At 70.0% G+C, this 93,620-nt stretch carries 80 protein-coding genes and 1 riboswitch; of the genes, 38 read left to right on the top strand and 42 right to left on the bottom strand.

Going from position 1 to position 93,620, the window contains the following annotated elements:
• Positions 1–8 precede the first annotated feature (8 nt).
• A riboswitch (glycine riboswitch) is annotated at positions 9–99 on the bottom strand.
• 261 nt (positions 100–360) lie between these two features.
• From K344_RS0110255 to K344_RS0110245, 3 genes are read left to right on the top strand one after another with little or no spacing between them, the layout of a single operon-like run.
• Positions 361–2,001 carry a ShlB/FhaC/HecB family hemolysin secretion/activation protein gene (locus K344_RS0110255; protein ID WP_028080597.1) on the top strand — a complete coding sequence of 547 codons (1,641 nt, stop codon included), beginning with the start codon at positions 361–363 and terminating at the stop codon, positions 1,999–2,001.
• Between the two features lie 10 nt (positions 2,002–2,011).
• Positions 2,012–3,709, top strand: a complete 1,698-nt coding sequence (locus K344_RS0110250; protein ID WP_028080596.1) for a two-partner secretion domain-containing protein — start codon at positions 2,012–2,014, stop codon at positions 3,707–3,709.
• Positions 3,706–4,548 carry a FecR family protein gene (locus K344_RS0110245; RefSeq protein ID WP_028080595.1) on the top strand — a complete coding sequence of 281 codons (843 nt, stop codon included), beginning with the start codon at positions 3,706–3,708 and terminating at the stop codon, positions 4,546–4,548. Before K344_RS0110250 ends, K344_RS0110245 begins: the two co-directional genes overlap by 4 nt.
• A 21-nt stretch (positions 4,549–4,569) precedes the next feature.
• Here K344_RS0110245 and K344_RS0110240 read toward each other — a convergent pair whose 3' ends face one another.
• From K344_RS0110240 to K344_RS0110215, 6 genes are read right to left on the bottom strand one after another with little or no spacing between them, the layout of a single operon-like run.
• Positions 4,570–5,742 carry a UbiH/UbiF/VisC/COQ6 family ubiquinone biosynthesis hydroxylase gene (locus tag K344_RS0110240; RefSeq protein WP_051362105.1) on the bottom strand — a complete coding sequence of 391 codons (1,173 nt, stop codon included), beginning with the start codon at positions 5,740–5,742 and terminating at the stop codon, positions 4,570–4,572.
• Positions 5,742–6,962, bottom strand: a complete 1,221-nt coding sequence (gene ubiH, locus K344_RS0110235; protein WP_028080593.1) for a 2-octaprenyl-6-methoxyphenyl hydroxylase — start codon at positions 6,960–6,962, stop codon at positions 5,742–5,744. The genes K344_RS0110240 and ubiH overlap by 1 nt, the downstream gene beginning before the upstream one ends.
• 3 nt (positions 6,963–6,965) lie before the next feature.
• Positions 6,966–8,666 carry a hypothetical protein gene (locus K344_RS0110230; protein ID WP_157622864.1) on the bottom strand — a complete coding sequence of 567 codons (1,701 nt, stop codon included), beginning with the start codon at positions 8,664–8,666 and terminating at the stop codon, positions 6,966–6,968.
• 28 nt (positions 8,667–8,694) lie between these two features.
• On the bottom strand, positions 8,695–10,014 hold the full coding sequence (gene pepP / locus K344_RS0110225; RefSeq protein WP_028080591.1) for a Xaa-Pro aminopeptidase: 1,320 nt from the start codon (positions 10,012–10,014) through the stop codon (positions 8,695–8,697).
• A 16-nt stretch (positions 10,015–10,030) separates the two neighbouring features.
• The gene (locus K344_RS0110220) at positions 10,031–10,591 is read right to left on the bottom strand and encodes a UPF0149 family protein (RefSeq protein ID WP_028080590.1); all 561 of its coding nucleotides are present in this window, start codon (positions 10,589–10,591) and stop codon (positions 10,031–10,033) included.
• A 48-nt stretch (positions 10,592–10,639) separates the two neighbouring features.
• Positions 10,640–11,548, bottom strand: coding sequence for a LysR family transcriptional regulator (locus K344_RS0110215; RefSeq protein ID WP_028080589.1), 909 nt, complete (start codon positions 11,546–11,548; stop codon positions 10,640–10,642).
• Between the two features lie 104 nt (positions 11,549–11,652).
• On the opposite strand from K344_RS0110215, the gene ilvD reads away from it, so the two are divergent.
• The 4 genes from ilvD (at position 11,653) to argA (ending at position 17,466) form a co-directional block, all read left to right on the top strand.
• Complete coding sequence (ilvD, locus tag K344_RS0110210) at positions 11,653–13,497, top strand: dihydroxy-acid dehydratase (RefSeq protein ID WP_028080588.1); 1,845 nt, start codon at positions 11,653–11,655, stop codon at positions 13,495–13,497.
• A 167-nt stretch (positions 13,498–13,664) separates the two neighbouring features.
• On the top strand, positions 13,665–14,774 hold the full coding sequence (locus K344_RS0110205; protein WP_028080587.1) for an S-(hydroxymethyl)glutathione dehydrogenase/class III alcohol dehydrogenase: 1,110 nt from the start codon (positions 13,665–13,667) through the stop codon (positions 14,772–14,774).
• Positions 14,774–15,622, top strand: coding sequence for an S-formylglutathione hydrolase (fghA, locus tag K344_RS0110200; protein WP_028080586.1), 849 nt, complete (start codon positions 14,774–14,776; stop codon positions 15,620–15,622). The genes K344_RS0110205 and fghA overlap by 1 nt, the downstream gene beginning before the upstream one ends.
• Positions 15,623–16,146: 524 nt before the next feature.
• Positions 16,147–17,466 carry an amino-acid N-acetyltransferase gene (gene argA, locus K344_RS0110195; protein WP_028080585.1) on the top strand — a complete coding sequence of 440 codons (1,320 nt, stop codon included), beginning with the start codon at positions 16,147–16,149 and terminating at the stop codon, positions 17,464–17,466.
• Here argA and K344_RS21145 read toward each other — a convergent pair.
• Positions 17,463–18,320: a dioxygenase family protein gene (locus K344_RS21145; RefSeq protein ID WP_211234516.1), complete on the bottom strand. Its 858-nt coding sequence runs from the start codon at positions 18,318–18,320 to the stop codon at positions 17,463–17,465. The genes argA and K344_RS21145 overlap by 4 nt on opposite strands.
• Positions 18,321–18,449: 129 nt before the next feature.
• Between K344_RS21145 and K344_RS0110185 the strand changes: the two genes are divergently transcribed.
• On the top strand, positions 18,450–19,844 hold the full coding sequence (locus tag K344_RS0110185) for an adenosylmethionine--8-amino-7-oxononanoate transaminase (RefSeq protein ID WP_028080584.1): 1,395 nt from the start codon (positions 18,450–18,452) through the stop codon (positions 19,842–19,844).
• A 24-nt stretch (positions 19,845–19,868) separates the two neighbouring features.
• Here K344_RS0110185 and map read toward each other — a convergent pair whose 3' ends face one another.
• On the bottom strand, positions 19,869–20,615 hold the full coding sequence (gene map / locus K344_RS0110180) for a type I methionyl aminopeptidase (protein WP_028080583.1): 747 nt from the start codon (positions 20,613–20,615) through the stop codon (positions 19,869–19,871).
• A 75-nt stretch (positions 20,616–20,690) separates the two neighbouring features.
• The gene (locus tag K344_RS0110175) at positions 20,691–21,695 is read right to left on the bottom strand and encodes an aldo/keto reductase (protein ID WP_028080582.1); all 1,005 of its coding nucleotides are present in this window, start codon (positions 21,693–21,695) and stop codon (positions 20,691–20,693) included.
• 177 nt (positions 21,696–21,872) lie between these two features.
• Between K344_RS0110175 and K344_RS0110170 the strand changes: the two genes are divergently transcribed.
• Positions 21,873–22,811 (top strand): AraC family transcriptional regulator, encoded by a 939-nt coding sequence (locus tag K344_RS0110170; protein ID WP_028080581.1) that lies wholly within the window; start codon positions 21,873–21,875, stop codon positions 22,809–22,811.
• A gap of 69 nt (positions 22,812–22,880) precedes the next feature.
• Here K344_RS0110170 and K344_RS21140 read toward each other — a convergent pair whose 3' ends face one another.
• The gene (locus K344_RS21140) at positions 22,881–24,479 is read right to left on the bottom strand and encodes a S41 family peptidase (RefSeq protein WP_084197239.1); all 1,599 of its coding nucleotides are present in this window, start codon (positions 24,477–24,479) and stop codon (positions 22,881–22,883) included.
• Between the two features lie 154 nt (positions 24,480–24,633).
• Here K344_RS21140 and K344_RS0110160 point away from each other — a divergent pair, with 154 nt between their 5' ends.
• Positions 24,634–25,371 (top strand): 16S rRNA (uracil(1498)-N(3))-methyltransferase, encoded by a 738-nt coding sequence (locus K344_RS0110160; protein WP_028080580.1) that lies wholly within the window; start codon positions 24,634–24,636, stop codon positions 25,369–25,371.
• A 224-nt stretch (positions 25,372–25,595) separates the two neighbouring features.
• Here the strand turns inward: K344_RS0110160 and K344_RS21135 are convergent, their stop codons facing one another.
• Both K344_RS21135 and K344_RS0110150 read right to left on the bottom strand, forming a co-directional pair.
• Positions 25,596–27,164: a permease gene (locus K344_RS21135; RefSeq protein WP_043114251.1), complete on the bottom strand. Its 1,569-nt coding sequence runs from the start codon at positions 27,162–27,164 to the stop codon at positions 25,596–25,598.
• A gap of 10 nt (positions 27,165–27,174) precedes the next feature.
• Positions 27,175–27,663 (bottom strand): DUF3574 domain-containing protein, encoded by a 489-nt coding sequence (locus tag K344_RS0110150; RefSeq protein ID WP_245586183.1) that lies wholly within the window; start codon positions 27,661–27,663, stop codon positions 27,175–27,177.
• A gap of 189 nt (positions 27,664–27,852) precedes the next feature.
• On the opposite strand from K344_RS0110150, the gene K344_RS0110145 reads away from it, so the two are divergent.
• Genes K344_RS0110145 through K344_RS0110135 form a run of 3 tightly spaced genes read left to right on the top strand, consistent with a single transcriptional unit; the run spans position 27,853 to position 32,183 of the window.
• Entirely contained in the window at positions 27,853–30,300 is a 2,448-nt protein-coding gene (locus tag K344_RS0110145) for a TonB-dependent receptor plug domain-containing protein (RefSeq protein ID WP_043114249.1), read from the top strand.
• A 50-nt stretch (positions 30,301–30,350) separates the two neighbouring features.
• Positions 30,351–31,709, top strand: coding sequence for an APC family permease (locus tag K344_RS0110140; protein WP_028080577.1), 1,359 nt, complete (start codon positions 30,351–30,353; stop codon positions 31,707–31,709).
• A 21-nt stretch (positions 31,710–31,730) separates the two neighbouring features.
• Positions 31,731–32,183, top strand: coding sequence for a DUF3574 domain-containing protein (locus K344_RS0110135; protein ID WP_028080576.1), 453 nt, complete (start codon positions 31,731–31,733; stop codon positions 32,181–32,183).
• Between the two features lie 23 nt (positions 32,184–32,206).
• Here the strand turns inward: K344_RS0110135 and K344_RS0110130 are convergent, their stop codons facing one another.
• Genes K344_RS0110130 through K344_RS0110120 form a run of 3 tightly spaced genes read right to left on the bottom strand, consistent with a single transcriptional unit; the run spans position 32,207 to position 35,221 of the window.
• Positions 32,207–32,479: a hypothetical protein gene (locus K344_RS0110130; RefSeq protein ID WP_028080575.1), complete on the bottom strand. Its 273-nt coding sequence runs from the start codon at positions 32,477–32,479 to the stop codon at positions 32,207–32,209.
• Positions 32,480–32,525: 46 nt separating this feature from the next.
• Positions 32,526–32,996, bottom strand: coding sequence for a DUF2780 domain-containing protein (locus K344_RS23030; RefSeq protein WP_051362104.1), 471 nt, complete (start codon positions 32,994–32,996; stop codon positions 32,526–32,528).
• Positions 32,993–35,221 (bottom strand): molybdopterin oxidoreductase family protein, encoded by a 2,229-nt coding sequence (locus K344_RS0110120; protein ID WP_028080574.1) that lies wholly within the window; start codon positions 35,219–35,221, stop codon positions 32,993–32,995. Before K344_RS0110120 ends, K344_RS23030 begins: the two co-directional genes overlap by 4 nt.
• Before the next feature lie 132 nt (positions 35,222–35,353).
• On the opposite strand from K344_RS0110120, the gene K344_RS0110115 reads away from it, so the two are divergent.
• From K344_RS0110115 to K344_RS0110070, 10 genes are all read left to right on the top strand, one after another.
• The gene (locus K344_RS0110115; protein ID WP_028080573.1) at positions 35,354–36,676 is read left to right on the top strand and encodes a dihydroorotase; all 1,323 of its coding nucleotides are present in this window, start codon (positions 35,354–35,356) and stop codon (positions 36,674–36,676) included.
• A gap of 52 nt (positions 36,677–36,728) precedes the next feature.
• A complete protein-coding gene (locus K344_RS0110110; RefSeq protein ID WP_028080572.1) occupies positions 36,729–37,286 on the top strand; it encodes a DNA-3-methyladenine glycosylase I in 558 nt (185 codons plus the stop codon).
• 61 nt (positions 37,287–37,347) lie between these two features.
• Positions 37,348–37,746 carry a hypothetical protein gene (locus K344_RS0110105; RefSeq protein ID WP_028080571.1) on the top strand — a complete coding sequence of 133 codons (399 nt, stop codon included), beginning with the start codon at positions 37,348–37,350 and terminating at the stop codon, positions 37,744–37,746.
• A 126-nt stretch (positions 37,747–37,872) separates the two neighbouring features.
• A complete protein-coding gene (locus K344_RS0110100; RefSeq protein WP_157622863.1) occupies positions 37,873–39,486 on the top strand; it encodes a TolC family protein in 1,614 nt (537 codons plus the stop codon).
• Positions 39,473–40,894 carry a multicopper oxidase family protein gene (locus tag K344_RS0110095; protein ID WP_245586182.1) on the top strand — a complete coding sequence of 474 codons (1,422 nt, stop codon included), beginning with the start codon at positions 39,473–39,475 and terminating at the stop codon, positions 40,892–40,894. Before K344_RS0110100 ends, K344_RS0110095 begins: the two co-directional genes overlap by 14 nt.
• Before the next feature lie 90 nt (positions 40,895–40,984).
• Positions 40,985–41,470, top strand: coding sequence for a carboxypeptidase regulatory-like domain-containing protein (locus K344_RS23025; protein WP_051362103.1), 486 nt, complete (start codon positions 40,985–40,987; stop codon positions 41,468–41,470).
• 91 nt (positions 41,471–41,561) lie between these two features.
• Positions 41,562–41,996, top strand: a complete 435-nt coding sequence (locus tag K344_RS0110085) for a MerR family transcriptional regulator (protein WP_051362102.1) — start codon at positions 41,562–41,564, stop codon at positions 41,994–41,996.
• Positions 41,993–44,362 (top strand): heavy metal translocating P-type ATPase, encoded by a 2,370-nt coding sequence (locus K344_RS21120; protein WP_043114248.1) that lies wholly within the window; start codon positions 41,993–41,995, stop codon positions 44,360–44,362. The genes K344_RS0110085 and K344_RS21120 overlap by 4 nt, the downstream gene beginning before the upstream one ends.
• 161 nt (positions 44,363–44,523) lie before the next feature.
• Positions 44,524–45,405 (top strand): metal-dependent hydrolase, encoded by an 882-nt coding sequence (locus tag K344_RS0110075; RefSeq protein ID WP_051362101.1) that lies wholly within the window; start codon positions 44,524–44,526, stop codon positions 45,403–45,405.
• 88 nt (positions 45,406–45,493) lie between these two features.
• Complete coding sequence (locus tag K344_RS0110070; protein WP_028080566.1) at positions 45,494–46,285, top strand: MerR family transcriptional regulator; 792 nt, start codon at positions 45,494–45,496, stop codon at positions 46,283–46,285.
• Between the two features lie 3 nt (positions 46,286–46,288).
• On the opposite strand, the gene K344_RS0110065 is transcribed toward K344_RS0110070, so the two are convergent.
• The 4 genes from K344_RS0110065 to K344_RS21115 all read right to left on the bottom strand — a co-directional run bounded on the left by K344_RS0110065 (position 46,289) and on the right by K344_RS21115 (position 49,716).
• A complete protein-coding gene (locus K344_RS0110065; protein ID WP_028080565.1) occupies positions 46,289–46,876 on the bottom strand; it encodes a hypothetical protein in 588 nt (195 codons plus the stop codon).
• A complete protein-coding gene (gene cysS, locus K344_RS0110060; protein WP_245586181.1) occupies positions 46,869–48,257 on the bottom strand; it encodes a cysteine--tRNA ligase in 1,389 nt (462 codons plus the stop codon). The genes K344_RS0110065 and cysS overlap by 8 nt, the downstream gene beginning before the upstream one ends.
• A gap of 92 nt (positions 48,258–48,349) precedes the next feature.
• A complete protein-coding gene (locus tag K344_RS24820; RefSeq protein ID WP_281169448.1) occupies positions 48,350–48,475 on the bottom strand; it encodes a hypothetical protein in 126 nt (41 codons plus the stop codon).
• A gap of 2 nt (positions 48,476–48,477) precedes the next feature.
• Positions 48,478–49,716: an aminopeptidase gene (locus K344_RS21115; RefSeq protein ID WP_084197237.1), complete on the bottom strand. Its 1,239-nt coding sequence runs from the start codon at positions 49,714–49,716 to the stop codon at positions 48,478–48,480.
• Positions 49,717–49,792: 76 nt separating this feature from the next.
• On the opposite strand from K344_RS21115, the gene K344_RS0110045 reads away from it, so the two are divergent.
• Together K344_RS0110045 and K344_RS0110040 are read left to right on the top strand one after the other, a co-directional pair.
• Entirely contained in the window at positions 49,793–51,631 is a 1,839-nt protein-coding gene (locus K344_RS0110045; RefSeq protein ID WP_028080563.1) for an alpha/beta fold hydrolase, read from the top strand.
• A gap of 79 nt (positions 51,632–51,710) precedes the next feature.
• The gene (locus K344_RS0110040) at positions 51,711–52,730 is read left to right on the top strand and encodes an AI-2E family transporter (protein WP_028080562.1); all 1,020 of its coding nucleotides are present in this window, start codon (positions 51,711–51,713) and stop codon (positions 52,728–52,730) included.
• Positions 52,731–52,860: 130 nt separating this feature from the next.
• Here the strand turns inward: K344_RS0110040 and K344_RS0110035 are convergent, their stop codons facing one another.
• The 7 genes from K344_RS0110035 to K344_RS0110005 all read right to left on the bottom strand — a co-directional run bounded on the left by K344_RS0110035 (position 52,861) and on the right by K344_RS0110005 (position 63,316).
• Positions 52,861–53,835 carry an MBL fold metallo-hydrolase gene (locus K344_RS0110035; protein WP_051362100.1) on the bottom strand — a complete coding sequence of 325 codons (975 nt, stop codon included), beginning with the start codon at positions 53,833–53,835 and terminating at the stop codon, positions 52,861–52,863.
• A 25-nt stretch (positions 53,836–53,860) separates the two neighbouring features.
• Positions 53,861–54,772 (bottom strand): helix-turn-helix transcriptional regulator, encoded by a 912-nt coding sequence (locus tag K344_RS0110030; RefSeq protein ID WP_028080560.1) that lies wholly within the window; start codon positions 54,770–54,772, stop codon positions 53,861–53,863.
• A 55-nt stretch (positions 54,773–54,827) separates the two neighbouring features.
• Positions 54,828–55,745, bottom strand: coding sequence for a cation diffusion facilitator family transporter (locus tag K344_RS0110025; RefSeq protein ID WP_028080559.1), 918 nt, complete (start codon positions 55,743–55,745; stop codon positions 54,828–54,830).
• Positions 55,742–56,236, bottom strand: coding sequence for a chemotaxis protein CheW (locus K344_RS23020; protein WP_169729281.1), 495 nt, complete (start codon positions 56,234–56,236; stop codon positions 55,742–55,744). Before K344_RS23020 ends, K344_RS0110025 begins: the two co-directional genes overlap by 4 nt.
• Before the next feature lie 2 nt (positions 56,237–56,238).
• Positions 56,239–62,325: a hybrid sensor histidine kinase/response regulator gene (locus K344_RS0110015; RefSeq protein ID WP_157622862.1), complete on the bottom strand. Its 6,087-nt coding sequence runs from the start codon at positions 62,323–62,325 to the stop codon at positions 56,239–56,241.
• A 73-nt stretch (positions 62,326–62,398) separates the two neighbouring features.
• Positions 62,399–62,947, bottom strand: coding sequence for a chemotaxis protein CheW (locus K344_RS0110010; protein WP_051362098.1), 549 nt, complete (start codon positions 62,945–62,947; stop codon positions 62,399–62,401).
• 15 nt (positions 62,948–62,962) lie between these two features.
• Positions 62,963–63,316, bottom strand: coding sequence for a response regulator (locus K344_RS0110005; RefSeq protein ID WP_028080556.1), 354 nt, complete (start codon positions 63,314–63,316; stop codon positions 62,963–62,965).
• A gap of 165 nt (positions 63,317–63,481) precedes the next feature.
• Between K344_RS0110005 and gshA the strand changes: the two genes are divergently transcribed.
• The 13 genes from gshA (at position 63,482) to K344_RS0109940 (ending at position 77,242) form a co-directional block, all read left to right on the top strand.
• The gene (gene gshA / locus K344_RS0110000; protein WP_028080555.1) at positions 63,482–64,810 is read left to right on the top strand and encodes a glutamate--cysteine ligase; all 1,329 of its coding nucleotides are present in this window, start codon (positions 63,482–63,484) and stop codon (positions 64,808–64,810) included.
• Between the two features lie 68 nt (positions 64,811–64,878).
• Positions 64,879–65,652, top strand: coding sequence for a hypothetical protein (locus tag K344_RS0109995; protein ID WP_028080554.1), 774 nt, complete (start codon positions 64,879–64,881; stop codon positions 65,650–65,652).
• 35 nt (positions 65,653–65,687) lie between these two features.
• Positions 65,688–66,650 carry a glutathione synthase gene (gene gshB / locus K344_RS0109990; RefSeq protein ID WP_028080553.1) on the top strand — a complete coding sequence of 321 codons (963 nt, stop codon included), beginning with the start codon at positions 65,688–65,690 and terminating at the stop codon, positions 66,648–66,650.
• 82 nt (positions 66,651–66,732) lie between these two features.
• On the top strand, positions 66,733–67,305 hold the full coding sequence (locus K344_RS0109985) for a YqgE/AlgH family protein (protein WP_028080552.1): 573 nt from the start codon (positions 66,733–66,735) through the stop codon (positions 67,303–67,305).
• Entirely contained in the window at positions 67,306–67,719 is a 414-nt protein-coding gene (gene ruvX / locus K344_RS0109980) for a Holliday junction resolvase RuvX (RefSeq protein ID WP_028080551.1), read from the top strand.
• Positions 67,720–67,797: 78 nt separating this feature from the next.
• Positions 67,798–68,820, top strand: a complete 1,023-nt coding sequence (locus K344_RS0109975) for an aspartate carbamoyltransferase catalytic subunit (RefSeq protein WP_028080550.1) — start codon at positions 67,798–67,800, stop codon at positions 68,818–68,820.
• The gene (locus K344_RS0109970; RefSeq protein WP_084197235.1) at positions 68,817–70,154 is read left to right on the top strand and encodes a dihydroorotase; all 1,338 of its coding nucleotides are present in this window, start codon (positions 68,817–68,819) and stop codon (positions 70,152–70,154) included. Before K344_RS0109975 ends, K344_RS0109970 begins: the two co-directional genes overlap by 4 nt.
• 71 nt (positions 70,155–70,225) lie before the next feature.
• Entirely contained in the window at positions 70,226–70,591 is a 366-nt protein-coding gene (locus K344_RS0109965) for a response regulator (RefSeq protein ID WP_028080548.1), read from the top strand.
• A 30-nt stretch (positions 70,592–70,621) separates the two neighbouring features.
• Complete coding sequence (locus tag K344_RS0109960; protein WP_028080547.1) at positions 70,622–72,643, top strand: methyl-accepting chemotaxis protein; 2,022 nt, start codon at positions 70,622–70,624, stop codon at positions 72,641–72,643.
• Positions 72,644–72,878: 235 nt separating this feature from the next.
• On the top strand, positions 72,879–74,531 hold the full coding sequence (locus K344_RS0109955) for a phosphoenolpyruvate carboxykinase (ATP) (RefSeq protein WP_028080546.1): 1,653 nt from the start codon (positions 72,879–72,881) through the stop codon (positions 74,529–74,531).
• 122 nt (positions 74,532–74,653) lie between these two features.
• The gene (locus K344_RS0109950; protein WP_028080545.1) at positions 74,654–75,283 is read left to right on the top strand and encodes a fumarylacetoacetate hydrolase family protein; all 630 of its coding nucleotides are present in this window, start codon (positions 74,654–74,656) and stop codon (positions 75,281–75,283) included.
• The gene (locus tag K344_RS21105) at positions 75,283–75,966 is read left to right on the top strand and encodes a DUF502 domain-containing protein (RefSeq protein ID WP_051362097.1); all 684 of its coding nucleotides are present in this window, start codon (positions 75,283–75,285) and stop codon (positions 75,964–75,966) included. Before K344_RS0109950 ends, K344_RS21105 begins: the two co-directional genes overlap by 1 nt.
• A 13-nt stretch (positions 75,967–75,979) precedes the next feature.
• Positions 75,980–77,242 (top strand): MFS transporter, encoded by a 1,263-nt coding sequence (locus K344_RS0109940; protein ID WP_028080544.1) that lies wholly within the window; start codon positions 75,980–75,982, stop codon positions 77,240–77,242.
• Here K344_RS0109940 and K344_RS0109935 read toward each other — a convergent pair.
• From K344_RS0109935 to K344_RS0109860, 16 genes are all read right to left on the bottom strand, one after another.
• Complete coding sequence (locus tag K344_RS0109935; RefSeq protein ID WP_028080543.1) at positions 77,198–78,091, bottom strand: hypothetical protein; 894 nt, start codon at positions 78,089–78,091, stop codon at positions 77,198–77,200. The two genes, K344_RS0109940 and K344_RS0109935, sit on opposite strands and share 45 nt — an antisense overlap.
• The gene (locus K344_RS0109930) at positions 78,078–78,656 is read right to left on the bottom strand and encodes an RNA polymerase sigma factor (protein ID WP_028080542.1); all 579 of its coding nucleotides are present in this window, start codon (positions 78,654–78,656) and stop codon (positions 78,078–78,080) included. Before K344_RS0109930 ends, K344_RS0109935 begins: the two co-directional genes overlap by 14 nt.
• A gap of 52 nt (positions 78,657–78,708) precedes the next feature.
• Entirely contained in the window at positions 78,709–80,415 is a 1,707-nt protein-coding gene (locus K344_RS0109925) for a vWA domain-containing protein (protein WP_028080541.1), read from the bottom strand.
• A 93-nt stretch (positions 80,416–80,508) separates the two neighbouring features.
• The gene (der, locus tag K344_RS0109920; protein WP_028080540.1) at positions 80,509–81,909 is read right to left on the bottom strand and encodes a ribosome biogenesis GTPase Der; all 1,401 of its coding nucleotides are present in this window, start codon (positions 81,907–81,909) and stop codon (positions 80,509–80,511) included.
• An 85-nt stretch (positions 81,910–81,994) separates the two neighbouring features.
• Complete coding sequence (bamB, locus tag K344_RS0109915) at positions 81,995–83,152, bottom strand: outer membrane protein assembly factor BamB (protein ID WP_028080539.1); 1,158 nt, start codon at positions 83,150–83,152, stop codon at positions 81,995–81,997.
• A complete protein-coding gene (locus K344_RS0109910; protein ID WP_028080538.1) occupies positions 83,149–83,787 on the bottom strand; it encodes a YfgM family protein in 639 nt (212 codons plus the stop codon). Before K344_RS0109910 ends, bamB begins: the two co-directional genes overlap by 4 nt.
• Before the next feature lie 61 nt (positions 83,788–83,848).
• On the bottom strand, positions 83,849–85,150 hold the full coding sequence (hisS, locus tag K344_RS0109905; protein ID WP_028080537.1) for a histidine--tRNA ligase: 1,302 nt from the start codon (positions 85,148–85,150) through the stop codon (positions 83,849–83,851).
• A gap of 6 nt (positions 85,151–85,156) precedes the next feature.
• Entirely contained in the window at positions 85,157–86,287 is a 1,131-nt protein-coding gene (gene ispG, locus K344_RS0109900) for a flavodoxin-dependent (E)-4-hydroxy-3-methylbut-2-enyl-diphosphate synthase (RefSeq protein WP_043114258.1), read from the bottom strand.
• Positions 86,288–86,314: 27 nt separating this feature from the next.
• On the bottom strand, positions 86,315–87,256 hold the full coding sequence (locus K344_RS23015) for a RodZ domain-containing protein (RefSeq protein ID WP_084197234.1): 942 nt from the start codon (positions 87,254–87,256) through the stop codon (positions 86,315–86,317).
• On the bottom strand, positions 87,253–87,993 hold the full coding sequence (gene pilW / locus K344_RS21095) for a type IV pilus biogenesis/stability protein PilW (protein ID WP_043114246.1): 741 nt from the start codon (positions 87,991–87,993) through the stop codon (positions 87,253–87,255). Before pilW ends, K344_RS23015 begins: the two co-directional genes overlap by 4 nt.
• Before the next feature lie 145 nt (positions 87,994–88,138).
• Entirely contained in the window at positions 88,139–89,263 is a 1,125-nt protein-coding gene (rlmN, locus tag K344_RS0109885) for a dual-specificity RNA methyltransferase RlmN (protein WP_028080535.1), read from the bottom strand.
• A 30-nt stretch (positions 89,264–89,293) separates the two neighbouring features.
• Positions 89,294–89,725, bottom strand: a complete 432-nt coding sequence (gene ndk, locus K344_RS0109880; RefSeq protein WP_028080534.1) for a nucleoside-diphosphate kinase — start codon at positions 89,723–89,725, stop codon at positions 89,294–89,296.
• 161 nt (positions 89,726–89,886) lie between these two features.
• The gene (locus K344_RS0109875) at positions 89,887–90,210 is read right to left on the bottom strand and encodes a HesB/IscA family protein (protein ID WP_028080533.1); all 324 of its coding nucleotides are present in this window, start codon (positions 90,208–90,210) and stop codon (positions 89,887–89,889) included.
• A complete protein-coding gene (locus K344_RS0109870; RefSeq protein WP_028080532.1) occupies positions 90,207–90,596 on the bottom strand; it encodes an iron-sulfur cluster scaffold-like protein in 390 nt (129 codons plus the stop codon). Before K344_RS0109870 ends, K344_RS0109875 begins: the two co-directional genes overlap by 4 nt.
• Complete coding sequence (locus K344_RS0109865) at positions 90,593–91,762, bottom strand: aminotransferase class V-fold PLP-dependent enzyme (protein WP_028080531.1); 1,170 nt, start codon at positions 91,760–91,762, stop codon at positions 90,593–90,595. Before K344_RS0109865 ends, K344_RS0109870 begins: the two co-directional genes overlap by 4 nt.
• Entirely contained in the window at positions 91,759–92,904 is a 1,146-nt protein-coding gene (locus K344_RS0109860; RefSeq protein WP_028080530.1) for a cysteine desulfurase family protein, read from the bottom strand. The genes K344_RS0109865 and K344_RS0109860 overlap by 4 nt, the downstream gene beginning before the upstream one ends.
• Positions 92,905–93,620: the final 716 nt, after the last annotated feature.

Genomic DNA, 93,620 nt, shown 5'->3' with positions numbered 1-93,620 from the left:
TGCGCTTCGCAAAGCCTGCGTTCCCTCACCCTGAGCGATTCCGAGCGGGTTTGCGCCTTCGGCGCCACCGTTGAAGGTGGTCTCTCGCGCGGTGCGCGCCTATCTTAATGGATCGCCTCGGCGGGCGGCAGGATTTTTCGCGAATCGTCGGTTCGCGTGCGGCCATCGTCAGGCACGGAACCGCCCCCAATACGGGTGGTCTCGCCTGCACAGGGGCTGCCGCATCATGCCGCCGGGCCGGCGCGCCGCCCTGTATGAACAGCGTCAACTTGGCGCGGTGATGCTTCGGCTATATTCGTCGGGGCCTGCCACATGAACCGGCTGGGGCGCCGGCAGCTGGCATTCGGGGGGAACATCAGGATGCAGATCGGGATACGCAGCACCGCGGCCGGACTCGCGTTGGCGCTGGCGGGCTATTGCACGGTTGCCGCCGCGCAGCTCACGCCGGGCCAGGTCGGCGACACCTTGAAGCGCCCGGAGCCGCTGCGTGCGCCGGCCGCGACGCCGCAACTGGAGACGCGAAAGCCGGCGCCGCCGGCGGTGGCGCCGGGCGGCAAGCAGGTCACGGTCAGCCGCTTCGATTTTGCCGGCAATACGCTGTTCAGCAACACGGAGCTGGCGGCTCTCATCAGCGAGTACACGCGGCGTCCCGTCACCTTGCTCGAGATCTATGAGGCCGCCGACAGGATCGCCGATTTCTACGTCGGACGCGGCTATACGCTGGCCTCGGTGACGATTCCGCCGCAGCGGCTCAGCGACGGTGCAGTGCTGCTGCAGATCAGCGAAGGCCGCATCGCCGACATCGGCTTGCAGAACAACGATCTTTACCGGGCCGAGCAGATTCGCCGCTATTTCCCGGACGTCACGCCGGGCAGCGTCTATCGCGGCGCGGCAGTCGAGGACGACCTGCGCACGCTGAACGGCCTGCCCGGCCTCAAGGCGCGCGCCGTGCTGCGGCCGGGCGAGCAGTACGGCACGACGGACATGATCGTGCGCGTCGAGGAGAAACCGCTCGAAGGCTGGATCGCCGCCGACAACTACGGACGCGACGACATCGGCCAGTTCCGCATTTCGGCGCTCGGCCAGTTCAACAATCCGCTGAAAGTCGAGGATCGCCTGACGCTGATGGCGATGCGCTCCCAGGACAGCCTGCTCACCTACGGTTACGTCGAATACAGCGTGCCGCTGAACTTCAGCGGCACGCGCCTGAAGGCTTCTTACGGCCAGGCCGACTTCGACGTGCCCGATTCGCTCATCGACGGCCGCAATCGCGCCGGCCGGCTGCTGATCGAGCAGCCGCTGCTGCGCAGGGGCGCGACGCAGCTGTCGCTCAGCGGCGGCGTGTCGCGCACGCTGGCCAATGCGGACTTCACCGGGCAGACCTTCAACGGCACCGGCATCACCCTGTTCGAACTCGGCGCCGTGCTGACGCACAGCTACGAGAGTCTCGCCGTCACGCAGTTCTCGACCCTGCTGCGGACCAACTTCGAAAGCCAGGATCGCGAAGACCTGAATCCGGCGTCCGGCGTCGTCAGCCACGGCCGCGAGCTGCTGCGCTGGGAGGTCGATGTGCAGCACCTGCAGCCGCTGTTCTGGCACACGCAGCTGCTCGCGCACCTCAACGGCGTCTATTCGCCCGATCCGCTGGTCGACACCGAGCAGTACTCGCTCGGCGGCCCGGACAGCATTCGCGGCTACCCCACTGGCGAGATTCGCGGCGACCGCGGCTATTTCGGCTCGCTGACCTGGAGCCGTCCGTTCGGCTGGGCCGGCCTGCTGTGGAGCCCGCGCGTGTTCGTCGAGGCCGGCAGCGCCTACCTCGTCGACGCGCCGACGGGTATCGATCGCAAGGCGTCGCTCACCTCGACCGGCGTCGGCCTCGATGTCGGCTGGGACCGCGTATCGGTCCGCGCCGACTGGGCCTTCCCGCTCGACAACCGCGTCGTCAGCGACGAGCGCGAACACAGCCGCGCGTTCGCGTCGATGAACGTTGCCTTCTGAGGATCACGCCATGACCGCACTACGCCAAACCCGCATCGCCGCCGCCGTGGCCAGCCTGCTGCCCTCGCTGGTGCTCGCCAATCCGGGCGGCGGCACGGTCGTCGCCGGCAACGTCAACATCGGCGGCCAGGGCAGCCAGATGGTGATCACGCAGACCTCGAACAGCGCGATCGTCAACTGGAACAGCTTCTCGGTCGGCGCCGACGAATCCGTGCAGTTCGTACAACCGAACGCGTCGTCGGCGATCCTCAACCGCGTGACCGGCGGCTCGCCCTCGAACATCCTCGGCAACATCGGCGCCAACGGCCGCGTGTTCCTCGTCAACTCGAACGGCATCGTCTTCGGCCAGGGCGCCACGGTGAACGTCGGCTCGCTGATCGCCACGACGCTCGACGTCGACAACGGCAAATTCATGAACGGCGAATACGCCTTCACGCGCGGCAGCGCGGCGCCGGCCGGCATCGTCAACAGCGGCAGCATCACCGCCGACGGCGGCAACGTCGCGCTGATCGCCGACCACGTCAGCAACGACGGCTATATCGGCGCGCGCTACGGGCGCATCGCCCTGCACGCCGGCTCTGCCTTCACGCTCAGTTTCGACGAGGACGGCCTGATCAATTACGAGATCGACGACATCGCCGCCGGCAGCGGCGGCGCCACGTCGGCGCAGGCGGGCGTCAGCAACAGCGGCACGCTCGAGGCCGCCGGCGGCATCATCTACATGACGGCGGCGACGGCACAGAACGTCGCCCGTGCGGTCGTCAACAACAGCGGTACCATCTCCGCCACCGGCATCTCCACCGACGGCGGACAGGTGGAACTGACCGCCACGACGACGACGACCGGCAACGGCCAGGGCGCGGTGCTGCTCGGCGCCGGCGGCGGCGATGTCGAGCTGAGCGGCAACATCTACGGCGACACGGTCTTCGTGGTCGCCAGCGGCGACATCGCCAAGGCCGCCGACGCCTACCTCTACGTCGACGCCGGCGGCCTCAGCGTGATCGCCGGCCGGGACATCCACCTGATGTCGGACGGCGGCGAAGGCTACAACTCGCAGATCAACGTGCACAGCGGCTACGCCATCGGCACCGACGTCGACATGTTCACGCAGCTGCAGCAGGACTACCCGACGCTGGCGCCGCACAGCGCCGCGCCGAACGCCGGCTTCCAGGCCGGCGGCGTGGTGGAACTCGGCTCGCTGTGGATCGACGGCGGCTATCTCTACGCGCGCGCGACGCAGGTCAGCGCGCAGGACATCGGCTCCGAGGGCAGCTTCTTCTACAACTATCGCCCGACCGCCGACAGCAGCAACATCAACGTCGACACCAGCCTCGCCCTGCCGATCAACGCCTCGTCGGTGACGCTCGCCTTCGGCGGCACCGACTACGACGGCGACATCAACGTCAGCGTGCCGGCCCTCGCCGCGAAACGCTTCAATCCGAACGCGGCGAACTACGTGTTCATGACCAACGGCAAGGTCAACGGCAGCGGCGACATCGGCACCAGCGGCATCGTCGCCGTCCTCAAGGGCGTCGACCTGACGCCGGGCGAACCGCCGCCGACGAGCGACGAAACCGACCTCGACGCCGTGGCGAATGTCATCAACCGCCTCAACGATTCGGTCGCGGTGCCGGGACTGGTGCTGGCCGGCGGCGACGAGCCGCAGCTGATCGAACAGGACTCGACGCCGTCCGAGCAGTGCCAATGAGCCCGATCACCGCCGCCATGCGTCACCTGCCCGCCCTGCTGTTCGCCGGCGCGCTGCTGCTCGCCCCCGCCTTCGCCGCCACGCCGCCGACGCCGGCCGCCGCGCCCGCCACGCCGGCCGGCGAAGTGATCCTGCTGACCGGCCGCGGCACCGCCATGAATCCGCAGACCGGCGCCGTGCGCCCGCTGGCCAAGGGCGACAAGGTCTACGCCGGCGACGTGCTCAACACGCAGGCCAACAGCTATCTCAACGTGCGCTTCAGCGACGGCGCCTTCATGCTGCTGCGCCCCAATACGCGCTTCGCGATCGAGGCCTACGCCTACGCCGAGCCGGCGGCCGCAACCGCCGCGCCGGCGCCGGTCGCGAAACCGGCGGCGCCGGCGCCCGCGGCGACGGTATCGACGCCGGCGGCTTCCGAAACGGGCGGCGTGCAGCGCGCCTTCCTGCGCCTGCTGAAAGGCGGCTTCCGCACCGTGTCGGGCCTGATCGGCAAGGCCAATCCCGAGGAGTACCGCGTAACCACGCCGGTGGCGACGATCGGCATCCGCGGCACCGACTACTACAGCTACATCTGCGATCTCGCCTGCGCCAGCGACGCAGTGGTCCTCGAGAGCCTCGACCTGCAGCACATCGACCACGGTCTCGCGCTCGGCGCCACGCTCAACGGCGTGATCAGCGGCCGCATCGCCGTCACCAACAACGCCGGCCACACCGAGCTGCTCGGAGCCGGCGAGTACCTGATCACCCTCAGCGACGGCCGGCAGATCCGCCTGCCGCGCGAACCGGGCTTCCTGCGCGTACAGCCCTTCCCGGATCCCCTGACGCTCTGCGCGTCCTGAGCGAAAGCGGCGGCGCCGCGCTCAGCGCGCGCCGATCGCCCGGCGCACGAGTTCGCGGCGCAGCGGCGGCGCGGCGTTGACCGCGGCAAAGCCCAGAGCGCGCAGGGACGCGAGACCCGGCAGCGGCGCGCGGAAGGCGCGATACAGGCCATCGGTCAGCGCCAGCATGTCGAGCACGTCGGCGCGGCGCGCGCGCTCGTAACGCTTCAGCACCCGCGGCGACGCCCAGTCGCGGCCGGCGTCGCGGGCGGCGACCAGCGTTTCGATCAGCGCCGCCGCATCCTGGAACCCGAGATTCACGCCCTGCCCCGCCAGCGGATGCACGACGTGCGCGGCGTCGCCGACCAGCACGGCGTGCGGCGCGACGTAGGCCTCGGCGTGCTGCAAGTGCAGACCGAAACGCGCGCGCCGGGTCGTCGCCGTGAAGGCGCCGAGCACGTGCTGGCTCGCTTCAAGGAGCGCGCGCAGGAAGTCCTCGTCATCGAGCGCCAGCAGGGCCTCGGCCTCGCGCGTCGACCAGACGATGGATTCGCGGCCGTCGGCGAGCGGCAGCAAGGCGAGCGGCCCGCTCGGCAGGAAGCGCTGCCAGGCCGTGCGCCGATGCGGGCGTTCGCTGACCACATGGCAGACCACCGCGGTCTGCTCGTACTGCGTGCCGAGCGCTTCGATGCCGAGCTGCGCGCGCAGCTTCGAGTCGCGGCCGTCGGCGACGACGAGCAGGCGCGTGCGCAGGCGGCTGCCGTCGTCGAGCTGCAGCGTGGCACCGTCGTCGTCGACCGACGCGGCAGACACCTGCAGCCCGCTGCGCGCCACGGCCGCCGGCAAGCGCCGCCACAGCAGCTCGGCCAGCAAACCGTTCTCGACGATATGGCCGAGCGTCGCGGCGCGCACGTCGGCGGCGTCGAAGCACAGGGCGCGCGCCGGATCGTCCTCCCAGACCTGCATGCGCTCGTAGGGCGAGCTGCGTGTCGCCAGCACTTCGCGCCACACGCCGAGCCGCTCGAGCAGCGCGATGCAGACCGGCGCCAGCGCATAGACGCGCAGATCGTAATCGTCGTTCACGTCGAGCACGCGCGGCGCGGCGCCGCCGCGTTCGATCAGCTGGACGCTGAAGCCCTGCTGCAGCAGGCCGAGCGCGACGGCGGCGCCGACGAGTCCGCCGCCGACGATCGCGACATCGCAGTCGGCGTCCATCACGGGCTCCGCGCCAGGCGCGGCGTCTCGGCGCCGCTACCCGCATAGCCGAGGTTCTGCCACATCACCGTCTGCTTCAGCGGCGGCGCGAGATCGAGCGCCAGCAGGCCGAGATGGCGCAGGCCGCGCAGGCCGGGCACGCGGTTCGAGAACAGACGCACGAGATGATCGGTGAAGCCGGCGACGCGCTCGCGGTCGCCGCGCCGGCGCGCGGCGTAGTCGTCGAGCAGCGCCGCCGCGCCGCAGTCGGCGCCGGCCTCCTGCAACACCTCGATAGCCGTCGCCACGTCGCGCAGGCCGAGATTGAAGCCCTGGGCGGCGACCGGGTGCAGGGTCTGCGCGGCATTGCCGATGAAGAGCACGCGCGGGGCCTGCAGCTGCTCGCTGAGCACGCGGCTCAGCGGATGCGCGACGCGGCGACCGAGCGTCGCGAAGCGCCCGAGGCGCTCGCCGAATGCCGCTTCGGCCTGCGCGATGAACTGCTCGTCGCTCCAGGCGAGGCGCGCCTCGACGGCCGGCGCCGGCGTGGTCCACACCAGCGAGCAGGTCGTCGGCTCCAGGCCATCGCCGCCATTCTTCGGCAGCAAGGCGATCGGTCCCTCCGGCGTGAAGCGTTCGTAGGCGCAGCCGCGATGCGGCTTGCCGGTGCGCACGGCGGTGACGATCGCCGACTGCTCGTAGTCGCGCCGCGTGCTGCCGATGCCGAGCAGCTCGCGCACGCGCGAACCGGCACCGTCGGCGGCGACCACCAGCCTCGCCTGCAGCACACGGCCGTCCGCCAGCGTCAGCGCGACGTCGTCGGCGCCGACGGCGAGACCCTGCAGCTGCGCCGGGCAATGCAGCGTGGTGCCGCCGAGGTCGAGCATGCGCTGCCACAGCGTCTGCCCGATCGCGCGCAGCGGCACGTTGTGACCCAGGGCATCGAGGCCCGCCTCCTGCGCGGAGAAGCGCGCGACACCGAAGCGGCCCTGCTCGGAGATGTGCGTGGACAGGATCGGCGCCGCGGCCGGCGCCAGCGCGTCCCAGACGCCGAGGCCGCCGAAGATCTGCCGGCTCGCGTGATTGATGGCGATGCAGCGCTCGTCCCAGCTCGGCGCCGTCGAAGGCGGCGCAGCGGCTTCGATCAGCGCGACGCGCCGGCCGGACGGCGCAAGCCCGACGGCGAGGCTGGCGCCGACGAGGCCGCCGCCGATGATGGCGACATCAAAAGATGGGTGCACGGCTCAATAGACCGGATATTCGCCGATTCCGGCGGTGCTGGTGATTCGCAAAGCGCGCATATTGGCGAAATCCAGCGCCATCAGCTCGAAATTGATCGATGAAATGTCGCCGTCGTCGAATCCTGCGAGCTCCGTCGATGCCCCGCTATCTTCGAAAAGGACGACGTCACGGTACGACACGGTGAAGGAAGATCCGTCGGCGCTGCGGAACGCAGCGAGCGGTCGATCCGGACGAGCGAAGTACAGCGACGCGTCTGCCCGGCGCCCGCTCCCTTTGTCCTCGCTTTGCGCCTGAACCAGCAGCGCGCCATCGACGGGGCGCCGCTGGTCCTGCGGAAACGCAGCTGCGCGCTGATGCCGCAAACCGAACCACTGGCCGTGCGGATACTTTGCCAGCGCCAGCCCGTTTTCGTCCGCTTCGATGGCGCCCCCCAGCGGATCTCCAGAGGCGTCATTCCCCACCGCTCCACCCATATACAGCCTCGAAGCGGTCGCGTACGCGACGAAGCCTTCGAACCGCTTGAGCGTGTCGCCCGGTGCGGGGGCCTTCGGATAGATGGCGTCGAAGCCGATGGCGTCGGGGCCGGAACCGGAGAGCACGACGTTGTGTTCGGTAACTCCGGTTACGGCCAAGCCATGGCCGATGAAAGTATGGATCGGCGACGCTTGCGTGTTTCCCGCAAGCGAGAGGCGTATCAGGTGCGTCACCGGCTGGGTCGCCGTACTAGGCAGGGTGACCTGGTATTGCTCGGCGACATAGAGATTCTGCGCGTCGGCGCGGCTGGCGAACGTCGAGTCGGCGCTGGCGGCCGCGTAGAGCGTCGACGAATACTGCCCGCCGGCTCTCACCGCATGGATGCCGGCCTGGCCGTCCGTGGTCCGCACCACAACGAAAGCCTGCCCGTCATTGTGGAATTCGTCGGCGCCGGACGACAGCACAACCGCCGAGCCAAGGCCCGTGGCCAGCACATGCCGGTCATCGAAGCTGGAGAGCTTGCTGATGTAGACGAGATCGGCGTCCTGCATGGCGAGCAGGCCGTCGAGATTGCCGTCCGCCCGGTAGATTGCGCCCAGCACCGCACGCACGCCGGCCAGGAAAACCGGCTGCGCCGCGCCGTCCGCCTGGTAATCGATGAGCTTGAATGCGTCGTCATCGGTAAAGCACCGGCCGTCGCTGCCGGCCAGTGCATAGAGCACGAAGAAGGTCCGCTCGTCCGTGAGTCGACGCTCCAGCAACACGGGCCGTCGATATGAATCCGCACAGGGCGCCGCGGTTTCCGAGGATACCGGCACACTCTGCGGCGCTGCATCGGCGAAGCTGATCCGCTGCCAGCGGCCCGCGCCCCGCGCGGCGGGCTGAAAATAGATCACGCCGGCCGTCGCGACCGCACCGTTCATGCTGCCGGCAGCGTCCGTCAGTGCACGATGGGCGATCAGCAGGTCATCGTAATTGTCGGTCAGCGTCACGCCCGCGGCGGAAGGATCAGCACGCGGCACCGCAACGATGCTGTTCGCCTGTCCGGCCGCGAAGTCGTAGCGATTGAACAGCAGGTAATCCGCCAAGGCCGGCAGGTCACTGCCGGCGCCGGGCCCCGGCGACGTGTCATCGCCACCACCACCGCCGCCACCGCAGCCGAGTACCGATGCGGCAAGACCGGCGGCGATCAGCCACCGGATCGATTGACCTGAATGAATGCCCTTCATGCGCGTCTCCCGCCAGCCCGGTAGCTCGTCACGCCATCAGCTTCTCGATCTCGCCGACATCCTTCGGCACGCCGCCCGTGAGCACTCGCGGACCGTCCTCGGTGACGACGACGTCGTCCTCGATGCGGATGCCGATGCCCCAGTACTTCTCGTCGACGCCCTTCGTGCCCGGCGCGATGTAGAGACCGGGCTCGACCGTCATCACCATGCCCGGCTCGAAGCGGCGGTACTTGCCGTCGAGGCGGTAGCGGCCGACGTCGTGCACGTCCATGCCGAGCCAGTGGCCGGTGCCGTGCATGTAGAACTGGCGCTGCTTGCCGGCCTTGATCAATTCCTTGACGCTGCCCTTCAGCAGGCCGAGATCGACGAGACCCTCGGTGAGGATGCGCGTCGCCACCTCGTGCGGCCTGCCGACCGACTCGCCGACCTTCAGCGTCCTGATCGCCTGCTTGTTGGCTTCGAGCACGATCTCGTAGACGGCGCGCTGCGCCTTCGAGAACTTGCCGTTGACCGGGAACGTGCGCGTGATGTCGGCGGTGTAGCCGTGCAGCTCGCCGCCGGCGTCGATCAGCAGGAGATCGCCATCGCGCAGCAGCGCGCCGTTGTCGACGTAGTGCAGGATGCAGGCGTTCTCGCCGCCGCCGACGATGGACCCGTAGCCCGGCTCCATGCCGTTGCGCAGGAAGTGCGCCTCGATCTCGGCGCCGACCTGCCATTCGCGCAGGCCGGGCCGGGCCGTGCGCATGGCGAGCACGTGCGCCTCGGCGCTGACCGCGCAGGCCTTCGCCAGCAGCTTGAGTTCGGCCGGCGATTTCTTCAGGCGCATCTCGTGCAGGCTGGTTTCGAGCGCGACGAAATCGGTCGGCGCCGCCGCGCCGCGGCGCGAGACTTCGCGAATCTCGCGCACCGCGGCGGCGATCTTGGCGTCCCAGGCGCTGTGCTCGCCCATCGTGTAGTGCACGCGAGCGCGGCCTGCGAGCAGCGGCTGCAGCTGCTCCTCGAAGGCGTCGACCGTGAACGCCTCGTCGGCGCCGTAGTCACGCACCGCGCCCTCGGTGCCGGCGCGGCGGCCATCCCAGATTTCGCGCGCCGGATCGCGGTCGCGCACGAACAGCACGAACTCGCTCTTGTGCCCGCCGGTCCTGCGGCCCGGCGCCAGCACGGCGACGGCGTCCGGCTCCGGGAAGCCGCTCAGGTAGGCGAAGTCGCTGTCCTGGCGGAACTTGTAGTGCGTGTCGCGGGCGCGCACCGCTTCGTGCGCCGCCGGCACGATGGCGACGCCGTCGGCACCGATGCGCTTCATCAGCTCGGCGCGGCGGCGCGCGTATTCCTTTCTGTCGAAAGCCATGTCGTCTTCAATACGTTCAGTGCAGATGCTGCGATTCCGCCGGATCGAGCGTCGGCCGCGGATGCAGTTCCATGTACAGCAGCTGGGCGCCGACGCGCACGTACTCGACCAGTTCCGCGAAGGCGCCTTCCTCGATGTCCGGGTCGTCGTCGCCGACCGCCGCCTGCGTGAATTCGGTGAGATCGCGGACGATCTCGCGCGCGTCCCCGGAGAGCTTGTCGAGCTTCACGCCCGGGCGGCTGGCGAGGCCGTAGAGGAAGCCCTCGCACCAGGCGACCAGCGCGCGCACGCGCGGCACCAGCGCGACCTCGTCGTCCGGCAGCAGCAGGTCGAAGCGCATCTCGCTGTCCTGCAGCGCCTCGACGGTCTCGTCGCGCAGCGCCGCCAGCGTGCGCCGCGCCTCGGCGTCGTTCGGCACCGCCTCGCCATGTTCGATGAGGCGCAGCAGATCGATGTCGTTCGGCTTGGCGACGCTCAGCGCGCCGCACAGCGCGCCGTGATATTCGGCGGCATCGTCGCCGCGGCCCAGGCGCGCGAGCGCCTCGGAAAGTTGTTCGTAAGCGATCGAAGATGGCATTCGCGCATTATAGGCGCCGCGACCCGCGACGGCCGCTGCGGAGAACGCTCAGGCCGGGTCCGCCGCCTCGTCCTCGACCGCGACCTGCCGCAGGGTCTCGGCGAAGTGCCGGACCAGCGGGCTGCCGGCGCCGCGCCGCGACAGGACGCCGAGTTCGATCTGCGCCGGCCGCCCGCGCAGCGCGCGGTACTGCACGCCGCTGCGCTTGAGGTTCTGCACCGACGCGGGCACCAGCGCGATGCCCATGCCGCTCGACACCAGGCCGATCACCGTCTGCATCTGCCGCGCGCGCTGCGTGATGCGCGGCGCGAAGCCGGCCGCCTGGCAGCGGCTGATGATGAGATCGTAGAGACCGGGGCCGATGTCGCGCGGCGGCACGATGAAGCTGGCCCTGGCGAGCGTGCGCAGATCGACCGCCTGTTCGCCGGCCAGCGCGGGATGGCCGTTCGGCGCCGCCAGCACCAGGGCCTCGCGCCGCAGCCGGCTGAACGCCAGGTCCGGCTCGTCAACCGGCGCGAGGCCGATCGCCAGATCGAGACGGCCGGCGCGCAGCTCGCGAATCTGCGCGTCGGTCGTCAGCTCCTGCAGTTGCACCTCGACCTGCGGATAGCGGGCGCGGAACGTCTTCAGCGCCGGCGGCAGGAGGCTGTAGTCGGCGATCGACACGAAGCCGATCGCGAGCATGCCGACCTCGCCGCTGTGCACCTGCCGGGCGCGCGCCTTGGCCTGATCGAGGCGCGCCAGCACGCCGCACACTTCCGCGTAGAAACCCGCGCCGGCCGCCGTCGGCGTGACGCCGCGGTTGCCGCGTTCGAGCAGCGTGGCGCCGATCTCGGCTTCCAGGGCCTTGAGCTGGGTCGACAGCGGCGGCTGCGACACGTGCAGGCGCGCCGCCGCGCGCGACAGGCTGCCCTCCTCGACGATCGCCACGAAATAGCGCAGCTGGCGCAGGTCCACTATTCGCAAGTCCTATATCAAGCGTGTGGATATTGTATTGGCCCCTATGGCCGGCGCGCAGCACAATGGCGCCCTTCCAAGCCCGCTTCGCCAGGAATCGCGTCATGCCGATCTACCGCTCCCGCACCAGCACCGCCGGCCGCAACATGGCCGGTGCCCGCGCCCTGTGGCGCGCCACCGGCATGAAGGACGGCGACTTCGAAAAGCCGATCATCGCCGTCGCCAACTCGTTCACGCAGTTCGTGCCCGGCCACGTGCACCTCAAGGATCTCGGCCAGCTGGTGATCGAGGAGATCGAGAAGGCCGGCGGCGTCGGCAAGGAGTTCAACACCATCGCCGTCGACGACGGCATCGCCATGGGCCACGACGGCATGCTGTACTCGCTGCCCTCGCGCGACATCATCGCCGACAGCGTCGAGTACATGGTCAACGCGCACACCGCCGACGCGCTGGTCTGCATCTCCAACTGCGACAAGATCACGCCCGGCATGCTGATGGCGGCGATGCGCCTCAACATCCCGGTCGTGTTCGTCTCCGGCGGGCCGATGGAGGCCGGCAAGACCAAGCTCGCGCACTCCGACAAGGTGATCCCGCTCGATCTGGTCGATGCGATGGTCGCCGCCGCCGACGACAAGGTCTCCGACGCCGACGTCAACCAGATCGAGCGTTCGGCCTGTCCGACCTGCGGGTCGTGCTCGGGCATGTTCACCGCCAACTCGATGAACTGCCTCACCGAGGCGCTGGGCCTCGCGCTGCCCGGCAACGGCTCGCTGGTTGCTACGCACCGCGATCGCGAGGCGCTGTTCCGCCGCGCCGGCGCGCTCGCCGTCCAGCTCGCCAGGCGCTGGTACGTCGAGGACGACGCCTCGGTGCTGCCGCGCAACATCGCCACCAAGGCGGCCTTCAACAACGCGATGACGCTCGACATCGCCATGGGCGGCTCGACCAATACCGTGCTGCATCTGCTCGCCGCCGCGCAGGAAGGCGAAGTCGATTTCACGATGGCCGATATCGACCGGCTGTCACGCAAAGTGCCGAACCTGTGCAAGGTCGCGCCAAGCAGTCATCACCATCTCGAGGACGTGCATCGCGCCGGCGGCGTGATGGCCATCCTCGGCGAGCTCGATCGCGCCGGCCTGCTCGACAGCGCGGTGCACACCGTGCACAGCGGCACGATGGCGCAGGCCCTGCAGCAGTGGGACATCGCCGTGAGCCGCGACGAGAAAGTTCGCGAATTCTTCCGCGCCGGCCCGGCCGGCATCCGCACCACGCAGGCGTTCTCGCAGGAAACGCGCTACGACACGCTCGACGACGACCGCAGCAAGGGCTGCATCCGCGACAAGGCGCACGCCTACAGCCAGGACGGCGGTCTTGCCGTGCTGTTCGGCAACCTCGCCGAGCGCGGCTGCATCGTCAAGACCGCCGGCGTCGACGCCAGCATCCTCAAGTTCAGCGGCCCGGCCGTCGTGCTCGAAAGCCAGGACGACGCCGTGCAGGCGATCCTCGGCGGCAAGGTGAAGGAAGGCGACGTCGTGGTGATCCGCTACGAAGGCCCGCGCGGCGGCCCCGGCATGCAGGAGATGCTCTACCCGACCAGCTATCTGAAGTCGAAGGGTCTCGGCAAAGCCTGCGCGCTGGTCACCGACGGCCGCTTCTCCGGCGGCACCTCGGGCCTGTCGATCGGCCACGTCTCGCCGGAAGCCGCCGAAGGCGGCAACATCGGCCTCGTGCAGGACGGCGACCGCATCGAGATCGACATTCCGAACCGCACGATCCACATCGCCGTCAGCGACGAGGAGCTCGCCAGGCGCCGCGCCGCACAATCGGCAAAGGGCTGGAAGCCGGCGGCGCCGCGCCCGCGCAAGGTCAGCACGGCGCTGAAGGCCTACGCCAAGCTGACGACCAGTGCCGACCGCGGCGCGGTGCGCGATCTCGGCCTGCTCGACTGAGGCTCGCGTTGCGCGCGGCAACGGAAAGGCGCGTCGATCGCGCCTTTCTTCGTTGCGCCCGCCGGCGAGGCGGATCTCGTTTGCACTGCGCGACCGCGCGCGGCACGATCGCGGCCTGACCTTCCCGCCGCGGCCCTTGTCGCCGCGCCCGCATCCGAGGAATTTCCATGGACGTCCGCGCCGCCGTCGCCTTCGAAGCCGGCCAGCCCCTCGTCATCGAAACCGTGCAGCTCGACGGCCCGAAGGCCGGCGAGGTGCTCGTCGAACTCAAGGCTACCGGCATCTGTCACACCGACAAGTACACGCTGTCGGGCGCCGACCCCGAAGGCCTGTTCCCGAGCATCCTCGGTCATGAGGGCGCGGGCGTGGTCGTCGACGTCGGCCCCGGCGTGAAGACGCTGAAGAAAGGCGATCACGTCATCCCGCTGTACACGCCGGAATGCCGCGAGTGCAAGAGCTGCACCTCGCGCAAGACCAACCTCTGCACGGCGATCCGCGCCACGCAGGGCAAGGGCCTGATGCCGGACGGCAGCTCGCGTTTCAGCTTTCAGGGCAAGCCGATCCATCACTACATGGGCTGCAGCACGTTCGCCAACTACACGGTGATGCCGGAGATCGCGCTGGCGAAGATCCGCGACGACGCGCCGTTCGACAAGGTCTGCTACATCGGCTGCGGCGTTACGACCGGCATCGGCGCGGTGCTGTTCACCGCCAAGGTCGAGGCCGGCGCCAACGTCGTCGTCTTCGGCCTCGGCGGCATCGGCCTCAACGTCATCCAGGGCGCCAGGATGGTCGGCGCCGACAAGATCATCGGCGTCGACGTCAACCCGGCGCGCGAGACCATGGCGCGCGCCTTCGGCATGACGCACTTCGTCAATCCGAAAGAGATCGAAGGCGATCTGGTCGCGCACCTCGTCGAGCTGACCGGCGGCGGCGCCGACTACAGCTTCGAGTGCGTCGGCAACACGACCCTCATGCGCCAGGCGCTGGAATGCTGCCATCGCGGCTGGGGCGTCAGCACGATCATTGGTGTCGCAGCAGCAGGCCAGGAAATCAGCACGCGGCCGTTCCAGCTCGTCACCGGCCGCCGCTGGCAGGGCTCGGCCTTCGGCGGCGCGCGCGGCCGCACCGACGTGCCGAAGATCGTCGACTGGTACATGGACGGCAGGATCGCGATCGACCCGATGATCACGCACGTGCTGCCGCTCGAACGGATCAACGAAGGCTTCGATCTCATGACACGCGGCGAATCGATCCGCAGCGTGGTGGTCTATTGATGACGCCGACCATCGCCACGCGCAGCGCGCACGCCTGCTGCGGCGGCGTGCAGGGTTTCTACTCGCACGCCTCGGCACAGACCGGCACGACGATGAACTTCGCGGTCTTCCAGCCGCCGCAGGCGAAAAGCGGCGCGGTACCGGCGCTGTATTTCCTCGCCGGCCTGAGCTGCACGGACGAGACCTTCATGATCAAAGCCGGCGCGCAGCGTTACGCTGCCGAGTTGGGCCTGATGCTGGTCGCCTGCGACACCAGCCCGCGCGGCGTCGAGCTGCCGGGCGATCGCGAGCACTGGGACTTCGGCGTCGGCGCCGGCTTCTACCTCGACGCGAGCGCCTCGCCCTGGGCCGCGCATTACCGCATGGGCTCGTACATCGACAGCGAACTGCCGGAGATCATCGAGGCGCACTTCCCGGCGCGCCGCGACGTGCGCGGCATCTTCGGTCATTCGATGGGCGGCCACGGCGCGCTGGTCACCGCGCTGCGCCATCCGCAACGCTGGCACTCGGTGTCGGCGTTCGCGCCGATCAGCAACCCCATCGCCGTGCCCTGGGGCCAGAAAGCGTTCACGCGCTATCTCGGCGACGACCGCAGCCGCTGGAACGCATGGGACGCCAGCGTGCTGATGCGCGAGCGCCCGTATCCGCGCGAAATCCTCGTCGACCAGGGCGAGGCCGATGCCTTTCTCGAGCGCGAATTGCGTCCGCAGACACTGGAAGCGGCGGCCGCGGCATCGGGCCAGGCGCTGCGCCTGCGCCGCCACGCCGGCTACGACCACAGCTACTGGTTCATCCAGAGCTTCGTCGCCGACCATCTGCTTCATCACGCCGCCACGCTGGCACGCTGAGGCAGCGCGACCATCGCCATCACCCGCGCGCGGGATGAGCCTCGAGGGCGCTCCCGCTACGCTGCGGCACGTCGATCGCGACATTGATCTCCGGAGGGAACGTCGCCGCTCGATGACAGCGCCGCCGGTTCCAATCCCTGAAGCGCCGAGGGCGCTGTCGGAAAGGGGGTGCAGGATGCACCCCCTTTCTCTTCGTCGGTGGGGCCTCGCAATGGTGCCGGCAGCGTGTACTCGAATTCGCAGAAATGCTGGCCGCCCGGCTCGATGACGATGCGCATCGTGCCGCGCAGCCCGTCAGTTGTTCGGTGCCGGTGTCCGGCACGACGCTGATCATCAGCGACGGCTGCGCGCCGAGCTTGACCTCGAAAGGACCAGGGATGCAGTGGGTCGGGGCTTGCGTCATCGGCATCTCCATCGAGCGGTCGGGTGCTGCGGCATGGCGAAAACCCTGGCGATCCGGGGAAGCGCTCTTGGCAAAGTGCGGTCCGCGCCTCGGCGCGACGTGCGGCCCTTATAATTCGCGCATGAACCCGTCCGACTTCGTCTCCGTGCTGCGCGGTTGCGCGCCGTATGTGCATGCGCACAACGGCCGCGTGTTCGTCATCGCCTTCGGCGGCGAGGCGGCCGAGCGCGCGGATTTCGATTCGCTGATCTACGACATCGCCCTGCTGCACAGCCTCGGCGTCAAGCTGATCCTCGTGCACGGCATCCGCCCGCAGATCGACGCCATGCTCAAGGCACGCGGCCTGACGCCGCAGTTCGTCGACAACGTGCGCGTCACCGACCGCGCCGCGCTGGACTGCGCCAAGGCCGCGGCCGGCACCGTGCGCATGGACATCGAGGCGCGGCTGTCGACCTCGCTGGCCTCGACGCCGATGGGCGGCGCGCGCCTGCGCGTGTCCGGCGGCAACTGGATCACCGCGCGGCCGGTCGGCGTGCGCGGCGGCGTCGACCACCAGTTCACCGGCGAAGTGCGCCGCGTCGACACCGAGACGATCCATCACGTCCTGGCGCAGGACCGCATCGCCCTGCTGTCGCCGATCGGCTACTCGCCGACCGGCGAGACCTTCAACCTGCGCGCCGAGGACCTCGCGACCGCGGTCGCCGTGGCGATGGGCGCCGACAAGCTGGTGTTCGTCACGCCGACCGATCCGGACCAGTGGAAGCTCGCCGACGGCACCGGCGACGTCGGCCAGCTGTCATGGGCCGAGGGCGAGAAGCTGCTCGAAAGCGAAACGCTGACGCCGGTCGACCGCAGCTACCTGCAGGCCGCGCTCGCCGCGACCAAGGGCGGCGTCAAGCGCATCCACCTCGTCGGCCACGACGACGGCGCCCTGCTGCGCGAGCTGTACACGCGCGACGGTGTCGGCCTGATGCTGTACTCGGACGCCGACTACGAAGCGACGCGCGACGCGACGATCGAGGACGTCGGCGGCGTGCTGGCGCTGATCCAGCCGCTCGAACAGCAGGGCGTGCTGGTGCCGCGCTCGCGCGAGCAGCTCGAACTCGACATCCAGCACTTCAACGTCATCGTCCGCGACGGCCTGGTCATCGCCTGCTGCGCGCTGTTCCCGTTCCCGCAGAACGGCATGGGCGAGCTCGCCTGCGTCGCCGTGCATCCCGAGTATCGCCGTGCCGGCCGTGCCGCCGCGCTGCTCAAGCGCGTCGAGAGCGAAGCGCGCGCGCTGGGCCTGAAGAAACTGTTCAGCCTGACCACGCACACGCCGCACTGGTTCATCGAGCACGGCTTCAACAAGGCCTCGCCCGACGAACTGCCGACGCAGAAGCAGCGCCTCTACAACTACCAGCGCAACTCGCTGGTGCTGGTCAAAGACCTCGCCTAGGACTTCGTCGCCGAGTAGGCCAGCGTCGCCGTCGCCGTGTAACCCTCGCTGACGCTGCCCGAGAAGCTCGGCGTTTCCAGGGTGATCTGCGCGTCGGTGTTGTCGCCGAACACGTTGTCGGAAGCGAGCGAAACCTGCGACAGGTTCGAGCTGCTGCCGCTGTACAGGCTGGAGCCGCTGTATACCGTCTTGCAGATGTCCTCCGGCATGCACAGCTGCGTGGTGCGCAGCAGGTTCTTGTTCCGGGTCGTCGGATGCGTGCTGGTGGCGTCGTAGATCTCGACGTGGATGTGCGGCCAGCGGCCGCTGTAGCAGGCGGGGAAGTAGGTGATGAACTTCACCTGCCCGTTGGCGTCCGTCTGCTGCACGCCGCGCAGATAGTTCTCGCCGGTCACGCCGCTCGAGTAGAGCGAATAGTCGCCGGCATGGTCGCAGTGCCAGATGTAGATCCAGTAGTCGGCCATCGGCGTGCAGTCGTTGTCATAATCGGCGAGCGTCAGCGTGAGTTCCAGCAGCACGCCGGTCGCATCGGTGCCGGTGGCGCCGGAAGCCGAGACGCTGGTGCGAATGTCGCTGCGCACGATCTCGTCGCCGTATGCGGTGAGCGCGTTGGCCGATGTCGAGCCGTCGGCCGGATACGGACCCTGCGTCTCCTCGGGATCGTAGCTGCTGCAGCTGGCGGCGGCGTCGCCGTCCGAACCCGATCCGGAAGCGGAACCGGCGTCCGATGAAGTGCCGTCGTCGCCGCCCGAGCCGCCGCAGGCGACCAGCACGAGCGCACCGAGTGCGCCGCCGATCGTGGCCAGCGCGGCACGACGATGCAGAGGCTTTTCAGCGAAGGGAATCCTGACCATCTGGCGCACCTCGGCGAGTGATGATGCGCACAGCGTAGGTGCAAAAACCGGCCAAACCGCATCGCCGTTACAATCGCAAACCACATTCCACAAGCCGCAACAAAGCTGGCGCCGCCGTCAGCCCCGGGCATGAACAACCAAGACTGGAAACAACGCTCCCTCGCCCACGTCTGGCACCCCTGCACGCAGATGCGCGACCACGCGGGCAGCGCGCCGGAAATGCCCTTGATCCCGGTCGCCCGCGCCGAGGGTGCCTGGCTCGAGGACTTCGAAGGCAAGCGCTATCTCGATGCGGTCAGTTCCTGGTGGACCAACATCTTCGGGCATCGCCATCCGGCGATCGTCGCGGCGCTCAAGGACCAGCTCGACACCCTCGACCACGTCATCTTCGCCGGCTTCACGCACGCGCCCGCCGTCGAGCTCGCGGAGCGTCTGCTGCGGCTGGCGCCGCCGGGCCTGAACCGCTGCTTCTTCGCCGACAACGGCTCGGCGGCGGTCGAGGTCGCGCTGAAGATGAGCTTCCACTACTGGCGCAATGTCGGCAAGACGAAGAAGACGCGCTTCATCGCGCTCGACAACGGCTACCACGGCGAGACGCTCGGCGCGCTCGCGGTCGGCGGGCCGAGCATGTATCGCGACACCTATGCGCCGCTGCTGCTGCAGCCGATCCACGTACCCTCGCCGGACTGCTATCCGCGCGGCGCGGGAGAGAGCTGGGAGGACTACACGCGCCGCCAGTTCTGGCACATGGAACAGGCGCTCGGGAAACACGCCGACGAAGTCTGCGCGGTGATCATCGAGCCGCTGATCCAGTGCGCCGGCGGCATGCGCATGTATCACCCGCTGTATCTCACGCTGCTGCGCGAGGCCTGCGACCGCCACGGCGTGCACCTGATCGCCGACGAGATCGCCGTCGGCTTCGGCCGCACCGGCCGCATGTGGGCCTGCGACTGGGCACCGCCGCCGCGTCACGACGAGGACGCGCAGCCGGGCATCACGCCGGACTTCATGTGCCTGTCGAAGGGCCTCACCGGCGGCACGCTGCCGCTGGCGGTGACGCTGACCCGCGAGAGCATCTACGAGGCATTCTGGGCCGAGTACCGCGAGGGCAAGGCCTTCCTGCACTCGCACTCGTACACCGGCAATCCGCTGGCCTGCCGGGCGGCGCTGGCGACGCTCGATCTGTTCGAGGAGAGCAAGGCACTGGCGACCAACCGCCTGCTCTCGCAGCTGATCTGGGCGCGCACCGACGAGCTGCGCCAGCTGCCGCACGTCGCCGAGGTGCGCCAGCAGGGCATGGTGCTGGCGATCGAGATGGCGAAGAACATTCGCACCAAGGAAGCGTTCCCGGCCGCCGAACGCCGCGGCCTGCGCGTCTACAACTACGCGCTCGAACAGGGCGTGCTGCTGCGCCCGCTCGGCAACGTCGTCTATTTCATGCCGCCCTACGTGATCACGCCGCAGGAAGTCGAGAAGATGTGCCAGGTGGCGACCGAAGGCATCCGCCGCGCCGTGCGCGACTGAATGCGGGCGCCCGCGCCGTGCCGCTCAGTGCACGGTGACGACGATCGGCGCGCCGCGCGTGACGATCAGCGTGTGCTCGTACTGCGCCGACAGGTTGCCGGGCGCGGCGAGCAGCGTCCAGCCGTCGCCGGCCTCGCGCACCTGACGGCTGCGCGTCGACAGGAAGGGCTCGATGGTGATGACCATGCCCGCCTTCAGCACGCGGCGGTCGCGCCGGTCATGAAAGCCGAGGATCTCGGTCGGCTCCTCGTGCAGGGCGCGGCCGACGCCATGGCTGCAGAGATTCTCGATGATGCGCAAGCCGTACTGGCCGGCGACCCGCTCGATCGCGGCACCGATCGCATTGAGCGGCTGCCCGTCGCGCGCCACGCGCAACGCCGACGACAGCGCCGTGCGCGTGGCATGGCACAGCCGTGTCTTGAGCGGCGAAGCCGGCGGCACGATCACGGTGCCGCCGGTGTCGGCGAAATAGCCGTCGAGTTCGGCGGAGACATCGACGTTGACGAGGTCGCCGGCGCGGATCACGCGCGGCCCCGGCACGCCATGCGCCGCCTCCTCGTTGATGCTGATGCAGGTGTCGCCGGGAAATCCGTAGCTGAGCCGCGGCGCCGAACGCGCGCCGCTGGCGGCGAGCAGGCGCCCGCCGAGCGCATCCAGTTCGCGCGTGCTCATGCCCGGCTCGACGGCGGCCAGCATGGCGCCGAGCACGGACGACACGATGCCGCCGATCCGCCGCAGCGCGACGATGTCGGATTCGTTCTCGATGGTCATCAGGCAGAGCTCGCGCAAGCCGGCGATGGCCGGCGCATGCGGCGATCATCAGCGTTCGCGCGCGCCGCGCACCGCTCAGCCATTGACGCCGCTCATCATCGCCTGCGGATAGCGCGCGCCGGCGGCGGCGCCGGCCGGGAACACGGCATCGAGGGCCGCGAGGTCCTCGGCGTCCAGCGTCACCGACAAGGCGCCGATGTTCTCGTCGAGATACCGGCGACGCTTGGTTCCCGGGATCGGCAGGATGTCATCGCCCTGCGCGAGCACCCAGGCCAGCGCCAGCTGCGCCGGCGTGCAGCCACGCGCGGCGGCGAGCGCCTCGACCTGCGCGACCAGTTCGAGATTGCGCGTGAAGTTCTCGCCCTGGAAGCGCGGACTGTGGCGGCGATAGTCGTCGGCATCGAAATCGGCCGGCGACCTGATCGCGCCGGTCAGGAAGCCGCGCCCGAGCGGGCTGTACGGCACCAGCGCCACGCCCAGCCTGCGGCACATCGCCAGTGCGCCGGACGCTTCGATGTCGCGTGTCCACAGCGAGTATTCGCTCTGCAGCGCGGCGATCGGATGCACCTTGCACGCACGTTCGAGCGTGGCCGCCGAGGCTTCCGACAGGCCGAGCCAGCGCACCTTGCCGGCGCGCACGAGATCGGCCATGGCGCCGACGGTGTCCTCGATCGGCACGCTCCGGTCGACGCGATGCTGGTAGTACAGATCGATGTGCTCGACGCCGAGTCGCCTCAGGCTGCCCTCGACGGACGTGCGCACATACTCCGGCCGGCCGTTGAAGCCGCGCGCCGCCGGATCGTGCGGATCGCGCACGATGCCGAACTTGGTGGCGATGAAGACCTCGTGCCGGCGCCCCTTGATCGCGCGGCCGACCAGTTGCTCGTTGAGGTACGGCCCGTACATGTCGGCGGTGTCGAGAAAGTTCAGGCCGCGGTCCAGGGCGTGCGCGATCGTCGCCAGCGACTCTTCTTCGTCGCGCTTGCCGTAGAAATCGGACATGCCCATGCAGCCGAGGCCGATCGCCGACAGCAGCGGACCGTTGCGGCCGAGGCGGCGTTGCGGCAGGGTCGTCGTCATGAAAGCTCCTGTGTGGGGAAAACGCGGCGCTGCCGCGTGACCGGGCCAGCTTAGGCCCGGGCGCCGAACCGGCATTAGCGGATTGCTGTCCGATGCTTGCCCGATTCTCCAGACGCCCCCTGCCGCGCGCGCACGCGCGCGTATAGTGATCCTGAACTTTTCGTCCCCCGGAAAACCATGATGACCAGGGTCTTTGCCGCCGCCGACGAAGCCGATCCGCTCGCCGCCCCGCGCACCGAACTCGCCGACCGGATTGCCCGATTGACGCCGTCGGACGGCATGCACGACACGGCGATCGCACCGCTGCAGCTGTTGCGCGCCAGTTCGACGACGCAGTGCACGCCGTCGATCTACGACCCGGCGATCTGCGTCGTCGCCCAGGGCCGCAAGCACGCCCTGCTCGACGGCGAGCGCTTCGTCTACGACCCGCTGAACTACCTCGTCGTCTCGGTGACGCTGCCGGTGGTCGGGCAGATCATCGAGGCCTCGCCCGACAAGCCCTATCTCTGCCTGCGCCTGTCGGTCGATCCGCGCGACATCGGCGCGCTGATGCTGGAAACGGATGCGCGCGCCGCGGCCGGCGCCGGCATCGACCGCGGCCTGTACTCGGCGCGCACCACGGCGCCGCTGCTCGACACCGTGCTGCGCCTGATGCGCCTGCTCGACACGCCGCAGGACGCCCCGGTGCTCGCGCCGCTGGCGATCCGCGAGATCTACTACCGCGTGCTGGTCGGCGAACTCGGCCACCGCCTGCGCGAACTGGCGACGGCGGACAGCCGCGCCGAGCGTATCCATCGCGCGATCCGCGTGCTGCGCACGCGCTTCCAGGAGACGCTGCGCGTCGATGAACTCGCCGACGCCGCCTGCATGAGCGCCTCGGCGCTGCATCATCATTTCAAGGCGGTGACGGCGATGTCGCCCCTGCAGTACCAGAAACAGCTGCGCCTGCACGAGGCACGCCGCCTGATGCTGTCGCTGGGCCTGGAGGCCAACGCCGCCGCGCACCGCGTCGGCTACGAAAGCGCCTCGCAGTTCAGCCGCGAGTACAAGCGCCTGTTCGGCGCGCCGCCGAAGCAGGAGATCGAACGCCTGCGCGGCAACGCGCTGGCGGCCTGAGCAAGCGCCCGCCCCAATGACGTCGGCCCGCTGACGCGGGCCGACGTGTTCCTCGCATGGCGCGGTCGACTAGCTCGGACGACGCAGGAAACCGTTCTCGCGCAGCGGCGAACGCAGCAGCTGCAGCGGCGCGCCGCCCGCGCGCTTGGCGCTGGCCGGGCAGGTGCCGCCGGCGCGCAGATTCAGGGCCGTGGCGAACAGCGCCTCGTTGGTGTCGCCGAGCGCGTGCGAGAAGTCATCGGCGACCGCGCAGTCCGGATCGAAGCCATCGGCGTAGTTGCCGACATTCTTGGCGTTGACGCCGGCGAACTCGATCGCGAAGTACGACAGCCCGCAGTTGTCCTGCGCGAAGAAGCCATACGGCTTGCCGCAGCTGGTGTCGCCGATCAGCACCACGTCGACGTCGACGCCGCGCAGGCCGTTGATGACCGCCTCGCTCGCCGAGCAGGTGCCGGGCCCCATGAGCACGTAGACGCGGCCGAGGCCGAGTTGCGGCAGTGCCGTGCCCTCCGGAACCGAAGCGTCGAAGCCTTGCGACGTCGAGTGGAAGCCCGTCGTCGTGAACGCCGTGTCGGTCGCCAGCGGATTCTTGTCGTTGAAGCTCAGGCGCTCGAACACCTTGCCGGAAGTCGTGGATGAGCCGGCGATCATGTAGGCCAGTTCGCTGGCGATGTCGAGATAGCCGCCGCCGTTGTAGCGGATGTCGAGCACGAGGTCGCTGACGCCGTCGGCCTTCAGCTGGTTGATGGCGTCGATCAGCTGCCCTTCGGCGGTCGCGATGTGATCGTTGAACAGCAGGTAGCCGACTTTCGTGCCGCCGACCGTCACGCTGTGCACGTTCTGCACGGGCGTCGATGTGGTCTGTGCCGACATCAACACGACGTCGCGTGCCGTGCCGGCTCCGTCGTCAAGCACGCGGAAGGCATGCTGCTCGCCGGAGGCCGCCGGAAACAGACCCGCGTTCAGGGTATCGCGGCCCTGATCGTCAGTGGCGTCGATGCTCACGCCGTCGATCGTCAGGATGCGCGCGCCGCGCGCGACGACTTTGTTGGCCGTCGGAGCCTTGGGATCGACGTAGGCCACGCGATAGTCGCGCGGCACCTTGCGCGAGAGGGCGGCGAACTGCAGGCCGTAACCGATCTCGACGCCGCCCTGCGACAGCGCCTCCCAGTCCGCGGTCGGATAGGTGAAGCTGAATTGATCCTCCAGCTTGCCCGACGCCGTGACGCCGGGCGTCAGCAAGGCGTTGAAGTAGCCGTCGAGGGCCGCGAACACCGATCCGCGGTGCGCAACGTCGTATGGGCGCGCATCGACCGACGGTACCTCGTCGTACCAGAAATAGACTTCGTCCATGTAGGTACGCAGCCAGTACTTCTCGTCGTTGAGCGAACCCTTGCCATCGGGATACGCCTCGTGGGTGTAGGGATCGGTGCCGCTGCGCGGCTGCGCGCAGCGCGCGGCGAGGCGGTCCGACGCGGCGGTGCGTTTCTGCCAGATCGACAGGCCGGCGGTGCTGCCGGGCTGTGCCGGGTCGATGACGCCGTCGCTGCCGAACGGATTGTCACCCCCGCCGCCGCCGCAGCCGTGGAGCGCGAGCACGACGGCACCCGCGAGTGCGAAGCGCCAGAACCGGCCTTGCGGCGTTCCGGCGTCAAGTGCTGATTTCATGCCTCTCCCCTGCCGGTGGTACGCAAGCGCGCGACATGCGCGATCGCGTTCGAGTGTCCGCCGCGACGTGGACATCGGCAAGTGCGGATTTTCCCGCGGTGTGACCGCCGTCGCGTCTCGTGCGCCCGCGCCGACGCGCCGCTATCCTTCGCCGATGGCCGATTCCCGCATTTTCATCAGCGACGCCGAACTGCGCAGCGGCGCCAGCCTGCGCCTGCCGGAGGGCGCGTTCCGCCACCTCGTGCAGGTGCTGCGTCTGCGCGCCGGCGACAGCTTCATCGCCTTCGACGGCCGCGGCGGTGAATATCGCGCCGAGCTGGTCGAGGTCGGCAAGCGCGAAGCGAGCGCGAAGCTGCTGGCGTTCGACGAGGTCGATCGCGAATCGCCGCTCGATCTGACGCTGGCGCAATGCGTGTCGAAAGGCGAGCGCATGGATTACACGTTGCAGAAAGCAGTCGAGCTCGGCGTCACCCGCATCGTGCCGCTGCTGTCCTCGCGCAGCGTCGTGCGCCTCGACGCCGAACGCTGGGACAAGAAGCTCGAGCACTGGCGCGGCATCGTCGTCTCGGCCTGCGAACAGTCCGGGCGCACCGCCGTGCCGCCGGTCGCCGACATCAGCGCGCTGCCGGCGTGGTTCGACGCGGAAGGCGCGCACGGCACGCGGCTGACGCTCGATCCGCTCGCCCACCATTCGCTGCACCAGCTGCCGGCGCCGAACGGCCCGCTGACCCTGCTCGTCGGTCCGGAGGGCGGCCTGTCCGATCACGAACTCGAGCGCGCGCGCGCCGCCGGCTACATCGGCGTCCGCATGGGGCCGCGCGTGCTGCGCACCGAGACCGCCGGCGTCGCCGCCCTCGCCGCGCTGCAGGCGATGTGGGGCGACTGGCGCTGAGGCCGTCGTCCGGCGCGCCGCCGCGGCCGCGCCCGCCTGCATCCGTTCGCCGCGCGCGTCCGTAAAGAGGACGACCGGCCCGGCGCGCCCGGCGGCGCCCGTCTCCGGTCCTGTCGTCGCGCCGGCCGCGCACTACCGCGACCGCAGCGACGGCGCCTGGGGTGTACTTCAGGCCCGGCGTGTCCCCTCAATGGCGCCGGGCCTCTTTTTCCCGCGTGTGCCGCTCAGTGGCTGCCGTGGACGCCGTCCTGCGGCAGCGTCAGCCACCGCGCGCCGACGAAGAGCAGCGCCATCAGCGCGTAGCCGGACACGTAGGGCCAGGCCGGCCGCAGGGCGAGCACCGTGTCGCCGAAGGCGTACTGATAGCCGTGCATCAGGCCGGTCGCCGACAGCAGCGCGGCGATGCCGCACCAGGTCGCGGCGGTATTGAAGCGGCGCTCGATGATCGCCACCGTCATCGCCGACAGGATCATCGCCGTGAACACCACGCCCTGCTCCAGCGCGAAGGCACCGGCGATGTGCACGTCGCTCTGCAGAAACTTCGGCAGCAGCTCGGCCGAGAACGCCGCGCCGCCCGGCAGGCCGAGGCCCGCCACGTGCAGCCCGGCCTTGGCCATCAGCGCGCCCCAGGTCGCGAGGCCCGGCAGGATGCCGATGACGACGGCCGGCGCGTGCTGCGCCGGCGTCGCCTGAAAGGCCTGCGCGCTCATGACGATGCCGATCCACAGCAGGATCGCCATGCCGGCCTCGACCGGAATCAGCCAGGCGACGTGCGCCAGCGTGCCGGTGAAACAGAGCAGCGCGAGAAACACGCCGGACGCGCTCGAATAGCCGGCGCGGGCGCCCATCGCCTTCCAGCCCGGATGGCCGATGTAGAGCGTGGTCGGAAAGCACGAGCCGAACACGGCGGCGGCGATCGAGCCGAGGCCGTTGACGGCCAGCGACGGCCGCGAGGGATAACGATCGCCCGCCGCTTCGGCCGATTCGAGGTTCTGCATCGAGCCGGCGACGATGAACAGGCCCATCGGCACGACGATCGCGAAGTAGCTGACGACGAAGTCGGCGCGGAACGAGGCGATGAGATCCCCGATCACCGGCAGCGGCAGATGCAGGGACGGCGCGCCCGGCGGCGGGCCGGACGGCGCCAGCCCCGTTCCCCACGCCAGCGCCGTGCCGAGCGCCACCGCCACGAGCCCGACCGGCAGGCCGCCGCGGAAGCGCACGCGGCCGAAGTAGCCGAGCAGGATCACGCCCAGCGTCGTCAGGCCGACGACCGGATTCGCGTAGGCGCGGAACAGGAAGCCGAGCGAGATGAAGGCGAGCGCGAGGCCGGCGAGGGTCGACAGCAGCGCGGCGCGCGGCGTCGCGCGGCGGATGCGCTCGACGATGAACGAGGCGGCGAACTCGATGACGCCGCAGCTGAAGCAGGCCAGCAGGCCGGCCTGCCAGGCGACGCGCGCCGGATCGGCGGCGCCGGCGGCCTGGGCGGCGAGCTTGGCCGGCAGCATGACGAGGAACACGAAGGCGAACACGGTGACCGCGTTCAGCCCGTACGGCAGCGCGCAAACGTCGTCGCGAGCGGTGTCGCGCGCGAGCCTGCGTGCCTGATGCGCGTAGTACAGATTGCCCACCAGCAGCGACACCGCCGCGCCCGGCAGGATGCGGCCGGCGATCAGCGCGTCGGGAAAGCCGAGCACGTAACGGCACAGCGCCGACAGCACCAGCAGCAGGATTAGGTTGTCGAGCGCGAGGCCGAAGAAGCCGTCGAGATCACCGCGGACGAAGCGCTTCATCGCCGCCCGCTCAGAACGAGACGTCGGCCGGCTGCGTCACGCGCAGCACGGACTGGTCGCCGGTCTTCTGCTTCCAGGCGCTGCGGATCGCGTCGATCGCCGCGCGCGCCGCCGGCGTGTCCTCGTGCAGCAGCACGATCAGCTTCGAGCGCAGGCGTTCGGGCCTGGGCTCCGACTTGCCCTGCCACTGGCCATAAAGGTCGAACACGCTGAGGCCGCTCGGGAAGCGCGGTGTCACTTCGGCATCGAGAAACGCGCGCCACTCGGCTTCGCTGATTCCGGGCTGCGGCTGATCGGCATAGCCGATGCCGAAGTACAGCTCCGTGCGCACCCAGTTCTGCGTGCTCGCCGGATGCGCGGCATCGCCGGAGAGTGTCGCGGCCGTCGTCGTCAGCGACGGCTGCGCCGCGGGCGACGGACCGCCCGGACCGTAAAGACAGCCAGCGAGCACGAACGTGGTGGCCAGCGCGAGGCCGGCGCGCGGCATGGAGCGGATCATCGACATCTCCCAGGAAAAAAGACGGGCGGCGCATGGCCAGCCTCTGCGTGCGCACAGTTTAGGCGAACGATCGCAGCCGGTCGCCGGCACCGCCGTGTCAGCGCTATCACTTTTCAATCCATTGACATGCCCTTGCCGATCGAATGCTAATGCGTGCACAACAATTCATAAGTTCTTGGGAGCTGCATCGTGAAAACACCTTCCGTGGCGCTGCTCGGCGCCGCCGCGCTTGTCGTTGCCCTGCCTGCGCTTGCACAGACCACCGACACGGTCGCCGCCAATAACGCAGCGCCTGCCGCGACGACCGATGTCGCGGCGGCCGACACCGGCAATGCCGAGATCGAACAGGTCATCGTCACCGGCACGCGCGCGAAGAACCGCACCGTGCTCGACTCGGCGGTGCCGGTCGACGTCATCACCGCTCAGGATCTGCAGGCCGCCGGTTCGGTCAATGGCGAACTCGGCCAGGCGCTGCAGGTGCTGCTGCCCTCGTTCAGCTTCCCGCGCCAGTCGAACTCCGGCGGCGCCGATCACGTGCGTGCCGCGCAGCTGCGCGGGCTTTCGCCCGATCAGGTGCTGGTGCTGATCAACGGCAAGCGCTGGCACACCTCGGCGCTCGTCAACGACTCGTCGAAGATCGGCCGCGGCACGGCGCCGGTCGATTTCAACTCGATCCCGATCAACGCCGTCAAGCGCATCGAAGTGCTGCGCGACGGCGCCGGCGCGCAGTACGGGTCGGACGCAATCGCCGGCGTCATCAACGTCGTGCTCGATGACGGCCGCGACGGCGGCGAAATCGCCGCCAGCTACGGCGGCTATCACACGCACGAGGACCCGATCGACAAAAGCATCACCGACGGCCAGAACGTCTACACCGGTGCCAAGATCGGCACCCGGCTCGGCGACGACGGCGGCTACGCGCGCGTCGGCGCCGAGTACAAGCACCGCAATCCGACCAATCGCGCCGGCTTCGACGACTTCGACGATCCGCCCGGCGTCAACCGCAACTACGCGATGGGTGACGGCGAGGCGCGCGACGTCAATCTGTGGTTCAACGCCGCGCTGCCGGTGAGCGTCGGCGAGATCTATTCATTCGCGACGTACAACCATCGCGATACCACGGGTTACGACTTCTACCGTTACCCGGACGAAGCGCCGGACGTCTATCCGGACGGCTTCCTGCCGCAGACGCTCGGCGAGAATCAGGACATTGGCGCGACCGCCGGCCTGCGCGGCCACATCGGCACGCCCTGGAGCTATGACTTCAGCCTCACGCACGGCCGCAACCAGTTCGACTCCGGCGTGCGCGACACGCTGAACGAATCGCTCGGCACCGACTCGCCGCTGAGCTTCAAGACCGGCGACTACGAGCTGCGCCAGACCACCGCCAATCTCGACTTCACGCGCGATCTCGCGCTCGGCGCGCGCAGCTTCCTGCTCGCGTTCGGCGGCGAATACCGCTACGAGAACTACCGTACCAGCCCCGGCGACGAGAGCTCCTACGACGGCACCGGCGCGGTCGGCGGCAGCGGCCTGCGCCCGAGCGAGACGGTCAATCTCGACCGCAATGTCGAGGCGATCTATCTCGATCTGTCCGGCGATGTCGCCGATAAATTCTTCGTCGACGCCGCGGCGCGCTACGAGCATTACGAGGACGCCGGCGGCAAGCTGACCGGCAAGCTCAGCGCGCGTTACGAGTTCGCCCGCGCACTCGCCTTGCGCGGCGCCGTGTCGAACAACTTCCGTGCACCGTCGCTCGCGCAGGTCGGCTTCCAGCACACGACGAGCAACTTCGGCGAAGGCGGCACGCTGGTCGACATCCGCGTGCTGTCGGTCAACGATCCGATCGCCCGCGCGCTCGGTGCCAGGGACCTCGAACCGGAAACCTCGCGCAACTTCAGCCTCGGCTTCACCGGCCAGCTCGGCGACAACTTCGACTACTCGCTCGATGTCTATCACATCGATGTCGACAACCGCATCACGCTGTCGACGCGCATCGGCGACGAGGAAGGCCATCTGGAACAGTACGTCGAGGACAACTTCGGCGAATCCGGCGTGCAGTACGTCAACTTCTTCACCAATGCCGCCGACACGCGCACCGACGGCGCCGAGCTGGTGCTGAACTATCACGAGACGCTGTGGGGCGGCCGCTTCGGCGCAAGCACCGCGTACACGTACAACAAGAACAAGGTGCGCGGCACCGAGCAGACGCCGGCGCAGCTGCAGGCGATCCTGCCGGATGTCGGCAACGATGCGCTGGTCGGCGTCGAGGAACGCAACACGCTGACCGATGCCTCGCCGCGCGACCGCCTGATCCTCAGCAGCGACTGGCGCAACGCGAAGTGGGGCCTGCTCGGCCGCGTCACGCGTCAGGGTGCGACCACGCGCGTGTTCGATTTCGGCGACGGCTTCCACCCGACGCAGACCTACAACGCGCGCTGGCAGCTCGATGCCGAAGTCGAGTACCACATCACCACGCAGCTCTCGCTCGCGGTCGGCGGCAACAACCTCACCGACAACTATCCGGAACGCTCGAACGACGACATCAACTACGGCCACAACCTGCCGTACGACGTGCTGTCGCCGATCGGTTCGAACGGCGCGTACTACTATGGCCGTCTCAACTACTCGTTCTGAAACGCCACGATGAAGCCTGTGCCTGCGCCGTCCCGCAAGGGCGGCGCATCATGAGCGGCAACGATGACGACGCGGCCTCCGGGCCGCGTCCTCATCTGGCGGTCGGCCATGCCCTGCTGATGACGCTGGGCATGATCATCACCACCGACATTCTCAAGACCGCGCCGACCGTCGCGCAGAACGTCGGTCCGGCGCTGGTCTATCCGCTGTGGGTGCTCGGCGGCCTGCTGTCGATGATCGGCGCGTTGTGCTTCGCCGAGATGGCGACGGCCTTCCCGCATCCCGGCGGCGACTATCACTTCCTGCGCACGGCCTACGGCGCGCGGCTCGGTTTCGTGTTCGCGTGGTCGCGTTTCGCGGTCATGCACACCGGCTGGATCGCGCTCAGCGCATTTCTGTTCGCCGATCATCTGACCACGCTGCTGTCGCTCGGCGTACATGGCTCGGACATCGTCGCCACGCTGCTGATCGTGGTGCTCGCCGGCGTCAATCTGCTCGGCGTGCGTTTCAGCTTTCTCACGCAGGCGGCACTCGTCGCGCTGCTGACGATTGGCTTCGTCGGCATCGTCGGGGCCGGCGTCTGGCTGCAGCTGCAGGGCTACGTCGCGCCTGCGGCCCCGGCACCGCCGCCGACCGGCGGCATTGCCGGCGCGTCGGCGGCGATGATCTATGTGTTCCTCGCCTTCGGCGGCTGGAGCGATGCGGCGACTTTGTCTACCGAGATCCGCGATGGCCGGCGCGGCATGTTCATCGCGCTGATCGGCAGCCTCGCGGCCTTGCTGCTGATTTATGTCACCGTGAACTGGGCTTTCGTGCGCGGCCTCGGCGACGCCGGGCTCGCGGGCAGCGAGGCCCCAGCCGTCGATCTGCTGCGCCGCGCCTTCGGTGCCGGCGGCGCGTGGCTGATCGTTTTCGTCGTCGGCATTGCCGCGGTATCGAGCATCAACTCGACGCTGATCGTCGGCGCGCGCACCACGTTCGCGGCGGCACGCGATGTGCCGGCCCTGCAACGGCTCGGCCGCTGGGACGACAGCCGCGGCGTACCGGCGCGCGCGGTGCTCGCCGAAGCCGGCGTCGCGCTGCTGCTCGTGCTGTTCGGCAGCTTCGCGCAGAGCGGCTTCAACGCGATGGTCGAATACATGACGCCGGTCTACTGGTTCTTCCTCACGCTGAGCAGCCTCGCGCTGATCGTGCTGCGCGTGCGTCGCCCGGAAGTCCCGCGCCCGGTCAAGGTGCCGCTGTATCCGCTGCTGCCGCTGCTGTTCTGCGCGCTGTGTCTGTACATGCTGTATTCGAGCATCGCCTACGTGGGCTACGGCGCCTTGCTCGGCGTCGGTGTGCTGCTGCTCGGCGTCGCCTTGCTCGCGCTGCTGATTCCGCCGACGCGCGCGAGCGCCGCTTCTTCCTGACCCCTGTCCGGACTTCGCACGATGCGCCTCACTCTGCTCGCCGCCCTGCTCGTCGCCGTCTCCGCCCTCGCTCCCGCGCACGCGGCAACGCCGGCCGCGCAGACGGACGCAACGCCCGTCGTGCGCACGATGATCCGCAGCGAGCTGTACTTCGCTTCGGTGGACGCCGCGCAATGGGATGACTTTCTCGCGACCGTCGTCACGCCGCTGTTTCCGGACGGCCTGAGCTGGTACGACGCGCATGGCCAGTGGCGCGGACCGAGCGGCAAGCCGGAAAAGCTGTCGTCGCGCATCGTCATCGTCCTGCATGCCGACAACGCCGACAACGAACGTGCGCTCGACGAGATCAGCCGCCGCTTCAAGGCCCGCTTCGGCTACTCGGTGCTGCGCGCGTCCGAAACCGTGCGTGCCTCGGACCCGGACTGGACCGAGGAACGCGTGCGCGACAACCGGCAGCTGACGCCGTCGCGCTGATCAGCGCGGAGCAGCGCCCGGCTTCAAGGATTGATCGATCGGCTCGGTCCACACACGCGCGATACGCGGCCGCGCGTGAACTCGATGCGCAGCACGCGCGGATCGTCCTTGTCGCCAGGATCGGTCCAGCTCTCGCCGACCGGGGTGCGATCGCCGATTGGAGCGGCTGCGCGCTGTTCGGATAACCGCCCGGTCGCCTTGCGCACCTGCGCCTCGGCATCGCCAGGCTTGATCGTCGCGCCATGCCAGCTCACCGGCTTATCGCCGACGAGCGGCCCCTTCGTGCCGGCCTGCACGCCTGCAGCGAGCGGCAGCGCGACGAGCGCGGTGAGCCTGCATGATTCAGATCTTGCCGAGACCGCCCAGCAGGCTGCCGAGCTTTTCGAGCCCGCCGGCGCCGCCGAGCGACTGCACCGCCGGCACCTGTTCGAGCACCTTGGCGACGAGCGCCGGATCGAGGTTCGCCGAAAGCTTCTGGATCAGCGCCGGCACGAACTGCGCGGCGCCTTCGCCATCGAGCCCGGCGTTCTGCAGCGCGGCGAGCACGCCGGCAATGCCGCCTTCACCGCCGAGCCCGCTGGCAATGCCGCCGACGAGTTCGCCGAGCAGGCCACCGCCGCCACTGCCTGCCGCCGGCGCTTGACCGGCCTTGGCGATCCACGCCTGCAACTGCGGCGCGGCGGCAAGGAGCTTCTGGAAGTCGCCGTTGCTGACTTTGTGCTGGACGAACTTGAGGACCGCACCCGCCGCGCTTTCCGCCTGTGCCGGTGCGATGCCGAACTGGCTCGCCAGCTTGTCGATGATCTCGTTCATGCCCTTGCTCCTTGCTCGTTGTTGGCAACCTCGTCGTGCGCGGCGCGCGATGGCCCCGCGGCGGCGACGCGCACGCTGAGGCCGTTGAGCGCCGCGTTGCCGGACAGCCGGTCGAGCTCGCGCTCGTCGGTGAGATCGTTGACGCTCTGCCCGGCGTGCTCGCGGGCGATGCGCGCCTGCACGCCGGGCCGCGCATGGCCCCAGCCGTGCGGCAGCGAGACCACGCCGCGCATGATGTCCGGCGTCGCCTGCACCTCGACATCCAGTTCGCCGACGCGCGAGGCGATGCGCACCGTCTGGCCATCGGCCAGCCCGCGCCCGGCAAGATCGTCCGGATGCATGAACAGCTGATGACGCGGCTTGCCCTTCACGAGGCGCTGCGCGTTGTGCATCCAGGAATTGTTGCTGCGCACGTGGCGGCGGCCGATCAGCCACAGCTCGCCCTCGCGCGGCGCCCGCGCCTGCTGTTCGGCGAGCGCGCCGTCGTAGCGCCGCAGCTCGGCGCGCAGCGCGTCGTTGAGCGCGGCGATGCGCCGGCCCTTCGTGTGCAGGCGCCGCGGCAGCGCCGCACGCAGCGGGCCGAGATCGATGCCGTGCGGCGCGGCGCGCAGCTTGTTCAGCGACAGCCGCAGCGGCGAGCGCTTGCCGTAAGGCCCGCGCCTCAGGGCCTGGTCGAGCAGACGCTGCGGCGTCAGGCGCGCCAGCAGCGCGTCCCTCAGCTGCGCCTGCCAGCGCCTCAGCAGCGGCTTGCCGGCATGCGGCCGCAGGCGCTGGCGCAGGCGCCGGCCGAGCGCCGCGAAGATCTCCCAGTCGTGCAGCGTGCCGGGCGGCTTCGGAAACAGCGGCGGGCTGTACTTCGCGGTGTTGCGCATGGCGAAGTGGTGGAAGATCAGATCATAGTGATCGTGCTCGAGGCTGCCGGTCGGCGGCAGGATGAAATCGGCGAAGCGCGTGGTCTCGTTGCGATAGCAGTCGATCGCAACCATGAACTCCAGCGTGCCGAGCGCCTGTTCGAGCCGGCGGCCGTTGGGCGTCGACAGCACCGGATTGCCGGCGATCGTCAGCAGCGCGCGGATCTGCCCTGCGCCCGGTGTGAGGATTTCCTCGGCGAGCGCGGCGACCGGCAGCTCGCCGCCGAATTCCGGCAGGCCGCGCACGCGCGAGCGCCAGGCGTCGTAATGGCCGGGCTTGCTGCCCGGCCCCTTGATCAGGTCCATCGCCGGATGCGCAAACATCATGCCGCCCTCGCGATCGAGATTGCCGGTGACGATGTTGAGCATGACGATCGCCCACTGGCACAGCGTGCCGTGCGCCTGCGTCGACACGCCCATGCGGCCGTAGACGGCGCCCGCCGGTGCCGCCGCGAGTTCGCGCGCGAGGCGGCGGATATCGTCGGCGGCGATGCCGCTGACGGCGGCGGCGCGCTCCGGCGTGAAGGGCGCGACGAGCCGGCCGGCTTCTTCGAGTCCGTCGGTGAAATCGGCGAGACGTCCGGGCTTCACGCGCTGTTCCGCGAACAGCAGCTGCAGCAGGGCGAGCAGCAGCGCCGCGTCGGCACCGGGGCGAATGAAGTGATGCTCGTCGGCGACTTCGGCGGTCTCCGTGCGGCGCGGATCGATCAGCACCAGCTTGCCGCCGCGTGCCTGCATCGCCTTCAGTCGCTTGCGGAAATCGGGCACCGTCCACAGGCTGCCGTTCGACGCCATCGGATTGGCGCCGAGCATGAGGATGAACTGGCTGCGGTCGATGTCCGGCACGGCGACCAGCAGCTGGTGCCCGTACAGCCAGTAACTGACGAGCTGGTGCGGCAGCTGGTCGACCGAGGTCGCCGAGTAGCGGCTGCGTGTCTTCAGCGGGCCGAACAGCGCGCCGCTGTGCGTCATGATGCCCCAGTTGTGCACGCTCGGATTGCCGAGGTAGCCGGCCACCGCATTGCCGCCGTGCGCGCGGGCGACCGCGGCGAGGCGATCCGCGACCTCGTCCAGCGCCTCGTCCCAGCCCACTTCGTGCCACTGCCCGCCGACGCGCTTCTGCGGCCTGCGCAGACGGTCCGGGTCCTCGTGCAGGTCCTGCAGCGCGACGGCCTTCGGGCAGATGTGGCCGCGCGACAGCGGGTCGCGCTGGTCGCCGCGGATCGCCTTGATGCGGCCGTCCCCGACGTGGAACTCGAGACCGCAGATCGCCTCGCAGAGATTGCAGGCGCCGTAGTGAATCTGCTCGGTCATGCTTGCTCTCCTCGCCGGCCGACCTGGCTGATGCCGGATCATAGCCGCATGCCGCCGCGCGGTGCGGAGACGACGCGCAAAAGCGCGAACGCGCAAACCGCTACCATAGTGGAAAACACCGGAGACACGGCCATGCTGATCACCAATGCGCACATCATCAACGAAGGCCACGAGACCGCCGCCGACCTGCTGATCAAGAACGGCCGCATCGAAAAGATCGCCGCCAAGATCAGCGCGCCGGCCGGCGTCGAGGTATTCGACGCGCAGGGCCAGTGGCTGCTGCCGGGCGTGATCGACGACCAGGTCCACTTCCGCGAGCCCGGCCTCACGCACAAGGGCGATCTGTACACCGAATCGCGCGCCGCGGTGGCCGGCGGCACGACCAGCTACTTCGACATGCCGAACAACAAGCCGGCCATCACCACGCGCGCGCTGCTCGCCGAGAAGTACGCGAACGCCGCCGGCCGCTCCTTCGCCAACTACGCCTTCTACTTCGGCGGCGCCAATGACAACCTCGAAGAGATCGCCGCGCTGCAGAAGAACGAGGCCTGCGCCCTGAAGGTGTTCATGGGCGCCTCGACCGGCAACATGCTGGTCGACAACCCGAAGACGCTCGAAGGCATCTTCCAGCGCTCGCCGATCATGGTCGTCACGCACTGCGAGGACACGCCGACGATCCTCGCCAACGAGGCGAAGGCGCGCGAGAAATACGGCGAGGACGTGCCGGTGCGCGAGCATCCGCACATCCGCTCGGCCGAGGCCTGCTACAAGTCCACCGAGCTCGCGACCGGCCTTGCCCGGAAATACGGCGCCGACCTGCACGTGCTGCACCTGACGACGGCGCGCGAGCTGTCGTTCTTCGCGCCGGGCCCGATCCAGGGCAAGAAGATCACCGTCGAAGCCTGCGTGCACCATCTGTATTTCAGCGAGGCCGACTACGAAACGCTCGGCAAGCTGATCAAGTGCAATCCGGCGATCAAGACCGCCGAGGACCGCAAGGCGCTGCTGCGCGCGGTGATGGAAGACCGCATCGATGTCATCGCCACCGACCACGCACCGCACACCGCCGAGGAAAAGGCGCAGACCTACTTCAAGGCGCCGTCCGGCCTGCCGCTGGTGCAGCACTCGCTGCTGATGCTGATCGAACTCGCCAAGCGCGGCGAGCTCAACATGCGCACCGTCGTCAGGAAGACCAGCCACGCCGTCGCCGACCGCTTCGGGATCAAAGACCGCGGCTACGTGCGCGAGGGCTATTTCGCCGATCTCGTGCTGGTCGATCCGCACGGCACGACGACGGTGAAGAAGGAAGACGTGCTCTACAAGGTCGGCTGGTCGCCGGTCGAAGGCCACACCTTCCCGGCCAAGGTGCTCGCCACCTGGGTCAACGGCGAGATCGCGTATCGCGACGGCGTCGTCATGGACAAGCCGCTCGGCCAGCGCATCAACTTCGCGTGAGTGCAAAACTTCCTCTCCCCTCGTCGAGGGGAGGGGCGGCAAGGACAGCAACATGGAAACCCGCTGCCCCTGGTGCCTCGCCACGCCCGAATACATCCGCTACCACGACGAGGAATGGGGCAAGCCGCAGCACGACGACCGCGCGCTGTTCGAGTTCCTGATCCTCGAAGGTGCGCAGGCCGGCCTGTCGTGGCGCACGATCCTCGAGAAGCGCGCCGGCTATCGCAAGGCCTTCGCGAATTTCGACCCCGCGAAGGTCGCGCGCTTCAGCGACGCGAAGCTCGAAAAGCTGATGCTCGAGCCGGGCATCGTGCGCAACCGCCTGAAGATCTGGTCGGCGCGCAGCAACGCGCAGGCCTTTCTCGAGGTGCAGAAGGAATTCGGCAGCTTCGACGCCTATCTCTGGGGCTTCGTCGATCGCAAGCCGGTGAACAACAAGGTTCGCGCCAGCGGCGCGGTGCCCGCCAAGACCGGGCTGTCCGATCGCATCAGCAAGGATCTGCTCAGGCGCGGCTTCAAGTTCGTCGGCAGCACGATCGTCTACGCCTACCTGCAGGCGGTCGGCGTGGTCAACGATCATCTCGTCAGCTGTCCGAGCCATCGTCCCTGAACGACAAGCCCGGACCCGGCTCCAGCTTGTCCGCGCGCCGACGCGCGTCGATACTGCGCGCATGAAGTCGCTGCAAATCGCCCTGCTCTGCCTGCTCACGGCGCTGCTGCCGCTCGACGGGCTGGCCCGCGTCTCGGCCGTCGCATGCGCGGCGCATCGCGGCGGGATGCCGGTCGCCGGAGCGCCGGTGGCGCACGCGCCGCACGGCGGCGGCCATCACGCCATGCCGATGCCCGGCATGGCGCCGCACGCGCACGTGGGCACGCAGACCGACACGCACGAGGGCTGTCGCTGCGCCGGCGTCTGCGCCGCGCATTGCGCGGCGGCCAGTGTCATGGCGAGCCTGACGGCGCCTTCGCCTACGGCGCGCGGCGAAGCGCCGCTCGCCCTCGCCGGCCGCGATCCGCAGCCGGCACGCCGCCTCGATCTCCTGCGACCTCCCGCCGGCACGCGCGTCTAGCGCGCGTCCGCGTCTCCTGTCCGCTCCGCCGCCTTCGCGCGCGCGGCTCGGCGCGCCCGTCCGGCCTGCACGCGACGGCCGACGGAACGCGCGACGCATCGTCCATGAGCCTGCTGGAGAGACGTCGTGTTCGTACCCCGTTTGTTGCCGGCGATGCTTGGCGCATCGCTGCTGCTCGGCGCCTGCGCCGGTCTGCCGACCGAGCGCGGCCGCCAGGCGCTCGCCGCCGACGTCGCGGCGCGCGGCCTGGCGCTGCCCGAGGCGCCGCCCGATGCCGCCGATCCGGTCGCGGCCTGGCTCGGCGCGCCGCTGAGCGTCGACCGTGCGATCCAGATCGCGCTGCTGCGCAATCCCGAGCTGCGCGCCGAGACCGCGACGCTCGGCCTCGCCGCCGCCGAGGTCTACGAGGCCGGGCGCCTCGCCAACCCGCTGCTGTCCGCCACATGGCTGTCGCGCGGCGACGACCCGCACGCGCAGCTGACGCTCGGCATCGCGGTCAACTTCACCGACCTTCTGCTGCTGCGCAGCCGCGCGCGCATCGCCGATGCCGAGTTCGAGCGCACGCGCCTGGCGATCGGCGGCGCCGCGCTCGATCTCGCCGCGCGCGTCGAGGCGGCGTATCGCCGCGTCGTCGCCGCCGCGCAGCTCGCCGAACTGCGGCGCGCGCTCGCCGGGCACGCGCGCACTGCGGCGACGCTGGCGCAGCGCTACGCCGACGCCGGCAACCTGCCGCGCCGCGATCTCGCGCTCGAACAGGCGGCGGCGAGCGAGGCCGAGCTCGACGCCGACGCCGACGCGCGCGATCTCGCGCTCGCGCGCGGCGCGCTGCAGCGCCTGCTCGGCCTGCAAGCCGATGCGTCGTGGACGCTCGCCGAAACGCTCGCGCTGCCGCCGGCGGACGACGAGGCGCTCGCCGATCTGCAGCGGCTCGCGCGCGATTCGCGGCTCGACATCGCCGCGGCGCGGCGGCACGTCGATGCGCTCGCCGCGCGCTACGGCCTGACGCGCCGCACGCGGGCGCTGGGCGAGATCGCGATCGGTGCCGAACGCGAGCGCGAGTACGACGGCGGCGTGCACGGCGGGCCGACGCTGTCGCTGGCCCTGCCGCTGTTCGACTGGGGCGCGGGACGCCAGGCGCGCGGCGCCGCCGAACGGCGCGCCGCCGAAGCCGAGCTCGCGGCACGCACGCTCGACGCCGAACGCGACGTCGGCGCGGCCTACGCGCGCCTGCGCACGGCGCGCACCCGCGTCGAGCGTTACCGCCGCGACGTGCTGCCGGCGCGCGAAACGGCGGTCGAACAGACGCAGCGCGAGTTCAACTACATGCTGGTCGACGCCTTCGAGCTGCTGACCGTGCGCCGGCAGGGCAACGCGGCTTATGCCGGCTATCTCGAAGCGCTCGGCGATTACTGGGTCGCGCGCGCCGAACTGGCCGGCGCCGTCGGTCGGCGCCTGCCGCTCGATGGCGCCGCCGGTCCCGCCGCGCTGCGCTTCGACGACGGCCGGCCGCGGCTCGTCGACGCGCCGCCCGCCGCGCCGGCGAATCCGCACGCGCACACGCGCGGCGACACGCAGGATGAGCCTGCGCCCATGGCGGCGACGGAACACCGGCCCGACTGCGCGATGCAGGGCATGAACATGGCGGCGGCGGACGCCGCCGCCGCACACGAACGGATGATGGCCACCTGCGCCGGCACGGCGCCGGCCGCGCAACACGGAGACCACGATGGACAGCATTGAACACATCGCGCACGGCGCGCCGCCGCTTGCGCGCGACCCGATGGACGCGCCCGACGGCGCCCGCCGCCGCCTGCTCGGCGCGCTCGGCGCCGCCGGTCTCGGTGCCGGCCTAATCCGGCCGGCGAAGGCGCGGCACGAGGCGCCTCAAAGCCTCGTCACGCCGCCGCCGCAGACGCCGTCGCGCGACGCGCCGCCCGCGGCCGGCGCCGGCGCCGCGCGCGGCTACACGCCGGTGCGCACGCCGAACGGCTGGACCCTGCCCGCGCGCCTGCGCGACGGCGCGCGCGAGTTCCATCTCGTCGCCGAGGAGGTCGAGCACGAGTTCGCGCCCGGCTGTCGCGCCAGGTGCTGGGGCTACAACGGCGGCACGCCGGGGCCGACGCTCGAAGCCGTCGAAGGCGAGCGCGTGCGCATCTACGTGACGAACCGCCTGCCGGAGCCGACTTCCGTGCACTGGCACGGCATCCTGCTGCCGAGCGGCATGGACGGCGTCGGCGGCCTCAGCCAGCCGCCCATCGCGCCGGGCGAGACCTTCGTCTACGAATTCACGCTGCGCCAGCACGGCACGCACCTGTATCACCCGCATGCCGACGAGAACACGCAGATGGCGCTCGGCCTGATGGGCCTGTTCATCATTCATCCGCAGGACGGCGAGGCGGAGCGCATCGACCGCGACTACGCGATCCTGCTGCACAACTGGGCGCTGCATCCCGGCACCTGGCGGCCCGATCCTTCGGTGATGACCGACTTCGATCTGTGGACCTTCAACAGCAAGGTGTTCCCGGCGACCGAGCCGCTGCTCGCCGCCAGCGGCGAGCGCGTGCGCATCCGCATCGGCAATCTGTCGATGTGGAACCACCCGATCCACCTGCACGGTCACCGCTTCCAGGTCACCGGCTCCGACGGCGGCCGCTGGCCGCGCGCGCTGTGGCGGCCGGAGGTGACGGAGATCGTCGGCGTCGGCCAGACGCGCGATCTCGAGTTCGTCGCCGCGCCGGGCGACTGGGCCCTGCACTGCCACATGTCGCATCACACGATGAACGCGATGGGCCACGGCATCGCCAGTCCGCTGGGCGTCGATCAGCGCGGCGTCGCCGAGGACCTGCGCCGGCTGCTGCCGGGCTACATGGCGATGGGCGCCGGCGGCATGTCGGGGCATGGCGCGCACGCGGCGATGATGCCCGGCCCCGACAATACGCTGCCGATGACGGGCGGCGAAGGTCCGCACGGGCCGCTGGAAATGGGCGGCATGTTCACCGTGCTCAAGGTGCGCGACGGCCTCGCGCGCAGCGATGCGCGCGACCCGGGCTGGTACCGGCCGGCGCGCGGCGAGATGGCGCGCAAGGTGTCGTCCGACGCCGGCTTCGGAGAGCCGCTGCGCCGAGGGACGGATGCCGGGCCGGCTTGACGGCGATCAATGAGCGGGCGCCGGCGGCTTCCTAGAGTGGCGCACAGGCTCGGCGGGCGCCGTGGCCATACGACACAAGGGGAAATCGCCATGCACGGCACCATCCATTCACGCATTCGTATCGCCTCCGGCCTCGCCGGCCTGATCTTCTGCAGCGCGGCGGCGGCGACGTCCGGCGTCCTGCCGCCGTCGCATGAACAGAACGGCATCTGGTACGTCAGCGGCGGCTACGGCTGCCACGAGGCGGCGGCGATGCGCAAGGCCGCCGCCGGCTTTCCGCTGTCGATCAGCTTCTACGCGCAAGGCGTCGAGCGGCGGCTCTATCTCGCCAAGGTCCACGTCGCCATCCGCGACGCGGCCGACGCGGTCGTCTTCGACGTCGAGGCGGAAGGGCCGATCCTGCTCGTCCGCCTGCCGGCCGGCCGCTACCGCGTCGACGCCGACTACAAGGGCGAGCATCGCAGCACGGCGGTCGACATCGATGCCGGCGCGCATCGCCAGCTGGCGATCACGCTGCATGACGAAGCCGTCGCCGAAACGCAGGCCAGCGTGCACGAGCGCGAGCTCTGCGCCTGAGCGCCGCGCGGCGCGGCGACCGTGGCTTGACTCCGGACCAGACCCCAGGGTTTACGATGGATCGCATCGAACCTGTCGTCCGGAGTCACCGATGTCGCTGCCCTCATCCGTCGCCGCGCCGCCCGCCACGCTGACCATCGGCCGCCTCGCCGAACGCGCCGGCGTCGGCATCGACACCGTGCGCTACTACGAGCGCGCCGGCCTGCTGCCGCCGCCGCCGCGCCGCGCCTCCGGCTATCGCGAATATCCGGCCGACAGCGTGCGCCGCCTGCGCTTCATCCGCCGCGCCAAGGAGCTCGGCTTCACGCTCACCGAGATCGGCGAGTTGCTCGAACTGAGCGGCCCGCGCGGCGGCACCGCGGCGGTGAAGAAGGCGGCGCAGGCCAAGCTCGCCCTGGTCGAGCACAAGCTCGCCGAACTGCAGCGCGTCCGCGACGGCCTGGGCCTGCTGATCGACGCCTGCCCCGGCCACGGTCCGCTCGGCGACTGCCCGATCCTGCGCGCATTGTCGGAGGACGCGTCGTGAGCGGCTGCTGCGGGCAGCAGACCGCCGCCACGGCGGACGCCGCGGCGACCGACCCGGTCTGCGGCATGCGCGTCGATCCGGCGAAGAGCCCGCATCGCCACATGCACGGCGGCGAGCTCTTCCATTTCTGCTCGGCGCGCTGCGCGCAGAAATTCGCGGCCGATCCGTCGCCCTACGTGCACGCCTCGCACGGCGGACCCGCGCACCACGCGGACCCCGCGCCGGCCGCGGCGCCGCCCGGCGCGATCTGGACCTGCCCGATGCATCCGGAAGTGCGCCAGGATCATCCGGGCAGCTGCCCGAAGTGCGGCATGGCGCTCGAACCGGATGCGCCGCTTTCCGGGCCGGGCGCGAACGCCGAGGACGACGGCGAGCTGCGCGACATGCGGCGCCGTTTCGCGATCGGCGCATCGCTGTCCGTGCCGCTGCTGTGGCTGACGATGGGCGACAGGCTGCCGGGCGCGCTCGGTCCGCTGCACTGGCTCGCGCATGGCGCCAGCGCCTGGCTGCAGGCCCTGCTGGCGACGCCGGTCGTGCTCTGGGCCGGCGCGCCGTTCTGGCAGCGCGCCCGGGCTTCGCTCGTGCATCGCAGCCCGAACATGTTCACGCTGATCGCGCTCGGCGTCGCCAGCGCCTGGGCCTACAGCGTGTTCGCCCTGCTGTGGCCGGCCATGCTGCCGGCCGCGGCGCACGGCGGGCCGGCGCTGTACTTCGAGGCGGCGGCGGTGATCACCACGCTGGCCCTGCTCGGCCAGGTGCTCGAACTGCGCGCCCGCGCGCAGACCTCCGGCGCGATCCGCGCCCTGCTCGCCCTGGCGCCGCCGCAGGCGCATCGCCTCGACGGCGACGGTCGCGAACAGGACGTCGCGCTCGAACGGCTGCGGGCCGGCGACCGCCTGCGCGTGCGGCCCGGCGAAAAGATGCCGGTCGACGGCGAGGTGCTCGACGGCGAATCGCACGTCGACGAGTCGATGCTGAGCGGCGAATCGCAACCGATCCGCAAGCAGGCCGGCGACAGGGTCATCGGCGGCAGCGTCAACGGCAGCGGCGCGCTGCTGATCGAGGCCCGTCACGTCGGCGACGATACGGTGCTCGCGCAGATCGTCCGCCAGGTCGCGCAGGCGCAGCGTTCGCGCGCGCCGGTGCAGCGGCTCGCCGATCGGGTCTCGGCCTGGTTCGTGCCTTCGGTCATCGCGGTCGCCGTGCTCGCCGCGATCGTCTGGGCGCTCGTCGGTCCGGCACCGGCCGCGAGCCACGCGCTGCTCGCCGCGGTGTCGGTGCTGATCGTCGCCTGCCCCTGCGCACTCGGCCTGGCGACGCCGATGTCGGTCATGGTCGGCGTCGGCCGCGGCGCGCAGCTCGGCATTCTGGTGCGCGACGCGGCGGCGCTCGAGGCGCTGCACCGGGTCGACACCATCGTCATCGACAAGACCGGCACGCTGACCGAGGGCAGGCCCGCCGTGCGCGCCGTGCAGGCGCTTCGCGGTTTCGACGAAGGCGCGCTGCTGCGCGCCGCGGCGGCCGTCGAGACGGCGAGCGAACATCCGCTGGCGCGCGCGATCGTCGCCGCGGCGCAGGCGCGCGGCCTCGATGTACCGCCGGCGCAGCGCTTCGCGTCCGATCCCGGACTCGGCGCCTGGGCGGAAATCGACGGCGCGACGGTGCTGGTCGGCAATGCCGCACTGCTGCGTGCGCGCGGCGTCGACACCTCGGCGCTGGACGCGCGGGCCGGCGACGTTCGCGCGCAGGGCCGGACGGTCGTGTACGTGGCGCACGCCGGCCATGCCGCCGGGCTGATCGTGATCGCCGACGCGATCAAGTCCGGCACGCCGGATGCCCTGCGCGCCCTGCAGGCGGCCGGCGTAAGCGTGATCATGCTCAGCGGCGACCATCGCGCCACCGCCGAGGCGGTCGGCCGCGAACTCGGCATCGACGAGGTGCGCGCCGAGGTGCTGCCGGGCGACAAGGCCGCCATGGTCGCGGCCCTGCAGCGCGAAGGCCGCCGCGTGGCGATGGTCGGCGACGGCGTCAACGACGCGCCGGCGCTGTCGGCGGCCGACGTCGGCATCGCCATGGGCACCGGCACCGCGATCGCCATGCAGGCGGCCGGCATCACCCTGCTGTCCGGCGACCTGCGCGGCATCCCGACCGCGCTGAACCTGTCGCGCGCGACCCTGCGCAACATCCGCCAGAACCTGTTCTTCGCCTTTGCCTACAATGCGCTCGGCGTGCCGGTCGCGGCCGGCCTGCTGTATCCCTTCACCGGCTGGCTGCTGTCGCCGATGCTCGCCAGCGCGGCGATGAGCCTGTCCTCGGTGTCGGTGATCGCCAACGCCCTGCGCCTGCGGCGTCTCGCCCTGAGCTAGGCCGGCCCCGGCTTTTCGGCGCGAGGCGCTGATGCCCTTGGCGATCCGCGAGGCCCGCCGCGGACTTGCCGGCGCCCGGCGGAGAGGCCCGACGAAAGGCGCTTGCACATCTTCTCGCCATACTGTTACATTCATTAATGTAACAGTTGGAGGGGATAGAAATGGATCTGCAGAGCCGTACATGCGCCGACGCCGCGCGCGACATCGAGGTCATGCCGGTCCGTCGCGACCTGCACTTCGCGCTGCCCGCCGAGCGCATCGGCGACTGGCACGACGAGGGCCGCCACGTCAGCCACTTCTTCAACGCGCTCTCGCTGTTCTTCCCGGACGGCGAGCGCTTCTTCATCCACTCGGTGCGCCACTACCGCAACGAGATCAGCGATCCGACCTTGAGCCGCGCGGTGACCGCCTTCATCGGCCAGGAAGCCATGCACGGCCGCGAGCACACCGAGTGCAACGAAATGCTCGACCGCGCCGGCCTGCCCGGCGCGCCGCTGCAGCAGTTCGTGTTCCGCCTCACCGAGCGCCTGAAGCATCTGCCGAAGGCCATGCAGCTGTCGGCGACCATCGCCCTGGAGCACCTCACGGCGATCATGGCCAACAGCCTGCTGCAGGACGCGCGCGTGGTCGGCAGGGCCGAGCCGCATTTCGCCCGCCTGTGGCGCTGGCACGCGCTGGAAGAGACCGAGCACAAGGCCGTCGCCTACGACGTCTGGTGCGCGGTGATGCCGAAGACACTCGGCAGCTACCTGATGCGCGTCACCGGCCTCCTGCTCGCGAGCCTGATCTTCTGGCCGCTGGTGTTCACCTTCATGTGGCGCATCACGCGCGCCGACGCGCAGTGCCGCGCCGAGCGCGGCGGCTGGCGCCGCACCCTGCGCTTCCTGTTCCTGACGCCGGGCCCGCTGCGCCGCGCGATGGGCGAATGGTTCGACTACTTCAAGCCAGGCTTCCATCCCTGGCAGCACGACAACCGCCGCTACCTCGCCGGCATCGAACCGCTGCTGCGCGATCTGCAGGGCGGCAGCGGCCTCGCCGCCTGAGTGACGTTTGCCCCTGCCATGGCGCGGAGCGTCCTTTATGATCCGCGCCATGGTCATTTCCGCTTCTGCGAACGAATCGCCGGATGGCATGCCGGCGAACGATGGCGCGGCCGACATCAATGCCGCCGAATACACGATCGATGAGCTCGCCCGCGCCGGCGGCACGACGGTGCGCAATGTGCGCGCCTACCAGGATCGCGGCCTGCTGAATCCGCCCGAGCGGCGCGGCCGCGTCGGCATTTACACCGGCGAGCATCTGCGCCGCCTGCAGCTGGTCAACCAGCTGCTGTCGCGCGGCTACACCATCGCCAACATCCAGGAGCTGTTCGACGGCCTCGAGAAAGGCCAGCAGCTGCAGGACATCATCGGCCTCGAGCGCGCCATCAGCAGTCCGTGGTCGAGCGAGACGCCGCGCCTGTTCACGATGCCCGAGCTGCTGAGGATGTTCGGCATCGCCGCCTTCGCGCCGTCGACCCTGAGCCGCGTGTTCAAGCTCGGCCTGCTGGTGCCGGACGGCATCCGCTTCCGCGCGCCCAATCCGAAGATCCTCTACGCCGGCGCCGAACTCACCAAGGCCGGCATGCCGCTCGACGACATGCTGCTGCTGGTCGAGCACCTGCGCGCCAACGTCGAGCGCGTCGCCGACGAGATGGTGCAGATGATCGTGCGCCTGCTCGACCGCTACGACGGCCGCCTGCCGCCGCCGGAAGACGTGCCGAAGCTCGCCGACCTGATCTGGCGCCTGCGTCCGCTCGCCAACATGGCGGTCGATTCGGAAGTGTCGCGCGCGCTGGAACATTCGGCGAACAAGTTCCTCGGCGACCGCGTCGCGCAGATTCTCGAGCACATGCGGCCGGACGGCGCGCCGAAAGCGCCGTAGGGATCAGTCGAGTCCGCAGGCCACGACCGCGGCGCCGAACGCGCCGAGCGCGGCGCCGCCGACGATCTCCGGCAGGTCATGGCGGCCGAGGCGCCGGCGCGACCAGCCGACCGCCGCCGCCAGCACGGCGATCGCGAGCAGCGCGCGCCCGTCCGGCCACAGCCAGCCCGCCGGCAGCACCGCGAACATCACGTGATGCGAGAGCTTCAGCCAGCGGCCGGTGACGAGGCAGACGAGCAGCATCGCCGCCGCCGTCGCCAGCGGCAGGCCGAAAATCGGCCGCCGCAGCACGACGATCACGAACAGCGCCGCGGCGCCGACCAGCACGAACGCGAAGCGGTTCAGCTCGCGGCGCTCGGCGCGCCGGCTGGCGTCGATGTCCTGCCAGCGTCCGCTGCGCACGCGTTGCCACGAATAGGCGGCGACCGCGGTCACCAGCACGCCGAGCAGGGCCGCCAGCAGCAGCAGTTCGGCCGGCGCCGCACCGCGCCGCAGGGTCGCCCACAGCGCGCTCGCGGCCGGCACCACGAAGGGATGAGCGACGAGCGAGATCGCGCGCGCCAGACGCCGGCTCGCGGCGCGCTCAGGCATAGCGCCAGCGCTGGCCGTCCTTGGAGTCCTCGACCAGCACGCCGCGCGCCTTCAGCGCGTCGCGGATGCGATCCGATTCGGCCCACTGCTTGTTGCGGCGCGCCTCGGCGCGCTGCGCGAGCAGGGCCTCGATCTCCTCGGCCGTCGGCGCACCGCCGGCTGCCGGCGCATGGGCGAACCAGGCCGCGGGCTCCTGCTGCAGCAGGCCGAGCAGACGACCGGCATCGAGCATCTGCGCCTTGATGCGCGCCTTGTCGGCGGCGTCGCCCGCCTTGTTGGCGGCACGCGCCAGCTCGAACAGCTCGGCGAGCGCCATCGGCGTGTTGAGATCGTCCTCGAGCGCGGCGAGAAAGGCTTCCGGCGCCGTCACGCCGGCGGCGGGCTCGACGTCGGCCAGCTCGCGCAGCGCGCCGTACAGGCGATCGAGCTTCTTGCGCGACTCGGCGACGATCTCGTCGTTCCAGTCCACCGGCTGGCGGTAATGGCCGGTCAGCAGCACGAGGCGGATCACTTCGCCGGGAATCGTCTTCAGCAGCTCGTGCACCAGCAGCACGTTGCCGACCGACTTCGACATCTTCTGGCTGTCGATGTTGAGGAAGCCGTTGTGCAGCCAGTAGCGCGCGAAGGTCTTGCCGCCGTGCGCGCAGGTCGACTGCGCGATCTCGTTCTCGTGGTGCGGAAAGATCAGATCGTGGCCGCCGCCGTGGATGTCGATGGTCTCGCCGAGCAGCGCCTCGGCCATCGCCGAGCATTCGATGTGCCAGCCGGGCCGGCCGCGCCCCCAGGGCGAATCCCAGCCCGGCTGCGCGTCGCTCGACGGCTTCCACAGCACGAAGTCGCCGGCGTGCTTCTTGTACGGCGCCACTTCGACGCGCGCGCCGGCCATCAGCGCCTGCTCGTCGCGGCCCGAGAGCTTGCCGTAGTCTGCATAGCTCAGCGTGTGGAACAGCACGTGCCCCTGCGCCTCGTAGGCGTGGCCGCGCGCGATCAGCTGCTCGATCATGGCGATGATCTGCGGCAGGTGCTCGGTGACGCGCGGCGTGTGGTCGGGATCGAGGGCGCCGAGCGCCGCCATGTCGTCGTGGTAGATCGCAGCAAAGCGATCGGTGATCACGCGGATGTCGACGCCTTCCTTGCTGGCCGCGGCGTTGATCTTGTCGTCGATGTCGGTGATGTTGCGCACGTAGACGACGTGCGCGTAGCGGCGCCGCAGCAGGCGCGACAGCACGTCGAAGACCACCACCGGGCGCGCGTTGCCGATGTGCGCGTAGCTGTAGACCGTCGGACCGCAGACGTACATGGTCACGCGCTCCGGATTCAGCGGGACGAATTCTTCCTTGCGGCCGGAAAGCGTGTTGTGCAGATACATCGGGCGGGACATGGGGCGCGGGGCTGGCAACGCATTGGCCGGGATGGCCGCGCAGGATACCCGCAGCGCCCGCGAAAAGTCAGGGCCGCGAACCCGCCTCGCGATTAGCCGAGCAGCGTCAGCACGAGCACGCCGGTGGCGAGCCCGGCCACATAGGCCCAGAACGCCCAGACGTAGCGTCGCTTGTAGCGCTCGACGCCGAGCGTCGAATCAAAATACTTGAGTTGCACGTTCAGGCTCCATTGCCCGTCCTCACAGCACCTCTCGCAAGATTCGTGCTGTCGACATCCGCCGTCATGCGGCCCCGCCCCGCGCGCGAGTTTATGCCTGCCCGCGGAACGCGCCCACGTCCGGCACCGATATCTCGGCGCATTCCGGCGACGTCCTGATGGGGCGGCGCCGGCGCCGGCCGGCCGGCGCCGCCGGCGAGGCGATCGAGCGCGGCGCGGCGCGCCTTGCCGTCGAGCCGCGACAAGGCTGCGACGGCCGCATAGAAACGCGGCCAGTCGCCGGCGTTCTCGGCGTACAGCGTCGCGAAAGCGGGAAGATCGGCGTCGTAGAGGCCGAATGGCAGCAGGCGCGCGTTGTTGAGCGGCCCGGCCCTGAAGAAGCCGCCGTAGGCATCGACGCCGTGCCATTCGCCGTCGCGCAGCGCCGCGTACTGCTGCTCGAAGTCGGCGAAGGCCTGTTGCTTGCGCGCGCGCATGAGATCCGCCGCCAGCGGTTCGCGGTACAGCGCGGCGAGCCGCTCGCGCAGCGCCAGCACCAGCGCCGTGAACTGTTCGCGCTGGCGGCGCCGCGCGGCGATATCGACGTCGCGCGCCTGCGGATGCTGCGCGAGATATTCGCGCAGGCCCTGCTCGCCGACGAACTCGGCGAAGGATTCGTTGAAGCGCGTGTCGTGCTTGATGTACAGCTTCTGGTGCGCCAGTTCGTGGAACAGCGTGGCGAGCAGCGTCGCGTCGTCCCAGCGCAGCATCGAGCTCAGCAGCGGATCGTCGAACCAGCCGAGCGTCGAATACGCCGGCACGCCGCCGACGTAGACCTCGTAGCCGCGGGCCTCCAGGCGCTCGGCCTGGGCACGGGCATCGGCTTCCGCGTACCAGCCCTGGTAGCCGACGCAGCCGGCGACCGGAAAGCAATGCTCCAGCGGCTCCAGCGAGAATTCCGGCGTCGCGAACACGTTCCACGCCACATATGGACGCGACAGGGCGACATAGCTGCGATAGCTGCCGTTGTCGGGCAGCGCCAGCGCCTGCACCGCCCAGTCGCGCGCCGCCTGCACCATCCGCAGGCGTTCGCGCAGCTTCGCATCGGTCGCCGGATCGGCGATGACCTCGGCGATCGGCTGGCGCGCGCGCAGCAGCTGGATCTGCCCGGACACCGCCTGCGCGTAGTAGCCGAGCGTGCCGCAGGCGCTCAGCGCGAACGCCGCGCATAGGGTCAGGATTACCACTGTCAGGCGGCGCATCGCGGCTCGGGATTGCAGTATTGTTTCAGTCACAAAGACAGCAGAGGCACACGATAGTGCCACGGGGAGATTCACCATGAAGCGTCCACATGGCGCGCGCGCCTTGCTCGCGCTGTCCGGCCTTGCGCTGCTCGCCGCCTGCGGCAGCAGCGCGTCGAGCAGTGGCAGCGTGCCGCGCGTGCCGGTCAGCGAAAGCCGCGACGGCACGATCTACCGCCAGGACATTGCGGTCGAGAAGACCGGCGACACCATCGTCGTGCAGGTCTTCGAGCCGACCCGTCTGGAGAAGGGCAAGACCTATCCGCTGGTCCTGCAGGGCCACGGCTATGGCGGCTCGCGCGAGACCACGGCGCCGGACGGCAGCCTCATCAAGCGCCTGAACGACGCCGGCTACTACGTGATCTCGATCGACCAGCGCGGCTTCGGCCAGTCGAGCGGCACGGTGCGCGTGATGTCGCCGGACTACGAGGGCCAGGATCTGATCGCCGTGCTCGACTGGGCCGAGAACCTCCCCGGCCTGCGCCGGCGCGGCAACGGCAAGATGCTGGTCGGCTCCTACGGCAGCTCCTACGGCGGCATGTACCAGGTGCTGCTGTACGCCGCCGATCCCGAGCACCGCCTGCGCGTGCTGGCGCCGGACATCACGCCGCACGATCTCACCTACGCGCTCGATCCGAACAACGTGGTGAAGTCCGGCTGGGGCCTGGCGCTGGTCGCCGGCGGCGAAGCCTCGGTGACGCAGATCCTCAACCCGGCCGATCCGCTCGGCACCGTGCGGGCGCTGCTGCAGCAGGTCTCCGAAGGCGGCACGCGCGAGGACACGGCGATCGTCGAAATCCTCACCATGGCCGGCCTGACCAACAACTTCACCACGGCCGGCTACAACTTCATGAAGTACCACAGCCTCGCCTATTTCTGCGACGGTCAGCCGGCCGGCCCGCAGGACTTCATCCTGGCGACGCCGGACCCGCTGGACGTGGCGCCGGACCGGCCGCCGGCCGCCGACGTGCTGCTCACGCAGGGCTTCCGCGACACCCTGTTCAACTTCAACGACGGCCTGCACAACTACGAATGCCTGAAGGCGCTCGGCGGCGACGTGCGCCTGCTGACGCACCAGACCGGCCACATCCTGCCGATCTCGCTCGGCGCCGCCGGCCTCGAGGATCCGCTCGATCCGTTCTACCAGGCCATCACTTTCCCCGGCCTCGGCGACAACGCCGGCACGCGCAGCTGCGGCTCGATGGATCTCGACAAGGTGCTGTTCGCCTGGTTCGAGCAGAAGCTGCAGAACCGCGGCTCGATCGACGACGTGCTGACCACCGGCAAGGACTTCTGCCTGAGCCTCGGCGAAGGCGATGCCATCGAGACCAGGACCGTGCAGCGCGGCGGCACCGGCTTCGCGATCGACAGCAGCACGCCGCAGTTCAACAGCCTGCTCGGCGTGGTCGGCTCGCTGCTCGGCAACGGCGTGCGCGACACGGTGCTGCTCGCCGACCAGAAACTCTACGACGTGCCGGCCGGCGGCGCGGTGCTCGCCGGCGTGCCGATGCTGCACATCGACATCGAAGGCCTGAGCGGGCTCGAGCAGGAAAACTGCGCGACGACCGTCGTGCAGCTCGGCTGCGATCCGATCCTGTTCCTCGCCATCGGCCATCGCCCTCCGGGCCAGACGCGCTGGGACATCATCGACGACCAGATCACGCCGGTGCGCGGCTTCGGCACGCACGATCTGGAAATGAACGGCATCGCCGAAAGGCTTGCCGAGGGCGAGGAAGTGGCGCTGCTGATCTATGCCTTCCACGCGCAGTTCCCGATCACCTGGTCGCGCGACCTGCTGGTGCCGGCGATGAAGCTCGGCGGCACGGTCGAGCTGCCGCTGCTCGAGCCCTCGGCGATCGTCCGCGACGGCGTCTGAGCGCTGCAGCTGTCGACGCGGCGGCCTGCCGAAGGCCGCCGCGCCGCCGTATGATGGCGCGGCTCCGCCCGCTCCGATCATGAACGCCAGCTCCTCCGCCCTCACTCGCGCCGATCTCTTCGCCTGGGGCATCAGCGCCGTCGCGCTGGCGCTCGTCATCCACCTGCACCTGCTGTCGGCGCTGCTCGCCGGCCTGCTGGTCTTCGAGCTGGTCGACGTGCTGACGCCCTGGCTGCGCTCGCGCGCGCTCGGCCGCGACGGCCCGCGCCTGCTGGCGGTGACGCTGATCGCCACCGTCGTCATCGCCGTGCTGGCGAGCGGCGTGCTGGCGCTGATCGGTTTCTTGCGCAACAGCGGCGAGAGTCTGCCGCTCCTGATGCAGAAGATGGCGCAGATCATCGAGGACGCCCGCGGGCGCCTGCCGTCCGACCTGCTCGCCTACGTGCCGGAGGACGCCGAAACCCTGCGCCAGACCATTGTCAACTGGCTGCGCCAGCACGCCGGCTCGCTGCAGCTGGCCGGCCGCGATTTCGGCCGTTCGCTGGTCCACATCCTCATGGGCATGATCGTCGGCGCGCTGCTGTCGCTGCAGAAGGCGGCGCAGAAAGCCGAGCAGCGGCCGCTGGCCGAACGCGTCACCCGTCAGGCCGAGAATCTGGCGGCGGCATTCCGGCGCGTGGTGTTCGCGCAGTTCTGGATCTCGACGATCAACACCTTCTTCACCTGGCTCTATCTCGGCGTCGCCCTGCCCGCGTTCGGCGTCGACCTGCCGCTGAGCAAGACCCTGGTCGCCATCACCTTCATCGCCGGCCTGCTGCCGATCCTCGGCAACCTGATCTCCAACGCGGCGATCATCGTCGTCAGCCTCAGCCACGGCCTGCCGGTGGCGCTCGCCTCCTTCGTCTACCTCGTCGTCATCCACAAGCTCGAATACTTCCTCAACGCGCGCATCATCGGCTCGAACATCAACGCGCGCGCCTGGGAACTGCTGATCGCCATGCTGGTGATGGAAGCCGCCTTCGGCATTCCCGGCCTGATCGCCGCGCCGATCTTCTATGCCTACTTCAAGGAAGAGCTGCGCAGCCGCGCCCTGGTTTGAGCATGATGAATCGGCAAGCGGCGCGCTGAGTCGCCGTCGCGAGCAGGGTCGAGTCCGCGGCCACCGCGCGCAGCCGTACTGAAGTACGGCGAGCACGGTGGATGCGGAATCGGCCCGCGCAGCAGGTGAATCAGTGCGCCGCGCACTGGTCCAGCCACACGCCGAGTCCCTGCGCGTTCAGTTCGAGATCGGTGGCCAGCACCGCCTGCAGCTCGGCGTCGGGCAGCGTGCAGCCATGCGCACGCACGGCGCTGACGGCATCGGCGCTGATGGCGCGCAGCAGCTGCGCGCGGCGGTCCTGCGCGCCGGCCAGTTCGGTGGCGATCAATTCGTAGCGCGCGATGCCGCGGCGCAGATCCTCGGCCATGCGCGCGACCTCGTCGACGCGCCCGTAATGCGTCAGGTACATGTGCCGCGGCGCATACGACATCAGGCGATCGAGCGTCTGCCGCCAGGCGTCCGGATCGAACTGCACCGGCGTCGTCGTCACCAGCATGAACGGACCGGCCGCGGTATCCAGCTCGCGATACGACAGGCCGAAGGTGTCGCCGGTGAAGAAGCCGCGGCTGGCCGCGTCCCAGACGCAGAAGTGATGACGGGCGTGGCCCGGCGAATCGACGAACTCCAGTTCGCCGTCGCCGAGCGGCAGGCGCTGGCCGTCGGCGGCGGCGATCACGCGCGCCTCCGGCAGCGGCGCGATCTCGCCGTACATGCGCCGCACCGCCTCGGGCCCGTAGACCGCCGAGGCGCCGGCGATCAGCTTCGACGGATCGATCAGATGCCGCGCGCCGCGCGGGTGCACCACCAGCTTCGCGTTCGGCAGCTCGCGCATCAGCAGCCCGGCGCCGCCGGCGTGATCGAGATGCACGTGCGTGACGATGACGTAGCGCACGCGTTCGCGCGCCAGGCCCAGCTCGTCGAGCAGCGCCAGCAGGCGCGGCACGCCCGGCGCGGTGCCGGCTTCGATGAAAGCGAGATCGGCGCCGCGCTCGATGAGGTAGCAGCAGGCCATCTTCGGCCGTTCCTGCAGGGTGTCGATGCAGCGGATGCCGTGGCCGACGTCGGTCACGGACAGTCGGGAGGCGAGGGTGCCGGGTTCGTTCATGGCCGCAGCCTGGCAAAACCCGCCTTCAGGCCGCCTTGCTGTCGACAGCCTTGCGCAGCAGTTCGACGAGCTCCTCGCGGCGATAGATGCCGAGCTTGCGATAGATGCGCGAGGCATGGTTGGCGACCGTGCTGATGGCGATCTCGAACTCGCGCGCCACGCTCTTGAAGGTCTTGCCGAGCGCCAGCGCCCGCGCGATCTCCTGCTCGCGCGGCGACAGCACGTCGAGCGGATGCGGCCGCCGCGCATTGATCAGGAACAGGCCGCCTTCCGGCTTGATGCGGAAATGCAGGCTGCGCACCTGGAAGGGGCCCGGATCGTCGAAGCGCTCGGGCGGCACCGTGAACGGCAGCACCGAGAACGCGGTGTCGCCGAACTCCAGGGCGACCAGCTGGCGGAACCGTTCGCTGACCGCGTAGACCCCACCCTTGGCGTCGATCAGCGCTGCCGAGCCGCGCGAGCTGCGGCCCATGGCGATCAGCCACTCGTCGCGCATCACGAACTGGCGCAGGGCCAGGGTGCCGGCCTGCACGACATGCCCGAGCGCGTGCCGCAGCGCTTTCAGATCGACCATGCGCTCGCCCGGCAGCAGCGCGATCACGCTGTGCAGGTGCGAGCCGCGATGCTCGACGCGCAGCACCAGCACCTCGCGGCGCCGGCCGCGCGACACCTCGACCGACAGCGTGCGTTCGCGCGCGCCGCCGTCGAACGACAGGGTCGCCAGCGTGCGCCCGTCGAGCAGCGCGCCGGGCCAGCTGGCGAACTCGCCGCTGGAGCCGCCCTGCGGCAGCACCAGCCAGGCGGCGGCTTCGGCGCCGGCCCAGGCGCACAGCAGCCGCAGCACTTCGGGACGGAAATACTGCCACTCCAGCTCGAAGCCGGCGGCATACACCGCTTCGATCAGCCGGTCGAGTTCGAGGCCCGTGGATCGGTCCATGATCGCTGCTTTGTGGTGGAAAGCGTCCGTCGGCATTGTAGACAGACCGCGCCCTTCACGGCGCGTCGCGCTCGAGGCGGTGCTCGTCCTGGGCGGCCGGGTCCTCGATCGGCTCCAGGTGCGTGAACACCGCCAGCGGTCCGAGATGGCCGGCCAGCTCGACTTCCAGGCGCTCGACCAGATCGTGGCCGTGCTGCACCGACCAGGCGCCCGGCACCAGCACGTGCAGGCTCACGAAGCGATGGCTGCCGGACATGCGCGTGCGGATGGCGTGAAAGGCGATGCCCTCGGCACGATAGCCGTCGAGCACCTGCTCGAGCCTGGCGCGCTCGGCGGCCGGCCAGGCGCGATCCATCAAGCCGCCGGCGGCCTCGCGCAGCAGGCGCGCGCCGGTCCACAGGAGATAGAGCGCCACGGCGATCGCGATCAGCGCGTCGAGCCGCAGCCAGCCGGTCAGCGCCACCACGCCGACCGCGACGACGATGCCCGCCGTGGTCCAGACGTCGCTCAGCAGATGGCGGCCGTCGGCCTCGAGCGCCGGCGAACGCCGCTCGCGGCCGACGCGCAGCAGCAGGCGCGCCACGGCCAGGTTGAGCAGCGCCGCAACCACCGCGACCATCAGGCCGAAGCCGGTCTGTTCGAGCGGCTGCGGATGCAGCAGGCGCGGCCAGGCCGCGCAGACGATGCCGAGCGCGGCGAGGAAGATCAGCGCGCCTTCGAAGCCGCTGGAAAAATACTCGGCCTTGCCATGCCCGAAGGCATGCTCGTGGTCCGGCGGCTGCGCGGCCAGACGCAGGGTCAGGAAGGCGACGACGGCGGCGCCGAGATTGACCAGGGATTCGAACGCGTCGGACAGCAGGCCGACCGAGCCGCTGATGCGCCAGGCGCCGAACTTGAGCAGCATCGTCGCCACCGCGGTGACGATCGACAGCAGCGCGTAGCGTGCGGCGTCGCCCGCGCCGGCTCGGCTCATGCCGGCGCGGCCGCGAGGGCGCGGGCGATCTCGAGTTCGACGCGATCGAGATCGGGGATCAGCGCCTCGTGGCTGGCGACGCGCACGCGCGCCAGCAGCAGTTCGGCACGGTCGCCGTCGCGCAGCGGCAGCGGCTGCAGCGCCGCGCGGTTCAGTGTCACCAGGTGCGGATAGGTCTGCGTGACCATGGCGAACTGTCCGGACGGCAGATGCCGGCCCAGGGTGTTGACGATGACGACGCGCTCGCGACGCGCGTCGGCCGCGGCGCCACCGCCGTTCAGACGCTCGAAGCGCAGCACCGGCAGACGCCGGCCGCCGTGCTCCAGATAGCCGGCCAGCCACGGCGGCAGCTGCGCCGCCGGCTGCACCGCGTCGCGCGCCACCACCTCGGCGATCGCGAGGTTCGGCAGCAGCAGGGTGTCGCCGGCCAGAGAGATGAGCACCGCGTAAAGCTGCGTCTTGCCGGCCGTCGATGATGTCGGGGTGTCCATGATCATGCCTCGTGCAGGACGCCGCGCAGTTCGTTGAGGAGCTGCTCTTCCTGGTACGGCTTGATCAGGTAGCGGTCGACGCCGAGCGAACGCGCGCGCTCGCGATGCTTCTCGCCCGAACGCGAGGTGATCATGATGATCGGCGTCGCGCGGATGCGCTCGCTGTTGCGCACGTAGGCGGCGACCTCGAAGCCGTCGGCGCGCGGCATCTCGATGTCGAGCAGGATCGCCGCCGGCGTCTCGCTCTGCAGCTGCGCCATGGCGTCGAGGCCGTCCTTGGCGGTGACGACCGTGTAGCCCTGGCGCGTCAGCAGGCGTTCGGTGACGCGGCGGATGGTCAGCGAGTCGTCGACGACCATGACCAGGCCGCGCGTCGCCGCCGCCGGTGCCGGCGACGCGCCGCTCGCGGCCGAACGCAGCGCGCGGCGCGCGGCGTCCTGCGCCAGTTCGGCGACATCGAGAATCAGCACCGCGCGGCCGTCGGCGAGGATGGTCGCGCCGCTGATGCCGGGCACGCTGCTGACCTGCGGACCGACCGCCTTGGAGACGATCTCGCGGTTGCCGAGCAACGCATCGACGACCACCGCATAGCGGCGATCGCCGGCACCGATGCCTTCCGGCAGGCGCACGAGGATGGCGTTGACGGTCTTGCTGTCCGGCGTCGTCGTGCCGCGTTCGCTGCCGAGGAAGGCGGCCAGCTCGCGCACGCGATAGCCGGCGCCGCCGTAGTTGAACAGCGGTCCCTGCTCGGCGTAGTGGTCGGCGAGCCGCTCGCGCGCAATGCGCACGATGCCCTCGATGCTCGACAGCGGCACCGCGTAGGTTTCGCCGGCCGCCTCGACCAGCAGCGCCTGCGACAGCGCCAGGTTCAGCGGCAGGCGCACCAGGAAGCGCGCGCCGCGTCCGCTCTCGGACGACAGCTCCAGCGTGCCGCCGAGCTGCTTGACCTCGGCGGCGACCACGTCCATGCCGACGCCGCGCCCGGCGTCCTGGGTCAGGGTGCGCGCCGTGGAGAAGCCCGGCATGAAGATGAACTGCGCCGCCTGTTCGTCGGCGACATTGGCGTCGGCCGGCATCAGTCCGCGCTTGATCGCCGTGGCGCGGATCGCGTCGTAGTCGAGTCCGGCGCCGTCGTCGCGCACCTCGACGTAGAGCTGCGTGCCCTCGCGCCACAGGTTGATCTGGATCTGGCCGGTCGCCGGCTTGCCGCGCGCCGCGCGCAGGTCCGGCGTTTCGATGCCGTGCACGACGGCGTTGCGCAGCAGGTGTTCGAGCGGCGCGGTCATGCGCTCCAGCACATTGCGGTCGAGCTCGGCCTCGGCGCCGGAGAACACCACGTCGGCGCGCTTGCCGTTCTCGATCGCGGTCTGCTGCACGACACGCTGCAGGCGCGCCATCTGGCGCGAGAACGGCACCATCAGCGTGCGCATCAGGCCCTGCTGCACTTCGGTGTTGACGCGCCCCTGCTGCTGCAGCAGCGTCGCCGCGCCGGCCGCGAAACCGTCCATGGCGGCATGCACCGCGGCGAGGTCGCCGACCGATTCGGACAACGCGCGCGACAGTTCCTGCATGCGCGTGTAGCGGTCCATTTCCAGCGGATCGAACTCGCCGGCGTAGCGGTCGCTGTGCTCGGCGCTGATCAGGCCGCGCGCGGCGATCTGCGCGTCGGTCTCGATGTCGAGCTGGCGCAGCTGCTCGCGGATGCGCGCGACGGTCTGCGCCATTTCGGCGAGCTGCGCCTGCATGCCGCTGTTGTGTTCGTCGAGACGCGAGCGGTAGATCGAGATTTCGCCGGCCTCGTTGAGCATGCGGTCGAGCGCCTCGACCGGCACGCGCGCCGTCTCGCGCTTGAGCGCCACCTCGCGCTCGCTGTCCTCGTCCGGCCGCCAGAACAGTTCCGGATCCCAGAGACCGCTGGCGGCCGGCGTCGCCAGCGCCGCGACCGGCGCCGCGGCCTTGCCGGCGTGCAGCAGGCCGCTGAAATCGCCGCGCTCCAGGCGGTCGGTCATGTGCCGCAGCTGCGCCACGGCCTCGCCGACCGGCGCCAGCGCCTCGGCATGCACGGGACCGGAGGCCTCCAGCGCCGTCAGCCGCGTCTCGAGATCGTGCGCGGCGTCGCCCATGGCGAACAGGCCGGCCATGCGCGCACCGCCCTTGAGCGTGTGCAGCGCGCGCTGCATGTCCTGCGCCGGCCCGGTCTGCGCGGGCACCGCCTGCCAGCGCGCGAAAGCCTGTTCGAGCTGTTCGAGCAGCTCGACGGCTTCGCCGCCGAAGATCTGCACGAGATCGGCATCCAGCGCCGCCGCGTTCCGCTCGTCGCCCGCCGCTGCCGGCGGCGGCGCGCTCGCGAACGGTGTCGGGATTGACGTCGGGATTGGCGTCGCGACCGTCGCGGCGGGCGGCACCGCGATGTACGGCGGCTCCGCCACCGGCGGCGCGACGGCTTCGTCGAGTCCTACGGCGATGCCGTCGGCCGGCACTTGCGCATCGGCCTCGGCCGGCGGTGGCTCTACGCGGGCCGGCACCGACGGTTCCAGCGCGGCGAGCAGGTCCTGCAGCTCCGGCAGCTGGCCACGGCGCAGACCGTCGATCGCGTAATGCAGGTGGTCGCCGGCAAGTTGCAGGCGCGAGCTCAGCGCGGCGACCTCGTGCGCGGCGAGCAGGCCTTCGAGCCGGTGCGCGACTTCGCCGATCGCCTGGATGCCGGCGACCCGCGCACTGCCCTTCAGGGTGTGCAGCAGGCGGCGCAGCTCGTCCAGCGCAGCGCCGTCGCGCGCATCGCGCTCGAGCGCGGCGCTGCAGCCGTCGTAGGCTTCGAGCAGTTCCTCGGCTTCCTGGATGAAGATGTTGAGCAGTTCCGGATCGAGACCGTGCTCGGCGACCGCGTACAGCGCCGGCGGCACCGGTGCCGGCGCGCCGAGCAGATCCGGCTGCGGCGCCTCCGCCTCGGCGACCGGCGGCATGTCGATGACCTCGCTGTCGGCGGCGTAGCTCAGCGATTCGACGACGTCCGCCATCACCGATGCCGTGCTGTCCGGCACGGGCGCCGGCGGCGTGGCGTGCTGCGGCGCCGGCGCCTCGGCGGCCGCATCCCAGCGCAGCGCCGCGATGCGCGCGACGAGCTCGGCGCCGTCGCCGTGCAGCTTGCCGTCGCGATAGGCGTCGAGCTGCTGATAGATGCCTTCGCAGAAATCATTGAGCGCCGCGAAGGCGGCGGCCGTGGGCAGGACCGGCTCGGCGATCGCCTCGTCGACGCGCCGCAGCAGCGCGCGCGCCACGTTGCCGACCGCCCGGCACTCGGCCATGAGGGCGGCGCCGGTCAGGGTGTGGAAGACGACCTTGAGGTCCTGACGCGCGCGACGATCGTCCGGCGCCCGGGCCCAGGCGGCGATCAGGCCCTCCGCCTTCTGCACGAGATCGAAGGCCTCGCCGGCAAAGATCTCGGCGAGCTGGCGCGACTCGTCGTCGTCGTGCAGACGGTCGACGCTGCCCTGCAGGGATTCGATCTGCTCCAGCCACAGGCGCGCGTCCTGCTGCTGCGCCGCCTTGCTGCCGACCTGCTCGCTCCATTTGCCGAGCGCGTCGGTCGCCGCCTCGATCAGGCTCAGCGCCGCGTCGTCGAGCAGGCCGTCGGCCTCGATCTGGCGCTCGAGCCAGAGTTCGAGCGCGCCGGCCAGCTCGCTGATCGCCGCCGCGTCGACGATGCGCGCGGAACCGCGCAGGGTATGGAAGGCGCGCACCGCGACCTCGTCGATCGGATGGCGCAGCTGATGGTGATCGAGCCGCGACAGCCAGTCGCGCACCTCGCCCAGCTTCTCGCGGGCATCGTCGCGGAAGATCGCCGCCATGTCCGGTTCGGCGCCGGCGTCGGGGTCGCGTCCTTCGGCGTATTCGCGGGCGCGCGCGGCGAGCGCATCGGCGGCGCCGTCGGCCTCCTGGCCGTCGCGGAAAGCCGCGATCAGGCCCGGGAGCAGCTCGACGGCCTCGCCGACCAGCTTGACGATGCCGGGCGAGGTGGTCACCGAGCCGTCGAGGCAGCGATTGAGCAGCGATTCGATGGTCCAGGCGAACTCGCCGAGCACATTGGCGCCGACCGTGCGCCCGCTGCCCTTGAGAGTGTGGAAGCTGCGGCGGATCGTCGTCAGGCGCTCGCGGTCGCGCGCATCGCGCACCCACAGCGGCAGCGTGTCGCGCAGCGTCGCCAGCACTTCGCCGGCTTCCTCGAGGAAGATCTCGCGAATCTCGTCGTCGATGTCCTCGCGCGCCTGGTCGGCGACCGCCGCCGGCGCCTCGGGCGGCGCGCCGGCAAGCTCGCCGGCGGCTTCGGCCGGCGGCGCGGCGAGCGCTTCGGGTTCGGCTTCGGCGCGCAGCGCAACGCCGGCCGCGGCCGGCGCTTCCAGCGCGGCGACGCACGCGCCGATCGCATCGAGGAAGCTCTCGATCTGCCCGGGCAGGACTTCGGTCAGCGGCGAATCGTCGCGCTCGGCCTCGATGTAGTACTCGAGCGCGGCGATGGTGTCGGCGAAGCGCTCCGGCAGGCCGTGCCCTTCGCGCAGGCGCGCGAACTGCGGGCTGGCGACGAAGCGGCGCAGGCGCCGCACGCTCTCGGCGACGCGCTGGTGCCGCAGGATTTCGAAGCCGGCGGCGACCTCGTCGACCAGCAGCACGGCATCCGGCAGGTCGGCGGTCGCGCCGTTCTTGAGGAATTCGTCGACGCTCTGCTTGACGCGCGCGAGGTTGACCAGCGACTCGCGATACAGCGCGTGCACGCCCTCGGCGTAGTCGCGCGGCGTCGGCGTGTCCTCGACCAGCTCCGGGCGATCGTCGGCCGGCCGCAGCTGGCGGAACAGCGCGTCCTCGAGCGAGTTCTCGACGCGCAGGATCGATTCGGCGAGCGCCAGCCACTGCGCCAGCTGGGCGCCGGCACCGAGCTGCTCGAGCGCGCGCGCCTGGTTGACCACGGTCTGCTGCAGCATGCGCAGGCCGAGCGCGCCGAGCACGTCGGCGATGCGCTGCAGGCTCCGGCGCGTGTCGGCGAAACCGTCGGCACTGTCGCCGCCGGCGCGCACGACGAGGTCGATGTGATCCTTGACGCGCGTGAAATCGGCGCGGATTTCGTCGGAGACCTTGGCCAGCAGCGAAGTGCTCGGCCCGTGGATGCGGCGCCGGCGCGCGTCGAGCTCGTGGCCGTCCGGCAGGTAGGCTTCGAGCTGGAACTGCTCGCGCAGGGCCTGCACGCGTGCGCCACGGCCGCGCGAACGCCCGACGCAGAACAGCAGCTGCAGCGACAGCTCGCGCGCCGCGCCGAGCACGCCTTCCTCGCCGCTGTCGGCGATCTGCTTCATCAGCTGGCCGGCGCGGCCGAACAGGCGCTTGATCTCCAGCGAATTGTCGAGCGCGCGGCCGAGCAGCGCCTCGATCGCCGCCGCCGCGCAGCGCCACAGCTGGTAGGTGTCGCCGTGCGCCGCGTGCCGGGCGAGCTGCTCGGCGATCTTGCCGATGCGCGCCTCGGCGGTCTGCGCGTCCGGCGCGTTGCGGATCCAGGCCAGCAGCGACGCCTGGAAAGCCGCGAGATAGCGCTGCGCCTGCTGCTGCGCACCGGATGCCGCCGCGGCGCCCTCGGGCAGCGGCAGCTGCAGTTCCAGAGACTGCATCTGGCTGACGAACAGCTCGGATTCGGTCAGCACCGCCTGGCCGCGCGCCAGGCGCAGCTCGTTGATCGCCGGCTGCATGATCAGCGCGCAGTCGGCCATGTCCTCGGACAGCGCCTGCAGATAATCGGCCAGCTGCACGGTGCCGCCGAGCAGGGCGCTGTACAGCACCTCGGTGTCGCGCACGCGGCCCTGCAGCAGGTCCTGCAGCCCCGCCGTCATTTCGGCCGCCAGCAGCGAGGCGCCGATGCAGCGGATCATCGCCGCCGTGCCGCGCACCTGATGCAGCTCGACGAAGGCCTGCTGCAGCGGCAGCGGTTCGTCCGGATTGTCGACGTGCTGCTCGATCAGCGCGCGGGCGCGCGCCACGCTCTGGTCGAGTTCGCCGCGCACCCAGTGCAGGCCGCTGATCGGCGAAGGCTTGAGACGGGCGCTCACCACGGCCCCTCCTCGCCCGCGCACGGGCGTGGCGCGCGCCATGACCCCGACCACCGGCGGCATGTCGGCAGGCTCATGCGGCGGCCGCGCGGAAGGCCTCGCCCTGCGCGAGACGGTGCAGGCTGAAGGCATACCAGGGCTGGCCTTCGCGGACGAAGGCGCCGAGCAGATAGGGCGTGAACGGCTGCGCGGCGGCGCGCATCTCGTGGCGCTGCTCGCTGGCGCTGAACTGGCGGTAGCCGGCGATCTCGTCGACCAGCAGGCCGACCGGCATGCGCTTGGAGTTCAGCACCAGCACGCGCTGGCCGCGCGAGCTTTCCGGCATCGGCAGCCCGAAGAAGCGCGCCAGATCGACGATGGCGAGCAGCTCGCCGCGCACGTTGGCGAGGCCGCTCAGCCAGCGCTGGGCGTTCGGCACGCGCGTGGTGCGCGGCGGCGCGATGACTTCGCGGACGTCCTCGCGCGGCGCCACGAACCAGTGCGGACCGAGGCGGAAGCCGAGGCCGGTCCAGCTCTGCGCCTGGCCGCCGGCGCTGTCCAGCCGCACCGCCTGCAGCCGTTCCTCGATGCGCTCGAGGATGGCGAAAGGATCGTCGCGCAGCGCCCGCAGCTCGGTGCTCATGGGGATCGCCGCGGATCAGCGCCGCACGTGGGCGCGCACCGCGCCGAGCAGCTCGTCGCGCGTGAACGGCTTGGTGAGGTATTCGTCGGAGCCGACGATGCGACCGCGCGCGCGGTCGAACAGGCCGTCCTTCGAGCTCAGCATGATGACCGGCGTGGCGCGGAACTGCGGATTGTTCTTGATCAGCGCGCAGGCCTGATAGCCGTCGAGCCGCGGCATCATGATGTCGATGAAGATGATGTCCGGCTGGTGGTCGGCGATCTTCGACAGCGCTTCGAAGCCGTCCTGTGCCGTCACCACCTCGTAACCCTCGCGCGCGAGCAGCGTCTCGGCCGTGCGGCGTATGGTCTGACTGTCGTCGATGACCATGACCCGGGCCGTGGCATTCGCCTCTGTGGACACTCCCTTCCCCCTCAAGCGGTTGCAGAACTCTGCTCCGGCGATTTTTAACACAGTCCTTGCGAGCGCGCCCATCGTCCCCACACCAGCGAGCGGTCCGGGCCGCCGAACGCGCTTACGTTACTATTCGTTCCCATGAATACCGTCCCGCATCCCGTACCGCGCCTGCTGACGGCGCAGACCGGCCCGCTGCTGAAGCTCGAGTCGACGCTGCTCGCGCGCGCCGCCGACATCGAGGCCTGGTTCCGCCAGCAATGGCAGAAGACGCCGCCGCCGTTCTACAGCTCGGTGGACCTGCGCAACGCCGGCTTCAAGCTGGCGCCGGTCGACACCAATCTGTTTCCCGGCGGCTTCAACAATCTGAATCCGGCCTTCGAGTCGCTGTGCGTGCAGGCCCTGCAGGCGGCGATGCAGCGCGTCTGTCCGAGCGCCGCCGGCGTGCTGCTGGTGCCGGAGAACCACACGCGCAACAAGTTCTACCTGGAAAACGTCGCGACGCTGTACGGCCTGATCAAGAAGGCCGGCTTCCACGTGCGCATCGGCTCGCTGCTGCCGGACCTGCACGAACCGATGGAGCTGACGCTGGAAATCTCCGGCCGCAAGCTGCTGCTGGAACCGCTGCAGCGCAGCGAGGACCGCGTGCACGTCGGCGATTTCTATCCCTGCACGGTGCTGCTCAACAACGACCTGTCGGCCGGCGTGCCGGACATCCTCAAGGACATCGACCAGGACGTCGTGCCGCCGCCGGATCTCGGCTGGCACCTGCGCCAGAAGTCGAACCACTTCGGCTTCTACCGCGAAGTGGCGCGCGAGTTCGCGGCGGTCACCGACATCGACCCGTGGTTCGTCGACCCGCTGTTCCGCAACTGCGGGCAGATCAACTTCATGAAGCAGGAAGGCGTCGAGTGCCTGGAAGCCAACGTCGAGCTGCTGCTCGAGGACATCCGCGCCAAGTACGCCGAATACGGCATCAAGGATGAGCCCTTCGTCATCGTCAAGTCCGACGCCGGCACCTACGGCATGGGCGTGATGACGGCGCGCAGCGTCGAGGACGTGCGCAACATGAACCGCAAGGCGCGCACGCACATGGCGTCCGCCAAGGAAGGCCGCGAGGTGACCGGCGCGATCATCCAGGAAGGCGTCTACACCTTCGAGAAGATGGGCGCCGACGAGGCCACCGCCGAGCCGGTGGTCTACATGATCGACCGCTTCGTGGTCGGCGGTTTCTACCGCCTGAACTCGCAGCGCGGCAACCAGGAAAACCTCAACGCCCCCGGCATGCGCTTCGAGCCGCTGGCCTTCGACGAACCCTGCTGCGCGCCGGATCACAGCTGCGGGCCGGACGAGCGTCCGAACCGCTTCTACGCCTATGGCGTCGTCGCCCGCCTCGCCGCGCTGGCGGCGGCGCGCGAGATCGCCGCGGTCGCCGCGATCCGCACCGAAAGCGCCAGCGCCGCGGCCTGAGCCGCCGCGCCTGCACCAAGTTGGCACCCGATTTGCAGCACCGAGGCGGTCAACAAGGAGCGTTTCGCATGAAGATGAGGATGACGGCCGCCACCGCGGTCGCGCTGCTGGCTGCCGCCCTGTCGCTGCCGGCCGCGGCGGCGGACTGCGACCTGGCCGATACGCTGCCGCTGAAGCTGTACGCGACCCTGCCGTCCGATCTCTTCGTCGCCCAGGCCGCGCCGGTGGCGAGCGCCAGCTACAAGCTCGGCGAGACCATCAGCGCCAGACCCGGCGAAATCCTGCTCAAGCGCAAGGTCACCATGGTCGGCCAGTTCGCGAGCTTCGAGCAGGACGTGCAATACGAGTCCGGCATGCCGTTCTCGACCCGTTACGCGCTGAAGGCCGGCGAGCGCTACCCCTTGCTGCAGATCCCGCGTGCGCCGCAGCTGTACGCGATCTCGCTGCCGGTCAAGGAAGGCAACGACGACTGGGTCTTCATCAGCCGCGACGGCCGGCTCTGCGAAAAGCCGATGGTCTTCGAGCGCTGGCACGATTTCCTCACCTACCGTTCCGGCAGCTACAAGGCGACGCCCGACGTGGCGGCGAAGATCGTCAGCGCCGACCCCGACAGCGTCGCCGATTCGATCGACGGCGACACCCTCATCGTCGAGCGCATCGACGCCGCCGCCATCGATCTCAGCCTGCGCCGCGCGACCGGCGGCAAGATGGGCGAAGCGCAGAAGGGCTCGTTCGCGATCGGCAGCAAGCAGATCGAATTCGGCGGCTACAGGCTGCGCGTCGATGCCGCCGGCGCCGATGGTCTGAGCGTCGCGGTGATCGGCGAACCGCCGCTCGACTGAGGACCGCCGCCGCCGCTTTGCGCTACGCTCGCGGCATGAACAATTCGCGGACGCCGCTTGCCGGCATCGTGATGGACCCCATCGCGTCCATCAAACCCTACAAGGACACCACGCTGGCGCTGATGCTGGCGGCGCAGAGGCGCGGCTGGTCACTCCGTTACTTTGAAGTGCACGACCTCTTCCTGCGCGACGGCGTCGCCATGGGCCGCGCGCGGCCGGTGACGGTCTTCGACGACAAGAAGCACTGGTTCGAGCTCGGCGAGGCCGAGACCGTGCGGCTCGGCGCGCTCGACGCGATCCTCATGCGCAAGGACCCGCCGTTCGACCTCGAATACATCACGGCGACCTACATCCTCGAACGCGCCGAGGCCGCCGGCGCGCTCGTCGTCAACAAGCCCGCCTCGCTGCGCGACTGCAACGAGAAGATGTTCACCGCCTGGTTCCCGCAGCTGACGCCGCCGACCCTGTTCGCGCGCGACGCGGCGACGCTGCGCGCCTTCCACGCCGAGCACGGCGACGTGATCTATAAGCCGGTCGACGGCATGGGCGGCACCGGCGTCTTTCATGTCGATCCATCCGGCCGCAACCTCGGCGCGGTGATCGAGGAGCTGACGCGCCACGGCAGCCGCACCATCGTCGCGCAGAAATACCTGCCGGCGATCAAGGACGGCGACAAGCGCGTGCTGGTGGTCGACGGCGAGCCGGTGCCGTACTGCCTCGCGCGCATTCCGCAGGCCGGCGAGACGCGCGGCAATCTCGCCGCCGGCGGACGCGGCGAAGCGCGGCCGCTGACGGCGCGCGATCGCCAGATCGCCGAGACGGTCGGCCCGGAACTGAAGCGGCGCGGCCTGCTGTTCGTCGGCCTCGACGTCATCGGCGAGCATCTGACCGAGATCAACGTCACCAGCCCGACCTGCGCGCGCGAGATCGATGCCGCCTTCGGCACCGACATCGGCGGCCTGCTGATCGACGCGCTCGCCCGACGCCTGACGGCCTGATGTCAGCGCGGCCGCGGGCCGGCCGGAACCGTTCGGCGGGACGGCGCTTGTCGTCGGCGCCACCCCTGCCGATACTGCGGTCATGAGCGATGAAGAGCGGATCGACGACTATCTGAAGCACCAGTTCCTCGTGGCGATGCCGAGCCTGGAGGACGAGAACTTCACGCAGACCGTGTCGCTGCTCTGCGAGCACAACGACAACGGCGCGATCGGGCTCGTCATCAACCGCCCGACCGACCTCAAGCTCAGCGAGATGATGGAGCAGATGGGCCTCGATCACGAGGCGCTCGACGACGACGACATCGTCTTCTGGGGCGGTCCCGTGCAGCCGGAGCGCGGCTTCGTCGTGCACCGCCAGCCGGGCGGCTGGGAGTCCAGCCTCGAAGTGTCGGACGGCCTGTTCATCACCACCTCGCGCGACATCCTGCGCGCCATCGGCAAGGGCGAGGGCCCGCACGACTACCTGGTGATGCTCGGCTATGCCGGCTGGGGCGCCGGCCAGCTCGAAAGCGAAATCCTGCACAACTCCTGGCTCAACACCCCGGTCGACGAACAGATCCTGTTCAAGCTGCCGGCGCGCGACCGCTGGCAGGCGGCGACGCGCCTGCTCGGCGTCGACGTCACGCAGCTGGCCGGCGACGCCGGACACGCGTAATTGCCCACCTATCTCGCCTTCGACCACGGCGAAAAGCGCGTCGGCGTCGCCCTCGGCGACGATCTGACCGGCAGCGCGCGGCCCTTGCCGGCGCTCGCCGACGGCGACTGGGCCGGCATCGCGCAGCTGATCCGCGAATGGCGGCCGGCGGCGCTGATCGTCGGCCTGCCGCTCGACGAGAACGGCGCCGAGCAGCGCGCCACCGGCGCGGCGCGGCGCTTCGCCGCGCAGCTGGCGCAGCGCCACGGCCTGCCGGTTCACCAGGTGGACGAGCGCTATTCCTCGCGCGCCGCCGACGACGCCCTGCGCGAGGCGCGCGCCAGCGGCCGCATGACGCGCCGCGTGCGCAAGGGCGACCGCGACGCGCAGGCCGCGCGCGTGATCCTCGAGCAGTGGCTGGCGGAGCGCGGCTGAGGCGCCGCCGCCGGCCCTGAGGATGTTCCCCCGGAGCATCGCAATCGGCGGCGGGCTCGGCGACAATACCGCCCCAGCATGAACGCCCCACAACGAAAGCAAAGCCTTCAGCTCGATGCGCACGGCCGCCTGCGCCACCTGCTGACGCTGGAAGGCCTGCCGCGCGAACTGCTGCTGCAGGTCCTCGACGAGGCCGAAGCGCACGACAAGGCGCTGCGCGGCCAGCGCAAGAAGCAGGACGCCCTGCTCGGCCGCACCGTGATCAATCTGTTCTTCGAGCCGAGCACGCGCACGCGCACGACCTTCGAACTGGCCGCCACACGCCTGTCGGCCGACGTGCTGAACCTGCAGGTCGCCGCCTCGTCGACATCCAAGGGCGAGACCCTGTTCGACACGCTGAAGACCCTCGAAGCGATGCAGGCCGACATGTTCGTGATCCGTCACGAATCGTCCGGCGCCGCGCACTTCTTCGCCGAGCACGCCGCGCCGGGCGTCGCCATCCTCAACGCCGGCGACGGCCGCCACGCGCATCCGACGCAGGGCCTGCTCGACCTGTTCACGATCCGCCGCTACAAAGGTGGTGCCGGGGAGTCGGGCAGCGACTGCTTCGCCAAGCTGACGGTGGCGATCGTCGGCGACGTGCTGCATTCGCGCGTCGCGCGCTCCGACATCCACGGCCTGCGCATCCTCGGCACCCGGGAAATCCGCGTGATCGCGCCGCCGACCCTGATCCCGGCCGGCATCGAGGACATGGGCGTCAAGGTTTTCCACGATCTCGAGCGCGGCCTCGACGGCGTCGACGTGATCATGCTGCTGCGCCTGCAGAAGGAGCGCATGCTCGGCGCCTTCCTGCCCTCGCCCGGCGAATTCCATCGCGACTTCGGCCTGACGCGGGCGCGGCTCGCCAGACTCAAGCCGGAAGCCATCGTCATGCACCCGGGCCCGATCAATCGCGGCGTCGAGATCGAAGGCGACGTCGCCTACGGTCCGCGCTCGCTGATCCTGCAGCAGGTCAGCCATGGCATCGCCGTGCGCATGGCGGTGATGTCGATGATTCTCGGCCGCCCCGCCGAAAGCGCGCCGCGCCGGAGCCGCCGATGAGCCGCAGGACCGACGACTGGTCGCCGGCGCGCGCCGCCAAGCCGGCGCCGCCGGCATCCGGCTCGCTGCTGATCCGCGGCGCGCGCGTGCTCGATCCCGGCAACGGCTTCGACGGCATCGCCCACGTCGGCGTGCGCGACGGCCGCATCGAGCACTGCAGCCACACGCCGCCGAAAGCCGCCTACGACCGCACGATCGACGCCAGGGGCCTGTGGCTGATGCCCGGCGTCGTCGATCTCTGCGCGCGCTTCCGCGAACCCGGCCAGACGCACAAGGCCAGCTTCGCCAGCGAGGTGCCGGCGGCGCAGGCCAGCGGCATCACCACCGTCCTGCTGCCGCCCGACACGCAGCCGGTGATCGATTCGCCGGCCATGCTGCTGCGCGTGCAGCGCATCGCCCGCCAGACCGGCGGCGTCGACGTGCGCGTGCTCGGCGCGCTGACCAAGGGCCTCGGCGGCGAAGCGCTCGCCGAACTGTCGGCGCTGAAGAGCGCCGGCGCCAGCGGCGCCAGCCAGGCCCTGCAGCCGATCCGCGACATGCTGGTCGCGCGCCGCGCGCTCGAATATGCGCACGGCCTCGGCGTCACCGTGCACGTGTTCGCGCAGAACGCGGCGCTTGCCGCCGGCGGCTGCGCGCACGAAGGGCCGGTCGCCACGCGGCTCGGCCTGCCGGCGATCCCGGTCGCCGCCGAAGTCTCCGGCATCCGTTTCTGGATCTCGATCATCGAGGACACCGGCGCGCGCGTGCACTTCTGCCGCCTGTCGACGGCGCGCGGCGCGGAACTGGTGGCCCTGGCCCGGCAGCGCGGCCTGCCGGTGACGGCCGACGTCGCCGCGCACCAGCTGTTCCTCACCGACGTCGACGTCGACGGCTTCGACGCGCGGTGTCACGTGATGCCGCCGCTGCGCTCGGCCGCCGACCGCGACGCGCTGCGCGCCGCCGTCGCCGACGGCACCATCGGCGCGATCTGCTCCGATCACCAGCCGCACGAGGCCGACGCCAAGATCAACCCGTTCCCGATGACCGAGCCAGGCATCTCGGCGCTGGAGACGCTGCTGCCGCTGACCCTGGCGCTGGTGCACGAAGGCGTGCTGACGCCGCTCGCCGCCGCCGAGCGCCTGAGCCTGGGCCCGGCGCGCATCGCCGGCCTCGACGCCGGGCGCATCGAGCCCGGCCTCGGCGCCGATCTCGTGCTGGTCGACGCCGAGACGCCGTGGACGCTGCGCGCCGATCAGCTGCGCAGCGCCGGGCGCAACACGCCCTTCGACGGCCGCGCGCTGCGCGGGCGCGTGATGCGCACCATCCATCGGGGACATGAGGTTTTCGCGCGCTAGCGCTTCAATGTCGCCGCCGCGCGCGGTATATAGTTCAGGACATTCGCCCGCGGGGGGCGCTGGGAGAAGATATGGCTCGTGTCATGATCGTGGACGACTCGCCCACGGACGTGCAGAACCTCAAGGGCATCCTGCAGAAGGCCGGACATCAGGTGATCGAGTCGGCCTCCGGACAGGATGCGCTCGAGCGCGTGAAGAGCGAGAAACCGGAAGTGGTCATCATGGACGTCGTCATGCCGGGCGTGAACGGCTTCCAGGCGACGCGCACGCTGTCCAAGGACCCGGGCACCGCGCACATTCCGGTGATCGTCGTCAGCAGCAAGAGCCAGGAAACCGATCGCGTGTGGGCACTGCGCCAGGGCGCGCGCGAATACCTGGTCAAGCCGGTCCGCGAGAGCGATCTGCTCGCCAAAATCAAAACCGTGCTCGGCGAATAAGCCGCTGGCACCCGCACGCTGGGGATCTTCATGGCGGACATATCCGCGACGCGACGCGCGCTCGGCACTCGCCGCGAGACCATGCTGCTCAGCAGCGCCGTCGTCCTGATCATCATTGCCGTCGTCTGTTTCTTCCTGTCGCAGCGCACCAAGGGCAGCGAACAGACCTGGATCGACCTCGCCCACTCGCTGTCGACGCACATCGGCGACATCGGCAAGGTCAGCGACGAAGTCGGCCGCGGCAGTCCGCCGGACTTCCTGGTGCTGGCGGCGCGCGTCGAGGACGTCGACGCCACGGTGCAGGCGCTGGCCAGCGGCGACGGCGACGCCGGCATCGCGCCGGCGCCCGGTTCGGTGTCGAGCGAACTGGATGCCGTGACCAAGGCCTGGAAGTCGACCAAGGAGGCGGCGCAGGTCATCGTGCAGACCGAGGCGCCGTACAAGAAGGCGGCCGCCGCCGCGGCGGCGATCGCCGAGGCCATCCATCCGGCCGACCCCAACAGCAAGGGCCTGTCCGACGCCTACGAACAGGCCATGCAGCGACTCAGCCGCGGCGGCTCCGCCGAGCAGACGGCGCGCGCGGCGCAGCAGGTCGTGCGCCTGGAACGCATCGCCAGCGACGCGCGGCGGGTGCTCGGCGAAGGCCGCGACGCGCAGGGCATCGCCAATGCGCTCGGCGAGGAATTGCGCGTCTTCAATGCCGACAATGAGGCGCTGCTCGGCGAAGGCTCGGCCGGCGGTGCGGCGCGCACCGCGCAGGATCAGCTCAGCGGCTTGCGCGCCGCCGTGGCGACGATCGTCGAGACGGCGCCGGCGCTGGGCCAGATGCAGGCCGCGGCCGCCGGCCTGAAGTCGCGCGCCGCCAACGTCATCGCCACCGCCGGCGAACTCGAGCAGCGCCTGATCGACACGCGCACGCGGCAGCTGGTGCTGCCGATCGTCGTCTACGTGGCCGGCGGCCTGGCGGTGCTGGCGCTGATCGCCTTCGCCGCGCTCTATGCGGTCGGCGCACGCAGCCGGCTGCAGAACGCCGAGGATCGCGACAGCAAGCAGCAGCAGGCGATTCTCTCGCTGCTCGACGAGATCACCAACCTCGCCGACGGCGATCTCACGGTGGACGTCACGGTGACCGAGGACTTCACGGGCGCGATCGCCGACTCGATCAACTACACCGTGCAGAACATGCGCAATCTGGTCGGCACCATCACCGCGACGTCCGACGACGTCGCCAACGCCGCCTCGAGCACGCAGGACACGGCGCTGAAGATGTCGGAAGCCTCCGAGCGCCAGGCCAAGGAAATCACCGCGGTGACCAACACCATCGCCGCGACCGCGCAGTCGATGCAGCAGGTGGCGAGCCAGGCCGAGAAGCTGGCGCAGCAGGCGCAGACCTCGGTGCAGATCGCCCACGACGGCGCCGGCACGGTGAACCGCACGATCCTCGGCATGAGCGCGCTGCGCGAGCAGATCCAGGACACCTCCAAGCGCATCAAGCGCCTCGGCGAGTCCTCGCAGGAAATCGGCAACATCATCGAATTCATCAACGACATCGCCGAGCAGACCAACACGCTCGCCCTCAACGCCTCGATCCAGGCGGCGATGGCCGGCGAGGCCGGGCGCGGCTTCGCGGTGGTCGCCGACGAAGTGCAGAAGCTCGCCGAGCGCGCCGCCGCCGCCACGCGCCAGATCGAAACCCTGGTCAAGACCATTCAGGCGGATACGCAGGAAGCCATCACCTCGATGGAGCGCTCGACGCAGAACGTGGTGGTCGGCGCCAAGAACGCCGAAGAAGCCGGCCAGGCACTGACCAAGGTCGAGACGTCCTCGCAGGATCTTTCCAAGCTCATCACCGACATCGCCAACTCGGCGCGCAACCAGTCGGCTGCGGCGACGCGCATCGCCGGCACCATGCAGATCATCCGCGACATCGCCGTGCAGTCGTCGGGCTCGGCCAACCAGACCGCGCGCGCGGTCGGCGAATTGACCACGCTGTCGGAAAAGCTGCGCGAGTCGGTGGCCGGCTTCAAGCTGCCCGATCAGGAATACAGCTGACGCGATTCCCAGGCGTCGCAGGCATGCACGAAGCGGGGACCCGACCGCAGCGCCGGGTTTTCTTGTTTGTGCAGCCAGTACAAAAGATGCCTGTTCTTGCTACAAAAATCGACCTTTGCGGCGGTTGCGCGGGCTTCCGGCCTCTCCTACCATTTGCCGCCCCGCCCCCGGCAGCCGCGCCACGCCGCGGATCATTCCGCCATTCTCCGGTTTTTCCGTCATTTGAGGAATTTGCATGAGCTTTCAGGCCGATCTCGAAAAGCTTCTCGGGCTTCAAGGCGTCTCGTACAAGTACGAGTTGTCCAAGTCCGAACTTTTCCACGAAGCGATCGCCAATGACCGCGGCCGCGTGCGGCGCGACGGCCCGAGCAACGAACAGAAGGCTTACGCGACCCAGCTCGGCGTCAACGGCCCGCTGGTCTATTACACCGACCCGGACTGCACCGGCCGCCGCACCAAGGACACCTACGCGGTGAAGTGGCCGGAAGTCGCCGACGAGATCTGGTTCAAGGCCGACCTCAATCCCTACGACCCGGACCAGTACCAGGGCCTGCTCAAGCGCGTCATCGCCCACCTCAACGCGAAGCGGGCGACGCTGTACGTGAAGGACGTGTTCATGGGTTCGGACCCCGACTTCGCGGTGCCGTACCGCTTCGTCGGCGAGTACGCCACGCACGCCATGTTCGTGCACAACATGTTCCCCAAGAACCTCAAGGGCGTGAAGGACGTCGACGCACGCCGCTGGACCATGCTCAACGCACCGAGCTTCGTCTGCGAGCCGGAGCGCGACGGTTGCCGCGCCGAAGCGGCGGTGATCATCGACACGCGCAACAGGATCTGCCTGGTCGCCGGCCGCGCCGACTACTGCGGCGTCAACAAGAAGACCATCTTCACGGTCGGCAACTATCTGCTGCCGAAGGACGGCCGCCTGTCGATGCACTGCTCGGCCAACGTCGGCGCCAAGGGCGACGCGGCGATCCTGTTCGGCCTGTCCGGCACCGGCAAGACCACGCTCTCCGCCGACGCCTCGCGCCGCCTGATCGGCGACGACGAGACGATCTGGTCGGACAACGGCCTGTGCAATCTCGAGGACGGCTGCTACGCCAAGCTGATCAATCTCGACAAGGACGCCGAGCCGGTGATCGCCGCCGCGCTGTCGAAGCCCGGCACCATCATCGAGAACGTGCCGCCGCTGCCCGGCAAGCGCATGGAGGAATGCCATCCGGACGCGCTCGACCTGTTCGACGACTCGATCGCCGAGAACACGCGCTTCAGCTACCCGCTCGACGCCAATCCGAACGTCATGCCGAACGGCCAGGGTCCGCATCCGCAGACCATCGTGCTGCTGACCGCCGACGCCTTCGGCGTGCTGCCGCCGATCGCGATCCTCGAACCGAAGGACGTCATGTACCACTTCGTGTCCGGCTTCACCGCGCGCGTCGCCGGCACCGAGGTCGGCATCACCGAGCCGACGCCGACCTTTTCGGCCTGCTTCGGCGGCCCGTTCATGGCGCAGAAGCCGAACGTCTACGCCAAGCTGCTCGCCGACAAGATGGAGCACCACAAGGCGCGCTGCATCCTGCTCAACACCGGCTGGAGCGGCGGCTCCTACGGCGTCGGCCAGCGCATGTCACTGAAGATCACGCGCGCCTTGCTCAACGCCGCGCTCAACGGCGAGCTCGACACGGTCGAGACCGAGACGCATCCGATCCTCAAGCTGAAGATGCCGAAGTCCTGCCCGGGCGTCGACAGCGCGATCCTCAACCCGCGCAACACCTGGGCCGACAAGGACGCCTACGACGCGACCGCCACCAAGCTGCGCGACATGTTCCGCGACAACTTCCGGAAGAAGGGCTTCGCCGCGTTCGGCATCGAAGAGCGCATCTGAGCCCGGCGCGACGTCGCAACAGCCCCCGCCCCGCGGGGGCTTCTTTTTGGGCGGCGGCGATCCGCGTGATGCATGTGCGCGCGGCGGTGCCGCATGCGCGACGCATGCGGTATCGTGTCGTCATGGACACGGTCAACCGCATCTTCTGCATCGGCAAGAACTACGCCGCGCACGTCGCCGAACTCGCCCATCTCGGCCACAAGACCGACGGCGAATGCGTCATCTTCATGAAGCCGGTGTCGGCGATCGTCGAGGAAGGCGCGCCCGTCGTGCTGCCGAAAGGCCGTGGCGAGGTGCATCACGAAGCCGAGCTGGTGGTGCAGCTGACCGGCGGCGGCCGCGACATTCCGCGCGAGGAAGCGCTCGACTGCATCTCCGGCATCACGCTCGGCCTCGATCTGACCCTGCGCGAGCTGCAGACCGAGCTGAAGAACAAGGGCCTGCCCTGGGAACTGGCCAAGGCCTTCGACGGCTCGGCACCGCTCGGCGAGATGCGGCCGTATCTGAACCAGGATCTGCAGCAGCTGGAGTTCAGCTTGCACGTCAACGGCCGCCTGCGCCAGCACGGCAGGACCGCCGACATGCTGTTCCCGGTCGCGCAGCAGATCAGCATCCTCTCGCAGACCTGGGCGCTCGAACCGGGCGACATCATCTTCACCGGCACGCCGAAGGGCGTCGGCCCGCTCAAGGCCGGCGACGAACTCGTGCTCGAAAGCCGCGGCATCGGCCGCTTCCGCTGGATGTGCGCGTGATGGAACCGAAACCGCCATTCTCCAAGCCGCAGCTGTCCGCCGCCGCGCACATGACCTGGCGCAAGGCCGCGTCGATCTTCATCACCGGCCTGCTGGCGATCCTGCCGATCCTCGTCACCATCAGCCTCGTGCTGTGGCTGATCGGCGCCGCCGAAGCGGTGTTCGGCGGCGTGCTCAGCGTGCTGCTGCCGGGCGGCCTCTACCAGCGCGGCATGGGCCTGGTCATCGCCATCGGCCTGATCTTCTTCGTCGGCCTGGCCATGCAGGGCATCGTCTCCAAGCAGGTGCTGGTGTGGATCGACCAGCAGCTCAACCGCATTCCGCTGATCAAGACCATCTACGGCGCGGTGCGCGATCTCACCGACCTGGTGTCGAACTCGGGCGGGCAGAAGCTCGGCCGCGTCGTCATGCTGCAGTGGCCGGGACAGCCGATGCGCCTGGTCGGCTTCGTCACCGTCGAAGACCTCAGCCGCTTCGCCATCGCCGCCGAGGAGGACTGCGTCGCCGTGTATCTGCCGATGAGCTACCAGATCGGCGGCTACACCGTGTTCGTGCCGAGAAAATGCCTGACGCCGCTCGACATGACGCTGGAGGACGCCATGCGCTTCGTGATCACCGCCGGCGTCTCGCGTTCCGACCACGGCCCGCGCGGCACGCCGCCGATCCCACCGACGCAGTTCTGAAACGCGCGCCCGCATGACGCGCGCGCGCACGCTGCTCCTGCTGTCGGCGCTGTATCTCTCGCAGGGGCTGCCGTACGGCTTCTTCTCGCAGGCGCTGCCGGTGCTGATGCGCGAGGCCGGCTATTCGCTGGTCAAGATCGGTGCCAGCACGCTGCTGTTCCTGCCCTGGTCGCTGAAGTTCCTGTGGGCGCCGTACATCGACCGCTACGGCACGCGCAAGCGCTGGCTGTTCGCGCTGCAGTTCGGCGCCGCCGCGGTCGCGCTCGGCATGGCGACGCTGGAACTGTCGGATTCGCTGCGCTTCGTCTTCGTCGCCCTGTTCCTCTTCAACCTGCTGGCGGCGACCCAGGACGTCGCCACCGACGGCCTCGCCGTGGTGCTGCTGGCGCCGCGCGATCGCGGCATCGGCAACGCCATCCAGACCGGCGGCTACCGGCTCGGCATGGTGATCGGCGGCGGCCTGCTGCTGTGGGTCTACACCATCGCCGGCTGGCGCTTCATGTTCGTCGCCATGGCTTTGATGCTGGCGCTGCTGCTGCTGCCGGTGTTCAGCCTGCGCGAACCGCTGAAGGCGCCGGCCGGGCCGGCGCCGGGCGCGCTGGCGGTCGCCGCCACCGGCTGGCAGCGCCTGCGCCGGCCCGGCATCGCGCTGCTGCTGGTGCTGCTGTCGTTCTTCAAGTTCGGCGATTCGATGGGCGCGGCGCTGGTCGGGCCGTTCATGAAGGACAGCGGCCTCACGCTGCAGCAGATCGCGCTGATCAAGGGCACCGTCGCCTCGGTCTGCGGCCTGGTCGGCGCCGTGCTCGGCGGCTGGCTCGCCTGGCGCCACGGCCGGCGCGTCGCGCTGCTGTTCGGCGGCCTGACGCAGACCGCCGCGCTGATCGGCTACGCGCTCGCCGCGCTCGGCCTCGGCGGCGCGTTCAACTTCGGGCTGATCGTCGGCGCCTGTATTGCCGAGCACGTGCTCGGCGGCGCGGCGACGGTGGCGCTGTTCACGCTGATGATGGATGCCGCCGAGCCGGAACACGCCGGCACCGATTACACCCTGCTCGCCTGCACCGTGATCCTCGCGCAGGGTTCGGCATCGATCGCCGCCGGCCTGGTCGCGCAGCACGGCGGCTACGCGCTGCTGTTCGCGCTGAGCACGGTGTTGTCGGCGGCCGGCTGCCTGACGCTGGTCGCCGCCGTCGATCGCCGCGCCGGTCCGGCGCGCCTGCAGGCGGTGTGGCGTTCACCGCGGCCAATAGCGGCCGGCCCAGGCGCTCCCGCAGCTTGATTGCAAGTCGAGCGCGTCGCCCTCGCGACGCAGCGAGTAGCGGCACGAGGCGTCGGCCGCATCGTCCGGCAATAACCATTCGGCGTCGCCCTCGCGCCGACGACGGCCGGTCAGCACCGGCGGCGGGCTCGCGCCCGGCGGCGCCGCGAGGCGGAAGCGGCCGTCGTCGCTCAGCTGCAGCTCGAAGTCCTGCGCGGAGCGATAGTGGCCGGCGGCGAAGCCGGACGGCGGCGCCGGGACCTGCGCGGCCGGCGGCATCGGCGCGGCGGCGCGCGCTTGCGCCGCCTCGGCGCGGCGCCGTTCGCTCTGCCCGGCCCGCGCTTGCGCCAGCGCCGCGCCTTGTGCCTCCGCCTCTGCCTCCGCTTCGGCCGTGGCCGGTGGTGGTGGTGGTGGTGGCGGCGGCAGCGCTTCGCGCGGACGCGCGGCTTGCGGCGCGACGACAATGCGCTTCTCGCTGCGCGGCGCCTCGGCCCGTGCCGGCGGCGCCGGCGCGGCAGCGAGCGTGTCCGGCGCACTCGCGCGCAGGCCGGCTGCTTCGCCCGGCGCGGATTTGGCCTGCGCGACGATGGCGGGCGGCGGCGCTTCGCGCTGCACGCGGCTGACCAGGCCGACGCTCAGCAGCAGCGTCGCGGCGATCGACAGCGGCAGGCGCCAGCGCCGCGCGGCGCGGCGGCGCAGCGCCGGCGGCGTGACGGCGGCGCGCGCCTGCGCCAGCACCGCCGCGTCGAGCGCGGCGGGCGCCTGCTCGGTCGACGCCGCCCGATAGCGCGCGCGATGCGGCCCGCCGCCGGCGAGGAACTCGTCGAGCTCATGATCATCGGGCGGTCGGCGGTTTTCAGGGCCAGACATCGGCAAGCTCCTGTCGCAACTTCGCCAGCGCATAGCGCAGGCGCGATTTCACGGTCTCGCGGCCGACGCCCTGCTGGCGCGCGATCTCTTCCAGCGTCAGGCCGCCCTCAGCCTGCAGCAGGAAAGCGCTGCGCTGCTCGGCGGGCAGCGCGGCGATGGCGCGACGCAGGCGCCCGGCCTGCTCGGCCTGGCCGGCGCGCGCCGCCGGCGTCGCCTGCTCCGGCGCCGCGAGTGCCGGCTCGTGCGCATCGAGATCGTCGTGCGGACGCTGCGCGCGCCAGTGATCGATCAGGCGATGCTGCGCCAGCGTGTACAGCCAGGTCGCGAAGCGTGCCTGCGGGCGATAGGTGGCGCGCGCGCCGATCAGCCTGGCCCAGACGTCCTGGAACAGTTCGCCCGCCGTCGCCTCGTCGCAGCCGTGGCGCAGGAAGTAACGCCACAGCGCGTCCTTGTGGCGGCGGTACAGCGTCTCGAACGCCGCCATGTCGCCGCCGGCGTAACGCAGCATCAGGCCCTCGTCGGCGAGAGCGTCGGCGGCGGCATCGTCGGCGGGCGGCGGCGGCATCGCCGCATCATCGGCCAAGCCCGCCGTCGCCGTGAAGTCCGCCGCGGCGCTCTCAGTCACGGCCGGCCGGTGTGCGCGCGGACAGGCTGTCGGCGAGAGCGACGTTCTGCAGGAAGTCGCCGAGATCGCCGCCGGCATCGGCCGTCGCCGCGCCGCGCGCCAGATCGACGATCTGCGCATAGCCGTAGCCTTCGAGATAGCGGCCGCCGCGCAGACGCTCGCCGAAGGCGGCGACCGCCGCCGACAGGCGCAGCGCCGGGCTCGCCGCGGCGAGGCTGGCGCGCGCGTCGGCAAGCCGCACCGGCTGCTCGATCAGGCGACTCCGCGTCTCGTCCGGCCGCTTGTAGCGCAGGCGCACGAAAGCGACTTCGCCTTGCGTGCCGGCGTGCGTGGCGGCCGGCGCGCCGTAACGCAGCGCCTCGATGCGCTCGCCGCCCTCGCCCGCCAGCGCGATCTCGTACAGCGCCGTCACGCCGTGACCGGCGCCGATGTCGCCGGCGTCGACCTGATCGTTGTTGAAGTCCTCGCGCGCCAGCGCGCGGTTCTCGTAGCCGATCAGGCGGTATTCGCGCACCACGGCCGGGTTGAACTCGACCTGCACCTTCACGTCGCGCGCGATGGTCAGCAGCGTCGCCGCGCGCTGCGCGACGAGCACCTTCTGCGCCTCGCGCAGCGAATCGATATAGCTGTAGTTGCCGTCGCCGGCATCGGCGGCCTGCTCCATCAGGTGATCGTTGTAATTGCCGGTGCCGAAGCCGAGCGTGGTCAGCGCGATGCCGGTCCGGCGCTTGTCCCTGACCAGATCGAGCAGCGATTCGAAGCGCGTGATGCCGACGTTGAAATCGCCGTCGGTGGCCAGCAGCACGCGGTTGTTGCCGCCCTTGATGAAGGCCTTCTCGGCCTGCTGGTAGGCGAGCGTGATGCCGGCCGCGCCGGCGGTGCCGCCGCCGGCCTGCAGGCGGTCGATGGCCTGTTCGATCGCCGCTGTCTGATCGCCCGGCGTCGGTTCGAGCACGAGCTGCGTGCCGCTCGCGTAGGTGACGAGGCTGATGCGGTCGCGCGCCGTGAGCTGGCGTGCCAGCAGCTTCAGCGAGGACTTCACCAGCGGCAGCTTGTCCGGCGATTCCATCGAACCGGAAACGTCGACGAGAAACACCAGATTCGACGGCGGCAGCGGCCCGTTCGGCCGATAGCCCTTCAGCGCCACGCGCAGCAGCCGCGTCTTCGCGTTCCACGGCGTCGGCGCAAGTTCGGCATGCACGGCGAACGGCAGGTCGGTCGTGGCGGCCGGCGCGTCGCCGTAGTCGAAGTAATTGATGAACTCTTCGACGCGGACCGCATCTTCCGGCGGCAGGCGACCTTCGTCGAGGATGCGCCGCGTGTTGCTGTAGCTGCCGGTATCGACGTCGATGCTGAAGGTCGACACCGGCTGCTCGGCGGCGAGGCGCACCGGGCTCTGCGCCGGCGCCGCGTAGTTCTCGCGATCCGCGGGCGGCGGCGGCGCATAGAACGCTTCGGCCACCGGCGCCGCCGTCTTCGTGTAGGCCTGCGCGGTCAGCACGCGCTCCGCTTGCCGGCGCGCGTCGGCGGCCTGCTCGCGCTGCGCGATGACGGCGGCCTCGGCCGCTGCGGCGACGGGCGGCGGCGGTGCCGCGGGCCGCACCCGGCTCGGCGATGGCTCGGTCGTCGAACAGGCGGCAAGAAAGAGGGTCGCAGCGAGGATCGCGACAGCGGTACGGCGCAGGCGTGGCAGGGACATGGCAAGGCGCTCCGTGGGAGTGGCCCTGTCTTGAACGGCGCCGGCCGCCGGATGGGGTTAAGCCTGCCGCAGGTCGTCGCCCGCGGCGCGGCGCTACTTCTTCTTGACCCGCGCCATCAGGCGCCGCTTTTTCTTGATCTGCCGGCCGGTCAGCTCGTTCTTCTTGTCCTTGAACGGGTTGTCGCCGGTCTTGAAGCGCATCAGGAGCGGCACGCCCTTCAGCGCCAGGGCCGAGCGGAACTGATTGGCGAGGTAGCGCTTGTAGCTGTCCGGCAGCTTGTCGGTCTGGTTGCCGTGCACGACGATGCACGGCGGATTGCTGCCGCCCTGGTGCGCGTAGCGCAGCTTGATGCGGCGGCCGAGCACGGCCGGCGGCTGGTGCGCCTCGACGGCGGCGCCGAGGATGCGGTTCAGCTCCGGCGTGGAGAACTCGCGCGTGGCCGCCTCATAGGCGATCTGCACGTCTTCCATCAGCTCGCGCAGGCCGGAGCCGTGCTTGGCGGCGATGAAGTGCAGCGGCGCGTAATCGAGGAACGGCAGCTTCAGCGAAACCTGGTAGCGCACCTGCTCGCGCTCGCCGGTGTTCAGGCCATCCCACTTGTTGACGGCGACGACCAGCGCGCGGCCGCGCTGCGCGATCAGGCCCATCAGCTTGGCGTCCTGCTCGCCGATGTCGTTCTGCGCGTCGACCACGGCGATGACGACGTGCGCGCGCTCGATCGCGTCGAGCGTCTTGACGATCGAGAATTTCTCGACTGCTTCCCAGACGCGCGCCTTGCGGCGGATGCCGGCGGTGTCGATCAGCGTGTACGGCACGCCGTCGTACTCGAAGGGCACGGCGATGGCGTCGCGCGTCGTGCCCGGATGGTCGGCGGCGAGCACGCGCTCCTCGCCGAGCAGGCGGTTGATCAGCGTCGACTTGCCGACGTTGGGACGGCCGACCACGGCGACGCGCACGCTGCCGTCGTCGCGCGGCGGCTCCGGCGCGATGGCCGGCAGCTTGTCGAGCACCTGGCGCAGCAGGAGGTTGATGCCCTGGCCCTGCTCGGCCGACACCGTCATCGGCTCGCCGAGGCCGAGCGCGTAGAACTCGGCGGCGGCCTGCGCGTGCGGCTGGCCCTCGCTCTTGTTGACGAGCAGGGTCAGCGGCTTGCCGAGCTTGCGCAGGTGGCGCGCGATCGCCTCGTCGGCGCCGGTGCGGCCGCGCTGCACGTCGACGAGGAACAGCACGTGGTCGGCTTCCTCGAGCGCCATGCGCGCCTGCTCCTCGGCCAGCGCGGCGAGCGGATCGGCGGACTCCGGCATCAGGCCGCCGGTGTCGACGACCACGAAGGCGCGGCCTTCGAACTGCCCGGTGCCGTACTGGCGGTCGCGCGTCAGGCCCGGCAGATCGGCGACCAGCGCGTCGCGCGTGCCGGTCAGGCGATTGAACAGGGTCGATTTGCCGACGTTGGGACGGCCGACGAGGACGATGACAGGCAGTTTGTCGCTCATGGTTTGCATCAATTGTCGGCCAAGGGCCGGAAACAAGAAAGGCGGGCAGCGCCGGGAGACGCTGCCCGCCTTGCGGCCGCATCGCTCAGCGGATGCGCAGTGCCTCGATGTGGCCCTTGCTCGACAGCACGTAGATCATGTCGTCGCCGACCGCCGGCGCGACGCGGATCGGCTTGCTGCCGGCACGCGTGCGCGCGGCGATATGGCCGTCCTTGAGATCGAGCCAGTGCACATAGCCCTTGTAGTCGCCGACCACCGCGTAGCCCTTGAACACGGCCGGCGCCGACAGCTGGCGGTACTTCAGGTCTTCGTTCTTCCACAGCTCGGCGCCGGTCGTCGGGTCGAGCGCCCAGACCGTGCCGGCCTCGTCGGTGACGACCACCGCGTTGTCGGCGCGCGCCAGGCCGGAATAGCTCTTCACCGAACGCCGCCAGAGAATCTGGCCGGTGTCCTGGTCGAGACAGGCGACTTCGCCGCCGAAGCTCGCGGCGTACAGCTCGCCGCCGTCGGTGAGCAGCGGCGCGTCGATGTCGGTGATGCGCTCCAGCTCGTTGCGGCCGGTCGGCGCGGCGACCACCTGGTCCCAGGCGACCTGGCCGTCGCTCGTGCGCATGGCGACGACGCGGCCGTTGTCGAGGCCGACGAACACGCGGTTGCCGAGCACGGCCGGCGGCGACAGGCCGCGCAAGGTCAGGTTCGGCACCGAGCGGTCGACAGACCACTGCTGCGCGCCGCCCTGGGCGTCGAGGCCATAGATCTTGCCGTCGCCGCTGCGCATGAACACGCGGCTGCCGTCGCCGGCCGGCGGCGACAGCGCCTCGCTGGACAGGAGCGTGGTCCACAGCGGCGTGCCGTCGGAACGCTTGACCGCGATCACCTCGCCGTCGCGCGTGCCGACCAGCACCGCGTCGCCGGCGACCGTCGGCCCGGCGATCACGCGCTTCCTGGTCGCCGCGCGCCAGATGCGCTTGCCGTCCCTGGGATCGAAGGCATAGATGCGGCCGTCGATGTCGGCGCTGAACAGGGCGTCCGGCGCCAGCGACAGATCGAGTTCCGTGTAGAACTTCTCGCCGCCGTCACCGGCCGAGGCAGTCCAGGCGGTGTCGAGATGGATCGCCGGATGGCTGATGTCCTTCAGCTCGGCGGGCTTGCGCAGGTTCTTGCTCGAGCAGGCCGCGAGCGCCAGGCCGGCGACCAGGACGAGCGCGACGGCGAGCGGCCGATGCCGCGTCGCCGGCGTCACGACTGCACCACGTCGGTCAGATCGTCGAGCTTGCGCTGCAGCAGCTGGCGGCTCGGCTGGTCTTCCGGCGTCGCCGTGAAGGCCTTCTCGTAGGCGCTGCGTGCCGCGGCGCGGTCGCCCTGGGCGAGCTTGATGTCGCCGCGCAGCTCGTCGTAGAGCGGTGCGAAGCTGCCGGCGTCGCCGTCGAGCGTCTTCAGCGCCTCGTCCGGCTTGCCCTGCTGCCACAGCACGCGCGCGGCGCGCAGCCGGGCGATCTGCTGCAGGCCATCGTCGTGCGCATGCTCGCGCACCCACTGCAGGCGCGTCGCGGCATCGTCGAGCCGGGCATCCTTGACCGCGGCGGCGGCGAGACGCAGCTGCGCGCCGGCGGCGTACGGGGTATCGGCGTAGTCGGCGACCAGCTTGTCGGCGAGCGGCCTGGCGGCGTCGTTCTTGCCGTCGGCGATCGCCTTCTTGAGGTCCTCGTACATCTGCGAGGCGTTGGCGGCGCGCTCCGCCTTGTGGTTCTGCCAGCCCTCCCAGCCGAAGATCGCCGCCAGGCCGATCACCAGGCCCGCCGCCAGGGCCGGCCAGTTTTCCTTCCACCAGGTCTTCAGCTGCTCGGCTTGCGCTTCGTCGTCGTAGTGCGTCGTCACGGGGAATCGGATCTCTGGATGAAGAACGGATGGGGCGGCGGCGCCGGGTGGCGGTGGCGGTCTACCGCCTCACAAGACCGGCGAGACGGCCCGCCAGTTCCTGCCATGCCACGAATTCGGGGGCGGCCGGCGCTTCGGTGCCGGCACGCGGCGCCCCTTCACGGAGCGATTTTACTTGAACTGTGCGCGCCTCGATTTCGGCGTCGCCGACGATCAGCGCCAGCGCCGCGCCGCTCTTGTCGGCGCGCTTGAGCTGCGCCGCCAGCTTGCCGCCGCCGGCGTGCAGCACCAGCCGCAGGCCGGGGATCGCGTCGCGCAGCTGCTCGGCGAGCTTGCGCGCCTCACGCTGCGCCGCCTCGCCGAGCCAGCAGAAATAGACGTGCGCATCGCCGCGGTCGGTCGGCACACCGAGCGCCTTCTGCAGCAGCAGCAGGCGTTCGACACCGCAGGCCCAGCCGACCGCGGGCGTCGGCGTGCCGCCGAGCTGCTCGACGAGGCCGTCGTAGCGGCCGCCGGCCAGCACGGTGCCCTGCGCGCCGAGCTGCGTCGTCGTCCACTCGAACACGGTGCTGGTGTAGTAGTCGAGACCGCGCACCAGGCGCGCGTTGACGCGATAGGCGATGCCGAGATCGGCGAGCCCCTGCTGCACGCCGTCGAAATGCGCGCGCGCCGCGTCGTCGAACACATCGAGGATGCTCGGTGCATCGGCAAGGACTTTCTGCGTCTCCGGCGACTTCGAGTCGAGCACGCGCAGCGGATTGCTGTGCATGCGGCGCTTCGAATCGGCGTCGAGCGCGGCTTCGTGCTTCTGCAGGAAGCCGATCAGCGCGGCGCGATAGCGCGCCCGCGTGTCGGCGCCGCCGAGCGAGTTCAGCTCCAGGGTCAGGCCGCTCAGGCCGAGGCGCTTGAGCAGGCGCGCGGCGACGGCGATCGCCTCGACGTCGGCATCGGCGCCGGCGATGCCGTAGCACTCGAGCCCGAGCTGGTGGAACTGCCGGTAGCGTCCGGCCTGCGGACGCTCGTGGCGAAACATCGGCCCGGCGTACCAGAGACGCTGCTGCTGGTTGTGCAGCAGGCCGTGTTCGAGGCCGGCGCGCACGCACGACGCCGTGCCTTCCGGGCGCAGCGTCAGGCTGTCGCCTTCGCGGTCCTCGAAGCTGAACATCTCTTTCTCGACGATGTCGGTGACCTCGCCGATCGAGCGCTTGAACAAGGCCGTGTGTTCGAGCAGCGGCAGGCGGATCTCGCCATAGCCGTAAGCCGCGAACACCTCGCCGGCGATGCGCTGCAGCTGCTGCCAGGCCGCGGCGTCGGCGGGCAATACGTCGTTGAATCCGCGAACGGACTGGAAAAGGTTCGCCATGATCGTTCAGTGCTGCGCGGGTTCGACGCCGGGCTCGGCGCTCAAGGCCTTGGCGGCCTTGCGCGCGGCGATCTTCTCGCGCACGAGCTTTTCGAGCGTGTCGACCAGCTCGGCGTTGTGCGCCTTGTGTGCGATCTTGCCGTCGACGTAGATGGAATTCGGATAGCCGCCGGCGACGCCGATCGCCGCCTCGCGCGCTTCGCCGGGGCCGTTGACGACGCAGCCGATCACGGCGACGTCGAGCGGCTCGTCGATCTCGTCGAAGCGCGCTTCGAGTTCCTGCACCGCCTTGATGACGTCGAAGTTCTGCCGCGAGCACGACGGGCAGGCGACGAGGTTGATGCCGCGCGAACGCAGGTGCAGCGACTTCAGCATGTCCCAGCCGACTTTCACTTCCTCGACCGGATCGGCGGCCAAAGAAACACGAATGGTGTCGCCGATGCCGTCGGCGAGCAGCATGCCGAGGCCGATCGCGCTCTTCACGCTACCCGCGCGCGCGCCACCGGCCTCGGTGATGCCGAGGTGCAGCGGCTGGTCGATCAGTTTCGCCAGCTTCCGGTACGCGAACACGGTGAGGAAGATTTCGCTGGCCTTGAGCGAAACCTTGAAGTCCTCGAAGTTGTGGCGCTTGAGGATGTCGATGTGGCGCAGCGCGCTTTCGACCAGCGCGTCGGCGTTCGGCTCGCCGTATTTCTCCTGCAGCTCGGCCTCGAGACTGCCGGCGTTGACGCCGATGCGGATCGGGATGCCATGGTGCTTGGCGCAGGCGACGACTTCCGACACCTTCTTGTCGGAGCCGATGTTGCCCGGGTTGATGCGCAGGCAGTCGGCGCCGGCTTCGGCGGCGGCGAGGCCGCACTTGTAGTTGAAGTGGATGTCGGCGACCAGCGGCACATAACCGACTTCCCTCTTGATCCTGCCGAAGGCCTCGGCGGCCGCCAGCGTCGGCACCGAGACGCGCACGATGTCGGCGCCGGCCTTCACCGCGGCGCGGATCTGCGCGACGGTCGCGGCGACGTCCTCGGTGTCGGTGTTGGTCATCGTCTGCACCGAGATCGGCGCACCGCCGCCGACCGCGACGCGGCCGACGCGGATCTGCCGCGACACGCGGCGCACGATCTGATGGTGGCTGGTCATCGCCATGGCGGCGTCCCTCCGGATTCCTTAGGGCGACGGCGCGCCGAGCGGCAGCGTCAGTCGCGCCGTCGCGTTGTCGCGCGTGTACGGCTTCAGGTCCACGGTCTTGCCTTCATAGCTGACGACCACGACCGGCGCGGCACCGATGAACAGATCGAACGGCGGCTTGCCGTCGAGCTGGCGGCGTTCGCCGGCGCCGACCAGGCCGTTGAGCAGGGTGCGACCGTTGGCGTCGAGCACACGGATCCAGGACTGGCCGCTGAAGCTGATGAGCAGCGGGCCGCTGCCCGCCGGCGCCGTGGCGGGCGCAGCGGCCGGCGTCGCGTTCGCCGGCGCCTCCTCCGCGGGCGTCGTCGCCGTCGTCGGGGCGGCGGCACTCGGCGCCGACGGCAACGTTTCGACGGGCGCCGCGTCGCCGCCCTCGACCGGCGTCGGCGACGGCGCGGACGGCGCCGACGCGCCGGACAGCGAACCGCCGAGCACCTCGCTGCTGATCATCTTCGGCACCGGCGTCGTCGCGCCGCGCAGCCACCACAGGGCGGCGCAGACGGCGATCGCGACGAGCACGAACAGCACGCCCATGGCCGTCGGCAGGCGGCTGGACGAGCCGAGTTCGGTACCCGACGCCAGGCGCAGCTTGGCCGGCGCCTGCGGCGGCTTCTGCGTGACGCGCGCCGCGTAGGCGTCGATCAGCATCTTCTCGTTGAGGTTGAGGACCTTCGCGCACTTGCGGTAGTAGCCGCGCACGTAGACCGGCTCCAGCAGCGCGCCGAAATCGTCGCGCTCCAGGGCCTCGACGGTCGCCCGCGCGAGCTTGGTATGCGCGGCCAGATCGTCGACCGAAAGATGCGCCGCCTGACGCGCCTCGCGAATCATCGCGCCCGGCGTCACCTCGCTGGCGGCGGCTGCGGCGGCGGCTGGGACGGGGGCCGGGGCGGGAACGGGCGGGTCGGTTGGTTCGGTGCTCATGGCTGCCAATCGGAAAACGTGGCGGCTTCCTTGGATTCCGGGAATTCCTGGACGATGCGACGCGCGAAATCACGCGCGCCATCGCGGTCGCCAAGGGCCATCTCGGTACGGGCGGCGATGCTCAGGAGTTCCGGCGTCGCCTGGGTCTTCAAATCGTAGCGCTGCAGGAAGGCGCGTGTGCGCAGGAAATCCTGCTTCTCGTAACTGAGGATCGCCATCTGCGCGAGCGCGTCGCGATCGTCTGGCTTGAGGCGCAGCGCCTCGCGGAAATCGCGCTCGGCCTGCTCGGGGCTGGATTTCTTCGCGCAGATGCCGGCATTGGTCCAGACCTGCTCCGGCGTCGGATAGCGGGTGTCGGCGATCACCGCCATGAAGTAGCGCCGCGCCTCCTCCGGCTTGCCGCGCTCGCAGAGCAGCACGCCGAAGTTGCTCTTCACCGTCGAATCGTTGTCGTCGAGCGCCAGCGCGCGGCGGTATTCCTTTTCCGCCGCCGCCGATTCGCCGCGCGTCTGGTAGATCACCGCCAGCGCCGAATGCGCCGGCGCATAGCTGCCGTCCTGCTCGATCGCGCGCTGCAGCTTCTCGACCGCCAGATCGTACTGGCCCTGCCGCGCGTAGTTGACGCCGAGCTGCGTGTTGACCTGCGCGGCATTGCGCTGCTCGGCGCGCTGCGCCGCCGTCGTACAGGCGGCGAGCGTCGGCAACAGCAGACACGACAGCCACGCGCGGAATGTCATTGCACGGTCACCGCAATCCCGCGCAGACGATTCTTCTGCTTCGACTCGACGCGGCCGACGAGCTGCCCGCAGGAAGACGCGAGCGCCCGAGCAGGGGCCCCGCGCAGCGGGGATGCGACCAGCGAGCGGCTTGGCGGCCTGCGGCTCATCGCGCCACCACCGGAATCCCGCGCAGGCGGTTCTTCTGCTTCGACTCGACGCGGCCGACGAGTTGCCCGCAGGCCGCGTCGATGTCGTCGCCGCGCGTCTTGCGCGTCGTCGCGAAGACCTTGCGCTCGCGCAGGATCTTGGCGAAGGCGGCGATCGCTTCCGGCGTGCTGCGCCGGTACGGCGCGCCGGGAAACGGATTGAACGGAATCAGGTTGACCTTGCCGGCCATGCCGCCGAGCAGCCTGGCGAGCTCGCGCGCGTGCTCGGGCCGGTCGTTGACGCCGTCGAGCATCACGTATTCATAGACGATGTGTGCCTTGCGATCCTTCTCCGCGGTGTAACGGCGGCAGGCGGCGAGCAGCTCGGCGATCGGATACTTGCGGTTGATCGGCACCAGCTCGTCGCGCAAGGCGTCGTTCGGCGCGTGCAGCGACACGGCGAGCGCGGTGTCGACGTCCTCGCGCAGGCGGTCCATGAACGGCACCAGGCCCGAGGTCGAGACGGTGACGCGACGCTTGGACAGGCCGAAACCGAAATCGTCGAGCAGGATGCGGATCGCGCTGAGCACCGCCGCGTAGTTCGCCAGCGGTTCGCCCATGCCCATGAAGACGATGTTGGAGATGACTCTTTCGTTCTGAAAATCGCCGCCCAGCGTGCGCGCCGCGAACCACACCTGGGCGATGATCTCGGCGGTCGTCATGTTGCGGTTGAGGCCCTGCTGCGCGGTCGAGCAGAACGAACAGTCCATCGCGCAACCGACCTGCGAGGAAATGCAGAGCGTGGCCCTGTTTTCCTCGGGAATGTAGACGGTCTCGATGGCATTGCCGCCATCGAGGCGCAGCACCCACTTGCGCGTGCCGTCGGCCGACACCTGCTCGGTGACGAGCTCCGGCGTGCGGATCACGAAGTGCTGCGCGAGCCTGACGCGCAGCTCCTTCGAGATGTTCGACATGTCGTCGAACGAATCCTTACCGCGCCGGTAGATCCACTGCATGATCTGGTCGGCGCGGTACGGTTTCTCGCCCATTTCCGCAAAACGCGCGCGCAGCTGCTCGCGGTCGAGTCCGAACAGATTGATCGGCGTCGAGGCCGTGGCAGAGCTGGCGGCGGCGGTGGTCATGGGTTTACAGCTGCACGTCTGGCCGATGACTCAGCGCGTGCGCGGGCAGAGCTCGGTGACGCGGAAGAAGTAGCTGATCTCGTTCCGGGCGTTCTCGAGGCTGTCCGAGCCGTGCACGGCGTTCTCGTCGATCGAGTCGGCGAAGTCGGCGCGAATCGTGCCGGCGGCGGCCTTCTTCGGATCCGTGGCGCCCATGATCTCGCGATACCTGGCCACCGCGTTCTCGCCTTCCAGCGCCATCACCATGACCGGGCCGCTGGTCATGAACTTGACGAGGTCCGGGAAGAACGGACGCTCCCTGTGCACGGCGTAGAAGCCTTCGGCTTCGCCGGGGGTCATGTGCTTCATGCGCGCGGCGATGACTTTCAGGCCGGCACTCTCGATGCGGGCGATGATCTGGCCGATGGCGTTCTTGGCGACGGCGTCCGGCTTGAGGATCGAGAGGGTACGTTCAACCGACACGGTGAAACTCCTTAAAACTGAAGGGGAAATGACGATAGGGCCCCCGACGTGTGCGTCTCGGGCCCGGTGCGTTTACTGAGAAATCAATGAATTATAGCCAGCGCTGCTGCGGCGCGGCAATGAAAACCGAAGCTTGGACGGACAATCGCCGCCCGGCCGGTTCAGACGGCGAAGCTCTCGCCGCAGCCGCACTCCGCCTTGACGTTCGGATTGAGGAACTTGAAGGCCTCGTTGAGGCCGCTCTTCTGGAAGTCCAGCGTCATGCCTTCGAGCATCGGCAGGTGCTCGCGGCGCACGACGACCTTGGCGCCGTGATGCTCGAACACGGCATCCTCGTCCGTCACCTGGTCGGCGTAGTCCATGGTGTAGGCGTATCCCGAGCATCCCGACTTGCGCACGCCGACCCGCAGGCCGAAGCCGCTACCGCGCTTGTCGATCTGCTGCTGGATGCGCCGGGCGGCGCTTTCGGTCAACTGGATGCTCATGAGGGCTGCTTCATCTGCTGCTGCAGGGCGCGAAGGACGTCTTCGCCCAGGAGGGCACAATGGGCTTTGTCGTCGGGGATTTCAAGGGCGTCGCGAATCGCCGCGACGTCGATCGCCGCCCATGCCGCGCGCGGCCGCGCTTCGAGCTGCTCGGCCAGCCATTCACCGACCGCGATCGCGGTCGGGCAGCCATAGGCCCGGAAGCGCGCCCGTGCGACACGCTCGCCGTCGAGTTCGATCTGCAGGCGCAGCACCGAGCGCGTCGCCGCACTGCCGGCCTGGGTGCTCAGCACCTGCGCGCCGTCGAGACGGCCGGCATGCCGCGGCGCGCGGAAACGCTGCCAGATGGGTTCGCGATAGGCATAGACATTGTCTTGCGGATTCATGACTCGCTCCACAGCGGCGACAGCTCGCGCAGGAAGCGCACCGCGGCGATGATCTCCGCCGCCGCCCGATCGATCTGCGCTTCGCTCGTGTAGCGGCCCAGCGACAGGCGCAGCGAGGAGCCCGCGAGCTCGTCGTCGCGGCCGAGCGCACGCAGCACGTAGGAAGGCTCGCGCGTCGCCGACGAACAGGCCGAGCCGCTCGACACCATCAGCTGCGGCAGCATCGCGCGCAGCGATTCGCCCTCGGCGCCGGCGAAGCTGACATTGAGAATGCCCGGCGCGCGCCGATCGGCCGGGCCGTTGAGATGGATCTTCGGCAGCGCCTGCAGCTGCTGCCACAGCCGCTCGCGCAGGCCGCGCAGGCGTTCGCCTTCCTCGACCAGCGCGCCGGCCGCGATCCGGCAGGCCTCGCCGAGGCCGACGATCTGCTGCGTCGCCAGCGTGCCGGAGCGCATGCCCTGCTCGTGGCCGCCGCCGTGGATCTGCGGCGCCAGGCGCGCGCGCGGCCGCTTGCGCACGAACAGCGCGCCGATGCCCTTGGGCCCATAGAGCTTGTGCGCCGACAGCGACAGCAGGTCGATCGGCACGCGCGCCAGATCGACCGGCAGCTTGCCGACCGCCTGCACCGCGTCGACGTGAAAGAGAATGCCGCGCTCGCGCAGCCGGGGGGCCAGCGCCTCGACCGGATTGATCGCGCCGGTCTCGTTGTTGACCCACATCAGCGAAACCAGCGCCGTATCCGGCTGCAGCGCGGCGAGCACCTGTTCGACGCCGACGATGCCGTCCGCCTGCGGCGTGAGATACGTGACGCGCGTGCCCTGCGTCTCCAGATAGCGGCAGGTGTCGAGCACGGCCTTGTGCTCGACGCGGCTGGTGACGACGTGCGCCCCCTTCAACCCGCGGAATTCCAGCGCACCCTTGATCGCCAGATTGTTGGCCTCGGTGGCGCCCGAGGTCCAGACGATCTCGTCGGCACCGGCGCCGATCAGCTGCGCGACCTGCGCCCGCGCCTGCTCCACCGCTGCCCGCGCGCGCCGGCCCAGCGCGTGATCGGACGCCGGATTGCCGAAGTGCGTCTCGGCGTCGAGCCAGGGCAGCATCGCGTCGCGCACGCGCGGGTCGAGCGGCGTGGTCGCCGCGTAGTCGAGATAGATCATGTCGTTCATGACCGCAGCGCCGCTGGCGCCGGCGCCGCCGCGAACGTCGCCAGCAGCGCCAGGAACTGCTCGACCTCGGCCATCGTGTTGTCCTTGCCGAAGCTCACACGGATCGCGCCGGCGGCGATCTCGCGCTCGATGCCCATGCCGAGCAGCACGTGGCTCGGCTCGCCGCGGCCGGAGGCGCAGGCCGAGCCGCTCGACACGGCGAAGCCCTTGCGATCGAGCTGCATCAGCAGGGCCTCGCCTTCGTAGCCGCGCAGCGCGAACTGCAGCGTGTTCGGCAGACGCTCGACGCCGTCGCCGAAGATGCGCGTGCCGGGCAAGGCGCGCAGCCCGGCTTCGAGCCGATCGCGCAAGGCGCGCAGATGCGCGCCGCGCGCTTCGAGTTCCTGTTGCGCGAGTTCGGCGGCGGCGCCGAAGCCGACGATGGCCGCGACGTTCTCGGTGCCGCCGCGCAGGCCCTGTTCCTGCCAGCCGCCGTGATGCAGCGGCAGCAGCTCGACCTCGGCCTTGCGCAGCAGCGCGCCGATACCCTTCGGGCCGTAGATCTTGTGGCTCGACAGGCTCATGAGATCGGCATCCAGCGCCGCGAAATCGACGGCGATCTTGCCGGCCGCCTGCACGGCGTCGACGTGCAGCCAGGCACCGGCCGCATGCACGAGCGTCGCGGCGCGCGCAACATCCTGGATCACGCCGGTCTCGTTGTTGGCGCGCATCAGCGACACCAGGCGAAGCGGACCGCCGGCGAGCTGGCGCTCGAAGCGCGCCCAGTCGACGCGCCCCTCGCCGTCGGTCGCCACCGTCTCCACCTGCCAGCCGCGCGCGCGCAGCGCCTCGGCGGTTTCGAGCACGGCCGGATGTTCGGTGATGCCGTAGAGCAGCCGCGTCGGCCGCGCCGCTTCGCAGACGCCCTTGAGCGCCAGATTGTTCGACTCGGTGCCGCCGGAGGTCCAGATGAGGTCCTTCGGCCGGCCATTGACCAGTGCCGCCACCTGCTCGCGCGCGCGCTCGATGGCATCGCGCGCGGCACGGCCGAAGCGGTGCAACGAGGAGGCATTGCCGTACGGACCCGAGAGATACGGCAGCATCGCCTCGAGCACGCGCGCATCGAGCCGCGTGGTGGCGTTGTTGTCGAAATAAACGGCCACGCCCTCAGCCCTCAGCTAGGACACGCCGCACAGCGCGCAATTGCGAGCCGTGGCGTTCGAGGCCGGGTGCGGCGCGCGATGCCGAATTCGGCGCGCGGTGCAGGTCCCCACCTCCCCTGACCCCTCCCCCCGCGAGCGGGCGGAGGGGGACGGTGATGAAAGTGCGGCGCACGGCTTCGAGCCCTCTCCTCCCGTCGGGAGGAGAGGGTTGGGTGAGGAGGGTGCCGCGGCGCGCGGTGCGGGTGCGGTGCGCGACGCGGGCGCCCACCTCCCCTGGCCCCTCCCCCCGCGAGCGGGCGGAGGGGACGGTGATGAAAGTGCGGCGCGTGCCCTCGAGCCCTCTCCTCCCACTGGGAGGAGAGGGTTGGGTGAGGAGGGTGCCGCGGCGGGCGCTGCGGGTGCGGTGCGCGATGCAGGCGCCCACCTCCCCTGGCCCCTCCCCCCGCGAGCGGGCGGAGGGGAATCGGAGTTGAGAGTGCGGCGCACAGCTTCGAGCCCTCTCCTCCCGCGGGGGAGGAGAGGCTTGGGTGAGGAGGGCGTTGCGGCGCGCGGTACGGGTTCGGTGCGCGGTGCAGGCGCCCACCTCCCCTGGCCCCTCCCCCCGCGGGCGGGCGGAGGGGAATCGGAGTTGAGAGCGCGGCGCGCGGTTTCGAGCCCTCTCCTCCCACGGGGAGGAGAGGGTTGGGTGAGGAGGGCGTTGCGGCGCGCGGTGCGGG

It is taken from the genome of Solimonas soli DSM 21787 (genome assembly GCF_000474945.1).
In the GTDB taxonomy this organism is placed as follows: domain Bacteria; phylum Pseudomonadota; class Gammaproteobacteria; order Nevskiales; family Nevskiaceae; genus Solimonas; species Solimonas soli.
Note: the sequence above shows the minus strand (reverse complement) of the source record. Positions and strands in the feature narration are given on the sequence as shown.

Coding starts and splice junctions, on each gene's coding strand:
- K344_RS23025 (WP_051362103.1), top strand. CDS start 40,985: ATGCACGGCACCATCCATTCACGCATTCGTATCGCCTCCGGCCTCGCC.
- pepP (WP_028080591.1), bottom strand. CDS start 10,014: ATGGCTTTCGACAGAAAGGAATACGCGCGCCGCCGCGCCGAGCTGATG.
- rlmN (WP_028080535.1), bottom strand. CDS start 89,263: ATGACCACCGCCGCCGCCAGCTCTGCCACGGCCTCGACGCCGATCAAT.
- K344_RS0109950 (WP_028080545.1), top strand. CDS start 74,654: ATGGACACGGTCAACCGCATCTTCTGCATCGGCAAGAACTACGCCGCG.
- gshB (WP_028080553.1), top strand. CDS start 65,688: ATGAACAATTCGCGGACGCCGCTTGCCGGCATCGTGATGGACCCCATC.
- K344_RS23020 (WP_169729281.1), bottom strand. CDS start 56,236: ATGGACACCCCGACATCATCGACGGCCGGCAAGACGCAGCTTTACGCG.
- K344_RS0110175 (WP_028080582.1), bottom strand. CDS start 21,695: ATGACGACGACCCTGCCGCAACGCCGCCTCGGCCGCAACGGTCCGCTG.
- K344_RS0110220 (WP_028080590.1), bottom strand. CDS start 10,591: ATGCCATCTTCGATCGCTTACGAACAACTTTCCGAGGCGCTCGCGCGC.
- K344_RS0110075 (WP_051362101.1), top strand. CDS start 44,524: ATGGATCTGCAGAGCCGTACATGCGCCGACGCCGCGCGCGACATCGAG.
- K344_RS0110070 (WP_028080566.1), top strand. CDS start 45,494: ATGCCGGCGAACGATGGCGCGGCCGACATCAATGCCGCCGAATACACG.
- K344_RS0110230 (WP_157622864.1), bottom strand. CDS start 8,666: ATGAAGGGCATTCATTCAGGTCAATCGATCCGGTGGCTGATCGCCGCC.
- K344_RS0110250 (WP_028080596.1), top strand. CDS start 2,012: ATGACCGCACTACGCCAAACCCGCATCGCCGCCGCCGTGGCCAGCCTG.
- K344_RS0109960 (WP_028080547.1), top strand. CDS start 70,622: ATGGCGGACATATCCGCGACGCGACGCGCGCTCGGCACTCGCCGCGAG.
- K344_RS0110115 (WP_028080573.1), top strand. CDS start 35,354: ATGCTGATCACCAATGCGCACATCATCAACGAAGGCCACGAGACCGCC.
- K344_RS0110095 (WP_245586182.1), top strand. CDS start 39,473: ATGGACAGCATTGAACACATCGCGCACGGCGCGCCGCCGCTTGCGCGC.
- K344_RS21115 (WP_084197237.1), bottom strand. CDS start 49,716: ATGCGCCGCCTGACAGTGGTAATCCTGACCCTATGCGCGGCGTTCGCG.
- K344_RS0110065 (WP_028080565.1), bottom strand. CDS start 46,876: ATGCCTGAGCGCGCCGCGAGCCGGCGTCTGGCGCGCGCGATCTCGCTC.
- K344_RS0110105 (WP_028080571.1), top strand. CDS start 37,348: ATGAAGTCGCTGCAAATCGCCCTGCTCTGCCTGCTCACGGCGCTGCTG.
- gshA (WP_028080555.1), top strand. CDS start 63,482: ATGAATACCGTCCCGCATCCCGTACCGCGCCTGCTGACGGCGCAGACC.
- K344_RS21140 (WP_084197239.1), bottom strand. CDS start 24,479: ATGAAATCAGCACTTGACGCCGGAACGCCGCAAGGCCGGTTCTGGCGC.
- K344_RS0110205 (WP_028080587.1), top strand. CDS start 13,665: ATGGACGTCCGCGCCGCCGTCGCCTTCGAAGCCGGCCAGCCCCTCGTC.
- K344_RS0110110 (WP_028080572.1), top strand. CDS start 36,729: ATGGAAACCCGCTGCCCCTGGTGCCTCGCCACGCCCGAATACATCCGC.
- K344_RS23030 (WP_051362104.1), bottom strand. CDS start 32,996: ATGAACGAGATCATCGACAAGCTGGCGAGCCAGTTCGGCATCGCACCG.
- cysS (WP_245586181.1), bottom strand. CDS start 48,257: ATGTCCCGCCCGATGTATCTGCACAACACGCTTTCCGGCCGCAAGGAA.
- K344_RS0109995 (WP_028080554.1), top strand. CDS start 64,879: ATGAAGATGAGGATGACGGCCGCCACCGCGGTCGCGCTGCTGGCTGCC.
- K344_RS0109925 (WP_028080541.1), bottom strand. CDS start 80,415: ATGTCCCTGCCACGCCTGCGCCGTACCGCTGTCGCGATCCTCGCTGCG.
- K344_RS0110010 (WP_051362098.1), bottom strand. CDS start 62,947: ATGAGCACCGAGCTGCGGGCGCTGCGCGACGATCCTTTCGCCATCCTC.
- K344_RS0109965 (WP_028080548.1), top strand. CDS start 70,226: ATGGCTCGTGTCATGATCGTGGACGACTCGCCCACGGACGTGCAGAAC.
- K344_RS0109865 (WP_028080531.1), bottom strand. CDS start 91,762: ATGAACGACATGATCTATCTCGACTACGCGGCGACCACGCCGCTCGAC.
- K344_RS0110140 (WP_028080577.1), top strand. CDS start 30,351: ATGAGCGGCAACGATGACGACGCGGCCTCCGGGCCGCGTCCTCATCTG.
- K344_RS0109985 (WP_028080552.1), top strand. CDS start 66,733: ATGAGCGATGAAGAGCGGATCGACGACTATCTGAAGCACCAGTTCCTC.
- K344_RS0110160 (WP_028080580.1), top strand. CDS start 24,634: ATGGCCGATTCCCGCATTTTCATCAGCGACGCCGAACTGCGCAGCGGC.
- K344_RS0110255 (WP_028080597.1), top strand. CDS start 361: ATGCAGATCGGGATACGCAGCACCGCGGCCGGACTCGCGTTGGCGCTG.
- K344_RS0110025 (WP_028080559.1), bottom strand. CDS start 55,745: ATGAGCCGAGCCGGCGCGGGCGACGCCGCACGCTACGCGCTGCTGTCG.
- K344_RS0110170 (WP_028080581.1), top strand. CDS start 21,873: ATGATGACCAGGGTCTTTGCCGCCGCCGACGAAGCCGATCCGCTCGCC.
- ispG (WP_043114258.1), bottom strand. CDS start 86,287: ATGACCAGCCACCATCAGATCGTGCGCCGCGTGTCGCGGCAGATCCGC.
- ilvD (WP_028080588.1), top strand. CDS start 11,653: ATGCCGATCTACCGCTCCCGCACCAGCACCGCCGGCCGCAACATGGCC.
- pilW (WP_043114246.1), bottom strand. CDS start 87,993: ATGACATTCCGCGCGTGGCTGTCGTGTCTGCTGTTGCCGACGCTCGCC.
- K344_RS0110085 (WP_051362102.1), top strand. CDS start 41,562: ATGTCGCTGCCCTCATCCGTCGCCGCGCCGCCCGCCACGCTGACCATC.
- K344_RS0109975 (WP_028080550.1), top strand. CDS start 67,798: ATGAACGCCCCACAACGAAAGCAAAGCCTTCAGCTCGATGCGCACGGC.
- K344_RS0109955 (WP_028080546.1), top strand. CDS start 72,879: ATGAGCTTTCAGGCCGATCTCGAAAAGCTTCTCGGGCTTCAAGGCGTC.
- K344_RS0109930 (WP_028080542.1), bottom strand. CDS start 78,656: ATGCCGCCGCCGCCCGCCGACGATGCCGCCGCCGACGCTCTCGCCGAC.
- K344_RS0110035 (WP_051362100.1), bottom strand. CDS start 53,835: ATGAACGAACCCGGCACCCTCGCCTCCCGACTGTCCGTGACCGACGTC.
- K344_RS0110040 (WP_028080562.1), top strand. CDS start 51,711: ATGAACGCCAGCTCCTCCGCCCTCACTCGCGCCGATCTCTTCGCCTGG.
- argA (WP_028080585.1), top strand. CDS start 16,147: ATGAACCCGTCCGACTTCGTCTCCGTGCTGCGCGGTTGCGCGCCGTAT.
- K344_RS21145 (WP_211234516.1), bottom strand. CDS start 18,320: ATGGTCAGGATTCCCTTCGCTGAAAAGCCTCTGCATCGTCGTGCCGCG.
- K344_RS0109970 (WP_084197235.1), top strand. CDS start 68,817: ATGAGCCGCAGGACCGACGACTGGTCGCCGGCGCGCGCCGCCAAGCCG.
- fghA (WP_028080586.1), top strand. CDS start 14,774: ATGACGCCGACCATCGCCACGCGCAGCGCGCACGCCTGCTGCGGCGGC.
- K344_RS0109870 (WP_028080532.1), bottom strand. CDS start 90,596: ATGAATCCGCAAGACAATGTCTATGCCTATCGCGAACCCATCTGGCAG.
- K344_RS0110045 (WP_028080563.1), top strand. CDS start 49,793: ATGAAGCGTCCACATGGCGCGCGCGCCTTGCTCGCGCTGTCCGGCCTT.
- K344_RS23015 (WP_084197234.1), bottom strand. CDS start 87,256: ATGAGCACCGAACCAACCGACCCGCCCGTTCCCGCCCCGGCCCCCGTC.
- K344_RS0110120 (WP_028080574.1), bottom strand. CDS start 35,221: ATGACCGAGCAGATTCACTACGGCGCCTGCAATCTCTGCGAGGCGATC.
- K344_RS0109875 (WP_028080533.1), bottom strand. CDS start 90,210: ATGAGCATCCAGTTGACCGAAAGCGCCGCCCGGCGCATCCAGCAGCAG.
- K344_RS0110185 (WP_028080584.1), top strand. CDS start 18,450: ATGAACAACCAAGACTGGAAACAACGCTCCCTCGCCCACGTCTGGCAC.
- der (WP_028080540.1), bottom strand. CDS start 81,909: ATGAGCGACAAACTGCCTGTCATCGTCCTCGTCGGCCGTCCCAACGTC.
- K344_RS0110150 (WP_245586183.1), bottom strand. CDS start 27,663: ATGATCCGCTCCATGCCGCGCGCCGGCCTCGCGCTGGCCACCACGTTC.
- K344_RS21105 (WP_051362097.1), top strand. CDS start 75,283: ATGGAACCGAAACCGCCATTCTCCAAGCCGCAGCTGTCCGCCGCCGCG.
- map (WP_028080583.1), bottom strand. CDS start 20,615: ATGACCATCGAGAACGAATCCGACATCGTCGCGCTGCGGCGGATCGGC.
- K344_RS0110240 (WP_051362105.1), bottom strand. CDS start 5,742: ATGGACGCCGACTGCGATGTCGCGATCGTCGGCGGCGGACTCGTCGGC.
- K344_RS0109935 (WP_028080543.1), bottom strand. CDS start 78,091: ATGTCTGGCCCTGAAAACCGCCGACCGCCCGATGATCATGAGCTCGAC.
- K344_RS0110005 (WP_028080556.1), bottom strand. CDS start 63,316: ATGGTCATCGACGACAGTCAGACCATACGCCGCACGGCCGAGACGCTG.
- K344_RS0110135 (WP_028080576.1), top strand. CDS start 31,731: ATGCGCCTCACTCTGCTCGCCGCCCTGCTCGTCGCCGTCTCCGCCCTC.
- K344_RS0110245 (WP_028080595.1), top strand. CDS start 3,706: ATGAGCCCGATCACCGCCGCCATGCGTCACCTGCCCGCCCTGCTGTTC.
- K344_RS0110030 (WP_028080560.1), bottom strand. CDS start 54,772: ATGGACCGATCCACGGGCCTCGAACTCGACCGGCTGATCGAAGCGGTG.
- hisS (WP_028080537.1), bottom strand. CDS start 85,150: ATGGCGAACCTTTTCCAGTCCGTTCGCGGATTCAACGACGTATTGCCC.
- K344_RS21135 (WP_043114251.1), bottom strand. CDS start 27,164: ATGAAGCGCTTCGTCCGCGGTGATCTCGACGGCTTCTTCGGCCTCGCG.
- K344_RS0109940 (WP_028080544.1), top strand. CDS start 75,980: ATGACGCGCGCGCGCACGCTGCTCCTGCTGTCGGCGCTGTATCTCTCG.